Annotated in this window: 102 protein-coding genes, 1 tRNA gene, 1 rRNA gene and 1 pseudogene (1 of these 105 running past the window's edge); 37 read left to right on the top strand and 68 right to left on the bottom strand. The window is 68.8% G+C overall.

Translation table 11 applies throughout. The features are described 5' to 3' along the window. The 16 genes and pseudogenes from nuoL to mqnC all read right to left on the bottom strand — a co-directional run. Nucleotides 1–690: the 5' end (the start) of an NADH-quinone oxidoreductase subunit L gene (gene nuoL, locus AB0E94_RS04015; protein ID WP_360322171.1), read on the bottom strand. It extends 1,230 nt beyond the left edge of the window; 690 of the gene's 1,920 nt are visible here — the first part of the coding sequence; it begins with the start codon at nt 688–690; its stop codon lies off the left edge, out of view. An 11-nt stretch (nt 691–701) separates the two neighbouring features. Next, nucleotides 702–1,001: an NADH-quinone oxidoreductase subunit NuoK gene (nuoK, locus tag AB0E94_RS04010; protein WP_093620071.1), complete on the bottom strand. Its 300-nt coding sequence runs from the start codon at nt 999–1,001 to the stop codon at nt 702–704. Next, a complete protein-coding gene (locus tag AB0E94_RS04005) occupies nt 998–1,741 on the bottom strand; it encodes an NADH-quinone oxidoreductase subunit J (protein ID WP_360322168.1) in 744 nt (247 codons plus the stop codon). The genes nuoK and AB0E94_RS04005 overlap by 4 nt, the downstream gene beginning before the upstream one ends. Next, nucleotides 1,738–2,298 carry an NADH-quinone oxidoreductase subunit NuoI gene (gene nuoI, locus AB0E94_RS04000; protein WP_360322165.1) on the bottom strand — a complete coding sequence of 187 codons (561 nt, stop codon included), beginning with the start codon at nt 2,296–2,298 and terminating at the stop codon, nt 1,738–1,740. Before nuoI ends, AB0E94_RS04005 begins: the two co-directional genes overlap by 4 nt. Before the next feature lies 1 nt (nt 2,299). Beyond that, nucleotides 2,300–3,649 (bottom strand): NADH-quinone oxidoreductase subunit NuoH, encoded by a 1,350-nt coding sequence (gene nuoH / locus AB0E94_RS03995; RefSeq protein WP_360322162.1) that lies wholly within the window; start codon nt 3,647–3,649, stop codon nt 2,300–2,302. Next, on the bottom strand, nt 3,646–6,144 hold the full coding sequence (locus AB0E94_RS03990; RefSeq protein ID WP_360322159.1) for an NADH-quinone oxidoreductase subunit G: 2,499 nt from the start codon (nt 6,142–6,144) through the stop codon (nt 3,646–3,648). Before AB0E94_RS03990 ends, nuoH begins: the two co-directional genes overlap by 4 nt. Continuing rightward, nucleotides 6,144–7,460, bottom strand: coding sequence for an NADH-quinone oxidoreductase subunit NuoF (nuoF, locus tag AB0E94_RS03985; protein WP_360322156.1), 1,317 nt, complete (start codon nt 7,458–7,460; stop codon nt 6,144–6,146). The genes AB0E94_RS03990 and nuoF overlap by 1 nt, the downstream gene beginning before the upstream one ends. 41 nt (nt 7,461–7,501) lie before the next feature. Then, nucleotides 7,502–8,203, bottom strand: a pseudogene (nuoE, locus tag AB0E94_RS03980) (NADH-quinone oxidoreductase subunit NuoE); the annotation flags it as partial. Next, nucleotides 8,200–9,525, bottom strand: coding sequence for an NADH-quinone oxidoreductase subunit D (locus tag AB0E94_RS03975; protein ID WP_360322152.1), 1,326 nt, complete (start codon nt 9,523–9,525; stop codon nt 8,200–8,202). The pseudogene nuoE and the gene AB0E94_RS03975, both read right to left, overlap by 4 nt. Further along, nucleotides 9,522–10,229 carry an NADH-quinone oxidoreductase subunit C gene (locus tag AB0E94_RS03970; RefSeq protein WP_360322149.1) on the bottom strand — a complete coding sequence of 236 codons (708 nt, stop codon included), beginning with the start codon at nt 10,227–10,229 and terminating at the stop codon, nt 9,522–9,524. The genes AB0E94_RS03975 and AB0E94_RS03970 overlap by 4 nt, the downstream gene beginning before the upstream one ends. Next, nucleotides 10,226–10,897 (bottom strand): NADH-quinone oxidoreductase subunit B family protein, encoded by a 672-nt coding sequence (locus AB0E94_RS03965; protein WP_360322146.1) that lies wholly within the window; start codon nt 10,895–10,897, stop codon nt 10,226–10,228. The genes AB0E94_RS03970 and AB0E94_RS03965 overlap by 4 nt, the downstream gene beginning before the upstream one ends. 6 nt (nt 10,898–10,903) lie before the next feature. Then, nucleotides 10,904–11,263 (bottom strand): NADH-quinone oxidoreductase subunit A, encoded by a 360-nt coding sequence (locus AB0E94_RS03960; RefSeq protein WP_109599105.1) that lies wholly within the window; start codon nt 11,261–11,263, stop codon nt 10,904–10,906. A gap of 98 nt (nt 11,264–11,361) precedes the next feature. Then, nucleotides 11,362–12,657 carry a geranylgeranyl reductase family protein gene (locus AB0E94_RS03955; RefSeq protein WP_360322143.1) on the bottom strand — a complete coding sequence of 432 codons (1,296 nt, stop codon included), beginning with the start codon at nt 12,655–12,657 and terminating at the stop codon, nt 11,362–11,364. 120 nt (nt 12,658–12,777) lie between these two features. Then, nucleotides 12,778–13,038 carry a hypothetical protein gene (locus tag AB0E94_RS03950; protein ID WP_317789080.1) on the bottom strand — a complete coding sequence of 87 codons (261 nt, stop codon included), beginning with the start codon at nt 13,036–13,038 and terminating at the stop codon, nt 12,778–12,780. Nucleotides 13,039–13,087: 49 nt separating this feature from the next. Further along, on the bottom strand, nt 13,088–13,837 hold the full coding sequence (locus AB0E94_RS03945) for a demethylmenaquinone methyltransferase (RefSeq protein ID WP_360322139.1): 750 nt from the start codon (nt 13,835–13,837) through the stop codon (nt 13,088–13,090). Between the two features lie 250 nt (nt 13,838–14,087). After that, the gene (gene mqnC, locus AB0E94_RS03940; protein ID WP_360322136.1) at nt 14,088–15,326 is read right to left on the bottom strand and encodes a cyclic dehypoxanthinyl futalosine synthase; all 1,239 of its coding nucleotides are present in this window, start codon (nt 15,324–15,326) and stop codon (nt 14,088–14,090) included. 116 nt (nt 15,327–15,442) lie between these two features. Between mqnC and AB0E94_RS03935 the strand changes: the two genes are divergently transcribed. From AB0E94_RS03935 to AB0E94_RS03925, 3 genes are all read left to right on the top strand, one after another. After that, nucleotides 15,443–18,400, top strand: coding sequence for a DEAD/DEAH box helicase (locus AB0E94_RS03935; RefSeq protein WP_360322133.1), 2,958 nt, complete (start codon nt 15,443–15,445; stop codon nt 18,398–18,400). Then, nucleotides 18,400–19,215 carry an SWIM zinc finger family protein gene (locus AB0E94_RS03930; RefSeq protein ID WP_360322130.1) on the top strand — a complete coding sequence of 272 codons (816 nt, stop codon included), beginning with the start codon at nt 18,400–18,402 and terminating at the stop codon, nt 19,213–19,215. The genes AB0E94_RS03935 and AB0E94_RS03930 overlap by 1 nt, the downstream gene beginning before the upstream one ends. 134 nt (nt 19,216–19,349) lie before the next feature. Further along, nucleotides 19,350–20,300 (top strand): aldo/keto reductase, encoded by a 951-nt coding sequence (locus tag AB0E94_RS03925; RefSeq protein WP_360322734.1) that lies wholly within the window; start codon nt 19,350–19,352, stop codon nt 20,298–20,300. Here the strand turns inward: AB0E94_RS03925 and AB0E94_RS03920 are convergent. The 3 genes from AB0E94_RS03920 to AB0E94_RS03910 all read right to left on the bottom strand — a co-directional run bounded on the left by AB0E94_RS03920 (nt 20,297) and on the right by AB0E94_RS03910 (nt 23,241). Next, nucleotides 20,297–21,823: a hypothetical protein gene (locus AB0E94_RS03920; RefSeq protein ID WP_360322127.1), complete on the bottom strand. Its 1,527-nt coding sequence runs from the start codon at nt 21,821–21,823 to the stop codon at nt 20,297–20,299. The genes AB0E94_RS03925 and AB0E94_RS03920 overlap by 4 nt on opposite strands. A gap of 77 nt (nt 21,824–21,900) precedes the next feature. Continuing rightward, nucleotides 21,901–22,752, bottom strand: a complete 852-nt coding sequence (locus AB0E94_RS03915; RefSeq protein WP_360322124.1) for a menaquinone biosynthesis protein — start codon at nt 22,750–22,752, stop codon at nt 21,901–21,903. Nucleotides 22,753–22,923: 171 nt separating this feature from the next. Then, entirely contained in the window at nt 22,924–23,241 is a 318-nt protein-coding gene (locus tag AB0E94_RS03910; RefSeq protein WP_360322121.1) for a helix-turn-helix transcriptional regulator, read from the bottom strand. A gap of 246 nt (nt 23,242–23,487) precedes the next feature. On the opposite strand from AB0E94_RS03910, the gene AB0E94_RS03905 reads away from it, so the two are divergent. Next, complete coding sequence (locus tag AB0E94_RS03905; protein WP_360322118.1) at nt 23,488–25,491, top strand: AAA family ATPase; 2,004 nt, start codon at nt 23,488–23,490, stop codon at nt 25,489–25,491. Continuing rightward, entirely contained in the window at nt 25,491–26,357 is an 867-nt protein-coding gene (locus tag AB0E94_RS03900) for an LLM class flavin-dependent oxidoreductase (RefSeq protein WP_360322115.1), read from the top strand. The genes AB0E94_RS03905 and AB0E94_RS03900 overlap by 1 nt, the downstream gene beginning before the upstream one ends. 143 nt (nt 26,358–26,500) lie before the next feature. Here the strand turns inward: AB0E94_RS03900 and AB0E94_RS03895 are convergent, their stop codons facing one another. After that, entirely contained in the window at nt 26,501–26,929 is a 429-nt protein-coding gene (locus AB0E94_RS03895; protein ID WP_360322112.1) for a GNAT family N-acetyltransferase, read from the bottom strand. A 62-nt stretch (nt 26,930–26,991) separates the two neighbouring features. On the opposite strand from AB0E94_RS03895, the gene AB0E94_RS03890 reads away from it, so the two are divergent. From AB0E94_RS03890 to AB0E94_RS03870, 5 genes are all read left to right on the top strand, one after another. After that, a complete protein-coding gene (locus AB0E94_RS03890; protein ID WP_360322109.1) occupies nt 26,992–27,624 on the top strand; it encodes a transporter in 633 nt (210 codons plus the stop codon). Beyond that, entirely contained in the window at nt 27,621–28,025 is a 405-nt protein-coding gene (locus tag AB0E94_RS03885) for a transcriptional regulator (protein ID WP_360322106.1), read from the top strand. The genes AB0E94_RS03890 and AB0E94_RS03885 overlap by 4 nt, the downstream gene beginning before the upstream one ends. After that, a complete protein-coding gene (locus tag AB0E94_RS03880; RefSeq protein ID WP_360322103.1) occupies nt 28,022–28,906 on the top strand; it encodes an ABC transporter ATP-binding protein in 885 nt (294 codons plus the stop codon). The genes AB0E94_RS03885 and AB0E94_RS03880 overlap by 4 nt, the downstream gene beginning before the upstream one ends. Further along, nucleotides 28,903–29,643: an ABC transporter permease gene (locus tag AB0E94_RS03875; protein ID WP_360322100.1), complete on the top strand. Its 741-nt coding sequence runs from the start codon at nt 28,903–28,905 to the stop codon at nt 29,641–29,643. Before AB0E94_RS03880 ends, AB0E94_RS03875 begins: the two co-directional genes overlap by 4 nt. Nucleotides 29,644–29,752: 109 nt before the next feature. Beyond that, nucleotides 29,753–30,514, top strand: a complete 762-nt coding sequence (locus AB0E94_RS03870; protein ID WP_360322097.1) for a VOC family protein — start codon at nt 29,753–29,755, stop codon at nt 30,512–30,514. A 44-nt stretch (nt 30,515–30,558) separates the two neighbouring features. Here AB0E94_RS03870 and fliQ read toward each other — a convergent pair whose 3' ends face one another. The 9 genes from fliQ to mqnE form a co-directional block, all read right to left on the bottom strand. Continuing rightward, nucleotides 30,559–30,828, bottom strand: a complete 270-nt coding sequence (fliQ, locus tag AB0E94_RS03865) for a flagellar biosynthesis protein FliQ (RefSeq protein ID WP_093620045.1) — start codon at nt 30,826–30,828, stop codon at nt 30,559–30,561. Nucleotides 30,829–31,012: 184 nt separating this feature from the next. Beyond that, nucleotides 31,013–31,795, bottom strand: a complete 783-nt coding sequence (locus AB0E94_RS03860; RefSeq protein WP_360322094.1) for an ABC transporter ATP-binding protein — start codon at nt 31,793–31,795, stop codon at nt 31,013–31,015. Between the two features lie 48 nt (nt 31,796–31,843). Next, complete coding sequence (locus AB0E94_RS03855) at nt 31,844–32,905, bottom strand: iron ABC transporter permease (RefSeq protein ID WP_360322091.1); 1,062 nt, start codon at nt 32,903–32,905, stop codon at nt 31,844–31,846. Next, nucleotides 32,902–33,831 carry an ABC transporter substrate-binding protein gene (locus AB0E94_RS03850; protein ID WP_360322088.1) on the bottom strand — a complete coding sequence of 310 codons (930 nt, stop codon included), beginning with the start codon at nt 33,829–33,831 and terminating at the stop codon, nt 32,902–32,904. The genes AB0E94_RS03855 and AB0E94_RS03850 overlap by 4 nt, the downstream gene beginning before the upstream one ends. 284 nt (nt 33,832–34,115) lie before the next feature. Then, nucleotides 34,116–34,865 carry a signal peptidase I gene (lepB, locus tag AB0E94_RS03845; RefSeq protein WP_360322085.1) on the bottom strand — a complete coding sequence of 250 codons (750 nt, stop codon included), beginning with the start codon at nt 34,863–34,865 and terminating at the stop codon, nt 34,116–34,118. Further along, nucleotides 34,862–35,188: a helix-turn-helix transcriptional regulator gene (locus tag AB0E94_RS03840; protein WP_360322082.1), complete on the bottom strand. Its 327-nt coding sequence runs from the start codon at nt 35,186–35,188 to the stop codon at nt 34,862–34,864. Before AB0E94_RS03840 ends, lepB begins: the two co-directional genes overlap by 4 nt. 64 nt (nt 35,189–35,252) lie before the next feature. Further along, nucleotides 35,253–35,570: a DUF4229 domain-containing protein gene (locus AB0E94_RS03835; protein WP_317789107.1), complete on the bottom strand. Its 318-nt coding sequence runs from the start codon at nt 35,568–35,570 to the stop codon at nt 35,253–35,255. 12 nt (nt 35,571–35,582) lie between these two features. Beyond that, the gene (locus tag AB0E94_RS03830; protein WP_360322079.1) at nt 35,583–35,990 is read right to left on the bottom strand and encodes a hypothetical protein; all 408 of its coding nucleotides are present in this window, start codon (nt 35,988–35,990) and stop codon (nt 35,583–35,585) included. A gap of 19 nt (nt 35,991–36,009) precedes the next feature. Further along, nucleotides 36,010–37,179 carry an aminofutalosine synthase MqnE gene (mqnE, locus tag AB0E94_RS03825; protein ID WP_360322076.1) on the bottom strand — a complete coding sequence of 390 codons (1,170 nt, stop codon included), beginning with the start codon at nt 37,177–37,179 and terminating at the stop codon, nt 36,010–36,012. A 200-nt stretch (nt 37,180–37,379) separates the two neighbouring features. On the opposite strand from mqnE, the gene AB0E94_RS03820 reads away from it, so the two are divergent. Further along, complete coding sequence (locus AB0E94_RS03820) at nt 37,380–38,960, top strand: NlpC/P60 family protein (RefSeq protein WP_360322073.1); 1,581 nt, start codon at nt 37,380–37,382, stop codon at nt 38,958–38,960. Nucleotides 38,961–39,089: 129 nt separating this feature from the next. Here the strand turns inward: AB0E94_RS03820 and AB0E94_RS03815 are convergent, their stop codons facing one another. Continuing rightward, nucleotides 39,090–39,731 (bottom strand): hypothetical protein, encoded by a 642-nt coding sequence (locus tag AB0E94_RS03815; RefSeq protein ID WP_360322070.1) that lies wholly within the window; start codon nt 39,729–39,731, stop codon nt 39,090–39,092. Between the two features lie 223 nt (nt 39,732–39,954). Here AB0E94_RS03815 and AB0E94_RS03810 point away from each other — a divergent pair, with 223 nt between their 5' ends. The 3 genes from AB0E94_RS03810 to AB0E94_RS03800 all read left to right on the top strand — a co-directional run bounded on the left by AB0E94_RS03810 (nt 39,955) and on the right by AB0E94_RS03800 (nt 44,950). Next, entirely contained in the window at nt 39,955–41,274 is a 1,320-nt protein-coding gene (locus tag AB0E94_RS03810; protein WP_360322067.1) for a hypothetical protein, read from the top strand. A gap of 281 nt (nt 41,275–41,555) precedes the next feature. Then, nucleotides 41,556–43,454, top strand: a complete 1,899-nt coding sequence (locus tag AB0E94_RS03805) for a DEAD/DEAH box helicase (protein WP_360322064.1) — start codon at nt 41,556–41,558, stop codon at nt 43,452–43,454. Nucleotides 43,455–44,317: 863 nt separating this feature from the next. Further along, nucleotides 44,318–44,950, top strand: a complete 633-nt coding sequence (locus tag AB0E94_RS03800; protein ID WP_360322061.1) for a putative glycolipid-binding domain-containing protein — start codon at nt 44,318–44,320, stop codon at nt 44,948–44,950. Here the strand turns inward: AB0E94_RS03800 and AB0E94_RS03795 are convergent. From AB0E94_RS03795 to AB0E94_RS03780, 4 genes are read right to left on the bottom strand one after another with little or no spacing between them, the layout of a single operon-like run. Continuing rightward, complete coding sequence (locus AB0E94_RS03795) at nt 44,934–46,373, bottom strand: hypothetical protein (protein ID WP_360322058.1); 1,440 nt, start codon at nt 46,371–46,373, stop codon at nt 44,934–44,936. The two genes, AB0E94_RS03800 and AB0E94_RS03795, sit on opposite strands and share 17 nt — an antisense overlap. Before the next feature lie 56 nt (nt 46,374–46,429). Further along, nucleotides 46,430–47,716, bottom strand: a complete 1,287-nt coding sequence (locus AB0E94_RS03790; RefSeq protein ID WP_360322055.1) for a hypothetical protein — start codon at nt 47,714–47,716, stop codon at nt 46,430–46,432. A 33-nt stretch (nt 47,717–47,749) separates the two neighbouring features. Further along, nucleotides 47,750–48,841 carry a PLP-dependent cysteine synthase family protein gene (locus AB0E94_RS03785; RefSeq protein ID WP_360322732.1) on the bottom strand — a complete coding sequence of 364 codons (1,092 nt, stop codon included), beginning with the start codon at nt 48,839–48,841 and terminating at the stop codon, nt 47,750–47,752. 14 nt (nt 48,842–48,855) lie between these two features. Continuing rightward, nucleotides 48,856–49,305, bottom strand: coding sequence for an Lrp/AsnC family transcriptional regulator (locus AB0E94_RS03780; RefSeq protein ID WP_093620032.1), 450 nt, complete (start codon nt 49,303–49,305; stop codon nt 48,856–48,858). Nucleotides 49,306–49,517: 212 nt separating this feature from the next. On the opposite strand from AB0E94_RS03780, the gene AB0E94_RS03775 reads away from it, so the two are divergent. Then, entirely contained in the window at nt 49,518–49,793 is a 276-nt protein-coding gene (locus AB0E94_RS03775) for a BldC family transcriptional regulator (protein ID WP_317789120.1), read from the top strand. On the opposite strand, the gene AB0E94_RS03770 is transcribed toward AB0E94_RS03775, so the two are convergent. From AB0E94_RS03770 to AB0E94_RS03750, 5 genes are read right to left on the bottom strand one after another with little or no spacing between them, the layout of a single operon-like run. Further along, a complete protein-coding gene (locus tag AB0E94_RS03770; protein ID WP_360322051.1) occupies nt 49,790–50,413 on the bottom strand; it encodes a UbiX family flavin prenyltransferase in 624 nt (207 codons plus the stop codon). The two genes, AB0E94_RS03775 and AB0E94_RS03770, sit on opposite strands and share 4 nt — an antisense overlap. Nucleotides 50,414–50,430: 17 nt before the next feature. Then, nucleotides 50,431–51,495, bottom strand: a complete 1,065-nt coding sequence (locus AB0E94_RS03765) for a hypothetical protein (protein ID WP_360322048.1) — start codon at nt 51,493–51,495, stop codon at nt 50,431–50,433. Further along, on the bottom strand, nt 51,479–51,991 hold the full coding sequence (locus tag AB0E94_RS03760) for a SigE family RNA polymerase sigma factor (RefSeq protein ID WP_360322045.1): 513 nt from the start codon (nt 51,989–51,991) through the stop codon (nt 51,479–51,481). Before AB0E94_RS03760 ends, AB0E94_RS03765 begins: the two co-directional genes overlap by 17 nt. Before the next feature lie 31 nt (nt 51,992–52,022). Further along, nucleotides 52,023–52,928: a menaquinone biosynthesis prenyltransferase MqnP gene (gene mqnP / locus AB0E94_RS03755; protein WP_360322730.1), complete on the bottom strand. Its 906-nt coding sequence runs from the start codon at nt 52,926–52,928 to the stop codon at nt 52,023–52,025. After that, a complete protein-coding gene (locus AB0E94_RS03750) occupies nt 52,916–54,376 on the bottom strand; it encodes a menaquinone biosynthesis decarboxylase (RefSeq protein WP_360322042.1) in 1,461 nt (486 codons plus the stop codon). The genes mqnP and AB0E94_RS03750 overlap by 13 nt, the downstream gene beginning before the upstream one ends. A 59-nt stretch (nt 54,377–54,435) precedes the next feature. Here AB0E94_RS03750 and AB0E94_RS03745 point away from each other — a divergent pair, with 59 nt between their 5' ends. Beyond that, nucleotides 54,436–55,293, top strand: coding sequence for a hypothetical protein (locus AB0E94_RS03745; RefSeq protein WP_360322039.1), 858 nt, complete (start codon nt 54,436–54,438; stop codon nt 55,291–55,293). Here AB0E94_RS03745 and ccsB read toward each other — a convergent pair. The 6 genes from ccsB to hemL are packed head-to-tail and all read right to left on the bottom strand — an operon-like array spanning nt 55,290 to nt 61,164. Beyond that, on the bottom strand, nt 55,290–56,237 hold the full coding sequence (gene ccsB / locus AB0E94_RS03740) for a c-type cytochrome biogenesis protein CcsB (protein WP_360322036.1): 948 nt from the start codon (nt 56,235–56,237) through the stop codon (nt 55,290–55,292). The genes AB0E94_RS03745 and ccsB overlap by 4 nt on opposite strands. Then, nucleotides 56,237–57,829 carry a cytochrome c biogenesis protein ResB gene (locus AB0E94_RS03735; protein WP_360322033.1) on the bottom strand — a complete coding sequence of 531 codons (1,593 nt, stop codon included), beginning with the start codon at nt 57,827–57,829 and terminating at the stop codon, nt 56,237–56,239. The genes ccsB and AB0E94_RS03735 overlap by 1 nt, the downstream gene beginning before the upstream one ends. Further along, the gene (locus AB0E94_RS03730) at nt 57,826–58,569 is read right to left on the bottom strand and encodes a cytochrome c biogenesis protein CcdA (RefSeq protein ID WP_360322728.1); all 744 of its coding nucleotides are present in this window, start codon (nt 58,567–58,569) and stop codon (nt 57,826–57,828) included. Before AB0E94_RS03730 ends, AB0E94_RS03735 begins: the two co-directional genes overlap by 4 nt. A gap of 38 nt (nt 58,570–58,607) precedes the next feature. Continuing rightward, nucleotides 58,608–59,168, bottom strand: a complete 561-nt coding sequence (locus AB0E94_RS03725; protein ID WP_360322030.1) for a TlpA disulfide reductase family protein — start codon at nt 59,166–59,168, stop codon at nt 58,608–58,610. After that, a complete protein-coding gene (locus tag AB0E94_RS03720) occupies nt 59,168–59,824 on the bottom strand; it encodes a histidine phosphatase family protein (protein WP_360322027.1) in 657 nt (218 codons plus the stop codon). The genes AB0E94_RS03725 and AB0E94_RS03720 overlap by 1 nt, the downstream gene beginning before the upstream one ends. Beyond that, entirely contained in the window at nt 59,821–61,164 is a 1,344-nt protein-coding gene (gene hemL / locus AB0E94_RS03715) for a glutamate-1-semialdehyde 2,1-aminomutase (RefSeq protein WP_360322024.1), read from the bottom strand. The genes AB0E94_RS03720 and hemL overlap by 4 nt, the downstream gene beginning before the upstream one ends. A 124-nt stretch (nt 61,165–61,288) precedes the next feature. On the opposite strand from hemL, the gene AB0E94_RS03710 reads away from it, so the two are divergent. After that, nucleotides 61,289–61,615, top strand: a complete 327-nt coding sequence (locus tag AB0E94_RS03710) for an STAS domain-containing protein (RefSeq protein ID WP_317789141.1) — start codon at nt 61,289–61,291, stop codon at nt 61,613–61,615. Between the two features lie 43 nt (nt 61,616–61,658). Here AB0E94_RS03710 and AB0E94_RS03705 read toward each other — a convergent pair whose 3' ends face one another. From AB0E94_RS03705 to AB0E94_RS03685, 5 genes are all read right to left on the bottom strand, one after another. Next, a complete protein-coding gene (locus AB0E94_RS03705) occupies nt 61,659–62,432 on the bottom strand; it encodes a hypothetical protein (protein ID WP_360322020.1) in 774 nt (257 codons plus the stop codon). Then, a complete protein-coding gene (locus AB0E94_RS03700) occupies nt 62,429–62,956 on the bottom strand; it encodes a SigE family RNA polymerase sigma factor (protein WP_360322017.1) in 528 nt (175 codons plus the stop codon). The genes AB0E94_RS03705 and AB0E94_RS03700 overlap by 4 nt, the downstream gene beginning before the upstream one ends. A gap of 58 nt (nt 62,957–63,014) precedes the next feature. Beyond that, complete coding sequence (locus AB0E94_RS03695) at nt 63,015–64,502, bottom strand: pectate lyase (RefSeq protein ID WP_360322014.1); 1,488 nt, start codon at nt 64,500–64,502, stop codon at nt 63,015–63,017. 122 nt (nt 64,503–64,624) lie between these two features. Beyond that, nucleotides 64,625–65,173 (bottom strand): response regulator, encoded by a 549-nt coding sequence (locus AB0E94_RS03690; RefSeq protein WP_360322011.1) that lies wholly within the window; start codon nt 65,171–65,173, stop codon nt 64,625–64,627. A 60-nt stretch (nt 65,174–65,233) separates the two neighbouring features. Continuing rightward, on the bottom strand, nt 65,234–69,631 hold the full coding sequence (locus AB0E94_RS03685) for a HAMP domain-containing protein (protein WP_360322008.1): 4,398 nt from the start codon (nt 69,629–69,631) through the stop codon (nt 65,234–65,236). A 114-nt stretch (nt 69,632–69,745) separates the two neighbouring features. On the opposite strand from AB0E94_RS03685, the gene AB0E94_RS03680 reads away from it, so the two are divergent. The 3 genes from AB0E94_RS03680 (at nt 69,746) to AB0E94_RS03670 (ending at nt 75,503) form a co-directional block, all read left to right on the top strand. Then, nucleotides 69,746–71,782 (top strand): SpoIIE family protein phosphatase, encoded by a 2,037-nt coding sequence (locus AB0E94_RS03680; protein ID WP_360322005.1) that lies wholly within the window; start codon nt 69,746–69,748, stop codon nt 71,780–71,782. 64 nt (nt 71,783–71,846) lie between these two features. Then, entirely contained in the window at nt 71,847–72,407 is a 561-nt protein-coding gene (locus AB0E94_RS03675; RefSeq protein ID WP_360322002.1) for a dihydrofolate reductase family protein, read from the top strand. Between the two features lie 2,481 nt (nt 72,408–74,888). After that, complete coding sequence (locus AB0E94_RS03670; protein WP_360321999.1) at nt 74,889–75,503, top strand: dihydrofolate reductase family protein; 615 nt, start codon at nt 74,889–74,891, stop codon at nt 75,501–75,503. A gap of 301 nt (nt 75,504–75,804) precedes the next feature. On the opposite strand, the gene AB0E94_RS03665 is transcribed toward AB0E94_RS03670, so the two are convergent. Next, nucleotides 75,805–76,917 carry an FAD-binding oxidoreductase gene (locus AB0E94_RS03665; protein ID WP_360321996.1) on the bottom strand — a complete coding sequence of 371 codons (1,113 nt, stop codon included), beginning with the start codon at nt 76,915–76,917 and terminating at the stop codon, nt 75,805–75,807. Nucleotides 76,918–77,024: 107 nt separating this feature from the next. Here AB0E94_RS03665 and AB0E94_RS03660 point away from each other — a divergent pair, with 107 nt between their 5' ends. Continuing rightward, on the top strand, nt 77,025–79,088 hold the full coding sequence (locus tag AB0E94_RS03660; RefSeq protein ID WP_360321993.1) for a S9 family peptidase: 2,064 nt from the start codon (nt 77,025–77,027) through the stop codon (nt 79,086–79,088). A gap of 61 nt (nt 79,089–79,149) precedes the next feature. Here the strand turns inward: AB0E94_RS03660 and AB0E94_RS03655 are convergent, their stop codons facing one another. The 9 genes from AB0E94_RS03655 to AB0E94_RS03615 form a co-directional block, all read right to left on the bottom strand. Continuing rightward, the gene (locus AB0E94_RS03655; RefSeq protein WP_360321990.1) at nt 79,150–80,670 is read right to left on the bottom strand and encodes an FtsX-like permease family protein; all 1,521 of its coding nucleotides are present in this window, start codon (nt 80,668–80,670) and stop codon (nt 79,150–79,152) included. Next, a complete protein-coding gene (locus AB0E94_RS03650; RefSeq protein WP_360321987.1) occupies nt 80,667–81,356 on the bottom strand; it encodes an ABC transporter ATP-binding protein in 690 nt (229 codons plus the stop codon). The genes AB0E94_RS03655 and AB0E94_RS03650 overlap by 4 nt, the downstream gene beginning before the upstream one ends. After that, a complete protein-coding gene (locus tag AB0E94_RS03645) occupies nt 81,353–81,889 on the bottom strand; it encodes a PadR family transcriptional regulator (protein ID WP_360321984.1) in 537 nt (178 codons plus the stop codon). Before AB0E94_RS03645 ends, AB0E94_RS03650 begins: the two co-directional genes overlap by 4 nt. Before the next feature lie 63 nt (nt 81,890–81,952). Then, a complete protein-coding gene (locus AB0E94_RS03640; protein ID WP_360321981.1) occupies nt 81,953–83,485 on the bottom strand; it encodes a fused response regulator/phosphatase in 1,533 nt (510 codons plus the stop codon). Further along, nucleotides 83,482–84,822 (bottom strand): sensor histidine kinase, encoded by a 1,341-nt coding sequence (locus tag AB0E94_RS03635; RefSeq protein WP_360321978.1) that lies wholly within the window; start codon nt 84,820–84,822, stop codon nt 83,482–83,484. The genes AB0E94_RS03640 and AB0E94_RS03635 overlap by 4 nt, the downstream gene beginning before the upstream one ends. After that, a complete protein-coding gene (locus AB0E94_RS03630; protein WP_360322726.1) occupies nt 84,819–85,850 on the bottom strand; it encodes a SpoIIE family protein phosphatase in 1,032 nt (343 codons plus the stop codon). Before AB0E94_RS03630 ends, AB0E94_RS03635 begins: the two co-directional genes overlap by 4 nt. Continuing rightward, on the bottom strand, nt 85,847–86,251 hold the full coding sequence (locus AB0E94_RS03625) for an ATP-binding protein (protein WP_360321975.1): 405 nt from the start codon (nt 86,249–86,251) through the stop codon (nt 85,847–85,849). Before AB0E94_RS03625 ends, AB0E94_RS03630 begins: the two co-directional genes overlap by 4 nt. After that, on the bottom strand, nt 86,248–86,661 hold the full coding sequence (locus tag AB0E94_RS03620; RefSeq protein ID WP_360321972.1) for an STAS domain-containing protein: 414 nt from the start codon (nt 86,659–86,661) through the stop codon (nt 86,248–86,250). Before AB0E94_RS03620 ends, AB0E94_RS03625 begins: the two co-directional genes overlap by 4 nt. 1 nt (nt 86,662) lies before the next feature. Next, complete coding sequence (locus tag AB0E94_RS03615; protein ID WP_360321969.1) at nt 86,663–87,499, bottom strand: STAS domain-containing protein; 837 nt, start codon at nt 87,497–87,499, stop codon at nt 86,663–86,665. Nucleotides 87,500–87,665: 166 nt separating this feature from the next. On the opposite strand from AB0E94_RS03615, the gene AB0E94_RS03610 reads away from it, so the two are divergent. The 3 genes from AB0E94_RS03610 (at nt 87,666) to AB0E94_RS03600 (ending at nt 88,843) form a co-directional block, all read left to right on the top strand. Beyond that, a complete protein-coding gene (locus AB0E94_RS03610) occupies nt 87,666–88,019 on the top strand; it encodes an STAS domain-containing protein (RefSeq protein ID WP_093620005.1) in 354 nt (117 codons plus the stop codon). A gap of 92 nt (nt 88,020–88,111) precedes the next feature. Then, the gene (gene mscL / locus AB0E94_RS03605) at nt 88,112–88,546 is read left to right on the top strand and encodes a large conductance mechanosensitive channel protein MscL (RefSeq protein ID WP_360322724.1); all 435 of its coding nucleotides are present in this window, start codon (nt 88,112–88,114) and stop codon (nt 88,544–88,546) included. Between the two features lie 63 nt (nt 88,547–88,609). Continuing rightward, the gene (locus tag AB0E94_RS03600; protein ID WP_360321966.1) at nt 88,610–88,843 is read left to right on the top strand and encodes a hypothetical protein; all 234 of its coding nucleotides are present in this window, start codon (nt 88,610–88,612) and stop codon (nt 88,841–88,843) included. Between the two features lie 13 nt (nt 88,844–88,856). Here AB0E94_RS03600 and AB0E94_RS03595 read toward each other — a convergent pair whose 3' ends face one another. Then, a complete protein-coding gene (locus AB0E94_RS03595; RefSeq protein WP_360321963.1) occupies nt 88,857–89,633 on the bottom strand; it encodes a zf-HC2 domain-containing protein in 777 nt (258 codons plus the stop codon). Between the two features lie 62 nt (nt 89,634–89,695). Further along, complete coding sequence (locus AB0E94_RS03590) at nt 89,696–90,295, bottom strand: CGNR zinc finger domain-containing protein (protein WP_317789166.1); 600 nt, start codon at nt 90,293–90,295, stop codon at nt 89,696–89,698. Between the two features lie 269 nt (nt 90,296–90,564). Here AB0E94_RS03590 and AB0E94_RS03585 point away from each other — a divergent pair, with 269 nt between their 5' ends. Then, the gene (locus AB0E94_RS03585; RefSeq protein WP_360321960.1) at nt 90,565–91,200 is read left to right on the top strand and encodes a L,D-transpeptidase family protein; all 636 of its coding nucleotides are present in this window, start codon (nt 90,565–90,567) and stop codon (nt 91,198–91,200) included. On the opposite strand, the gene AB0E94_RS03580 is transcribed toward AB0E94_RS03585, so the two are convergent. Continuing rightward, on the bottom strand, nt 91,194–91,631 hold the full coding sequence (locus AB0E94_RS03580; RefSeq protein WP_360321957.1) for a hypothetical protein: 438 nt from the start codon (nt 91,629–91,631) through the stop codon (nt 91,194–91,196). The two genes, AB0E94_RS03585 and AB0E94_RS03580, sit on opposite strands and share 7 nt — an antisense overlap. 333 nt (nt 91,632–91,964) lie before the next feature. On the opposite strand from AB0E94_RS03580, the gene AB0E94_RS03575 reads away from it, so the two are divergent. Both AB0E94_RS03575 and AB0E94_RS03570 read left to right on the top strand, forming a co-directional pair. Next, nucleotides 91,965–92,243, top strand: coding sequence for a sigma factor-like helix-turn-helix DNA-binding protein (locus AB0E94_RS03575; protein ID WP_360322722.1), 279 nt, complete (start codon nt 91,965–91,967; stop codon nt 92,241–92,243). Then, entirely contained in the window at nt 92,236–92,736 is a 501-nt protein-coding gene (locus AB0E94_RS03570) for a hypothetical protein (RefSeq protein ID WP_360321954.1), read from the top strand. The genes AB0E94_RS03575 and AB0E94_RS03570 overlap by 8 nt, the downstream gene beginning before the upstream one ends. Nucleotides 92,737–93,210: 474 nt before the next feature. On the opposite strand, the gene AB0E94_RS03565 is transcribed toward AB0E94_RS03570, so the two are convergent. After that, a tRNA-Lys gene (locus tag AB0E94_RS03565) sits at nt 93,211–93,282 on the bottom strand. 811 nt (nt 93,283–94,093) lie between these two features. Here AB0E94_RS03565 and AB0E94_RS03560 point away from each other — a divergent pair. The 3 genes from AB0E94_RS03560 (at nt 94,094) to AB0E94_RS03550 (ending at nt 96,473) form a co-directional block, all read left to right on the top strand. Beyond that, nucleotides 94,094–94,753, top strand: coding sequence for a hypothetical protein (locus AB0E94_RS03560; protein WP_360321951.1), 660 nt, complete (start codon nt 94,094–94,096; stop codon nt 94,751–94,753). Between the two features lie 280 nt (nt 94,754–95,033). Beyond that, a complete protein-coding gene (locus tag AB0E94_RS03555) occupies nt 95,034–95,780 on the top strand; it encodes a calcium-binding protein (RefSeq protein WP_360321948.1) in 747 nt (248 codons plus the stop codon). Nucleotides 95,781–95,951: 171 nt separating this feature from the next. Next, nucleotides 95,952–96,473, top strand: a complete 522-nt coding sequence (locus tag AB0E94_RS03550; RefSeq protein ID WP_360321945.1) for a DUF4262 domain-containing protein — start codon at nt 95,952–95,954, stop codon at nt 96,471–96,473. A 314-nt stretch (nt 96,474–96,787) separates the two neighbouring features. Here AB0E94_RS03550 and AB0E94_RS03545 read toward each other — a convergent pair whose 3' ends face one another. Then, the gene (locus tag AB0E94_RS03545; RefSeq protein ID WP_360321942.1) at nt 96,788–98,191 is read right to left on the bottom strand and encodes an Ig-like domain-containing protein; all 1,404 of its coding nucleotides are present in this window, start codon (nt 98,189–98,191) and stop codon (nt 96,788–96,790) included. Nucleotides 98,192–98,749: 558 nt separating this feature from the next. On the opposite strand from AB0E94_RS03545, the gene AB0E94_RS03540 reads away from it, so the two are divergent. From AB0E94_RS03540 to fxsT, 6 genes are all read left to right on the top strand, one after another. After that, nucleotides 98,750–99,793, top strand: a complete 1,044-nt coding sequence (locus AB0E94_RS03540) for a hypothetical protein (RefSeq protein WP_360321939.1) — start codon at nt 98,750–98,752, stop codon at nt 99,791–99,793. A 519-nt stretch (nt 99,794–100,312) separates the two neighbouring features. Continuing rightward, nucleotides 100,313–100,486, top strand: coding sequence for a hypothetical protein (locus tag AB0E94_RS03535; RefSeq protein WP_360321936.1), 174 nt, complete (start codon nt 100,313–100,315; stop codon nt 100,484–100,486). Nucleotides 100,487–100,493: 7 nt separating this feature from the next. Further along, nucleotides 100,494–102,803, top strand: a complete 2,310-nt coding sequence (locus tag AB0E94_RS03530; protein ID WP_360321933.1) for an FxsB family cyclophane-forming radical SAM/SPASM peptide maturase — start codon at nt 100,494–100,496, stop codon at nt 102,801–102,803. Further along, complete coding sequence (locus tag AB0E94_RS03525; protein ID WP_360321930.1) at nt 102,800–103,597, top strand: AAC(3) family N-acetyltransferase; 798 nt, start codon at nt 102,800–102,802, stop codon at nt 103,595–103,597. Before AB0E94_RS03530 ends, AB0E94_RS03525 begins: the two co-directional genes overlap by 4 nt. Nucleotides 103,598–103,731: 134 nt before the next feature. Next, a complete protein-coding gene (locus tag AB0E94_RS03520; RefSeq protein ID WP_360321927.1) occupies nt 103,732–104,946 on the top strand; it encodes a TIR-like protein FxsC in 1,215 nt (404 codons plus the stop codon). A 5-nt stretch (nt 104,947–104,951) separates the two neighbouring features. Beyond that, nucleotides 104,952–108,893 (top strand): FxSxx-COOH system tetratricopeptide repeat protein, encoded by a 3,942-nt coding sequence (gene fxsT, locus AB0E94_RS03515; protein WP_360321924.1) that lies wholly within the window; start codon nt 104,952–104,954, stop codon nt 108,891–108,893. Here fxsT and AB0E94_RS03510 read toward each other — a convergent pair. Then, nucleotides 108,871–109,761 (bottom strand): alpha/beta hydrolase, encoded by an 891-nt coding sequence (locus AB0E94_RS03510; protein ID WP_360322720.1) that lies wholly within the window; start codon nt 109,759–109,761, stop codon nt 108,871–108,873. The two genes, fxsT and AB0E94_RS03510, sit on opposite strands and share 23 nt — an antisense overlap. A 93-nt stretch (nt 109,762–109,854) precedes the next feature. Continuing rightward, entirely contained in the window at nt 109,855–113,283 is a 3,429-nt protein-coding gene (locus AB0E94_RS03505; protein WP_360321921.1) for an AAA family ATPase, read from the bottom strand. 370 nt (nt 113,284–113,653) lie between these two features. Between AB0E94_RS03505 and AB0E94_RS03500 the strand changes: the two genes are divergently transcribed. Next, nucleotides 113,654–114,865, top strand: a complete 1,212-nt coding sequence (locus AB0E94_RS03500; RefSeq protein WP_360321918.1) for a phytase — start codon at nt 113,654–113,656, stop codon at nt 114,863–114,865. Nucleotides 114,866–115,057: 192 nt separating this feature from the next. Here AB0E94_RS03500 and rrf read toward each other — a convergent pair. Next, nucleotides 115,058–115,174, bottom strand: a 5S ribosomal RNA gene (gene rrf / locus AB0E94_RS03495). Between the last annotated feature and the right edge of the window lie 169 nt (nt 115,175–115,343).

The following is a 115,343-nucleotide window of genomic DNA, read 5'->3' as shown; positions in this document are numbered from 1 at the left end:
CAGGATGCCCATCACCAGGATGGTTCCGGCGGCCAGCGAGTCGACGCCGTTGAAGACGCCGTCGTACTGGGTGGTGCCCAGCTCGGTGAACATCAGGAAGATGCCGATCGCCAGGCCGGCGTCGCCGACCCGGTTCATCAGGAACGCCTTCTTGCCCGCGGTCGCCGCCGAGGGCTTGGTATACCAGAACGAGATCAGCAGGTACGACGCCAGACCGACGCCCTCCCAGCCGAAGTACAGCATCACGTAGTTGTTGCCCAGGACCAGCAGAAGCATCGCCGAGACGAACAGGTTGAAGTAGGCGAAGAACTTCCGTCGCCCGGGGTCGTGCTCCATGTAACCCACCGCGTACAGGTGGATCAGGGAGCCGACACCGGTGATCAGCAGGACGAAGACGCCGGCCAGCGGGTCGAAGAGCAGACCGAAGTCGACGTGCAGATCGCCGACCACGATGAAGTCCCAGAGACTCAGCTCAGCGGAACGCTTCGCCGGGTCAAGACCGGAGAGATTGAAAAAGAAGATCAGCCCGAGTACGAACGACGCCGCGACCGAGGCCACGCCGAGCCAGTGCCCCCAGCGGTCGGACCGCTTACCGAGCAGCAGCAGGATCGTCGCACTGGCCAGCGGGATGGCCACGAGCAACCAGATGTTGCTCAGCACTCCCGTCGCCGGGGCGAATGTGTGTTCCACGAAATGCCCCTTCAGTACTTCAGGAGGTTCGCGTCGTCGACGCTCGCCGAGCGTCGCGTACGGAAGATCGACATGATGATGGCGAGGCCGACCACGACCTCAGCCGCCGCGACGACCATCACGAAGAACGAGATGATCTGGCCGTCCAGGCCGCCGTTGATCCGGCTGAAGGTGATCAGCGCGAGGTTGGCGGCGTTGAGCATCAACTCGATGCACATGAACAGCACGATCGCGTTGCGCCGGACGAGCACCCCGGCAGCGCCGATGGTGAACAGGATGGCCGACAGGACCAGGTAGTAGTCGGGAGTCACTTCTCGGTTCCCTTCGGCGCGGCCTCCGACTGGCTCAGCTCACGAACCGGCAGGATCGGCGAGATGCTCCGCTCGGCCCCGTTGCCGTCCGGCAGCCGGGCCGGCGCGGCCACCGACATGGTGTTCGCGTAGATGCCGGGGCCGGGCTTCGGACCGGGGTAGTTGCCCGGGCGGAAGCGTTCCTTCATCCGGGTCACCTGGTCACGCACGTCCTCCTTGGCCTTCTCGACGTGCGCCAGGATCATGGCGCCGACGGCGGCCGTGATCAGCAGCGCCGAGGTGACCTCGAACGCGAAGACGTACTTGGTGAACAGGAGCGAGGCCAGGCCCTCGACGTTGCCGTTCGCGTTGGCCTGGTCCAGGCCGACCGTGAAGGTCGAGCCGAGCGCGCGGGCCAGGCCGGCGCCGATCAGCGCCGCGAAGCCGACACCGAGCACGATCGCCGCGATCCGCTGGCCCCGCAACGTCTCGATCAGCGAGTCCGACGCGTCCCGGCCGACCAGCATCAGCACGAACAGGAACAGCATCATGATCGCGCCGGTGTAGACGATGATCTGCACGAAACCGAGGAACGGCGCCGAGTTGATCACGTAGAAGAACCCGAGGTTCAGCATCGTGACGACAAGCCACAGCGCGGAGTGCACCGCGTTGCGGGCCAGCACCATGCCGAGCGCCCCGATCACGGCCAGCGAGCCGAGGATCCAGAAGGCGACCTGCTCACCCGTGGAGACGGCGTTCACTCGTCGCCCCCCTGGGAGATCGGGGCCTTCTCGGCGCCGACCGACGTGCCCGGGTTGGTGAGCGCGCCGACGTAGTAGTCCTTGTCGGTGTCACCCAGGCGCATCGGGTGCGGCGGCTGCTCCATGCCCGGCAGCAGCGGGGCCAGGAGCTCCTTCTTCGTGAAGATCAGGTCCTGGCGGTTGTCGCGGGCCAGCTCGTACTCGTTGCTCATGGTCAGCGACCGGGTCGGGCAGGCCTCGATGCACAGACCGCAGAAGATGCACCGCGCGTAGTTGATCTGGTAGATCTTCGCGTACCGCTCGCCCGGCGAGAACCGCTGATCGTCGGTGTTGTCGCCGCCCTCGACGTAGATCGCGTCGGCCGGGCAGGCCCAGGCGCACAGCTCGCAGCCGATGCACTTCTCCAGGCCGTCCGGGTGGCGGTTGAGGATGTGCCGCCCGTGGTAGCGCGGCGCCGGCTTCGGCGGGGAGAACGGGTAGTCGGTCGTGATCACCTTGCGGAACATGTGCGCGAAGGTCACGCCGAAACCCTTGAAGGAGCCGGTGAACGTACCCACGTCACACCTCCTTCGTAACGGGGTCGCGTTCGGCCACTTCGCGCCGGACTCGGGGGCTCGGCGGGACCTGGAGGTCCATCGGCGGGACCGGGAAACTGCCCGGTGGCCGCTGATGCAGCTCCTCCTCGATGGAGAGCTGCTTCGGTTTCTTCGGCGACGGCCAGCCCCAGGCGATGGCCAGCACGAGCACCGCCACGACGCCTGTGGTGACCCAGCGGGTGGTGTCCGAGATGGCGCCGCTGCGGGCGACCTTGAAGAACGCCAGGAAGAGGATCCACACCAGGCTGACCGGGATGAGGACCTTCCACCCGAAGCGCATGAACTGGTCGTAGCGCATCCGGGGGAGCGTGGCCCGCAGCCAGATGAAGCCGAAGAGCAGGATCAGCACCTTGCCGAAGAACCAGAGCAGCGGCCAGTAGCCGGAGTTCGCACCCTCCCAGAACGTGGTGATCGGGGCCGGAGCCCGCCATCCGCCCAGGAAGAGCGTGGTCGCGAAGGCCGAGACGGTGATCATGTTGATGTACTCGGCGAGGAAGAAGAGCGCGAACTTGAACGACGAGTACTCCGTGTGGAAGCCGCCGACCAGCTCGGACTCCGCCTCGGGCAGGTCGAACGGGGCCCGGTTGGTCTCACCGACCGCCGCGATCATGTAGATGATGAAGCTCGGCAGGAGCTGGACCGCGTACCAGCCGGGCGCGGTCACCTCGAAGCCGAAGAGCTGCACCGGGTCGCCGGAGGCCTGCGCCGCGACGATCTGCGAGGTGCTCATCGTGCCGGCGGTCATGAACACCGCCACGATGGACAGACCCATCGCGACCTCGTACGAGATCATCTGCGCGCTCGACCGCAGACCACCCAGCAGCGGGTAGGTCGAGCCGGACGCCCAGCCCGCCAGCACCACGCCGTAGACGCTCATCGACGAGCAGGCCAGCAGCACCAGCACCGAGACCGGCACGTCGGTGAGCTGGAGCGCGGTCTGGTGACCGAACATGTTCACCACGCCGCCGAACGGCATCACCGAGAACGCGGTGAACGCGGTGGTAGCGGAGATCACCGGGGCGATGAAGTAGACCACCTTGTCGGCGGTCTTCGGGATGATCTCCTCTTTGAACGGCAGCTTCAGGCCGTCGGTGAGGCTCTGCAACCAGCCCTTGGGGCCGACCTGGTTGGGGCCCGGACGGACCGCCATCCGGGCCACGACCTTGCGCTCGTAGTTGATGGTGAACAGCGTCAGCAGCAGGAGCAGCGCGAACACGCCGACCAGCTTGATCAGGACGATCCACCAGATGTCGTTCTCGAACGTCTCGAGCGTCGGATCGACGGCGGTGGCCGCCGTGACGAAAGAAGTCATCGAGCCACTTCCTCGGCGAGGATCGGGCCGGGGACGCCGGCCGTCAGCGTGACCACCGCACCGGCGGTGACCCCGAGACTGCGCCGGACCGTCGAGCCCGGTGAGTTCGTCGGCAGCCACACCACCCGCGGCGGCAGGTCGGTGATCGCGGCCGGCAGCGTGATCGAGCCCCGGTCGGTGCCGACCGTGACCAGGTCACCGTCGGCGAGTCCGAGCGACTCGGCCAGGTCCTTGCCGAGCCGGGCCACCGGCGGCCGGGCGGTGCCGGCCAGCACCTGGTCGCCGTCGAGCAGCGAACCCAGGTCGATCAGCTGGTGCCAGGTGGCGAGAACCGCCTGGTTCTCCCCCGGCTGCGCCGGACGCGCCGCCTCGACACCCGGAAGGATCGCGCTCGGCACCGTGCTGCCGGGCAGTCCGCCCAGCTCACGCCGGACCGCGTTGACGTCACCGGTGTTCAGGCTGACGTCGAGCAGGGCGGCGATCGCTTCGAGCACCCGGCCGTCGGTCATCGCGGTGCTCTTCAGCACCGCGTCGAACGACCGGAGCCGGCCCTCCCAGTCCATGTATGTGCCGGCCTTCTCGACGGCCGGCGCGATCGGCAGGACGACGTCGGCCCGCCGGGTCACCGCGCTCTGCCGCATCTCCAGGCTGACCAGGAACGGCACCGTGTCCAGCGCGTTCTCGGCGAGCGCCGGGTCGGCCAGGTCGGCCGGGTCGACGCCACCGACGAGCAGGGCGCCGAGGGTGCCGTCCGCGGCCGCCGCGATGATCCGGTCGGTGTCGCGGCCGGGCGTTCCGGGCAGCACACCCGCCTCGGCCCCCCAGGCCAGCGACAGCGCGGCGCGAGCCGAGTCGTCGGTGACCGGACGGCCGCCGGGCAGCAGGTTCGGCAGCAGACCGGCGTCGATGGCGCCGCGGTCGCCGGCCCGGCGGGGCACCCACGCAAGCTTCGCGCCGGTGCGGGCGGCCAGGGCGGCCGCCGCGCTGAGCGCACCCGGCACGGTGGCCAGACGCTCGCCGACGATCAGCAGGGCGCCCGGTGCGCCGAGCGCCTCCGCCACGGCGGCGTCGGACGCGAGGATGTGTGCTTCGTCACCGGGGACTGCCGCGACGAGCGCGGCGCCGAGCTTCTCCAAACCGCGGGAGAGGTACGGCGAAACCGCCGTGACCCTGAGCTTCCGGCGGATGTGACCCTTACGCAGGCGCAGGAAGAGGATGGGTGACTCCTCCTCCGGCTCCAGCCCGGCGAGCACCACCGACGGGGCGTTCTCGACCTGCTCGTAGGTCACCTCGGTGATCCCGGCGACCGCGGCGGCCAGGAAGTCGGCCTCCTCGGTCGTGGTCACCGCGGAACCCGTCGCGCGGATGGGCCGGGCCCGGAAGTCGACGTCGTTGGTGCCGAGGACGGCCCGCGCGAACTTCGCGTAGGCGTACGCGTCCTCGACGGTGAGCCGGCCACCGGGCAGGACCCCGACGCCACGTTCCTGGGCGGCCTTGAGTCCTTCGGCCGCGGCGAGCAGCGCCTCGCTCCAGGAGGCCTCCCGCAGCTCACCGGTCTTGGCGTCGCGGATCTGCGGGGTGAGGATCCGGTCGGTGGCCGTGGCGTAGCGGAAGCCCCAGCGGCCCTTGTCGCAGTTCCACTCCTCGTTCACCGCCGGGTCGTCGCCGGCCAGTCGGCGCAGCACCTTCCCGCGCCGGTGGTCGGTGCGCTGCGAGCAGCCGGAGGCGCAGTGCTCGCAGGCGCTCGGCGAGGAGACCAGGTCGAACGGGCGGGCCCGGAACCGGTACTGCTCACCGGTGAGCGCGCCGACCGGGCAGATCTGGATGGTGTTGCCGGAGAAGTACGAGTTGAACGCGACGTCGCCGTCACCCTCGCCGACCTGCCCGTCGCCGGTGCCGGTGCCCCCGAAGAAGTCGTCCCGGTAGACGTTGATCTGCTCGCCGGAGGACCTGTCCATCAGGTCGATGAACTTGTCGCCGGCGATCTCCTCGGAGAACCTGGTGCAGCGCTGGCAGAGCACGCAGCGCTCCCGGTCCAGCAGCACCTGGCTGGAGATGTGGATCGGCTTCTCGTACTCCCGCTTCTCCTCCTTGAACCGCGAGTCGGCGCGGCCGGTGCTCATCGCCTGGTTCTGCAGCGGGCACTCACCACCCTTGTCGCAGGTGGGGCAGTCGAGCGGGTGGTTGATCAGCAGCAGCTCCATCACGCCGGCCTGCGCCTTCGCGGCGACCGGCGAGCTGAGCTGGGTCTTGACGACCATGCCCTCGGCCACCGTCTGGGTGCAGGAGGCGACCGGCTTGCGCTGGCCCTCCACCTCGACGAGGCACTGCCGGCAGGCGCCGGCCGGGGCCAGCAGCGGGTGGTCACAGAACCGCGGGATGGCGGTTCCCATCCGTTCGGCGACGCGGATGAGCAGCTCGCCCTTCTCCGCGGTCACCTCGACCCCGTCGATGATGAGGGTGACCTGGTCGGCCCTCTTCTGAACGTCCGTCATCAGTGCGCTCCTACGAGGGACTTCTCGGAGAGCCGCGGGGCGGTGCGGCCCTCGATGTAGCCGAGGTAGTCGTCCCGGAACCACTTGAGCGTCGACACGACAGGCGTCGCCGCGCCGTCGCCGAGGCCGCAGAAGGACCGGCCGAAGATGTTGTCCGCGGTGTCCTGGAGGGTGTCCAGGTCCTTGACGGTGCCGTGACCGGCGAGGATCCGCCGGTAGGTGCGCACCATCCAGTAGTTGCCCTCCCGGCACGGGGTGCACTTGCCGCACGACTCGTGGTGGTAGAACTCCAGCCACCGCCACGTGTTGTAGACCGGGCAGTCCTGGTCGGAGAAGATCTGCATCGCCGTGGTGCCGAGGATCGACCCGGCCGCCGCCACACCCTCGAAGTCCATCGCGGTGTCGATGTGCTCGGCGGTCAGCAGCGGCGTCGACGAACCACCGGGCGTCCAGAACTTCAGCTGGTGACCCGGCTGCATGCCGCCGGCCAGCTCGATCAGCTCGCGCAGGGTGATGCCGAGGCCGCACTCGTACTGACCGGGATTGACCACCCGGCCGGACAGCGAGTAGATCATCGGGCCGGACGACTTCTCCGTACCCATGCTCTTCCACCAGTCGGCGCCGCCCAGCACGATGTACGGCACACTGGCGATGGTGCCGACGTTGTTGACCACGGTCGGGCTCGCGTAGAGCCCGGCGATGGCCGGGAACGGCGGGCGGAGACGGGGCTGCCCACGGAACCCTTCGAGAGAGTCCAGCAGTGCGGTCTCTTCACCACAGATGTACGCGCCGGCGCCGCTGTGGACGACCAGGTCGAGATCGAAGCCCGTGCCCAGGATGTTCTGGCCGAGGTACCCCTTGGCGTACGCCTCCTGGACCGCGTGGCGCAGCCGCCGCGCGGCGTGCACCGCCTCACCGCGGATGTAGATGAACGCCCGGTTCGCACGGATCGCGTAGGAGGCGATGATCGCGCCCTCGACCAGCGAGTGCGGGTCGTAGGTCATCAGCGGCAGGTCCTTGCAGGTGCCCGGCTCGCCCTCGTCCGCGTTGATCACGAGGTAGTGCGGCTTGCCGTCGCCCTGCGGGATGAAGCCCCACTTGAGACCGGTCGGGAAGCCGGCGCCGCCGCGGCCGCGCAAGCCGGAGTCCTTGATCAGCTGGATCAGGTCGTCCGGGTGCACGTCGAGCGCCTTGCGCAGCGCGCGATAGCCGTCCAGCTGCTCGTAGACCCCGATCTGCCAGGCGTCGGGCGACAGCCAGCGCTTGGTCAGCACCGGGGTGAGCTTCTGGAGGAGCTCCTGTCGAGGCTGTGTCACTTCTGCCCCTCCTTGCTGCGCTCGACCGGCTTGGTCTTGGTGATCGGGGTGTCCGGGTCGAACCCGGCCACCGCCACGCCGTGCTCCTGTGCGAGCCGCACACCGCGCAGGGTCGGCGCGCCGGCCACCCCGTCGGCGACCGCGCCTTCGCGGGGGTCGGCGAACCCGGCCAGCTGGTACTGCATCTCCTTGAGCGAGCAGATCCGCGCGCCACGCGAGGAGGCCTGCTCCCGGCCCTGGCGCAGGTTCTCCACCAGCTCGACCGCGCTGTCCGGGGTCGCCTGGTCGACGGTGAAGTCGTAGTTGACCGTCACCACCGGCGCGTAGTCGCAGGCCGCGAGGCACTCGGCGTGCTCGAGCGTGATCTTGCCGTCAGCTGAGGTCTCGCCGTGGCCGACGCCGAGGTGCTCGACCAGTCCGTCGTACACCTCCTGGCCGCCCATGACGTTGCAGAGGGTGTTGGTGCAGACGCTGACCAGGTACTCACCGGTGGGCCGGCGTTTGTACATGGTGTAGAAGGTTGCGACCGCCCCGACCTGGGCCTTGTTGATGCCGAGGATCTCGGCGCAGAACGCCACCCCGTTCGGGCTGACGAAGCCCTCCTCGGTCTGCACCAGGTGCAGCAGGGGCAGCAGCGCCGAACGCTCCCGGCCGGCCGGGTACCGGGCCAGGATCTCCCTGGCCGGTTCGAGAAGCTTCGCCGCCAGCGGTTCGGCGGCCGGCGAGAATTCCACCGTTGTCATCGGTCACACCCACCCATCACGGGATCCAGCGAGGCGCCGCCGGCGATGACGTCGGCCAGCAGGGCGCCCTCGGCCATCGCGGGGATGGCCTGGAGGTTCACGAAGCTCGGCTCGCGGTAGTGCACCCGGTAGGGGTGGGTGCCACCGTCGGAGACCGCGTGTACGCCGAGTTCGCCACGCGGGTGCTCGACCGCGACATAGACTTGACCAGGCGGAACCCGGAAGCCCTCGGTGACGAGCTTGAAGTGGTGGATCAGCGATTCCATCGACTGACCCATGATCTTGGCGACATGTTCGAGGGAGTTCCCGAGCCCGTCCAGGCCGAGCGCGAGCTGCGACGGCCAGGCGATCTTCTTGTCCTCGATCCAGATCGGACCGGGCTTGAGCCGGTCCAGAGCCTGCTCGACGATCTTCAGCGACTCGCGGATCTCCGCCATCCGGACCAGGTAACGACCCCAGACGTCGGCGGTCGTCGCGGTCGGCACGTCGAACTCGTAGTTCTCGTAACCGCAGTACGGCATGGTCTTGCGCAGGTCCCAGGGCAGGCCGGCCGAGCGCAGCACCGGGCCGGTGACGCCGAGCGCGAGGCACCCGGTCACGTCCAGCACGGCGACGCCCTGCGTCCGCTGCTGCCAGATGATCTGGCCGGACAGCATGGCCTCGTATTCCTTGAGCTTCTTCGGCAGGTACTTGAGGAAGTCGCGGATCTTGCGGATCGCCGAGTCCGGCACGTCCTGGGCGAGGCCGCCGGGGCGGATGTAGCCGTTGTTCATCCGCAGGCCGGAGGTCTCCTCGAAGATGTCGAGGATGTACTCCCGCTCGCGGAAGCCGTACAGCATCATCGAGATCGCGCCCAGCTCCATGCCCGTGGTCGCGAGCCAGACCAGGTGCGAGGCGATCCGCTGGAGCTCCATGAACATCACGCGGATCGTGTTGGTGCGATCGGTGATCTGGTCGGTGACGCCGAGCAGCTTCTCCACCGCGAGGCAGTAGGCCGTCTCGTTCGACATGTTCGCGAGGTAGTCCATGCGGGTCACGAACGTGACGCCCTGCGTCCAGTTCCGGTATTCGAGGTTCTTCTCGATGCCGGTGTGCAGGTACCCGACGACCGGGCGGACCTCGGTGACCGTCTCGCCCTCGAGCTCCAGCACGAGCCGCAGCACGCCGTGTGTCGACGGGTGCTGCGGACCCATGTTGACGACGATCTTCTCGTTGCTGAGCGGGTCGATGCTGGACGTGATGCTGTCCCAGTCGCCGCCGGTGACCGTGAAGACCCGGCCCTCGGTGGTCTCGCGCTCGGTCGCGTACTCAGATGTGGTCACTGGTAGACCCTCCGCTGGTCGGGAGGCGGAATCTCGGCGCCCTTGTACTCGACGGGCACGCCGCCGAGCGGGTAGTCCTTGCGCTGGGGGTGGCCCTCCCAGTCGTCCGGCATGAGGATCCGGGTCAGGTTCGGATGGCCGGCGAAGACGACGCCGAACATGTCGTAGACCTCCCGCTCCTGCCAGTCGGCGGTCGGGTAGACCCGGGTGACGCTCGGAACGGTGACGCCCTCGGCCACCGCGACCTCCAGCCGCACCCGGCGGCGATAGGTCATCGACGTCAATTGATAAGCGACGTGGAAACGGCGCTCGTCGGAGCCCAGATAATCCACTGCGTCAACGGACGAACACAGTTCGAAGCGCAGAGAGGCGTCGTCACGCATTACCTGACACACCTCAGCGATGTGCTCGGCGCGTACGTGAAGTGTGAGCTCGGCCCTATCTACGACCACCTTCTCGATGGCTTCGGAGATGGCCGGATAAGCTTCTTCCAACGCGTCATAGACGTCGTCGAAATACCCGCCGTAAGGCCGTGGGCTGTCAAAAACAGCAGGTCGGGGGCGGACCAGGCGACCGAAGCCGGAAACGTCTCCGGTCCCCTTGACGCCGAACATGCCCTTATCCGGGCTGGGCGGCGTCTGTGCCGGAGCACCCAATTCGGCGCCCGCCGGGACACTACCCTGAGTTCCGGGTTCAATACTCATTTGTGAGCCTCCCGCAAATGCGGCTGGAGTTTCATCCAGTTCTCGATCCGCAATTGCTCTTCGCGTCCCTCTTTAACGGCCTGCGTCCATTCTTCGCGACGGACCTTGTCCACGCGGTAGGACGACGGCATGGCACCCGGAGCGACGACCGGAACTCGGCCCTCGGCCTGCCGAGCTTCGAGCATCTTGCGGCCGTTGGGGCCGAGCGGTTGCGCCATGACCTTTTCGCGCATCTTGAGGATCGCGTCGATCAGCATCTCGGGTCGCGGCGGGCAGCCCGGGAGGTAGATGTCGACCGGGATGATGTGGTCGACGCCCTGCACGATCGCGTAGTTGTTGAACATCCCGCCGGACGACGCACAGACGCCCATCGAGATCACCGATCGCGGCTCGGGCATCTGGTCGTAGATCTGCCGGACCACCGGGGCCATCTTCTGGCTGACCCGGCCCGCCACGATCATCAGGTCGGCCTGACGGGGCGAGGCCCGGAACACCTCCATCCCCCAGCGACCGAGGTCGTAGTGGGGACCACCGGAGGCCATCATCTCGATGGCGCAGCAGGCGAGGCCGAACGTGGCGCCCCAGAACGATGACTTCCGAGCGTAGTTGGACAGTTTCTCGACGCTCGTCAGCAGGATGCCTGCCGGGAGTTTCTCTTCGATTCCCATGTCACATCAGTCCCAGTTGAGGCCGCCACGCCGCCACACATACGCGTAGGCGATGAAGACGGTGAGGATGAACAGGACCATCTCCACGAACCCGAACAGGCCGAGCATGTCGAAGGAGACGGCCCACGGGTACAGGAAGATGGTCTCGATGTCGAAGATGATGAAGAGCATGGCGGTCAGGTAGAACTTCACCGGGAACCGCCCGCCACCGATCGGTTGTGGCGCCGGCTCGATTCCGCACTCATAAGCGTCGAGTTTCGCGCGGTTGAAGCGCTTGGGCCCGACGATGGGGGCGACGGACACCGAGAACAACGCGAACAGGGCGCCTAGAATCAGCAACCCGACGATCGGGACATAAGGGTTGATCGTCATTTCTACTCCCGTACGACTGTTAGCCGCTTCACACTAGTTACTGTGGTTGTGCTGTCCTTTGGTCGGGGTGCCTGATTTGCCCGATTTCGAAGTCAGACGGAGGGCGCCACCTTGGTCAAACCGTTGATGATGCGATCCATGGCGTCGCCACCCCGGGGGTCGGTGAGGTTGGCCAGGAGCTTGAGGACGAACTTCATGAGCAGCGGCTGCGGCATGCCGTATTTGGTGGCCAGTCGCATGATCTGCGGGTTGCCGATCAACTTCACGAAGATCCCGCCGATCCGGTAGTAACCACCGAACCGGAGACTCAACTCGGCGGGGTACGCCTGCAGGGCCCGCTCGCGCTCGGGGCCGAACGGGCGGGCCAGAGCCTGCACCGCCACCTCGGCCGCCATCTCGCCGGACTCCATCGCGTAGGCGATGCCCTCGCCGTTCATCGGGTTGACCATGCCGCCGGAGTCACCGACCAGCAGCACGCCACGGGTGTAGTGCGGCACCCGGTTGAAGCCCATCGGGAGCGCGGCGCCGAGCGTCGGGCCGTCCGCGTTCGCCTCGTCGCGCAGGCCCCACTCCTCCGGGGTGCTGCCGAGCCAGTCGGTGAGCAGGTGCCGGTAGTTCGTCTTACCGAACGCGTCCGAGGAGTTGAGGATGCCGAGACCCACGTTCACCCGGCCGTCGCCCAGGCCGAAGATCCAGCCGTACCCGGGCAGGAGCCGTGCCGGGTCCTGCGCGCTGCGCAGCTCCAGCCAGGACTCCAGATAGTCGTCGTCGGCCTTCACAGCCGAGTGGTAATACCGCCGGACCGCCACACCGAGCGGCCGGTCGTCGCGCTTGGCCAGGCCCAGGGCCAGCGGGAACTTGCCGGAGACGCCGTCCGCGGTGATCACCAGCGGCGCGCGGAACTGAACCGGCTCCTTGTCCGGGCCGACCTTGGCCTCGACGCCGATCACGTACCCGTCGTCGTTCTGCACCGGGCCGGTGACGTTGACCCCGGTCCGCAGCAGGGCGCCGGCCTCGACCGCGCGCCGGGCCAGCATGTCGTCGAAGTCCATCCGGGTACGGACGAGACCGTAGTTGGGGAAGCTGGCGAGCTCGGGCCAGTCCAGCTCCAGCCGGACGCCGCCGCCGATCACCCGCAGGCCCCGGTTCTGCAACCAGCCGGCCTTCTCCGAGGTGTCGACGCCCATCCGGATCAGCTGACGGACGGCACGGGGTGTGAGACCGTCGCCGCAGACCTTCTCGCGGGGGAACTCGGTCTTCTCCAGGAGCAGGACCCGGACGCCGTGCCGAGCCAGGTGGTACGCCGCCGCGGAGCCGCCCGGGCCCGCTCCGACCACGATCACGTCCGCCTCGTCGGCGACGGGCCCACTCGGTACGTGGTCGTTCACGGTCCAACCTCCGTCTCACTCGGAACGCTCGTGAATTAGTTCACAAGCATGCCTCGATCGGAGTGTAGGCCGACAATCGAAGATCTTTGCGCTTAGGTCTGCCTAATTGTTTCGACGGCACTAACGTCCCTGCTCAGGCACCTGAAGGACCCGCTCCGCCACACCGAGCGCCGGACCGTCAAGGTGTTCGCGGATGGTCCCGCCCATCGCCCGGTCGAGCGCCACGATCAGCCCTTCGACCAGATCCTGGGCAAGATCGGGGTCCTGCGCCGCGACCGCCCGGAGCCGGGTGGCCAGTTCGGTGGCACGGCGCTCGCCCGCTTCACCCTCGTCGATGGCGAGGTCGATGTCGGTGTCGTCGAGTTGCCCGATATCAGTCATAACTCGAGCAAAACAGCGCATTCACCGCGTTGTTCGCAAAATACGTTTTTTACACCCGAGTGGCTCGATGGAGCGCCACGATGCCGCCGGTGAGGTTCCGCCAGCCCACCCGGTCCCACGGGCCGGCCTCGGCGATCCGGGTCGCCAGGCCCTGCTGGTCCGGCCAGGCCCGGATCGACTCGGCGAGGTAGACATACGCCTCCGGGTTGCTCGCCACCGCACGCGCCACCGCCGGCAGCGACCGCATCAGGTACTGGAGGTAGACGGTACGGAAGGCGCCGTTGACCGGGTGGCTGAACTCGCACACCACCAGGCGGCCGCCCGGCCGGACCACCCGGGCGAACTCGCGCAGCGCGGCCCCGGTGTCGACCACGTTGCGCAGCGCGAAGGAGATCGTCACGGCGTCGAAGGTGGCGTCCGCGAACGGCAGCCGCAGCGCGTCACCGGCCAGCAGCGGCACCTCGGCCCGCACCCGGCGACCCGCCCGCAGCATGCCCACCGAGATGTCCGCGCCGACCGCGAACGCGCCCGACCGGCCCAGCTCCTCGGTCGAGACGCCGGTCCCGGCGCCCACGTCCAGCACCCGCTCCCCCGGCCGCAACCCGAGAGCGGCCCGGGTGGCCCGCCGCCAGCCCCGATCCTGGCCGAACGAGATCACGGTGTTGGTCAGGTCATACCGGTGGGCCACGCCGTCGAACATCTCGGCGACCTCGTGCGGCTGCTTGTCCAGATCTGCGCGCGTCACGGGTCTAACAATGCCAGCACCTCGCACAACAGAACGGGCGGGATGGTTTCCCATCCCGCCCGTGCCTTGTGCGTTATATATACGACCGCCATCGGTCGGGTCCGACTGCTCGTCACCGACGCTGACCGCGGCTGGCGACGCATGAGTGTTACCGGTGCCTTACAAGAGGCAACGTAACCAGCGGGAACGACCCGGTACAGCCAACCGCCGGGCTCGTTACGAAGGAGCAACCCGGCCTCACCGGTCCGACGATCCGAACCTGGCCGAACGGCTGACTGCCACCCCCCGAAGGGACTGGTTTGACTCAGGAGGCGTCGACCAGGGGAAGGTTCTTGCGGACCCCGCCGCCGGGCAGCGCGATCGAGCTGAAGTGCGAGACCACGCGGTCGTCGGTCGGGTCGTCGGCCGGCGTGTGGTGCACGGCGAGATGCCTGTACCAGGTGTCACGCCAGGCCGGGATGCGGTCCGCGGTGCGGATCATCGAGATCAGCTCCTGGAGGTTCGACCGGTGCTTGGCGCCGGCCGAGGAGATCACGTTCTCCTCCAGCATGATCGAGCCCAGATCGTCGACACCCATGTGCAGCGAGAGCTGGCCGATGTCCTTGCCGGTGGTGAGCCAGGACGCCTGGAGGTGCGACACATTGTCGAAGAACAGCCGGGAGACGGCGATGAAACGCAGGTACTCCATCGTGGTGGCCTGGGTGCGGCCCTTCAGATGGTTGTTCTCCGGCTGGTAGGTCCACGGGATGAAGGCCCGGAAGCCACCCACCTCGTGCGACTGCTCGACCGGGACGTCGGAGTAGCCGTTGGCCACGGCCAGGTCCTGCACCTCACGGATCATCCGGATGTGCTCGATGCGCTCGAAGTTGGTCTCGCCGGTGCCCATCATCATGGTCGCCGTCGAGGAGAGGCCGTGCCGGTGCGCGATGGCCATCACCTCCAGCCAGCGGGCACCGCTCTCCTTGAGCGGGGCGATCGCCTTGCGCGGCCGGTCCGGCAGCATCTCGGCGCCGGCGCCGGCGATCGAGTCCAGCCCGGCCGCCTTGATCCGGATCACCGCCTCCTCGATGGAGACACCGTCGACCTTGGCCATGTGCAGGATCTCGCTCGGGCCGATCGAGTGGATCGCCAGCTGCGGGAACGCCTGCTTGACCGAGGAGAAGAGATTCTCGTAATACTCCACGCCGAAGTCGGGGTGGTGGCCGCCCTGGAGCATCACCTGGGTGGCGCCGAGGTCGACCGCCTCGCCGGCCCGGCGCAGGATCTCCTCGGTCGGGTGCGCCCAGCCCTCCTTGTGTTTGGGGGCCCGGAAGAACGCACAGAACTTGCACGCCGTCACGCAGACGTTCGTGTAGTTGATGTTGCGGTCGATCAGGTAGGTGACGATGCCCTCGGGATGACGCCGGCGCCGGACCGCGTCGGCCGCCTCGCCCAGCGCGTGGAACGGGGCCTCGGTATAGAGGAGCAGGGCCTCCTCGGGCGTGATGCGCCCGCCGTCGGCTCCGCGCTGCAGGATGCTGTCGATCTCCGGGTTCGCGGTCACGGTCTGAAGCGTACGTCCACCGGGCGTCCCTCGGCAGCGGCGCGGGTCACCGGGCTGTCACCGGCCGGGAGCTAGTGTCGACGCAAAGTTTCCGGGGTGACGTTCAGGAGTTGAATGTGCTCGTCGTGCACGGTGGGTGGGTGCCCGGCAGCGGGCTGATCGTCTGGGCTGAGGATCCGGGCCTGCCGCTGACCACGAGTTCGCGGGCGAGATCCCGTCCACACCCGTTCGCGACGGCTGATCTTCCCGAGCTGCCCGGGGCAGTCGCCGGTTCGATGCAGCTCACGCTCCCCGGGACCGGCCGTGGCCCGCTTCCGTCGCCGGAGACCGGCCTCGACACCACGGCTCGGGGCGTCAAGCTCGGCGCCTGGACCGTTCCGGCTCTGACGGTGCCACCCGAGCGGGCACTCGAAGCCCTCGCCGAGCCCGATCTGGACGATCAGTGGGTCGCCGGGGCGTCGCTGCGTTATCTCCGGCTGCTCGCCGGATACGCCTGTGACCTGGCCCGGCGCGGCCGGATGCTGCCGCAGCTGGTGGTCGAGGGCGGGGTGCCGACGGCTCGCTGGCGGCCGGTGCTGACCGGCGGCGACACCGCCTCCTTCCGGGATTTCGCGGCGGGCATGCCGCCGGTGGTCCGGGCCGCGGGCGAGGGCCAACCTCTCGGGCGTACGGTGCGGGACGCTCTCGAGTGGCTGCTGGACAGCGCGGCCCGGGCCGTCCTGCCGGACCGTCTCATGGTCGGTCAGCGCCCGGGGCCGAAAGCCGCCCTGCCGGACCGCTGGCTCGCCGCCCTCACCGGTGACCCGGCCCTGCCCGGCACCGCCGAGGGCGATGTCCGTGACCTGCGCCGGGCGCTCGACGACTGGATGCGGGCGGCCAACGAGGCGCACGGCCCGATCCGGGTCAGTTTCCGGCTGATCGAGCCGGCGCCGGAGTCCGACGAGTGGGCGATGGAGTTCGCGCTCCAGTCAGCCGAGGATCCGGCGCTCTATCTACCCGCCGAGGATCTGTGGGCGGGCGCGCGTTTCCCCGGCCTGCCCCAGCGGCCCGACGAGACGCTGCTCGCCGGGCTGGGCCGGGCCGTGCGCCTGTTCCCGCTGCTGCACGTGGCCCTGCTGGAGCAGCGTCCGGCCGTGATGACGCTGAACACCGGCGAGGCCTATGAGTTCCTGCGTCAGGCCGCCCCGCTGTTGCAGGCCGCCGGGTTCGGGGTACAGCTGCCCGCGTGGGCCGGCCGTAAGGCGGTGGGGCTGAAGATGACCACGCGCACCAAGTCGGCGGCGAGTTCCGGCCGGGCCGCGGCGGATTCCGGGTTCGGCCTGGAGCAGCTGGTCGACTTCCGGCTCGACCTGGTGATCGGCGACAGTGTGGTGAGCGCCGAGGAACTGGCCGAGCTGGCCCGGCTCAAGGTGCCGATGGTGCGGGTGCGCGGGCAGTGGGTGGAGCTCGACGACCGGCAGCTCAAGGCGGCACTGAAGGCGGTCGGGCAGCGGCGCGAGGGGGAGATCACCGCGGGTGAGCTGCTCCAGCGGGTGGTCGAGGGCGGCGACGAGGATCTGCCGTTGGTCGAGGTGGACGCCGACGGGGATCTCGGTGATCTGCTGTCCGGGCAGGCGGCCGAGCGGCTGAGCCCGATGCCCACTCCACCGGGATTCCAGGGGGCCCTCCGGCCGTACCAGGAGAGGGGTTTGTCGTGGTTGACCTTTTTGGGTCGTCTCGGCCTGGGCGGGATCCTCGCTGACGACATGGGTCTGGGCAAGACCGCCCAGACGTTGTCGCTGCTGCTGACCGATGAGGGCGCGAAAACGCTGTTGATCTGCCCGATGTCGCTGGTCAGCAACTGGTTCAAAGAGGCCGCGAGGTTCGCGCCGGGCCTGCGGGTCTACGTCCATCACGGTGGCACCCGGCTGCGCGGCGAGGAGTTCGACGAGGCGGTCGCCGGGGCCGATCTGGTGATCACCACCTACGGCACGGCGCTGCGTGACCTGGCGACGCTGCGTGGCGTGACCTGGAGCCGGGTGGTCTGTGACGAGGCCCAGGCGATCAAGAACAGCGGGACCAGGCAGTCGCAGGCGGTCCGGGCCATCCCGGCGCGGACCCGGGTGGCGCTGACCGGCACCCCCGTGGAGAACCATCTCGCCGAACTCTGGTCGATCATGGATTTCTGCAATCCGGGGCTGCTCGGGCCGGCCAAACGGTTCCGCCGCCGGTTCCAGGAGCCGATCGAGAGCCGGCAGGACGAGGACGCCACCGCCGCCCTGAAACGGGCCACCGGGCCGTTCGTGCTGCGCCGCCTGAAAACCGACAAGACCATCATCTCGGACCTTCCGGAGAAGAACGAGATGAAGGTGTGGTGCACGCTCACACCCGAGCAGGCCACCCTCTACCAGGCCGTGGTCGAGGACATGATGGCCGAGATCGAGAGCAGCGAGGGCATTCAGCGCCGCGGCAACGTGCTGGCCGCGATGATGAAACTCAAACAGGTCTGCAACCACCCGGCCCACCTGCTCAAGGACGCGTCCCGGCTGCCCGGCCGGTCCGGCAAGCTGGCCCGTCTGGAGGAACTGGCCGACGAGATCATCGAGGACGGCGACAAGGCCCTGATCTTCACGCAGTACGCCGAGTGGGGCACCCTGTTGCAGCCCTACCTGGCCGCGCACACCGACCGTCCGGTGCTCTGGCTGCACGGCGGCCTGAGCAAGGCCCGGCGGGACGAGCTGGTCGAGCGGTTCCAGACGTCGGCTGAGCCGATGCTGTTCCTGCTGTCGCTCAAGGCGGCCGGCACCGGTCTCAACCTGACCGCCGCCAATCACGTCGTCCACTTCGACAGGTGGTGGAACCCGGCGGTCGAGGACCAGGCCACCGACCGCGCCTTCCGGATCGGGCAGTCGCGGGACGTGCAGGTCCGTAAGTTCATCTGCACCGGGACGCTGGAGGAGAAGATCGACGCGATGATCGAGCGGAAAAAGGCGCTGGCCTCCTCGGTCGTCGGGACCGGCGAGGAGTGGATCACCGACCTGAGCACCGACCAGCTGCGCGAGCTGTTCGCGCTCGACCCGGGGGCGGTCCGCTGATGGCCTTCTTCGAAAGCGCGCGGCCGATCCAGGTCGACGGCGGGCTGGCGGTCCGGTCCAAGCGCGGCAAGATCGGCGAGCAGTGGTGGTCCCGTCGGTTCGTGGACATCCTGGAGGAGGTCTGCGACCCCGGCCGTCTCTCCCGTGGGCGCGGCTACGCCCGGAAGGGCCAGGTCATCGACTTCGCTCTGTCGCCGGGCCGGGTGCTGGGCCGGGTCCAGGGGTCACGCCCGAGGCCGTACGAGGTGACGATCCGCGTCTCCGCCTACGACGACGCCCGCTGGTCGGATGTGATCGACGCGCTCGGCTCCCGGGCCCTCTACCGCGCCGCGCTGCTGGCCGGTGAGATGCCGCACGAGATCGTCGACCTCTTCACCGAGCTGGGGCTGCCGCTGTTCCCGGAGCGGCTGGACATCGACTGCAACTGCCCGGACTGGGGCGAGCCCTGCAAACACGGCTCGGCGGTGCTCTACGTGCTGGCCGAGGCGTTCGACGACGACCCGTTCCTGGTCCTGGCGTGGCGTGGTCTCGGCCGCGACGAGTTGCTCGAGGCGCTGCGCGGCACGCCCGAGCCGTCGGACGTGATCGACCCGCTGGCGATCGAGGAGGAGCCGCTCGATGCCCGGCTGGCCGATTTCTGGTCGCCGGCGATCAGCCTGGGCCGTCTGCGGGAGCGGCCGGCCCGGGGTGTGACCCCGCCGGAGCTGCTGCTGCGGGCCCTCGACGCGCCACCGGTGAAGGTGCGGCACGTGCCGCTCACCGACGTGCTCCGCCCGCACTACCGTGACCTGGCAAGATCCGACGCGGAGGAGTAATGGCCGCATTTACCCGTAAGGGCTGAGTCCACCGTGGACCGATCGTGGGTTAGTCCACGATGGACGCAGCGTTACGTCACGCTACCAGGCGTGTTCATCGACAACTAGCTACGTTGGAGTGGTTCATGAGCGAGATGACCTACCGGCGACTCGGCGACTCGGGCCTGGTGGTGTCCGTCGTCGGGATCGGCTGCAACAACTTCGGCCGCAAGCTCGACCTCGACGGCACCCGCGAGGTCGTCGACGCCGCCCTGGACGCCGGGATCAACCTGTTCGACACCGCCGACATCTACGGCACGCCGCACGGCTCGTCCGAGCAGCTGCTCGGCGCCGCCCTGAAGGGCCGGCGTGACGAGGTGGTGCTGGCCACCAAGTTCGGCATGGACATGGAGGGTCTCAACGGGCGCGACTTCGGGGCCCGGGGCGCCCGGCGCTACATCGTGCGGGCCGTCGAGGCGTCGCTGCGCCGGCTGGAGACCGATCACATCGACCTCTACCAGATGCACGCGCCCGACCCGGCCACCCCGATCGACGAGACCCTGTCCGCGCTGGACGACCTGGTCCGCTCGGGCAAGGTCCGTTACCTGGGCAACTCGAACTTCTCCGGCTGGCAGATCGCCGACGCCGACTGGGTCGCCCGCAGCGGCAACCAGACCCGGTTCATCTCTGCGCAGAACCAGTACAGCCTGCTGGCCCGGGACGTCGAGACCGAGGTGATCCCGGCCTGCGAGCGGTTCGGTCTGGGCTTCCTGCCGTTCTTCCCGTTGGAGTCCGGCCTGCTCACCGGCAAGTACCGGCGTGGCGAGCAGCCGCCGGCCGGCACCCGGATGGCGAACGAGCGCTACGCGTCCTGGCTGGCCCGGGCCGACTGGGACACCATCGAGGCGTTGACCGCCTTCGGCGCCGAACGCGACCGCAGCCTGCTGGAGGTGGCCGTCGCAGGTCTCGCCGCCCAGCCGGGTGTGACGAGCGTGATCGCCGGCGCGACCACCGCCGAGCAGGTCCAGGCGAACGCTTCAGCGGGCGCCTGGCGTCTGAGCGCGGCCGATGTGGCCGCGCTCGACTCCCTGCTGAACCACGACTAGTCCACGACGGTGACGATCCGGCGGCGGCGGGCCAGGCGGTAGGCGAGCAGGCCCGCCGCCAGCAGGGCAGCGCCGCCGCCGGCGATCAGCCCGGCCGGGGCGCCGGTGATCGGCAGGCCACCGCCACCGCCGCCGGCGGTCAGCTCGACCGTCAGCGCCGCCTTGTCGTTGGCCTTCTTGTCGTCCTGCACACTGCCGTTGAGCTGCACGGACCCGGCGTGGTAGGTGTCCGCGCCGACGATCTGGGCGGTGAGGCCGAACAGGTAGCGGCCGTTGCTCGGCACGCTCTCCACGACGATGCAGACCAGGTCGGTGACCTCGGCCAGGTCGAACTCGGAGTCGTCGACGTCGTCCAGGTCGTCGAGCGACGTGCCCGGCAGGCAGCGCTCGTCGATCCTGGTCAGCTCGACCCCGGTGGGCAGCTTGACGTGCGCGTACCGCAGCGACTCCAGGGCCAGCGGGACGGTCGCGGTCGGGCCGAGGTTGTGCAGGCCCACCTTGATCGTGCTCTTCTCGCCGACCGCGCCCTTGAAGACCCCACCGACCGCGGCGCCGTCGGCGAGGGTCTTGGGCACCGACACCGCGAACTCGGCGAAGTTGTCGTCCTCGTTGAGGTCCTCGACGGCCTCCGGCTCCTTCGCCGACAGCCCGGCGACCGGCTCCAGTTTCAGTTCCCTACCGGCCGCGCCGGCGGTCCGCTTGGTGAACTCGAACACGTACTTCTCGGTGAGACCGACCGCCGCCACCAGGACCGGGTAGTCGAACGGCCCGGCCGTGCCCTTCGGCACCGTCACCCGCAGCGGGCTGTTCTGCGGCAGGGTGAACACCCCACCGCCGGCCAGCGTGTCGTTGAAGACGCAGACGAATCCGCCGATCTCCGCTTCCTGCTCGCAGTTGCTGTAATCCAGCGCCGGCTTCACCCCGAGCGGCGCGAAGACCACCAGGCCGAGGGCTGTGACGTCCTTGTTGCCACTGTTGCGGATCGCCAGCGGCACATCGGCCGACGCGCCCGGCTTCAGTTCGAGATCGGCGATGTCGTCAACTTCGAGATCAACACCGCCTTTGTCGGTACGGACGACGGTGATCGCAGTCTCATCGCTCGTCTTCCCGCCGATCGACGTGGCAAGCGCGATGGTCCGAGCCGGATCCGCAGCCCCGCCCGCGGCCGGCGTCAGCGTGAACCTGACGCTGCGCCGCTGCCCCGGCTTCAGATCGCCGATGTCGCAGACGTTCGCGACGCAGCCGGCCGGCGCGGTGAACCCGAGGTCCGCGCTGATCGGCTTGGCCGCACTGCCGAAGGTGAGCTGCACGTCCTCGACACCTGAGGTGCCGAGGTTGTAGAGGTCGAACTTCACCGTCTTCGACTGACCGTTGATGACGGTGACCGACTCCGGGCTGAAGATGCCGACATAGGCGAAGTCGCCGGTCCCCTCGGCAGCCTGCGCGGGCAGGGCGAGACCACTGACAACCAGCACAGAGGCCGCCCCGGCCAGGGCAAAACGGGTGCGTAACAGCATCGTCACCGACTTCGGGCTCCAGAGCCGGCCCAGGATGGTCGGCCGGCGAGTCCGCGGATCCTAAAGCCGCCCGGCACCCAAGATCAAACGTCGGCGAATTCCGGGCCACCCGCGGGCAGAGCAGGCACTTCACCACGATCCGCCGCACGCCGGGCGAACTCCCGCACCCCGGCGATCTGCCGCTCACCCAGCGAGAAGTCGAGCGCCCGGAAATAGTTGGCAAGCGTCGCCGCGTCGAACGGCTCCCACCGGGCCGCCGCCTCGGCCACCTCGTCCAGCTCGCCCAGGCACAGGTCACGAGACCGCTGGAACGCCTCGTGCACATCCTTGACCAGACCCGGATGCGCGGCCGCGAAATCCTTCCGCACCGCCCACACCGCGAACACCATGGGCAGGCCGGTCCAGTCCTTCCACGCCTCGGCCAGGTCTATCACCAGCAGACCGTTGCCGGGCGCCTCATACATCGCCCGCAGCGCCGGGTCACCGATCAGCACACCGGCGTCAGCCTCCATGAGCATCTGGGACAGGTCGGGTGGGCAGCGGAAATACTCGGGCTCGGCCCCATACCGCTCGGAGAGGAGCATCTGCGCCAACATGACACCGGTCCGCGACGTGGAACCCAACGCGACCGGCCGCCCGTCCAGCTCGGCCGGAGGCCGGGTGGAGATCAGATTGACCGAGAGGACCGGCCCGTCGCTGCCCACCGCCAGATCGGGCAGCAGAAGCAGCTCGTCGGCATGCCGCAGATACTCGACCAGGGTGATCGGCCCGATGTCCAGATCACCGGCGACGAGGCCGGCACTGAGCCGCTCCGGCGTGTCCTTGTGGAGATCGACGTCGAGCAGAGCGCCCGAACGCATCAGCCCCCAGTAGATGGGCAGGCAGTTGAGGAACTGAATATGCCCGACCCGGGGCCGACGGACGCTGTCGCTCATGATGCGACGTTATCCCCGATCTCGTCCCGCATGCTGGTCGCCGGGGCCCCACGTGGCTGAAATCGCACCAGCGGCAGGCAGGCCAGCGCGGCCGCCCCGGCCCCGGCCACCAGCACACGCGCGTCGAAACTCGCCACGAGTGGCCCGGCGAGAAAGAACCCCAGGAGGCCCTCACGCCACCTTCAGCTGCTCGTCCCCGAAATCGGCGATGAGTTTCAAGGTGCCGCCCAGCGCCGCGATGTACCGGGCGAGAACCTCCTGCGTGGAGACCGCGCCGGCTTCGATCTGCGAAACCCGGGCCACCGAGACGCCCATCCGCTCGGCTACCTGCTCCTGCGTCATCTCGCGCCGCTTGCGCAACTCGACCAGGCGCCACCCACGCGCCTCGTCGAGCATCTGCTCGACGGCACCCTCGAACTTCTCCGGCCCACCTGCCGTCGCCACCGCGCGATCGAGGTGATCCGTGTCCCGCCAACGCTTGGTCCCCATCAGCTCTCCCCCTGCCGCTCCTTCAGATAGACGGCCACACCACCTCCTGAACTTAATAATATTGTTAACCTATCGGCGAGGGGTTGGGCAAATTCGGTGGACGGGATGGTGGGAGGGCGTAGTGTTTAGGGCCGCTTGACGGCCGTGGTGAGCATGCACCGCACCGGACGTCCCCCGCGCCGTAGGGGCGGCCGACCCGCCCTCTCGGATACGCGAGCAGCTCGTTCAACCTTCGAGGGACGACCTGTGACTGACCAGCTGGACATCGAACTCGCCGCCGAACGCACCCACCTCACCGAGTCCCGGGCCGCGTTACGCCGGATGCGTGACCGGGCCCAAGCACTCTTCTCCACCGGTGACCGGGTCGCCGGGGACTCCTACACCGCCGAGCAGCTCGGCCGGCACATGGCCCGCCGGGTCAAGGAGCTGGCCGACGATCCGGACACCCCGCTGTTCTTCGGGAGACTCGACATCGAGGCCGAGCAGTTCCACATCGGGCGGCGGCACGTCACCGACGACGCCGGGGAACCGATGGTGCTGGACTGGCGGGCGCCGCTGTCGCGGTCGTTCTACCGGGCCAGCGTCCGTGACCCGCAGAACATCCGGACCCGCCGCCGGTTCGGGTTCGTCAAGGGTGAGCTGACCAGCTTCGAAGACGAGCACCTGGACCGCGGTGAGGAGCTCGGCACCAGCAGCCGCATCCTGACCGCCGAGATCGAACGGCCGCGTGTCGGCCCGATGCGCGACATCGTCGCGACCATCCAACCCGAGCAGGACGAGCTGGTCCGGGCCGACCTGGCCGACTCGATCTGCGTGCAGGGCGCGCCAGGCACCGGCAAGACCGCGGTCGGCCTGCACCGGGCCGCCTACCTGCTCTACCTGCACCGGGAGCGGCTCCGGAAGTCGAAGGTGCTGATCGTCGGCCCGAACTCGGCGTTCCTGTCCTACATCTCGGCGGTGCTGCCGACCCTCGGCGAGGTCGAGGTACAGCAGTCGACGCTGGACGAGCTGGTCGCCCGGGCGCCGGTCAAGGCAGGCGATTCGGCCGCCGTCACTGCTCTCAAACATGACGTACGGATGGCCGAAGCACTCCACCGCACCCTGTGGAACCGGATCACCCGGCCCACCGACCCGATCATGGTGTCGGACGGCTCCTACCGCTGGCGGATCGACACCGAACCGCTGCGCCGGATCGTCGACGAGGCCCGCCGTGAAGGACTGCCGTACGCGGTGGGCCGGGAGCGGGTCCGGGCCCGGGTGGTGGGCCTGTTGCAGCGCCAGTCGGAGTACCGGACCGGCAACTCACCGAGCGAGACCTGGCTACGGAGGATGAGCAAGATCGGGCCGGTCACCGGGTTCCTGGAGGCGGCCTGGCCGGCGGTGACCCCGGAGTCGCTGGTGGTGGCGCTGCTGACCGAGCCGGAGCTGGCCGGTGACGTGTTCACCGACGAGGAGCGCGAGACGATCCGCTGGGTGAAGCCGCCGAAGACGGTGAAGTCGGCCCGGTTCAGCACGGCCGATCTCGTGCTGCTCGACGAGGCCGCCGGACTCCTGGAACGCGAGGTCAGTTTCGGTCACGTGGTGGTGGATGAGGCGCAGGACCTGTCGCCCATGCAGGCGCGTGCCATCGCCCGGCGCAGTGAGCACGGGTCGATCACGTTGCTCGGTGACCTGGCGCAGGGCACCGCCCCGTGGGCCACGACCGACTGGCGTGACATTCTCCGTCATCTGGGCAAACCGGATGCCTCCGTCGTGCCACTGACCGTCGGTTTCCGCGTACCAGAAGCTGTAGTGACCCTGGCCAACCGCCTTCTGCCGGCGCTCGGAGTGAATGTGCCGGAGGCCGTGTCGTTGCGTCGCGACGGCGATCTCGCCGTCGTCGGCGTGCCGGCGGCCGCCGATCTGGACGCGCGGACGATGGCCGAGGTGACCGCCGCGCTGGCGCATGAGGGTTCGGTCGCGGTGATCGCCGCCGACGCCGCGGTCGAGCGGCTCCGCGGCCACCTCGACGCCGCCGGCATCGAGCACGCGACGCCCGACGACGTCGACAATCCGGCGCGCGTCCTGGTGGTGCCGGCCACGATCGTCAAGGGCCTGGAGTACGACCACGTGATCGTGCACGAGCCGGCTGACATCGTGGCCGCCGAGCCGAAGGGCCTGAACCGCCTCTACGTGGTCCTGACCAGGGCTGTCACCCGGCTTTCGGTATTGCATTCGAAGCCGCTGCCGGAGGCGCTTACTCTCGCCTGATGCCGCGTATCGGAGTGATGTTCGACTGTAACCGCGCCCCCGAGGAACTCCCCGAGTTCGCCGCCGCCCTGGAGGCGGCCGGCGCCGACGACCTGTGGGTGGTGGAGGACCTCGGCTGGAACGGTGGCGTCAGCGCCGCCGCCCTGGCCCTGGCCGCCACCACCCGCCTGCGGGTCGGCATCGGCATCGCCCCGGCGCCGTTCCGCAGTCCGGCCGTCTACGCCATGGAGATCGCCACCCTGGCCCGGATCCACCCCGGCCGCATCGTGGCCGGAATCGGTCATGGCGTGGGCGACTGGATGCGCCGGATCGGCAACGCGCCGAAGTCGCCGCTGTCGCTGCTGGAGGAGAGCATCGTCGCGATCCGTGACCTGCTCAACGGCGAGACGGTGAGCGTCGACGGCCGTGAGGTCTTCCTGGAGGAGATCAAGCTGGTCCACCCGCCGTCGGTGGTGCCGCCGATCGTCACCGGTGTGGTGAAGCCGAAGTCGCTGGAGCTGTCCGGCCGGGTCGCGAACGGCACGATCCTGGTCGAGGGCCTCCAGCCGGCGCAGATAACGGAGGCGATCGGGCACATCCGCCGGGGCGGCGCCGGGGACGACCACGAGATCATCACGTTCGCGTTCCTGCACGTCGAGGACGATCCGGAGCAGGCTGCGGCGATCCGGGCGACGGCGCTGACCGGTCAGGCCGGGTTCCTCGGTGTGCCTGTCGACGAGGTGTTCGGGCTGATCGGGCCGGCTTCGGAAGTGCCGGGCTGGGTGCAGATCCTCAGCGACAACGGCGCGGACACGGTGATCCTGCGGCCGTTCGGCAACGACCACCTGGGCCAGGCGGTGGCGGCCCTCAAGGCCCTCGGCCGATAATCCGATCGGCGCGAGTTATCCACAGCCTGATCGCGCAGGCTGTGGATAACTCATCGTTCGCAGACGCCGGCCGTCGCTCAACGACGGAATGGCCACGGGATTACCTGGCTGAGCGACGGCTGACGGGGTCGGGCCGGCTTGGGTCAGGCGGTCAGGGGCTTCACCCAGCGGGACCACTCGGACTGGCGGCGGTAGCCGTGGGCGGCCCAGATCGCGTGGGCGGCCGGGTTCTCATCGAGGACCATGGCGTCGGCCCGGGTTCCGCCGAAAGCACGGAACCTCTCCTCGGCCGCGGTGATGAGCAGGCCGCCGATGCCTTCGCGGCGACGCCAGGGTGCGACGGCGAGCCGGTACAGGTGGCAGCGCCAGCCGTCCCAGCCCGCGATGATCGTTCCGATGATCTCGGTGCCGTCGACGGCCAGGATCAGCGCTTCCGGGTCGCGTCGGAACATCGCCTGGACAGCGTCCGAAGTGTCCGCCGGCCGGCTCTCGTTCTCGGCCGCCGCCTGCCAGAACTCCAGCACCGCGGTGAGCTCGGAAGACGAGGCCGGCCGCAAGATCAGTTCGCCCATGCCGACACCCTAGTCAACTTTATGGCACAAAGTTCTTTGACTTTGCGTTGTAAAGTCGAGCCATGACATCGACGGACGACGAATCGACCTTCGAGGATCCGGGTGAGGCGCTCCGGCTGATCGAGCGCGAGCAGGTCAACACGCTGCGGCACGTCACGCCGGATCCCCGGCTCATGTACTGGCCGTGGGGCCTCACCTGGCTGATCAGTTTCGGGCTGTCGTTCCTGCGGTTCGGGCCGGACGGCAAGACCATCGTGGACATGCCGGACTGGCTGCCGCTGCTCGCGCTGACCGGGCTGCTGATCGCCGCGGGCATCTTCACCGGCGTCGTCGGCGCTCGGGCGAGCCGGCACATCTCCGGTCCGTCGAGCCGGCAGGGCGCCGCCTACGGCATCTCGTGGTCGGCCGGTTTCACCAGTCTGGCGATCATCTTCGGCCGGGTCAGCGAGCACGTGCCCGACGAGATGCTCGGCCTGCTCTGGGGCGGCGGCATGGTGGCCCTGGTCGGTGTGCTCTACATGGCCGGCAGCGCGATCTGGGACGTGCGCGACATGTTCGTGCTGGGCGCCTGGATCAGCGTGGTCAACGTGATCGGCGTCCTCTGGGGCCCGGGCTGGCACGCGCTCGTCCTCGCCGTCGCGGGCGGCGGCGGCCTGCTGGTGGCGGGCTTCGTCGGCTGGATGCGCCGCCGATGACCGACCCCAAAGACGCAGAGGCCGACCGCAGAGACGCACGGACCGACCGCGAGGACGCACGGACCGACCGCGAAAGTGCCGGCCTCAACGGGGATCTGCCGGAGCTCGACCCGGTGATCCACGCTCAGGCAAGGCTCCGGGTGGTGGCCGCCCTCTCCCAGCTCCCCGGTGGCGACCGGATCACGTTCCCCCGGCTCCAGGAGATCCTGCGGATGACCGCCGGCAACCTCTCCGTCCACCTCCGAAAACTGGAGGAAGCCGGATATGTCGAGGTCACCAAGACCCACCGCGGCCGCACCCCGGCCACTCTCGTGCACCTGACCCAGCGCGGACGGTTCGCCTTCGAGGAGTACGTCGCCGCCCTGCGCACCCTGATCGCTCCGGGAGAGGAACCGTCATGATCCACGCCCGCGCCGAAGGTGTCACCAAGAGCTTCGGTGACACGCTCGCACTGGACCGGGTCGATCTCGAGGTCCGGGCCGGCGAGCTGGTCGGCCTGCTGGGCCCGAACGGCGCCGGCAAGAGCACCCTGGTCAGCCTCTTCACGGGCGGTCGACGGCCGACCGCGGGCCGGGTCGAGCTGTGTGGCGGCGATCCGCGGGATCCGCGCAATCGGCGCACTCTGGGCGTGACACCGCAGGAGACGGGTCTGCCCGCCTCGCTTCGCGTCGGCGAGGTCATCGATTTCGTACGGGCACACTTCCCGACCCCGCTGCCGAAGGCCGAATTGGTCGACCGTTTCGGGCTGGGTGACCTGGTCCGGCGGCAGACCGGCGGCCTCTCCGGTGGGCAGAAGCGCCGTCTGGCGGTGGCTCTGGCGTTCGCCGGCCGCCCGGAGATCGTCTTCCTGGACGAACCGACGACGGGTCTCGACGTGGAGGCGCGACGTGATCTGTGGGAGGCGGTGCGGTCCTTCCACGCCGAGGGCGGCACGGTGGTGCTGACCAGCCACTACCTGGAGGAGGTGGAGGCGCTCGCCGAGCGGGTGGTGGTGATCGCCGAGGGCCGGGTGCTGGCCGACGACAGCGTGGCGGCGGTACGCGGGCTGATCAAGGTGAGCCGGATCAGCCTCAGCTCACCCGTACCGCTGACTGATTTTGATCTTGAAGGCCTGGTGGCTGTGGAGCAGGCGGGTGACCGCCTGCATCTCCTCACGCCCGATGCGGACCGCATGGTTCGCGAGCTGGTCGAGCGGAACGTGCCGTTCCGCGACCTGGAGGTCCGGCCGACCTCGTTGGAAGAGGCGTTCCTGGTGCTGACCGGAAAGGAACATCAGAAGTGACGAGCCTTGTCCTGACCCACGCCAAGTTCCAGACCCTCGAGCTCTTCCGCATCCCGATCGCGGTGGTGGGCAGCGCGTTCTGGCCGGCCGCGTCGATGCTGGCGTTCGTCGTGCCGTTCGCCGGCGACGATCCGGTGGGCGCCACCTACGCGACCGCCTCGATGATCACCTTCGCGATCATGAACACCAACCTCTTCCAGTACGGGATCGGCGTCTCCGAGGACCGTGCGCAACCGTGGGACCCGTTCGTCCGCACGCTGGCCGCGGGCGCCGCACCCCGGTTCCTCGGCCGGATCCTGACCGGCCTGCTGATGATGGTGGTGTCGCTGGCGCCGGTGGTGCTGATCGCCGCCCTGTTCACCGAGGCCACGCTGAGCCCGCTCGCGTTCCTGGCCGCGATCCCGGTGTGCGCCATGATCGCGGTCCCGTTCATTCTGATGGGCCTGTCCATCGGGTACGCGCTGCCGCAGAAGGCCGCCCTGGTGGTGGCGCAGATCCTGTTCCTGCCGCTGGCGTTCGGTGGTGGCCTGCTCACGCCGCCGGGCGGCGCTCCCGGGTTCATCGAGGATCTCGCGCCGTTCCTGCCGACCGGTGGCGCGGTCCGGCTGATGTGGACGACGGTCACCGATTTCCCGTTCGACCTGACCGCGACGCTGGCCCTGGCCGGGTGGACCGCGCTGTTCGGGGCGCTGGCGGTGTGGGCGCACCGGCGCGACGAGGGCCGCCGATTCGGCTGACCCACAAAAGGTGGCTCGACTGACCGAGAAAAGTGTTAGAGCCGCCGGTTCGGCTAGAACATTGACAGTTCTATTCGGTCACGGGCATGACGATGCGACGATCCGCAGCATGACCGTACCGTCACCGGGCGCGCCCAACTGGGTTGACCTGGCCACCTCCGACCTCGACGGCGCCATCCGGTTCTATACCGAGCTGTTCGGCTGGACCGCCCAGATCTCCGGCGACGAATTCGGCGGCTACACCACGTTCCTGCTGAACGGGCTGCCCGCCGCCGGGGCCGGGCCGCTCTTCGGGGCGGGCCAGCCGACCGCGTGGAGCAGCTACATCGCGACCACCGACGCCGATGTGGTGGCCGCCCGGGTGGAGGCCGCGCAGGGCAAGGTGCTGGTCCCGCCGTTCGACGTGATGGATCAGGGCCGGATGGCGGCGTTCCTGGACCCGGCCGGCGCGCCGTTCAGCGTCTGGGAGCCGCGGATGATGCGCGGCGCCGAGGTCTTCGACGTCCCCGGCGCGCTCACCTGGAACGAGTTGAACACCCGCGACCTGGAGGGCGCGATGGCGTTCTACGGCTCGGTGTTCGGCTGGACGTTCCGGGAGGCGCACATCAGCGGCCTGCCCTACGTGATGTGTGACCGGGACCGGGCGCCGGTGGCCGGCATCCAGCTGATGGTGGGCAGTGGTTTTCCGGACGATCTGCCGCCGCACTGGCTGGTCTATTTCGCGGTCGGCAACTGTGATGCGGCCGCCGAGCACGCGTTCCAGTTGGGCGGGCGGATCGTGCACCCGCCGACGACCATCTCGGTCGGGCGATATGCGGTGCTCACCGACCCACAGGGTGGAACGTTCGCAATTCTGAACAATCGGCGATAACACGAAAAGGCCGCCCAGATGGGCGGCCTTTTTCGGGTGGAACGTCAGCCCAGCATCGCGGGCAGCTTCTCGAACAGCTCCGTCGTGAAGGTCATCATCTCGCGGAGCATCCAGTTGCCGGTGAGCAGCAGAGCCGCGCCGATCGCCACCGCCTTCGGCACGAACGAGAGCGTGGCCTCCTGGATCTGGGTGACCGACTGGAACAGGGAGATGGCGAAGCCGACCGCAAGAGCGGTGAGCAGCACCGGCGCCGCCATCTTCGCGGCGACGGTCATGGCCTGCAGGGCGATCTCAACAACCAGCGCGTCCGTCATGCCCATCAGTTCGGGCGCTTCCCGGAACCGCGGAGTGCAGACGGGTCGCCACTCGGTTGCCGTTCGGTTCGCGCCCACAGAATTCTCAAGTGCGCCGCACCGCTGCCGCACCCGCGGACCATTGTGGTCACTTACGGTCCGAAAAAGACCGCGTGGTGACATACGGTCCGATTCGAGCCACAGGTCACCACGCGGGTAGGGGGCGGACGGCGACCACCAGCGGACCGTGATCCCCGGGGATGATCCGGACTCGAACCCGGTAATGCTCGGCCAGGTTCTCCTCGGTCAGCACCTCGGACGGGCTGCCGGCGGCGACGACCCGACCACCCGACAACAGGACCATCCGGTCGGCATACTCCCCGGCGGTCGAAAGGTCGTGCATGGTGGCGAGCACGGTCAACCCACGCGAAGAACGCAACCTGTCGACCAGCTCCAGCACCTCCTGCTGATGCCCGATGTCGAGAGCGCTGGTCGGCTCGTCGAGGAGCAGGATCCCGGCGCCCTGGGCCAGCGCGCGAGCGAGAAAGACCCGCTGCTTCTCACCGCCGGAGAGGGTGTCCAGGCGACGACCGGCGAACGGCACGAGGTCCAGCGCGGCGAGAGCTTCGTCGGCCGCCGCCAGGTCGGCGGCACTTTCACGACCAAGCGGCGGGATGTACGGGGTACGCCCCAGAAGCACGTAGTCGAAAACGCGCACGGCCGGCGGCACCACCGGCGACTGGAGAACCGTGGCCACCGCTTTGGCCCGCTCCCGCCGGTGCATCTCACCGACGGCCCGCCCGTTCCACCTGATCGTCCCGCCGAAGGGCAGGAGCCCACCGATCGCCCGCAGGGCCGTCGACTTCCCGGCCCCGTTGGGCCCGATCACGGTCACCCATTCACCCTGGGCGACGTCGAGATCCACGCCGTCGACGATGAGCGTCCCGTCCAGCCGCACAGTGAGGTTCTCGACGACGATCGCGCTCACTGAATCCTCATTCCGGGGCCGTCCGGCGTGGGCAAGACACCTGGATCCTCATTCCGGGGCCGTCCGGCTCGTGCGCAGCACCAGGACGAAGAACGGCGCGCCAAGGAACGCCGTGACCACGCCGATCGGGATCTCCGCGTCCCCGCCGGCGGTCCGGGCCAGCAGATCGGTGAGCACCAGGAACGCCGCCCCGAACAGCACCGACAGCGGGAGCAGCGCCCGGTTCCCCGGCCCGGCCAGCAGCCGCAGGGTGTGCGGCACGATGATCCCGACGAACCCGATCAGCCCCGACACACTGACCGCGGCGGCCGTGCCGAGCGACGCCGCCACGATCAGCAGGTACCGGCTGCGCTGCGGATGCAGGCCGAGACTCGTCGCCTCGGCGTCCCCGACAGTCAGGACGTCCAGTTCGCGGCGCTGGGCCAGCACGATCGCGCAGGTGACCACCGCGTACGGCAGGATCACGAGCACGTCGTGCCAGCCGGCGGTGGACAGCCGCCCGAGCATCCACGAGAAGACGTCCCGTACCGACTCCAGATGCCGCTGCAACAGGTAGGTCTGCGCCGCCGACAGGAACGCGGACACCGCCACCCCGGCCAGGATCAGCGTGGCCGGCGAACGGCCCCGTCCACCCGCCGCACCGAGCAGCCAGGTCAGTGCGACCGCGCCGACCGCACCGGCGAACGCCGCCGCCGGAACCCCGATCGGCAGGTCGGTCAGCCCGTCGGCGGCACCCGACGCGCCGAGGACGATCACCGCGGTCACCGCGAGCCCGGCGCCGGAGGCCACGCCGAGCAGGTGCGGGTCGGCCAGCGGGTTGCGGAACGCGCCCTGGTAGGCGGCGCCGGCCAGCGCCAGCAGAGCACCGACCAGCAGCCCGAGAACCACGCGCGGCAGCCTGAGCTGGGTCAGGATGGCCACCTCACGTTCGGACAGGCCGCTGTCCAGCCGTACCCCCGGAATCTGATTCAACATCTCCACCGCGACCCCGCCTGGCGGCAGCGAAACCGAGCCGAAGGCGAGGCCGAGGATCGTCGCGACCAGCACCGCGACGACACCCGCCGCCAGCCACGCCGGGCGCAGCCCGGCAGGCCGGCGGCGCTCACTCATGCGGGAACCTTGGCCACCGCATCGGCGACAGCTTTGACCAATTCGACGGTACGGGGCCCCCAGCGCGACGCGATGTCGTCGTCGAGGGCGTAGATCTGCCCCTTCGAGACAGCCGTGATCGAGGACCAGCCGGGTCGTGCCCGGACCATGTCAGCGGACTGCTGGCAGCACTTGGTGTCGGCCAGGAAGATGGTGTCCGGGTTCGCCTTGACCAGCGACTCCGGGGACAGCTGTGGGTATCCGCCGAGCTTGCCGTCCGGGTCGGCGGCGTCGGCCACGTTGGTCATGCCGAAGCGCTGGAAGATCGAGCCGATGAACGTCTTCGACGTCACCGAGTAGAGGTCCGGGCCCAGCTCGTAGTAGTAGCTGAGCGGCTTGCTCCGGGCCGGCACCGACTTGACGATCGTGTCGATCTCGGTCGCCATCTTCTCGTTCAGCGCGGTCGCCTCGGCCCGGTGCCCGGTGAGCGTGCCGAGCTCGGTGATCTCGGCGTAGGTGCCGTCGAGCGTGGCCGCGGCCGGTGACACGAAGACCGGGATCGACAGTTTGCCGAGCTGCGCCACGATGCCGTCGGCGTCACCGGAGATCACCACGAGGTCCGGGTCCTTGGCTGCGATGGCCTCGGCGTTCGGCTTGAAGCCCGACAGATCGGTCTTCGGCGCCTCGGCCGGGTAGGTCGACTGGTCGTCGACCGCGGTGACCTGTGGGCCGGCGCCGATCGCGTAGAGCATCTCGGTGGCTGTCGGGCTCAGCGAGACGATCTTCTCGGGACGTTCGGCCAGGGTCACCGTGCCGACCGTGACCGGGTACGCCGCGGCGGCGGCACCGGAGGCGGTCGTGGTGACGGTGGGCTGCGGGTCGTCGCCCACGCAGCCGGCGAGGAACAGTGCGGAGGCCGCTATCGCGGCAGTGAGCAGGCGTTTCATGGGTCCTCCGGTCGGCCGGGCATGTGGTGCTCGCCGACAGGGGCCGCCGTTGGCCGCCGCCCGCGAGGCGCCCCTCCCCGGGAGCGCTGAATCGCGACCGACGCCCAGGCGACCTGGCTAGACCTCCGAGGAGGGATCACAGTTGCGGGACAGCTCCGGTTTCTCACCGGCTTCGCTGCGGCGCGGTCCCTGAAACGCTAACCCACCACATGTCGGGAACCGCCACCGGTGCGAATCGTGTCCGCCCCGGTGTCGGTGTCCTTTTTCGGCCACGACTATCGAGCTCAGCCCAGCAGCACCACACGGCCCGTGACCGAATCCGCCGGTACGAAACCGGAGAGCCGCGAATCGTTGGCGACCTCCCGGTGGTCACCGAGCGTGTAGAGCTCCCCCGGCGGCACGGTGGCCGGCTCACACTCGGTCACCGTGCCCTCGGTCAGGTAGGGCTCGTCGACCGCCACGTCGTTGCGGAACAGGTGGCCGGCCCGGCAGTCGAGACGGTCGCCGGCGAACCCCAGGACCCGGCGTTCGGTCTCGCGCTCGGGAAAATCGGGCAGCGGATGGACGACCACGTCGCCGTAGTCCAGACCGGTCAGACGGAAGCCGACCTTGTCGACCAGGTAGCGGCTCGCGATCTCCATCGTCGGTTGCATGCTGCCGCTCGGTACGTACTTGACGGTCACCAGGAACGGGGCCGCCAGCAGCACGGCCAGCGCGGCGAGCCCGATCCGGTAGGCGGTGGGACGTCGGGAGTACCGCTCGGCGATCGCCACCCGCAGGCCACCGGCCGCCCAGCGCAAGGCCGCCGCGGTCCCGGCGGCCTGGTCGAACTCGGCCAGGACCGCCTCGCCCCACGGGCCTCCCCGTTCTTTCCGGCCACGCACGGCGACCGTAAGCACCCGGTGGGCGAACCTTGTCAGGCCGTTTCCGCTCATGCCGGCGCCGTTCGTGCCGGGCTCGCTCATGGCAGCCTCTCCCATGCCGGCCCCGCCGGTGCCGGTCTCGCCGGTGCCGGTCTCGCTCTCCCGCCTCATGCCGGCCGCACGATCTTGGCGGCCGCGGTCTGGCGGCTCGCCGCCTTTGCCGCGGCGTCGGCGAGGCGGACCTTGGCCAGGGTCACGCCGTCGCCGGTGAGGCGGTAGGTGTGCCGGGGCGGACGCCCGGGCTGGTCGGACGGCTCCCAGGCGGCCTCCAGCAACGACTGCTCGGTGAGGCGCATCAGGATCGGGTAGAGCGTCCCGGAGGCCAGGTCGGTCTCCCGGCTCAGGTCATACCCGTAACGCCAGGTCGTCGGCTCCTTCATGAGCGCCTCGAAGAGCCGCAGGGTCTGCGGCGAGGCATGCGGTGTCCTCGGCATGGCCGAAACTCTACATAACTCGACTTACGCGTTGTCAAGGTCCCGGCATCGATCGATGCCGGGATCAGGCGCCGGGACGCTTCGCGTGCTCGACGATGTCGGCGGCGGTGACCCGGTCGCCCTCGGCAGCGGCCACCTCGTCACCGGCGAGCGCCGAGCGCAGCCGCTCCTTCTCCGCCGAGCGGCGGGCGGCGATCTCACCGAACTGCTCCGCCGACTGGTCGCGCCACCCGCGCAGCAGGATCAACGACAGGCCGGACGCAGCGACGAGCGCGACCATCGCCTTGACCAGGATGTTCAGCGGCGTCGTCGGGATCAGCACCGCGAACACGACCAGGAACAGGCCGAGGCGGCCGAGCGCGTACTTGACGGCGGGCTTCATGCGATATCTCCCTCAGCCGGACCGGTGGCTGAGCCACCGGAGGCCGTAGAACCAGACCAGGCAATACACGACGGTACCGGTCACCGCGCCGGCGCCGCCGCTGACCAAGGGCGGAGCGACCTCGGCCACCAGACCGGCCACCGTCATACCGGTCGCCACCCCGAACCCGGCGGCCAGGCCACCCACCATGATCCGGTGGGCGCCGAAGCCCTCACCGCGGAACTCCTCGACGAACAGCCAGACGGGCAGGATCATCACGAGCCACCCGTTCGACTCGCCGAACTCGCCGAGACCGGTCAGCGCCATCACGGTCTCGAAGACCAACAGGACCGCGGCGCCGACCGCCAGCCCGGCGAACGCGGAACCCAGCAGGTCACCGATCGTGGCCAGCCGGCCGCCGGCGTCTTTCTGCTGGGTCATCGCCGCACCATCTCCCCGGTCAGGCCCAGATCTTCTGGGGCTCGCTACGGCGCTCGGCCAGCGACGGCGCCGTGTCGTACTCCCGTACCACCTGATAACGAGTGTCCCGCTCGACCGGCTGGAAACCGGCGTCCCAGATCAGGTGAAGAAGGTCGTCACGGTGCATGGTGGTCGGTGTGCCGTAGGAGTCGGCGTCGTGGGTGATCTTGTACTCGACGACCGAACCGTCCAGGTCGTCGACACCGAAGTTCAGTGAGAGCTGGGCCACCGACAGGCCGTGCATCACCCAGAAGTTCTTCAGGTGCGGCACGTTGTCGAACAGCAGACGGGACACCGCGAACGTCTTCAGCGACTCGGCCGGCGCGGCCATCGTGGTGCGCTCCTGGATCCGGTTACGGACCTTGCCGTCCTGCGAGTCGTGGAAGTCGTGCTGGTAGCGCAGCGGGATGAAGACCGCGAACCCACCCGTCTCGTCCTGGAGCTCACGCAGGCGGAGCACGTGGTCGACGCGGTGCCGCGGCTCCTCGATGTGGCCGTACAGCATGGTGGCCGGGGTCTTCATGCCCTTCTCATGGGCGAGCCGGTGAATGCGGGACCAATCCTCCCAGTGGCAGGCGTGGTCGACGATGTGCTGCCGGACCTCCCAGTCGAAGATCTCGGCGCCGCCGCCGGTCAGCGACTCCAGCCCGGCGTCCATCAGCTCGTCCAGGATCTCGCTCGCCGACAGGCCGCTGATCTTCTCGAACCACTGCACCTCGGTCGCCGTGAAGCACTTGAGCTTGACGTTCGGCAGCGCCGCCTTCAGCTCGCGCAGCACCTTGGGGTAATACCGCCAGGGCAGGCTCGGGTGCAGGCCGTTCACGATGTGCAACTCGGTGAGCTGCTCGTCCTCCATCTCCTTGGCCTTGGCGACGGCCTCGTCGATGCGCATCGTGTACGCGTCTTTCTCTCCCGGTTTGCGCTGGAAGGAGCAGTACGCGCAACTGGCCGAGCAGACGTTCGTGAGGTTGAGGTGCCGGTTCACGTTGAACATCACCCGGTCACCGTTCAGCACGGTCCGCTTGTGATGTGCCAGCCGGCCGAGCCACGCCAGGTCGTCACTCGCGTAGAGCGCGACACCGTCCTCACGGGACAGCCGCTCGCCCGCGTAGACCTTCGCTTCCAGCTCCCGCTTCAACCCCGCATCCATGTGCACGAGCGTACGTCGCCACCCATCGGTGACCTGCGGCACCGTTCATTTGAAAAATTCTCAGCGTGCTTTCACCTTCATTCGATCGACACCGGTACGGGCCTTGCGGTATGAACCTTTAGGGACGACAAGCGACGGTCGTAACAGTCGCGGACGGGGAGCTCATGGCCAAGGCAGTGCGGCGAGGCACTACGCATCGCTTGCGTTTCGCGCGCCCACGTCTGCGCCCGTTGGTCTGCTCGGCTGCGGTGGCGGCCGCGATCGCGGCGCTGTTCCAGCCCATTCCGGCGATGGCCGAGCCGGTCGCACCCACCACCACGACCACCGTGCCCGACGCCGGCTCCCAGCCCGTCGCGGTCGGCAACCTCGTGCTCCCCGGCGCCCCGGCCACCACGCCGACCACGCCCACGCCCTCGCTGATCACCCCCGGCGTCCCCGCGAGCCCCATCCTGCAGAAAGTGGAGAAGGGCCGCGCCGAGATCTCCACCCTCGGTGACCAGCTGATCCTCGTCGGGCAGGATCGTGACCTCGCCCAGACGCAGCTCACCGCCGCGACCGCCCGGGTCACCGAGACCCAGCAGGCGCTGGTCCAGGCCCGCACCGTGGCGCAGGATTCCGCGGCCGCCGCCATGCAGCAGGCCGCCGCCCTGCCGCCGGGCGCCCTCGACTCCCGCTGGGCCGAGCTCGACGCGCTGTCCCGCATGCAGCGCGGTGACGCCACCTCGTCGTACGAGGCGGCCGCCCGCCGCCTCATCGCGGCCGAGGAGGCCGCCCGGACCGCGTCCACCGAGCAGGTCGCCGCCAACACCAAGTACACGGCGCTCGCCGCCCAGTGGACCCAGCTGAACACCAACCTGGCCAAGAAGCAGGCCGCGCAGACCAAACTCGAGAACGACAATCGCGACGAGATCAGCGCCGCCGAGAGCACCGCGAACGCGGCCGACGAACAGCTCGGCGCGGAGTACCTGTCCGGCGCCGACGCCGGCCGGGGCGCCGACCCGCGGGCCGTTCAGGCATTGCAGTTCGCGCTCGACCAGCGCGGCGACCCCTATGTGTGGTCCGAGGAGGGCCCGGATCAGTACGACTGCTCCGGCCTGATGTGGGCGGCGTACCGCTCGGTCGGCTTCCAGCTCAACCGGGTGTCCCGCGACCAGTACTACCAGACCCGTGAGCGGCAGGTCTCCCGCTACTCGCTGCTCCCCGGCGACCTGCTGTTCTTCAGCTCGTCGAACAGCTGGACGGGTATTCACCACGTCGCCATGTATGCGGGCGAGGGCATGATGGTCGAGGCTCCGCGTACCGGCCTCAACGTGCGGCTCACCCCGGTCCGGTGGTCGCGGCTGTTCGCCGCCACCCGGATCTACGGCTCGATCGAGGGCGAGACCGAGACGCCCGACCTCGGCAGCCCCGACCCGGACGAGCCGGTCACCCCGACCAAGTCGCCGTCGCCGAGCGGCAGCGTCAAGCCGTCGGGCAGCGTCAAGCCGAGCACGTCGACATCGGTGAAGCCGAGCACGTCCGCCTCGACGTCGCCGTCCACGTCGACCTCCCCGTCGACATCGACCTCCCCGTCGAGTTCGGCGTCGCCGTCGCCGTCGGACCCGCCTGTCGTTCCGCAGCCGTCGGCCGGCGTGTCGTCAGCGGCACCTGACACGGAGACTCCGAGCGCCTCGGTCGGCACCACGACCGGTTCGGCGGCGGCCAGCGCTTCGCAGGCGGCCGCCTCCGGAGCGGCGGCGTCGGGGTCGTCCTCGGCCAGCTCCGACTCCGACGGCAACTAGTCCGGTAAGCAGGCAGAACAGGATCGGCGCAACGGCCCGAACCGGCCAGTCGGCCATCGGACGGTCGTAGCCGGGCGAGTGACGCTGATGCCGGGTGTGTTCACACCGGCTGATGTGGCACGGTTATGGTCAGCGCCCGACGTCCGAGACTTCGTCGGCAGCGGTGGTCTGGAGGACCCAAATGGACGAGCAGCAGGCGACCAAGGACGGCGATATCGGGACGCCGTCCGCCGCGCGGCCGCCCGCGAACGACACCGAGGAGTACGCTCCGCCGCCGCCGCCCGCCCCGGGCGCGTTGTGGGCCGCTCCGGCCGGTGATCCCAAGCCTGCCGCCACCTCGCCCGCCTCCGTCACACCCCCGTCTGCCGCGACGATCTCCGAGGCGCCGATCTCCGCCGCGTCGGTCTCCGCCTCGCCGGTCTCAGCCTCGCCGGTCTCCGCCGAACCCGCCGACTCGATCTCCGCCGCGCCGGGGTCCTCGGCCCCGTCGGCACCGGACTCTGCTGTCCCGGCGCCCGCTGATTCGGCCCCAGCCTCCGACGAGCCAGCCGCCACCTCGACGCCCACCGACTCGGCAGTCGCCCCGGTCTCCGCAGCTCCCGCGCCCAGCAGCTCGGCAGCCGCCCCGGCCTCCGCCGAACCCGCGCCCAGCAGCTCGGCAGCCGCCCCGGTCTCCGCGGCTCCGGTCGCACCGGTCTCCGGCGGTCCCGCAGCAGCTCCGGTTTCCGGCGCGCCGGTCGTGAAGGCGTCCGCGGCGGTGCCTGTTTCCACGCCGCCCGCGCCCAGAGTCAGTGCCTCTGCTCCGGTTTCGGCCGCTCCGGCCCCGGAAGCTCCGGCTCCCGTCGCCCGGGCATCCGCTTCCGTCGCGCCGGCCTCGGCTCCGCCTGCCGCCAGCGCTCCTACTTCAGCCCCACCGGCCGCCAGCGCTCCGACTTCGGCTCCGCCGAGCTCCAGCGCCCCGGCCTCCGGGTCGTCGGTGCGGCCGGTCTCGTCCGTGCCCGGATCCGGCGCCGCACGGGTCTCCGTGCCCGGCGTGGTTCGCCCGGCCGCCGACGAGGTACCGGCCTCGGCCCGGGCAGCGGCCCAGCCGACGGTCTACGGCACGACTCCACGACCAGTCGGCTCGGCCTCGGTGGCCGTCCCGGTCCCCGGTGCCGAGAACGCAGCCGGCAACAAGAGCACGGCCAAGAACGCGACCGACCCGGAAGAGCCGGCTGATCCGAAGCCGTCAGACCCGAAGCCCGCGGAACCGGAGCCGAGCGACCCGCCCGCGCCCGCCGAACCGAAGCCGTCCGAGCCCGCCGAACCGGAGAAGGACCCGGAGCCGGCCAAGCCGCAGCCGGTGCCGGCACCCCCGGCCCCGCCGAAACCAGCCGACCCGGAACCGGACAAACCGCCGACACCGCTCCCGGCGCCCACCCCGGCCCCACCGACGCCCCGGCCCGGCCCGGTCCCACCGGTGCCGACGCCCACACCGAGCCCGGTCCCGCCCGCGCCGAGCCCGATCCCGCCAGCGCCCAAACCCGGCCCGGTCCCGCCCGCGCCGACACCCACGCCCAGCCCGGTTCCGCCGGGCCCGATCCCGCCGACCCCCGTGCCTCCGGGCCCGGTGCCGCCCACTCCGGTGCCGCCGAGCCCGGTCCCGCCCGGCCCCGGCCCGAACCCGATTCCGCCGGGTCCCGGTCCCAGCCCGATCCCGCCCGGCCCCGGCCCGGTTCCGCCAGGTCCGGTTCCTCCGGCGCCGATGATCGGAAACGGTCCAGCGAGCGGCAACGGCCCGGCGAGCGGCAACCGGGCGGTCGGCAACGGGCCGGCCGGCAACGGTCTGCCCAGCTACACCCTGCCGCCCACCGCCGCCTCGGCAGGCCTGCCACCGGCTCCGCAGAGCGCCCCCCGCGGGACGCCCTACCGGGGCTTCCCGTCGTCGCCGGAGAACATCGAGATGACCCAGCCGGTCTCGGCCGCCACCCCGCAGCCCGCCCAGTACGGCAACCCGCCGACCACCCCGATCAGCCCGGTCGCCGGCGGCGTGCCGCAGCAGCGCGGCCAGGGCACGGTGTACAGCACCGGCGGCTACCCGGCGATCGACATGACGATGCCGGTCTCCGACCCGGTGGAGAACTCGGGTTCGCTCACCGGCCACATCCTGGCTCAGGGCTGGTATGACGCTCCGGTCGACCAGCGCCGCAGCAATCTGAAGGTGGTCGTCGCCATGCTCGCCGTGCTCGGCCTGCTGGTGACGGTGAGCCTTGTGTTCGTGTTCACAGCCGGTGACGCTTTCACCGATTTTCTCGGCAATCTGACCGGTAAGTGACCAACTGACGCAGTCCCGACAGTGCCACGATGCCCCGGCGTTTTGTCGCCCGGGGCCTCGAACGTTTAAGCTTGCGCGGTTGCGCTTCGGGGTGAGCATGCCCACTACCCGGCCGGAATGCGGTCGGCGGTTCAGACGTTCACCCGTACACTGATGGTAGTTATTGACGCGGCGTGCCCACCCGGTGCACGCCACGGGCGTTCTTGCGGGCATTTCAGCGGGCGGTCTCCGATGACCGCGGCGGGCCATTCGCGAGCATGCGCCCCCGTAGAGAGGTTCTCTTGACCACTTTCGCTGATCCCAGCACGTTCCCGTCCGTCTTCGACAACAGCAGCACCGAGAGCGACACCCCGGCCACCCCCGAGGCCGTCGAGGTCGCCGAGACCACCCCGGAGGCCGTCGAGGCCCCCGCCAAGACCTTCGCCGACTTGGGCCTGCCGGCCGAGATCGTGCGCGTCCTCACACGTGAGGGCATCACCACACCGTTCGAGATCCAGGCCGCGACCGTGCCGGACGCGCTGGCCGGGCGGGATGTCCTGGGCCGTGGCCAGACCGGCTCCGGCAAGACCCTGGCGTTCGGCCTGCCGGTGCTGGCTCGCACCGCACAGAGTGGCCGGGCTCGTCCGCACTACCCGAAGGCTCTGATCCTGGTGCCGACCCGCGAGCTGGCGATGCAGGTCGCCGACTCGCTGATGCCGGTGGGCCGGGCGGTCGGCGTCTTCCTGAAGACCGCGGTCGGCGGCGTTCCGTACGACCGTCAGATGGACGCTCTGCGCCGCGGCGTCGAGGTGATCGTCGCCACTCCGGGCCGGCTCGCCGACCTGATCGAGCGGGGCGCCTGCAAGCTCGACGACGTCGAGGTGACCGTTCTGGACGAGGCCGACCAGATGGCTGACATGGGCTTCCTGCCCGAGGTCACCGATCTGCTGGCGAAGACTCCGGAGAACGCGCAGCGCCTGCTGTTCTCGGCCACTCTGGACGGTGACGTCGACGCGCTGGTCAAGCGGTTCATGCACGACCCGGTGACGCACTCGACCGCTCCGGCGGAGGCGAGTGTGTCCACGATGGATCACCACCTGCTGCTGATCCCGCCGGCCGACAAGTTCCCGATCACTTCGTGGATCGCGAACCGGGCCGGCAAGACCATCGTCTTCGCGCGCACCCAGATGGGCGTGGACCGGCTGGTCGAGCAGCTCGCGGCGGTCGGTGTCCGGGCCGGCGCCCTGCACGGCGGCAAGACGCAGCGCGTCCGTACCCGTACGCTCGCCGAGTTCAAGGAAGGTCGGACGAACGTCCTGGTCGCGACGGACGTGGCGGCCCGTGGCATCCACGTCGACGGCATCTCGCTCGTCGTGCACGTGGACCCGCCGAAGGACCCGAAGGACTACCTGCACCGGGCCGGCCGTACCGCTCGGGCCGGCGAGTCCGGCGCGGTCGTGACGCTGGTTCTCCCGAAGCAGCGCCGCACCACGCAGGCGATGATGTCGAAGGCCGGGGTTGCTCCCGCCGAGACCCGCGTCCGCCTGGGCGACGACAAGCTGTCCGAGATCACCGGCGCCCGTGAGCCCAGCGGTGTCCCGGTCGTGGACGAGCCGGAGCCCCGTCGCGAGCGTTCCGGTGGTTCCCGTGGCCGCTTCGGCGACCGCCCGCGTGGTGACCGTCCGCAGCGCTCGTACGGTGACCGCCCGCAGCGTTCCTTCGGCGACCGCAACGAGCGGACCTTCGGTGACCGCCCGCAGCGTTCCTACGGTGACCGTCCGGCCGGCGACCGGTCGTTCGGTGACCGTCCGCAGCGTTCGTTCGGCGACCGCGACCGTAGCTTCGGCGACCGTCCGGCCGGCGACCGCAGCTTCGGCGACCGCGGCGACCGTGGCTTCGGCGACCGTCAGCGTTCCGACCGCCCGTACGGCGACCGCTCGTTCGGCGACCGTCAGACCGGTGACCGTCCCTCCGGTGACCGTCCGCAGCGTTCCTTCGGCGACCGCCCGCAGCGTTCGTTCGGCGACCGCCCCTCCGGCGACCGTCCGCAGCGTTCCTTCGGCGACCGTCCGGCCGGCGACCGCTTCGGCGACCGCCCGGCGGGTCCCCGTCGCGAGGGCCACCGCACCGACAGCCACCGCGGCGACCGTCGCGAGGGCCCGGGCGGCCGCTTCGGCACCCGCCCCGCGCGCAGCTACTGATCAACCACACCGAAGCCCCGGTCACCTCCTGGTGTCCGGGGCTTCGGCCTTTCATTTGGTACGGCTACCAAAGCTCGCACCTACCCCGCGACGCAGGCGACCCGTCCGACCCGCGACGCACTTCCGGGCTGAGGCCTACCCTTCCGCTCACCCCTCCCTCAGCTGGCCCACACCGTTGTCTAGAGATCTTTCGCGGCCGGGATCGGTCCCGACCGAGACCACGAGCCGTCGCCCAGCACTGGAATACGAGCGGCATTTCCGGGCTGGACGACGGCCGAGACCGCCAACCGTCGCTCACTGCCGAAGCCAGCGGCTCGGCGACGGCCGGTGGGGGTCTGCGACTCGTTTCGCGGGGCCTGCTGCTGCCGGTGGCGCGGGTCGGCAACGTCGACCAGCGCACACATTGGCCGATCGTGTGCTCCGGTCCTTGCCCGAGCAGAGACAGGAGCACGCGCAGGGCCGATCGTGGGCGTTCACCTACGCCACGACGATGACCCGGACACACGCAACGCCAACGTGTGCGCACGTCACCGCTACGGCGACGGCTACCCGCAGCACAGAACGCCTGCTTAACCGCTGTCAACGGTCAGGACGCCATTTTCGCGTTTCCGCCAGCAACCGCCACGCCGAGTGACGGGAGCCGGGCGGATGGACCAGACTCTGATTACGGACGGTCTCTGAAGCATCCGATGACAGCGGTGAGAGCCGGCTGGGGGTTGGGACGGGCGCCTGAGACAGCGCGGTGCCCCACCGGAGATTGGACGGCTTCCGCCCGAAAGGCGCGCTGGCGGGCGGGAGTTTCGCCTACGTCGCGGGGTGGCCACGGGACCTTCGTAGGTCGTACAAAATGGTAGGTTTTTGACATGCCGTTGCCTACTGCGGTGTTCTGGGAGCGCAGCGACGTCTCCGGCGCCGAGCACGCCCTGCTGGAGGCGCGCGACGGCCTGTATGCGCAGGGGACGCTCCTGGCGGCCGCGCCTGTCCCTTTCGCCTGCCGCTATGAGGTGCAGACCGGCCCGGATTGGGCGGCCGCCCGGCTGGACGTTCGGGCCGAGGGCGCTGGCTGGGCGCGTGCCGTGCGATTGGAACTGGCCGCGGGTCGCTGGCGCGTGACCGCTTCTGAACAGGGTGATCTCGACGCGGAGCTGATCAGGAACGGTCATCCGAGGGCGGGCCTACCCGGGTGCGACGATCCTGATCTGTTGTACGGCGCGTTCGACGTCGGGCTGGGTGGGTCGTCGCTCTTCGCTACCTTGCCGATCCACCGGCTGGGGCTGATGGAGGCGGCCGAGCCCGGCGTCGCGCATCGGCTGAGTGTGGCGTGGGTTCTGGTGCCGAGCCTGGAGGTGGTGCAGGCGGACCAGATCTACACGCGGCTGGACGATGGGCGGGTGCGGTTCGCCGACGAGATCACCAGCGTCGACCTGCTCTGCGACGCAGAGGGATTCGTGACGGAGCGGCCGGGGCTGGCCCGCCGGGTCACAGCTTCTGCTTGATCCAGCTGACGCAGGCCTTGTCGACGGTCTTGAACGGCTTGTCGAGGGCGGCCTGTGAGGCGACGTCGAGTTCGAGCCCTTCGCGCAGCACGAGCGAGACGAAGTTGAACATCTTCTCCTCGCCGAACTTCTCCGCGATACAGCCCACCCCGAAGTGCCCGGTGGCGTAGAGCCGCGCGACGGTCAGGTCGTCGGATTTCGCGGTGAGTTTCGGCAACGCGATCGTCTTGATCGCGCCGCGCCGGGCCTGGATGTATCGGAGCGCGTCCCGGCTGTAGCTGTTCTGGGGCTTGCTGGGCTGGTAGCCGATGTACTCGGCGACGCCCTCGATCAGCCACAGGTCGTCCTCGTCGTCCCAGTTACGGGTGTCGTTGAGGGTGACGGCGTGGCCCATCTCGTGCTGGATGATCTCGGTGAGTTCGCGGTCGCTGCCGGACATCGCCTCGCTGGACTTCACCACGATGTCGCTGCCGACCCCGTTGAGCGGCAGGTGGTAGGCGACCGACCAGTTCGGGGCCAGACCCGAGTACCAGTTCTTCCAGCCCTTGTCGTCGGCCAGGTAGATCCGGTACTTCGGCTGCTCGTTGTGGAGCTGGACGCCGTACCGATCGGCGACCGCGGCCGCCTTCTCGGCCAGCGGCAGGGTCCGGCGCACGTTCTTGGCCTGCGATTTCGGGCCGGCGACGATCACCCGCTTGCCCTGGGCGAAGGTCAGTGCGGCGTTCTCCCACGGGGCTGGCTGTAGGTAGTTCTGGACGCCGGCGCCGGCCATCGCGGTGATCACGTAGGAGCCGGCCCGCGGTGTCCAGGTGAGCGTGTTGATCAACGCGGGCGCCCCGGCGGCGGGGTCGGAACGGTGAGCCGGACAGTCGGCGCCGCTGAAGCAGTAGTTTAGGTCGACCCGGACCTTCATCACGGCGCCGTCCATCTTCGGCTCCCCGTCGATGGTCAGGTCGGCGGCGGTGACCTCGAGGGCCCGCAGGTTCTGGAAGATGGTCCGGTAGCGGCCCTGCAGCTTCGGGTCGACCGGGGCGAGCCAGCCGGCCTCGTCACCTTTGACCAGCGCCTGGACCTGCGCGTCGAGCAGGGCGTCGACCTGCTGGAGCGGGGTCAGCGGGGTGGCCGAGGCGGACGGCGTGACCGACGCTGACGGGATCGCGGTGGCGGTCGCGGGCTCCGGCCGGTCCGGCCAGAAGATCACCACACCGGCAGCCACGGCGAGCGCCAGCACGGCCAGGCCGGCGACCAGCGCCGAGGGTTTCCGAGGCTCCGGAGAGGGGTCGGCGGGAAGCTCGGGAGACGGCTCGAGAGACGGCTCGAGAGACGGACCCGGGGGAAGCTCGAGAGACGGACCGGGAGGCGGCTCGGGCAGCGCGGCGGGGGCCGACTCGAAAGGCGGCTCGGGTACCGGCGTCTCATCCATGACCGAGGATCTAACCACCTGATTCGACAGGCCTCTATCCCATTTCGGCCTGGTGGTCAGACGCGTTGTGTGATCCAGCTGACGCATGCCTTGTCGACGGTCTTGAACGGCTTCCCGAAGGCCACCCGGGAGGCCGGATCGAGGCCCTGCCCGCCCTGGAGCACCTGTTTGACGAAGACGAGCATCCGGGCCCGGCCGTAGTGGTCGACCATGCAGCCGACCGCGTAGTGCCCTGTCGCATAGAGGGCGCTGACCGTCAGATCATCAGATTTGTCAGTGAGCTCCGGCCGCACGATCGACTTGATCGGACCGTGCTCGTCGTACCAGGACCGCAACGAGTACCGGCTCTCGGTGCTCTGCGGTTTACCGGGGTAGAACCCGATGTACTCGGCGACCCCCTCGACGAGCCACAGATCCTCGTCCTGATCCCAGTTGTGGGACGGGACCATGGTGACGGCGTGCGCCATCTCGTGCTGGACGGTGACGGCGAGCTGGCGATCGGAGTCGAGCACGTCACCGGCGTTGAGGACGATGTCGCTGCCGGTCTGGTTCAGAGCGATGTGATAGCCGATGACCCATTTCGAGAGCTGGCCGCCGTACCACTGCTTCCAGGTCTTGTCGTCGGCGAGGTAGACCCGGTAGCGGGCCGGCGGCGTGGTGGTGAATCGGTCGACGATCTTCGCGGCCTTCTCGGCCGCGGTGAGCACCCGCTGGAGGTTCTTCGCCTGACCGGGCGGGCCGGCGACGATGACCCGCTCGCCGCGGGCGAAGCGCAGCTCGGTGGTCTCCCACGGGGTCGGCTGGAGCGGGTTCTCGTCCTTGACGTCGGCGATCCCGGTGACGACGTATCCGCTGCCCCGCTGTGTCAGGGTCAGGTCGTAGAGGACCGTCGGTGGTCCGCCGCCGATCGAGTCCTCCCAGGCCGGGCAGGAGACGTCGCTGAGGCAGTAGCTGAGCTCGTACCGGGCTTCGACCGCGGTCGTGGTGCTCCCGTCGTCGATCTCCAGGCCGTACTCGGCCCGGCTGATCTCCAGGTTGCGCAGATTGCGGTAGATGGCCCGGTAGCGCTTCTGGGCCGCCGGGTCGACGGGCGCCAGCCAGCCCGCCTCGTCGCCGCTGAGCAGCGCGTCGACCTGGTTCTGGAGGGCGAACCGGACGTTCTGCTCGATCAGGGCCGACGGGTCGGGCGCGACGACGGGGGCGGCGGTCGCCGCTTTCGGCCGGGAGGGCTGCGGCCAGAACACCACGCTGACGGAGGAGACGGCGAGCAGGAGCACCCCGAAGGCGCCGAACGCCCGCGCCACCCAATCCCTACCCGATCGATGATCGAGGTCATCCTCCACGAGCCGGATCTAATCATGGCCCGTCGATGGATGTCAGCCCGGCCAGTCGCCACCGTCCATGAATCGCTCAATCACCCTGGAGTAAGGGGACAATTCGAGCCCTTGGGTGGCCACCCAGTCGTCCGAGTAGTAGGTGTCGGCATAACGTTCGCCGCCGTCACAGATCAACGTCACGACCGATCCGGTACGCCCAGCCGCACGCATCTCAGCGATGAGCCGGAACGCGCCCCACAGGTTGGTGCCCGTCGACCCGCCGAGCCGTCGGCCGAGGGTGGCCGTGCCGGCTCGCATGGCGGCGAGTGAGGCGGCGTCCGGTACGTGGATCATCCGGTCCACCACCGACGGCAGGAACGACGGCTCCACCCGGGGCCGGCCGATCCCTTCGATGCGCGAGCCCCGCCCGGTCACGGTGGTCCAGTCACCGGCAAGGTAAGCCTGCCAGAACGCCGATCCCTCGGGATCGACAACGCAGACTCTGGTCTCGAGACGGCGGTACCGTGCGTAGCGGCCGATGGTGGCGCTGGTGCCGCCGGTGCCGGCGCCGACCACGATCCAGGCCGGGACCGGGTGCCGTTCCAGAGCGAGCTGGCTGTGGATGGACTCGGCGATGTTGTTGTTGCCGCGCCAGTCGGTGGCCCGCTCGGCGTAGGTGAACTGGTCCATGAAGTGCCCACCGAGATCGGCGGCGAGTCGCCGGGCCTCCGGCACCACCTGGGTCGCGTCGGCGACCAGGTGACATCGGCCGCCCTGGAACTCGATCAGCGAGACCTTCTCCGGCGAGGTGGAGGCCGGCATGACGGCGATGAACGGCAGGCCGAGCATCCGGGCGAAGTACGCCTCACTGACCGCGGTCGACCCGGAGGACGCCTCGACGACAGTGGTCCGCGGGCCGATCCAGCCGTTGCAGAGCGCGTACAGGAACAGCGATCGGGCCAGGCGGTGCTTGAGCGAGCCGGTCGGGTGCGACGACTCGTCCTTGAGGTAGAGGTCGATGCCCCAGGAGACCGGCAGAGGGTACGGCAGCAGGTGCGTGTCTGCGGAGCGGTTGGCGTCCGCCTCGACCAGGGCGATCGCGTCGCGGGCCCAGTCCCGGGCCACGTTGTCCGAGCGGTCCAGCTTTGACAGGTCCATCGCCGGCGTCAGCCCAGGCCGGGCTGCGGACGGTTCTCCCACTTCGTGGAGAGGGCGATCGCGGTCCGGGTCGAGGCGACGCCGGGTGTCCGGTTTATTCGCACGATCAACTGCTCCAGTTCCGCGATCGTGCCGACTCGCACGGTGAGCTGATAGGACTCGACGCCAGCCATGAAATAGCAGCTCTCCACCTCGGGCATGGCACGGACCGCGGCGAGGACGTCGTCGGTGTCGGCTCCGGAGTCCTCGATGATGCCGATGAGCGCGGTGACACCGAGCCCGATCGCCTCGTGATCGACGTCGGCGCGGTAGCCGCGGATGGTTCCGGCGGTCTCGAGCTTACCCACTCGCTCGTGCACGGCGGGGGCGGAGAGCCCGACCTTGCGGGCGAGTTCGGCGTACGACGAGCGCGCGTTCTCCCGTAGCAGGTCGATCAGCCGGAGGTCGATGGAGTCCATGCTTGAAACCCTAATCGGGTGGCGCTCCCGCCTTCACGCCCGGTAGCGGCGAATGGGCGGCAGGATAATGACCACTGTCGCAATCGGGGCTTTTTCCGCATTTCACGGACTTGGTTCAGGGGCGGTGCTCTAATGACTTTACGTCCCGATCGAGCACGCCGACACTCACCGTGACCACCGGCCGCTCCAGAAACCAAACCGAGGAGGGGGTTGTGGACACTGGAGATCGTCTGCTGACACCGGGCGAGGTGGCCGCGTTGTTCCGCGTCGACCCCAAAACGGTCACGCGTTGGGCCGCCGCAGGCCGGATCGGCAGCATCCGTACTCCGGGTGGACACCGCCGATTCCGTGAGTCAGAAGTTCGCGCATTGCTCGAAGGCGATGGCGTGATCGAGGAGATGCGCGAGGACGACGCCGCGAACAAGCCGCGGAACAACGGTCCTAGCAATCCGGGGACGGGCTTCGGCCCGCCGAACGGCTTGCGCTAAGCGTTCCTCTCACCCAATTCGCCGGTCCATCTGCGAAAAAGCGTGTGTGGTACGCCCAAAGCGTCCAGCACCTTTCCGGCCACGAAGTCGATCAGTTGTTGTGCAGTCGCGCCGGCCCCGGATCCGTAAAAACCGGGGCTGGCCGGCAGCACCACGGCACCGGCGTCGTGCAGGCCGATCAGATGTTCCAGGTGACTGCGGGTGACCGGGGTTTCCCGGGGTACCACCACCGTCCGACGGCGCTCCTTCAGATTCACTTCGGCCGCTCGTTGCAGCAGGTCCTTCGACAGCCCGACAGCTATGCCCGCACACGCCGCAGTGCTGGCCGGAACCACCGCCATCCCGCGCGCCGGATAAGACCCGGAGCTCGGGCCGGCGGCCAGGTCTCCGGCCGGCCAGTAGGCGAGGTCGCCCAGATCGCGGCCGAGCCATGCGGCCACGTCGTCCTTCCAGTGCGCGTCCCGGATCGTCGCTCCGGTCTCGTCCAGCAGAGTCAGCCGGGCGGCCCGGGAGACGACCAGGTCGACTGATTCGCCGGCGTCCAGCAGGGCGGTCAGAACCGCCTTGGCATAGGGGGTTCCGGACGCTCCGCTGACGCCGACGATCCAGGGTTCACGCATGCCTACCAGTGTGCCGGTTACTTCGGCAGCGGCCGCGCCGTGGCCGGTAGGACGTCACTCACCGGCTTCTCGGTCCCGTACACGGTCAGGCCTTGAAGGATCTTGCGGAGCTCTTGCTGCTTGATGTAGTCGCCGCCGAAGACACGCACGACGAGGCCACCGGGCAGCGGCTTCACGCAAGTGTGGAACGACTCGGCGCCGGTGACGGTGTCCTTATGGATCTCGCAGACGGTCTTCGTGATGTCCGCCTCCACACCCTGGCGTTCCCTCGGGCCGATGCCGACGTTAACGACCCCGCGCGGCGCGTGCCCCTGCTCAGCCGTGGGACGCGGGTCCTCATAATCCGGATCCTGTAGGCGGGCCCGGACCTCGTCGTCGACCTGGAACCGCACCGTGGAGGTCTCGCCCGTCGAAACCTGGATGAGGTGGTATCCCGCCGGGACGTAGGAGAGCCCGAATCCGATCGTGGCGGGGCGCGGCGAGGTGCTGCCGAACGCCTCGGCGACCTGCCGCATCTCCGCCGGTGACATCGAGCGGGGATCGGCCAGCACAGTGGCCAGCGCTCCGTCCGCATACTCCCAGGCGAGCTGGATCTCCCTGTCGTTGGAGTCGTCGATGAAGAACGCGGTCGCTGCTCCTACCGGATCGGTCGGCCTACGCTTCAGATCGCCGCGGTTCCGATCCGGTTGCACACCCGGGTGGTAGACCTCGAGGACCCCGACCGCCTTGCCGTTCCGGTGGATGTAGGCCGTCTCACTCTCGAGGCTCCATCTCTCCGGCGGCAGGACCTGGAACGCTCCCGTCGTGTATCCGGTGAACATGAACTCGGCAGCTGACGGGCCACCGACCGGGGACGGGTCGAGCTGGGGCGAGGGAGTGACGACCGGCGGAGCATCGGCCCGCCGGGTGACGATCTGCGGCACCCCGATCGCGGCCGTCACCGCCACCACCGCGGCGAGTGCCCACACCGAGTTCCGGCGACGCATCCTCCGCCGGCCCAGGGCCACCACATCGTCGACGCCGTAGCGGGGCGGAGGTGGGTCGGTTTCGGCCTCGCGCAGCATGTCAGACAGCGGCTTCATGATTGGCCTCCCACTCTGTGCCGAGAATCTGGCGGAGCGCGTCGAGGCCACGCGCGGTGTAGACCTTCACGGTGCCTTCCGGGCAGCGCAGCGCCGTGGCGGTCTGCTGCACGCTGAGCCCCTCCAGGAAGCGCAGCACCAGGATCGCCCGCTGCCGGGCCGGCAGACCGTCGAGGGCCTGCCGCAGCCGCAGCCGCTCGTCGACCGCCCCCGTGGCGTCGTCGGGCAGCGCCGAATCGGGCATGGCGTGGCTGCGGGACTGCTCGCGGCGCCACCACGGGCGGCGGGTCTCGTCGATCGCGGCACGCACCACCGCGGTCCGGGCGTACGCCTCCGGGTTGTCCACCCGGTTCCACTTCACGTACAGCTTGGCCAGGGCGGACAGCACCGCGTCCTCGGCCACCTGCCAGTCGCCGCAGGTCAGGTAGGCGAGCCCGCGTAACGGCTCCATCCGCGCGGCGACGAACTCGCGGAATCCGGCCTCTCTATCGCTCACGCCGATAAGACGGAAACGTGGTTGGAGCCGGTTACACCAGGTACAGATCGATCAGGGCGAACACGAACAGCGCGATGGCGATGAACCCGTTCGCGGTGAAGAACGCCCGGTTGACCTTGGAGAGATCGTTCTCGGTCACCACGACGTGCTGGTAGACCAGACCGGCCCCGGTCACGAGCAGGCCCGCCCACCAGGCCCAGGTGAACCCGGCGAGCTGACCGAACCAGAGGAACAGCGCGAAGCACACCAGGTGGGTGGCTGTGGAGATGTGCAGCGCGGTCCGCACCCCGAACCGGGCCGGGGTGGAATGCACGCCGATCTTCCGGTCGACCTCGACGTCCTGGCAGGCGTAGATGATGTCGAAGCCACCGATCCACAGGCCGACCGCGACGCCGAGCACCCAGGCCGGCCAGGAGCCCGCGAAGGTGCCGGTGATCGCCAGCCAGGCGCCGACCGGGGCGACCGCCTGGGCCAGTGCGAGCACGTAGTGCGGGAAGTTCGTGAACCGCTTCGCGTACGGATAGACGACCAGCGGGACCACTGCGAGCGGTGACAGGACCAGGCAGAGCGGGTTGAGCAGACCGGCGGCGACCACCAAGATCACCAGCGAGACGATCGAACCGGTCCAGGCGGTACGCACGCTGACCGCGCCGGTGACCAGCTCCCGGTTCTGCGTCCGCGGGTTCAGCGCGTCGATCTTGCGGTCCAGGATGCGGTTGGCGGCCATCGCGAAGGTCCGCCCGGCGACCATCGCGATCGTGACCAGCACCAGGTCGAGCCAGTGCTCGCCGACCGCACGGTTCAGCGACTGAATGGCGACCAGCGACGACAGGTAGGCGAACGGCAGCGCGAAGATCGAGTGCTCGATCATCACGAGCCGGAGGAACGATTTGATCTTCCCCGGTTGCGGTGAAGCCACAGCTGTCACAGCCCGTATTCCTTCCACCGTTTGTCGACCAGGCTGACCACCTCGGGAGACATGGTCATCTCCTCCGGCCAGCCCCGTGAGTAGCCCTCGGACGGCAGCTTACGGGTGGCGTCGACACCCGCCTTCCCGCCCCAGAACTGCTGGTAGGACGAGTGGTCCAGGTGGTCCACCGGGCCCTCGGTGAGAAGCAGGTCACGGCCGTAATCGACGTTGCCGAAAGCCCGGAACGCGACCTCGTTGTAGTCGTGGACGTCGACGTCCTCGTCGACCACCACGATCAGCTTGACCAGGGACAGCAGGTGGGCGCCCCAGATCGCGCTCATCACCTTCTGCGCGTGTTTCGGGTAGCGCTTGCGGATCGACACGATCAGGCAGTTGTGGAAGACACCGGAGGCCGGCATGTCGTAGTCGACGATGTCCGGGATCAGGATCTTCGCCAGCGGCAGGAAGATCCGCTCGGTGGCCTTGCCGAGACCGTGGTCCTCCTGCGGCGGCTTCGACGTGACGATCGAGTGGTAGATCGGCTTCTTCCGCATGGTCATGCACTCGATGTGCAGCACCGGGAACGGCTCGACCGGCGTGTAGTAGCCGGTGTGGTCGCCGAACGGGCCCTCCGGCTGGCGCTCGCCGGGCTCCAGATAGCCCTCCAGGACGATCTGCGCCTCGGCCGGGACCTGCAGCGGGACGGTCACGCAGTCGACCATCTCGATCCGCTCGCCCTTGAGGAAACCGGCGAACAGGTATTCGTCGATGTCGGCCGGCAGGGGGGCGCTCGCCGCGTACGACACCACGGGGTCGCAACCGATGGCGACGGCGACCGGAAGGCGCTCGCCGCGCCGCTCCGCCACCGCGTGATGCGCGGTCGAGTCCTTGTGGATCTGCCAGTGCATGCCGAGCGTGTTCTTCGAGTGCTGCTGGAGCCGGTAGAGCCCGAGGTTGCGCTTGCCGGTCTCCGGGTGCTTGGTGTGAGTCAGCCCGAAGTTGTGGAAGATGCCGCCGTCGTCGGGCCAGACCTGCAGGCCGGGCAGCAGGCCCAGGTCGACCTGGTCGCCCTTGAGCACGACCTCCTGGCAGGGGGCGCTCTTCACCTTCTTCGGCGGGACCGACTTGAGCTGGAGCACCTTGGCGATGCCCTCGCGGATCCCGGACCAGCCCACCGGCAGCTCCGGTTTGGCCAGCGCGCCGATCCGCTCGCCGACCTCGTCGAGCCGGTCCACGCCGAGGGCCATGGCCATCCGCTTCTCGGTGCCGAACAGGTTGATCACCAACGGCATCTCGCCCCGGGTCGGGCGCTCGAAGAGCAGCGCCGGCCCACCGGCCCGCACAGTCCGCGTGACGATCTCGCTGACCTCCAGCGTCGGATCCACCGGCACGGTGACTCGTCGCAGCTCACCGGCAGCCTCCAGGGCGGCGATGAAGCTTTGCAGGTCGGCATAGGGGAATCCACGCGGCGCCATGCCCCCAGTCTGGCACCAGGTTCCGTCACTGGAGATCCGGGAGTCCCGTTGGGGCTTTCATGAGGCTGTGGAACGTGACCCGATGGTGCATGCTGACCGGTCTGGCCGCGGCTCTCGCGATCGCCGCCCCGGCGAGTTCCGGAACCGGGGCCGGTCTTCCCGTGTGCGGCGCGCCCGGCCCGGCCTCGACCGGCCCGCCGACCGGCCCGGCCACCGTGGACAGCCCGTACGCCTGCCGGGCCGGCGGCTCGGCCCTGGAGTCGGAGAAGATCGGCTTCACCCCGAGCGGCTACCACCATCTGGGCGCCGGGACACGCGGTGAGTGGGGTGGGGTGTCCGGCCGTTTCTCGGTGGTGGACGGTTCGGTACGCCCGCAGACCTACGACTTCGTGGTGGGCCGGTTCATGGCCAAACGCGACCTGGGTGGCGGGCGGATCGCCTGGCTGGAGGCCGGATGGTCGGAGACCGGCTGGGCCTCCCCGGGCCGCCAGCACATCTACACCTTCGACACCAACACCAACCGGTGGCAGTTCTACGACCAGTACTCGGTCCGCCCCGGAGACCAGGTGTGGCTGGACATCAGCACCGACCGGAACGGGATCTGGCGGGCCTGGCTGTGGTGGAACGACAGGTGGAACCTGCTCACCCAGCAGCGGCTGCCGCTGGGCCCGGTGGCCCGGATCGAGCAGTACGTCGAGGTGCACGTCGACCCGTCCCGGCAGGTCAAGCTCGATCTGCCGAAGGTGGCCGTGGACAACGTGCAGCTGCGGCCGGTCGGCGGTGGACCGGCCCGGTACTGGCGTGAGGACGTCGCGACCGAGACCGCGGCGCCCTCACGGGGTGGTTTCTGCCTGGACTGGAAGACCCGCTACGACACCTGGACGGCCGGCGACTGCGAGGACTCCGCCAAGGATTAGGCGTACGAGTGCAGGCCTTCGAAGAACAGGTTCACGCCGAACAGGTTCATCAGCATCGTGACGAAGCCGACGATCGCGATCCAGGTCGCGGTGGTGCGCCTGACGCTCGGGGTGGCGCGGGCGTGCAGGTAGGCGGCGTAGACGATCCACGAGATGAACGCCCACACCTCCTTCGGGTCCCAGCCCCAGTACCGGCCCCAGGACGCCTCGGCCCACAGCGGCCCGGCGATCAGCGCGCCGAAGGTGAACAGCGGGAAGGCGAAGGCGTGCAGGCGGAAGGTGAGCCGCTCCAGCGAGCCGGCGTCACCGACCCGGCGACCCAGCGTGTACGGGAAACCGCGCTTACCGGCATCCCACCCGTTCTTGATCAGGAACATCGCGGCCGGCACCGCCCCGAGCAGGAAGATGCCGGAGGAGATGATGATCGTCGAGACGTGGAAGATGAACCAGTACGAGTTCAGCGCCGGGACCAGCGGGCCGACCGGGGTGTAGGCGATCAGCGCGGCCGCGCCGAGCAGCACCACCAGGATCAGCGAGACGAAGAGGCCCAGGTGGCGTACGGCGGGCTTACGGAGCAGCACGACCGCCCAGACCGCGGCGCCGACCAGCGTCGCGGAGAGGATGTACTCGTACATGTTGCCCCAGGGCATCCGCTCGGCGGCGATCCCGCGGGTGGCGGTGGTGCCCAGGTGCAGGGCCAGGCCGATCAGGTTGAGGACGACGGCGATCCGGCCGGCCAGCTCCCCCTTGCCGGGCTGCTCCTTCTCGACCTCGACCGGCGGCTCGGCTTCTCCGTAGAACGCTCCGGCGCCCACGAGCTGGCGGGAGGCGGCCCGGCCGATGTGGCTGCGCTTGCCGAACGCATACTCCCCGGCGTAGCAGATCATGGCGGCCAGGTAGGCCAGCACGGTCAGCGCCATAAGCTGATTGGACAACTCCGCCATCAGGGCGTCCCTTCCTTGATGTGCCGGGTGAGCGTCGCGAACTCATCGCCGAAACCCGCATAGTCGGTGCGGGGCAGGCCACCGGCTTCGATCGTGCTACCACCCTCGGCGGGGACCACCCGGAACCAGACCCTACGCCGGTGCACGGAGAGCGACAGCATCAGCCCGGCCAGACCGAGAACCGCTCCGACCAGCATCAGGAACTGGGTCGGGTCGTGCCGGATGGAGATCGTCGCGAACCGGCGGGTGCCGACGAACTCGAGCGTGGTCCCGTCGTCGAGGGTCCATTTCTCGCCCGGCCGCAGCACGTACGGCCGCTCACCGCTGATCTTCTTGAGGTCGCCGTCCTGGATCTGGCCGCGGTTCAGGGCGTACACCGAGCCCGGTTTGCCGGAGTCCAGGCCCAGGTCGCCGCGGTAGGCGGCCAGGTAGAGCACCGGATTGTTCTCGGCCGGGTACTTCGAGCGGGCGCTGCCGTCGTCACCACCGGTCGGCAGGAAGACGCCCTCGAAGCCCATCTGGAGCTTCGGGTCGCGGGTATTGGTGGCCGGGTCGATGTTGACGTCCGGGAACTGGACGACACCCTCGCTGGTCAGCATGTTGTCGGTGGGCAGGAAGGCGACGACCTTCTCCTGCGAGGCGCCGAACCGGTCGGTGTAGCGCAGCACCGGCGCGTAGCCCTGGCCGATCAGGTTGATGTTGGCCCCGTCCAGGCGCAGCGGGTCGTTGACCGAGAACGACGTCTGCCGGTAGGCGCCGCCGCCCTCGCTGACCTGCACGTTGGCCCGGAACGACTTGGGGATGCCGTTGTCCTGGAAGGTGGAGCTGAAATCGGTCATCCACACGCAGAACTCGGGCAGATCGGAGGCGTCGACGCGGGGGCCGAGGACCGACTCGTCGTGCTGCGTGACGGCGTTGCAGAACTCCTGGTCCTGTCCGGCGATCAGCAGACGGTTCGCGTGCCACCCGTACCACTGACCGAAACCGACCCCCACGAGCACCGCCAGCATGGCGAAGTGGAAGAGCAGGTTGCCGGTCTCTTTCAGAAAGCCCTTCTCGGCCGCGACCGTCCAGCCGTCCGGCGTCTCCCGCACCCGGGTCCGGAACCGGCTGCGACGCAGCCGTTTCGCCAGGTCCGCGGCGACGGCCGCGGGTTCCTCCGTCTGTCGCCCGCCGTCGACATGATGCGGCAGGCGGTCCAGACGCTTCGGAGCATCCGGCGGTACGGTCGTGAGCGCCCGAAAATGATCGCGGAGGCGGGGTATCACGCACCCGATCAGCGAGGTGAACAGCAGCAGGTAGATCGCCGCGAACCAGGGTGACGAGTAGACGTCGAAGGCGAAGAACCGGTCCAGGATCGGGGCCAGTTTCGGGTTCGCCGCGAAGTACTCGGAGACGTTCTCCCGGTTCACGCCACGCTGCGGGAAGATCGAGCCGGGCACCGCCGCGACCGCGAGCAGGAAGAGCAGGATCAGCGCGGTCCGCATGCTGGTCAGCTGCCGCCACGAGTTGCGCAGCATCGCCCAGACCGGGTTGGGCCGTTTCGGCGGGGGCGTGTCGGCGGTGGCGGGCCGGTCCTCGACGACTGTCACAGCACCGGCACCTCCGTGAAGTCGACGACAGTGGTCAGCCAGATCAGGAAGTGGTCCCAGGCACCGGTGACCAGGGCGATCCCGACCAGGATGAGCAGGCCGCCGCCGATCCGGGTCACCCAGCGGCTGTTCCGGCGGATGACGGTGAAGACGCCGAGCAGCCGACGGAAGAAGAGCCCGAAGATGACGAACGGCACACCCAGCCCGAAGCTGAAGGCCAGCGCGAGCACGATGGAACGGTCGGTCTGCCCGGTGGTGGTCGCCAAGCCCATCACCGCGCCCAGGGTCGGGCCGACACACGGGATCCAGGACAGCGCGAAGACCGCCCCGAAGATCGGCGCACCGGCCAGCCCGGCGGCCGGCAGCTTGGTGATCCGGGCCTCCCGCTGGAAGCCCGGGATCCAGCCCAGATATCCGAGACCCAGCACGATGATCACCGCGCCGATCACCGTGTTCAGCACTTCCTTGTGGCTCGTGAGCTGTAGGGCGATGTTCGAGACCAGGGTCACCATCAGCGTGAACACCACGGAGAAGCCGAGCACGAAGAGGCTGCTGCCGGCCAGCACGCGGCTCCTGAGCGCCACGGTCGTCGTGGCGCCGTTCCGGCCCATCACCGATTCCATGTCGGAACCGGCAAGGCCGGTGACGTAGGAGAGGTAGCCTGGGATCAGCGGCAACACGCACGGTGACAGGATGCTGACCAGCCCGGCGAGCAGTGCCGCACCGATCGCCAGGAGCATCGGCCCGTCGGTCACCGCACCTTCGAAAGCGCCACCCATCAGCCGGTCGCCTCCGCCGCGATCTTCTCGACCAGCGGTTGCAGCTCGTCGATCGTGGTGGCCCGCCGGATGGCGACCGCGATGCGGCCCTGCCGGTCCAGGATCAGCGTGCTCGGGATGGCGTTCTGCGTGACGTCGAACTTCAGCCCGACCTTGCTGCCGACGTCGAAGAGGCTGCCGTACGACACCCGGTAGCCCTTCTCGAACGCCTTCGCCGAATCACGCTCGTCGCGGGTGTTGACCCCGAGGAACGTGACCTCCTTGGCCTTGGTCGCCTGGTACGTCTTCTCCAGGTCGTCGGCCTCGGCCCGGCACGGCGCGCACCACGAGCCCCAGAAGTTGACCACGACCACCTTGCCGCGGTCGTTCTGCAGGTCGTAGGTGCCGCCGTCGAGCAGCTCGCCGGTGACGCCGCCGACCAGCGGCCGCTGCTCCGGGGTGCACTCCACCACCAGGTTCGTGGTGGAGCACTTCTTGGCCCAGTTCTCCTCGCCGCCGCAGCCGGTCAGGAACCCGGCGGCGAGGACCGCGGCGGTGGCGACGGCGGCGAGGCGGCGCATCAGGCCCCCTTGGCGGTCTTGGCCGTCGCGGACATGGCGACCAGATGGGCGGCGGGCTCCGAGTAGTCGATACCGACCACCTTGGACCCCTCGAAGCGGAACGAGGTGAGACTGGCGAGCCCGCACTCACGCTTACGCGGATCGTGCCAGAGCCGCTTGCCCTCGACGTAGCGCCGCAGCGTCCAGATCGGCAGCTGGTGCGAGACGCAGACCGCCTCGTGGCCCTCGGCGGCCACCCGGGCGGCCTGCACGGCGGCGAACATCCGCTGCGCGATCACCAGGTAGGCCTCGCCCCAGGACGGGGTGATCGGGTCACGCAGCACCCACCAGTGCCGGGGGTTGCTGAACGCCCCGTCACCGACCGACACCCGCTTGCCCTCGAAGTAGTTGGCGCTCTCGATCAGGCGCACGTCCGCGGCGATGTCCAGCTTGAACTCGGCGGCGAACGGCGCGGCCGTCTCCTGCGCGCGTTCCAGCGGGCTGGCCACCACATGCGTGATGTCCCGGCCGGCCAGCACCTCGGCGGCCGCTTTCGCCATCTGGTGGCCGAGCTCCGACAGGTGGAAGTCGGGCAGACGGCCGTACAGAATCTTGGTGGGGTTGAAGACCTCGCCGTGCCGCAGCACGTGCACCGTGGTCTTGGTCGGCTCGCTCATGATTGCGCCCCCGCGGCGGCTCGGGCCGCGAGCGGCGCCGCGGCGGCGATCTGTTCCAGCGCTGCGTCGTCGATCGCCGTCGACACGAACCACGACTCGAAGGCGCTCGGCGGCAGGTAGACGCCATTGGCCAGCATCGTGTGGAAGTACGCCTTGAACGCGGCCGCGTCCTGCGTCTTCGCGGAGTCGTAGTCGACGACCTCGTCCTCGGTGAAGAAGATCGAGAACATGTTGCCGGCGTACTGGAGCCGGTGCGGCACACCGGCGGCGGCCAGCGCGTCGGCGCAGAGCCCGCCGATCGTGCCGGACAGCTCGTCCAGCCGCTTGTAGGTGGCCTCGTCGGCCAGCCGCAGCGAGGCCAGACCGGCCGCGCAGGCCAGCGGGTTACCGGAGAGGGTGCCGGCCTGGTAGACCGGGCCGGCCGGGGCCAGGCGGGACATGATCTCCCGGCGGCCGCCGAACGCCGCGGCGGGCAGGCCGCCGCCCATCACCTTGCCGAAGGTGAACAGGTCGGCGTCGACCGGGTGCAGCCCGGCCCAGCCACCGGCGGAGACCCGGAAACCGGTCATCACCTCGTCGACGATGAGCAGGGCGCCGTGCCGGTGGGCGATCTCGGCGAGCGCCTCGTTGAAGCCCTCACGCGGGGTGACCACACCCATGTTGCCGGGCGCCGCCTCGGTGATGATGGCGGCGATCTCGGCGCCCTCGGCCGCGAAGGCGGCCTCGACCGCGGCGACGTCGTTGTACGGCAGCACGATCGTCTCGCTGGCGGCCGCGCCGGTGACGCCGGGCGAGTCGGGCAGCCCGAGCGTGGCGACGCCGGAGCCGGCCGCGGCGAGCAGCGCGTCCACGTGACCGTGGTAGCAGCCGGCGAACTTCACCACCTTGGACCGGCCGGTGTAACCACGGGCCAGCCGGATTGCGGTCATCGTCGCCTCGGTGCCCGAGTTGACCAGGCGGACCTCGTCGATCGGGGTACGCCTGACGATCTCCTCGGCCAGGTCGACCTCACCCGCCGTGGGCGTGCCGAAGCTGGTGCCCAGGGCCGCGGCCCGCTGCACCGCCTCGATCACCTCGGGGTGGGCGTGACCGTGGATCAGCGGGCCCCAGGAGCAGACCAGGTCGACGTAGCGCCGCCCGTCCACGTCGGTCAGCCAGGGGCCGGAGCCCGAGGCCATGAACCGGGGCGTGCCGCCGACCGCACGGAACGCACGCACAGGTGAATTCACCCCGCCCGGCACGATGGCCTGGGCGCGGTCGAACAGGGCCTGGGAGACCGGGGCGTCCTCCGGGTACGGAAGTCCCACGGTGGGATATGTCGTGGTCACAGCGGTCCCCATTCTGTCAGCGGCATGGAACGAGTATTGCGAGAGGGTTCTTCACGTCATCGGATGATGTCCGGAAGCGCCCGGTCTGACCGCGCCGGACGGGCTGATTCGCCCCGAAGAGGATAGGCTGACCGGCGTGGAGCGACCCGAGCTGTCCATCGCGGTTCAGCGCGCACCCGACGAGGTGACGATTCAGCTCGCCGGGGAAATCGACGTGCTCACGGTCACCGAGTTGTCCACCGTCGTCAACGAGCTCGTGGTCGATGACCAGCTCAATCGCATCGTTCTGGACATGTCCGGGGTGACGTTCTGTGACTCCCAGGGCCTGGGCACGCTTGTCGTCCTGAGCCGGAAAGCACAGCATGCACAGATCGTTCTGGCTCTTGCGAACGTCGGCGAGTTCCTGATGCGTGTGCTCGACATCACGGGCCTGCGGTCCGCTCTGATGATCAGCCCGAACTGAAAGAGATCCCCCGGCCGGATCCCGTCGGCCGGGGGAATTCCCGTCAGCGGAAGTCGCCGCTGATCCTCGGCGCCGCTCCGCCCTCTGTGGTCGCCGCCGCCGCGTAGACGTCGGCGCCCGCGTCCCGTCCACCCTCGGGGTACGTGTAACGCGCGTAGAACGTGTACGTCCCGGGTTCGAGCGTGTCCCCGGAGGAGAGCACGAACCGGTAGACGAAGGCGCTCGGCTCCTCGGTGACCGTGCTGGTCACGCTCGCGCCGGGCACCTGCTGGCTGCCGCCGCGAGCGACCAGGCCGTCGGTGCGGTTGAGGCGGATCGTCACGTCCAGAGCGGTGAGCCGCTCGCTCGTCGTCACCGTCACGACGCTGCTGGCCTGCGAGTCACCGTCCGGGGCGACCGAGCCGTCCGACCACAGGGCCCCCTGCGCGGTCGACGGACCGGCGATAGACGGTGACGGGCTCGACGACCGGCTCGGCGTTCGTGACTTCGGCGCCCGGGTGGACGGCTTGGCGGTGGGACTCAGAGAGGGCGCCACGCTCGGTGCCGGCGTAACCGAGACCACCACGGTCGGGGCCGGTTCGGGCCGGGGTCCGTCGTCACCGGCGACCGCCCACTGGGCGAAGCCTCCGCCGCCGAGCACCGCGGCCACCGCGACGGCGGCTCCGGTGATCTTCAGGCGCGGTCCGGGCCGGTTCTTGGCGGTCCGGTTGCGCATCGCGGCCCGGGTGATCCGGTCGAGCATCGCCTCCCGGTCGGGACGGTGCGCCGCCGCCTCGGCGCGCAATGCCGCGCGCAGCTCTGATTCGATGAGCGTCATCGCGCCGCCTCCCAACCGTCGATTCGTGCGAGGGCGGCACTCCCACCGCCGGGTAATCTGCCGCCTAGTAGTTCCGCGAGCTGCCGTGCGCCACGCGAGGTGGCGCTCTTGACCGCCCCGACCGAGATGCCGAGGATCGCCGCGACCTCCTTCTCGGAGAGGTCGAAGGAGTAGCGCAGGACCACACAGGCCCGTCGCCGGTGCGGGAGCCGCCGTAACGCGCCGCGCACGTCGAGGACCGCGGACACGTCCGGGTCGAGGGCCCGGCGTAACGGCTCCAGGGTGAGCAGGCGTTCCCGGCTGCGGCGCCGGACCCAGTTGCGGGCCAGGTTCATCAGGATGCCGTGCCCGTACGCGGCCGGATCGTCCGCCGCGGTGACCCGGTCCCAGTGCCGCCACACCTCGGTGAGTGCGTCGGCGGCCAGGTCGTCGGCGATCTCCGCCTCACCGGTCATCAGGTAGGCGAGCCGTGACATCGAGTCGTGGTGCCGCTCGAAGTATTCGCGGAAGGCGGCGTCGCGCATCGGCATCCCTTTTCCGGGCCGTGGCCGCCGGGAGGGTGCTCCCGGCGGCCGCCGGCGATCACTTGAAGGTGATGTCGGACTCGTTGTAGATGCAGTTGACGCCGTCCGCGCCGGTGCCGATCTTGGTCGGCTCCTTGCCGGAGCTGTTGCCGGTGAACTTGACGCAGATGTCCAGGCTCTTCTTGCCGACCACGGTGACGCCGGAGATCTTGGCGGTGTCGCCGAAGTTGGTGTTGATGCCGACCAGGCTGCCGGCCGGGGCGGTGGCGACCACGTTCTGCACGACGACCGCGCGCTTGTGCTGGGTCGAGCAGTTGCCGCACGAGCGGTAGAGCTTGCCGAAGTCCTCGACCTGGAAGTTCTTGATGGTCAGCGTGCCACCGCCGTTGTGCTGGAAGACCTTGTCGTCGGCGCCCTTGGCACCGCCACCGTCCACCGTGTACGTCGCCGACGTGCCGCCCTTGAAGGTGGCCGCGTCCTCACCGACGTTCTCCCACCACACGTTGATCAGCGTGCAGGAGCCGGAGCAGTGGATGCCGTCCGCGGCCGGCGCGCCGAGGATGACGTTCTTCAGGACCGCGCCGTCGGCGAGCTTGAAGATCGGGTCCTGGGACTCGTCCTGGGAGTCGCTGCCCAGGTCGCCGCTGCCGAAGTAGCGGACGTTGCCGCCGTCGAGGGTGCCCGAGACGGCGATCGTGGCAGTGACCGCCTTGCTGCCGGTCGCGGTGGGCCACGACGCGGTCGGACTGGTGGCCGTGGGGGTCGGGGTAGCGGTCTTCGTGGCCGTCGGAGTCGCGCTGGCGGTCTTGGAGGCGCTCGGCGACGCGGTGGCCGTCTTCGAAGCGCTCGGGCTGGCCGTCGCCGTCCTGGTCGGGGTCGCGGTGGCCGAGGTGGGAACCGGGGCGCCCAGCGGGTTCACCGACACGTCGTCGAACTCGGCCGAGGCGAAGCTGGTGACCAGACCGATGCGGCCGGTCCCGGTCAGCGTGCCGGTGCCGGCAGCGACCTTGACGCCGTCGACGTAACCGGTGATGGCGCTGCCGGAGACGTCCACCTTCAGGGTGTGCCAGGCGGTCGGGTTGCTGACCGCGGCCGACCCGAGGACGGTGATCGTGCTGCCCTTGACCGACTGGAGCTCGGCCTTGCCGGCTGAGGTGAGAGCGAGCCGGTACATCGTGGAGGAGCCGCTGGCCCGGGCCGCGACGCCGGCCAGGCCCTTGCTGAGGTCGAGCCCCTTGACCTTGGCCTCGACCGAGTAGTCGGTCCAGGAGGTCTCACCGGCGAAGACCCGGGCGAGTTCGCTGTCGGTCTTGGCCTGCTGGTAGACCTTCGACCCGTCGGAGACGACCGACCAGGTGCCGCCCGACTTGGACCAGTTGCCCGTGCCGTTCTCGAAGCCGTCACTGAAGAGCGTGCTGGCCGAGGCGGACGGGACGAGGATGGCGACCAGCGCGGTGACGGCGCCGGCCGCACCGGCCGCGCCGAGACCCGCGACCAGACGACGGCGACGCCGGCTCGGGGTCGCGTTGGGCATTGCGTGCCGCATGTTGCTCCTACTCAGGGATGACGTCGCATGATCAAGCGATCACGCCCCGGTAGTGGTGCGGCTGCCCAGCAAGGTTGCCGACAGTGACCCAGGTCACATTCGGGCCGGATATCGAGCCCGGATCAGTCTCCCCAGCGGGCCTTCTCCAGCAGGTCGAGCGCTTCGACGGCGGCGTCCTCGCCGCCGGCCCGCAGCACCCGGGCGGCCTCGTCGACGGTCCCGGTCAGCCGGAGCCACTGCGCCTCGCGCTCCTTGGACGCCTCGGCCTGCGACTTGAGCTGCTGAGTCTTCGTCCACAGCTCGACGAAGATGGAGACCTTCGCCCGGAGCACCCACGGGTCGAAGGGCTTGGTGAGGTAATCGACCGCGCCGACGGCGTAACCACGCAGGGCCAGCTGGGCGTCCCGGTCGGCGGCGGTCAGGAACAGGATCGGCACGTGCCTGGTGCGTTCCCGGCGCTTGATGTGGCTCGCCGTCTCGAAACCGTCCATGTTGGGCATGTGCGCGTCCAGCAGGATCACCGCGAAATCGTCGGTGAGCAGCTGTTTGAGCGCTGCCTCACCGCTCTCCACGGCCACCGGCGTGACCGGCAGGCCCTGGAGAATCGCCTCCAGGGCCAGCAGGTTGTCCCGCCGGTCGTCGACCAGTAGCGCCTTGGCACGCTCACCCACCCGTGCTCACCTCACCCACCGGTAGTTACCTCCCATGGCGCTACCCCGTTCCGGCCGGTTTCAGCCTTCTTCCCGGGCTCCGGTTCCCTCCGCGTTCACCCAGCGGTCCATCAGCTCGATCAGCTCGTCCAGATCGACCGGTTTGGTGATGTAGTCACTCGCACCGGCCGAAATGGCCGATTCCCGGTCGCCCGGCATGGCCTTCGCCGTCAGGAAGACTACCGGTAGGTCCCAGAAACGCTGGTTGCGCCGAATGCCCCGGGTCGTCTCGTAGCCGTCCTGGTCCGGCATCATCGCGTCCATCAGCACGATGTCGATCTCCGGATGCTCGGCCAGGATCCGAACACCGTCCACCCCGTTGTCCGAGTACAGCACGTGGAGTCCATGCATCTCGAGGGCACTGGTGAGGGCGAAGACGTTACGCACGTCGTCATCGACGATCAGCACCGTGACGCCCTCCAGTTTCCGGCCGGCCGGGCTCACCACCTGCTTCTCCTCGACCCTCGGCGGCATCTCCATCAGCGACGGCAGGACCAGCGAGGCCGCCGGGCGCACCGACACGGCCTTCGCCGGCACCGGAGGCAGCACCGGCATCGGGATCGCGTCCGGGGTCAGCGCCTCCGGCATGTAGAGGGTGAACGTCGAACCCACACCCGGCACCGAGGACACCGCGATCGTGCCGCCGAGCAGGGCGGCGAACTCACGGCTGATCGACAGGCCCAGGCCGGTGCCGCCGTACTTGCGGGTGGTGGTGCCGTCGGCCTGCTGGAACGGCTCGAAGATGAGCGCCAGCTTCTCGTCGGAGATGCCGATGCCGGTGTCGGTCACGGCGAACGCCACCACCTGCTGTGCCGAGTGCAGCAGCGGCGGCGCGTCCACCTCCGAGTCCAGCGGGGTCGAGTAGATGCTCAGCGTCACCGAGCCGTTGTCGGTGAACTTCACCGCGTTCGACAGCAGGTTGCGCAGGATCTGCTGGAGGCGCTGCGGGTCGGTGACGATCGAATCCGGCAACTCGGGCGCCACGTCCACCCGGAACTCCAGGCCCTTGATGTCCGCCTGTGGCATGAACGCCTGCTCGACGTAACTGCGGATGCCGTCGAAGTCGACCACGTCCGCCTCGACGTCCATCCGGCCGGCCTCGATCTTGGACAGGTCCAGGATGTCGTCGATCAGTGACAGCAGGTCCGAGCCGGCACTGTGGATGGTCTTGGCGAACTCGATCTGCTTACCGGTCAGGTTGCGCTCGGTGTTGTCGGCCAGCAGCCGGGCCAGCAGCAACAACGAGTTCAGCGGGGTCCGCAGCTCGTGGCTCATGTTCGCCAGGAACTCCGACTTGTACGTGTTCGCCCGCGACAGCTGCTGCGCCTTCTCCTCCAGGCCGAGCCGGGCCAGCTCGATCTCCCGGTTCTTCAGCTCGATGTTCGCCTTCTGGTCGCTGAGCAGCTTGGCCTTGTCCTCCAGTTCGGCGTTGGTGCGCTGGAGCTCGGCCGACTGGTCCTGCATCTCCCGGGCCAGGCGCTGCGACTGGGCGAGCAGTTCCTCCGTACGCCGGTTGGCCTGAATGGTGTTGAGAGCGATGCCGATCGTTGCGACCAGGCGCTCCAGGAACGTCAGATGCAACCCGTTGAAGGCGGCCACCGACGCGAACTCGATCACGCCGAGCATCTCGCCCTCGAACAGGACCGGCAGCACCACCAGGTCGTTCGGCGGCATGGCGAGCAGCCCGGAGCGCATCGTCAGTATTCCGTCGTGGGTGGCCCGCACCCGGATGGTCCGGCGGGAGACCGCGGCCTGGCCGACCAGACCCTCGCCCGGCCCGAAGATCACGTCGTGGTCCCGGGCGACGTAGCCGTACGCGGCGTTGAGCCGCAGGCGCATGACCGCCTCTTCGTTGTCGACCAGGAAGAACGCGCCGAGCTGGCCGTCCACCAGCGGCGTCACCTCGGTCATGATCATGCGGCAGACCTCGCCGACGTCGCGCTGGCCCTGCAGCAGGCCACCGATCCGGGCCAGGTTGGAGTCGAGCCAGCCCTGCTCCGCGTTCGCCTTCGTGGTGTCGCGGAGCGTGACGATCATCCGGTTGATGTTGTCCTTCAGCTCGGCGACCTCGCCCTGCGCCTCGACCGCGACGCTCTGCGTCAGGTCACCGCGGGTCACGGCGGTGGACACCTCGGCGATGGCGCGCAGCTGGATGGTCAGGGTCGAGGCGAGCTGGTTCACGTTGTCGGTCAGGTCGCGCCACGTACCAGAAACGCCCTTGACCTGGGCCTGTCCGCCGAGCTTGCCCTCCGAGCCGACCTCGCGCGCGACACGCGTGACCTCGTCGGCGAACGACGACAGCTGATCGACCATCGTGTTGACGGTGTTCTTCAGCTCCAGGATCTCGCCGCGGGCGTCGACGGTGATCTTCTGCGACAGGTCACCCTTCGCCACGGCCGTCGTGACCGACGCGATGTTGCGCACCTGAGCGGTCAGGTTGGAGGCCATGTAGTTCACGTTGTCGGTCAGGTCGCGCCAGGTGCCGGCCACGCCCCGCACCTGGGCCTGCCCGCCGAGGCTGCCCTCCGAGCCCACCTCGCGGGCCACCCGCGTGACCTCGTCGGCGAACGACGACAGCTGATCGACCATCGTGTTGACGGTGTTCTTCAGCTCCAGGATCTCGCCCTGCGCGTCGACGGTGATCTTCTGCGACAGGTCACCCTTCGCCACCGCGGTCGAGACCTGGGCGATGTTGCGCACCTGGCTGGTCAGGTTGGAGGCCATCGAGTTGACGTTGTCGGTGAGGTCACGCCACGTGCCGGCCACCCCGCGCACCTGGGCCTGGCCGCCGAGCTTGCCCTCGGTGCCCACCTCGCGGGCCACCCGGGTCACCTCGTCGGCGAACGACGACAACTGGTCGACCATCGTGTTGACGGTCGACTTGAGCTCCAGGATCTCGCCCCGGGCGTCGACGGTGATCTTCTGCGACAGGTCACCCTTCGCCACGGCCGTGGTGACCGACGCGATGTTCCGCACCTGACTGGTCAGGTTCGACGCCATGTAGTTCACGTTGTCGGTGAGGTCGCGCCACGTACCAGAAATGCCTTTGACCTGGGCTTGTCCGCCGAGTTTGCCCTCCGAGCCGACCTCGCGCGCGACACGTGTCACCTCGTCGGCGAACGACGACAGCTGATCGACCATCGTGTTCACGGTGTTCTTCAGCTCCAGGACCTCGCCGCGGGCGTCGACGGTGATCTTCTGCGACAGGTCACCCTTCGCCACCGCGGTCGAGACCTGGGAGATGTTCCGCACCTGGGCGGTCAGGTTGGCGGCCAGCTGGTTCACGTTCTCGGTGAGGTCGCGCCAGGTGCCGGACACGCCGCGGACCTGGGCCTGGCCGCCGAGCCGGCCCTCGGTGCCCACCTCGCGGGCCACCCGGGTCACCTCGTCGGCGAACGACGACAGCTGATCGACCATCGTGTTGACGGTGTCCTTGAGCTCCAGGATCTCGCCCTGCGCGGCCACCGTGATCTTCTGCGACAGGTCACCCTTGGCCACCGCCGTCGACACCTGGGCGATGTTGCGCACCTGGCTCGTCAGGTTGGAGGCCATCGAGTTCACCGAGTCGGTGAGGTCCTTCCAGGTGCCTGCCACGTTCGGCACGTCGGCCTGGCCGCCCAGCTTGCCCTCGGTGCCCACCTCGCGGGCCACCCGGGTCACCTGCTCGGCGAAGAGCCGCAGCGTGTCGGTCAGCCCGTTCATGGTGTCGGACAGCTCGGCCACCTCGCCCCGGGCCGACACGGTGATCTTCTGCGACAGGTCGCCACGGGCCACCGCGGTCGCCACCTGCGAGATCGACCGCACCTGGTGCGTCAGGTTCGACGCCATCGTGTTCACCGAGTCGGTGAGGTCCTTCCAGGTGCCGGCCACACCCCGCACGTCGGCCTGACCGCCCAGCTCACCCTCGGTGCCCACCTCACGGGCCACCCGCGTGACCTCGTCGGCGAACGACGACAACTGATCGACCATCGTGTTCACGGTCCGGCCGATCCGCAGGAACTCACCACGCAGCGGGCGCCCGTCCATCTCCAGCGCCATGTGCTGCGACAGGTCACCCTCGGCCACCGCCACGATGACCCGGGAGATCTCGGTGGTGGGCCGGGCCAGGTCGTCGATCAGCGAGTTCACCGACCGGACGCTGTCCTCCCACGAGCCGTCCAGGCCCTCCTCGTCGAGACGCTCGGTGAGCCGGCCGTCCCGCCCGACGATGCGGCTTATCCGGCGCAGATCCAGGTTCTGCCGCTCCTGGAGCGAGACGACCTCGTTGAACGCCTCCGCGACCGCGCCGGCCATGCCACCACGCCGCGGCAGCCGCACCTTCAGGTCACCGCGACGCACCCGGCGCAACGCATCAGCGAGCTCGCCGAGCAGAACGGTCTCGTCGGGAACGCCGACGCTGGCCTCTTTAGCCGCAGTCATGCTGTCCTCACTCGCAGTCGACTCCCGGTTGGGCTCCCTATCCTCTCTCGCCCAACCGGGTCAATGCGAGACACGACTTTGTGCATCCACCCTTCGACGGGAGAGGATGCATGGGTGCCAGCCGAGGTCGGAACCAGGACGAGCATCCCGTCGGGAGCTCCGTCCGAAGCGCTGGTGCGCCGGACCAGACTGCCCAACGATCGGCGGACCCCCGCGGCAGCCCGTGCGCTGGTCCGATCGGTGCTGGAGGAGACCGGTCTGGTCGGCCTGCTCAACGAGGCTCTGCTGCTCACCACCGAGCTGTCCACCAATGCCGTCGTGCACGCCAACACCGAGCTGGAAATAGAGGTCTCGGCCGACCCGGGCGGGCTCACCGTCACCGTCACCGACTTCGCCTCCGGCCCCGTCGAGCAGCTCACCATCGGCCCCAAGAACGAGAGCTCGGAGATCGGCGAGGTCGCCGAGCGCGGCCGGGGCCTGCTGCTCGTCGACCATTTCGCCAGCCGGTGGGGCACCGTCCACGAGGGCGACGGCAAAGGCGTCTGGTTCCGGCTCGACCAGCGGGCCGGCGCCGGCGTCCCGGTGCGGCTGCCCAACGCGTCCGAGACCCCCAGCCTCGGCGCGCTCACCGGGCTGCTACGCAGCGGCACCGACCGGCACTCCGACGAAGGCCTCGCCGACCTCGCCGCCGATCTTCTCTCCCGGCTGGCGCGCCTCACCGGCGCGGCCGGCGGTGTGATCCGGCTCGACCGGGGCGACGGCATGGGAAGGCAACTTCTCGGACGGTACGGCCGGGCGCCCCGCGAAAACGCCGACACCATCCGGGTGCCCCTGGCCGTCCATCGGCCGTACGCGGGTGAGCTCGAACTCGACGCCGCCCCCGAGGGGTATGCGCTGGCCCTGGCCACCATGGTCGCCGAGCGGTTCGCCCTGCACCTGGAGAACGACAGGCTGCGGCGCGCCGACATCCGCCGGCAGACCTGGATCACGTTCCTCGCCGAGGCCAGCGAGCTGCTCGCCCAGTCCCTCGACGTCAACCTGACGATGGCCCTCATCCCGCAGCTCGTGGTGCCCCGGCTCGGCCAGTGGTGCGCCGTGCACACCACCGACGCGTGGGGCCGCCTCCAGCTCGCCGCCGCCACCCACGCCGACGAGTCGGCGCTGGCCCAGTTGCACGCGACCCTCGCCGAGCCCGGCCCCGAGTCGCTGCTGGCCCGGCTCGAGGAGTCGTCCCGCCTCGGCACCCAGGTGATGTTCAACTCGCCGCTGGAGGGTTATGCGGTGCCGCTCGTGGCCCGTGGCGCCCGGCTCGGCACGCTGGCCGTCGGGCGGCACCCGAAACACCGGCACGACGCCGACGAGGTCGCCGTCCTCGAAGACGTGGCCCGCCGGGCGGCGCTCGCCATCGACAACGCACGCATCCACGACGAGCGGCGCACGGTCGCGCGTACCCTCCAGGCTTCGCTTCTGCCTCCCGCCCTGCCCAGGGTCGACGGCATCGGGTTCGCCGCCGAATATGTCCCGACCGGTTCCGAGGTGGGCGGCGACTTCTACGACGTCGTTCCGTCCGGCGACAACCAGTGGCTGGTCGTCGTCGGTGACGTGTCCGGCAAGGGTGTGCAGGCGGCCACCGTGACCGGCCTGGTCCGCGACGTGATCCGGATCCTCGTCGACGACGGCAAGGCGCTCGGCGAGATCCTCTGGCGGGTCAACCGGACGCTCGTGCAACGTGGCGGCGGGCGGTATTGCACGCTCGCGATGGCCTCGGTGACCAGGCAGCCGACCGGGGTGCTGACCGTCTGCCTGCACCTGGCCGGGCACGACCGGGCGGTGCTGGTCCGGGCCGACGGCAAGACGGCGTTCGTCGGCGAGGGCGGCACAGCGCTCGGCCTGCTGGAGACGATCACCTCGCCGGATGTCACGGTCACGCTCGACTCCGGCGACTCGCTGATCTTCTACACCGACGGGGTCACCGAGCGACGGCGGGGGCGTGAGCTCTTCGGATCGGCCCGGCTCAAGGAGGCGTCGGCCCCGCTGGCCGGCTATCCGGCGGACGTGATGGCGGCCCGGCTCCGTTCCACGACGATCAATTTCTCGGTCGAGGAGCCTCGTGACGACATCGCGATCCTGGTCCTCCGCAACGACGCCTGACCTTCCTTCCTGTCGCACCTTCGAGGCCCTGTTTCTGTCAGACCGTCGTGGCAGGGTTTTGGGCATGAAGACGCAATACTTCACCGCGACGACGATCGACGGTTACATCGCCGATGAGAGCAATTCATTGGACTGGCTGTTCGAGGTCGACGACAAAGCGGGCGAAAACCCTTTCGCGCCGTTCTTCGAGGGCGTCGGAGCGTTCGCGATGGGCGCCACCACCTACGAGTGGGTGCTGGCCCACGAGAAGGCCTTGGAGCATCCGTCGTCCTGGCTGGAGCCTTACGGCGACACCCCGGCATGGATTTTCACTCACCGCGAGCTGCCGGTCATTCCAGGAGCAAACCTTCATTTCGTACGTGGTGACGTCCGCCCAGTCCACGCCGAAATGGTGTCGGCCGCCGCCGGAAAGAACATCTGGCTGGTCGGCGGCGGCGAGTTGGTGGCCCAGTTCGCCGACCAGGGCCTACTCGACGAGGTGATCCTCGGCGTGGCCCCGGTGACGTTGGGCGCCGGAGCTCCGGTCCTGCCCCGCCGGATCACCTCTTCCCGATACACGTTGACCAGCACACGCCAGTTGGGCCAGTTCGCCTACCTGACCTACGACGTGCACCCACCGGCCTAGCCAACCTCACCACCCCTCCCCCGCTCCCACCTCTCCCGCCCCACGCCCGTTCCACCCCTCCCTCGCTGCCCTACTCCCACCGCACGCCCGCTCCACTCCTCCTCCGCTCTCGCCATGCGCCCGTTCCACCCCTCCCTCGCTCCCGCCTCTCCCGCCCCACGCCCGTTCCACTCCTCCCTCACTCCCCCTCTCCCACCGCACGCCCGTTCCGCTCCTCCTCCGCTCTCGCCACGCGCCCGTTCCACCTTCCAACCTCGCTTCCGTCACGCGCCCACTCCACCTCTCCCACCCCGCTTCCGTCAGGTGCCCGTTCCACCTCTCCCACCCCGCTTCCGTCACTCCCACCCCGCTTCCATCACGCGCCCACTCCACCTCTCCCACCCGCTGGGGTGCGCCAGATTTCATCGTATTTATGGTTTTAGGGGTTCGGGTGATGCCGTGAGGCTCCGGCGTTTCCCTTCGCGAAGCTTCGGGATCTTGCACGACTTTTCAGGCCGGCGCCGATCTTGCAGCCCTTTCCACGCCCCAACGGGAAGAAAGCTGCAAGGTCTCCCCGGTGCAGTGGATCTTGCGCGACAAACCACACCCAGACATGAAAAATCGTGCAAGATTTCGGCGAGCATGGAGAAGCGTGCAAGATCTACGAAGCTGGACGAGGGCGACCCCTCCTCAAATGCGAACATTCCCGACCTCGGGCCGAGGGTGCAGTCGCCTGCGTGACCGGTACGACAGCCCGAAGGCTCGACGGGAGGACATCGCACAGCTGAGGGATTGACCTCGGAGGCGCAAAAGCCGCGAAGGAGCTCCTCCTGGGGCGCAGCAACGCGCAAGGTCCACATCCTGGCCTGGACCGTGCACGCGTTTCCCCGTCGAGGCACGTCGAGCACGGAGATACCTGCAAGATCGGCCCTGACCTGCAAACTCGTGCAAGATCGGCCCGGAGACGCGTCCCCAGGCAAGATCGGCTCGGAAACGCGTGCTCGTGCAAGACCAGCCCCGGGGTGCGCGCTAGTGCCGAGCCGGTCAAGACCCCCAGCCGTCGCTCACGCGCCCTTCGGCACTGCCTTTCCCGCCGTAAACGACGGCCGACGGCCTCAGCCGTCGCACACGCGCCTCTCGGCACCGCCTTTCCCGCCGCAGGCGACGGCCCGCAGCCTCCAATGCCACTTAGCTTAAGTTGATCAAGGCTGTGACCTGCAGGTCCTCGGCGATTACCGTCAGCGTCCGGCGCGGCCACAAATTCATGCCGCAGCCGCATGCGTGCAGATAAAGCCCCCTGGAACCCGAAGTGCGCCCGCGCAAGATCAACTTAAGCTCAGTGGCATTGGGCGGGCCTCAGCCGTCGCTCACGCGCCTCTCGGGGCCGCCTTTCCCGCCGTAAACGACGGCCGGCGGTCTCCACCGTCACTCACGCGCCCTTCGGGACCGCCTTACCCGCCGCAGGCGACGGCCCGCAGCCTCCAATGCCACTTAGCTTAAGTTGATCTTGAGCTGGCTCACTTCGGGCTCCAGGGGCTTGACCTGCACGCATGCGGCTGCGGCATGAATTGCGGCCACGCCGGACGCCGACGGCCCTCGCCGAGAACCTGCAGGTCACATCCTTGATCAACTTAAGCTAAGTGGCATTGCGCAGCCTCAGCCGTCGCTCACGCACCTTCGGCACCGCCTTCCGACGGCCGACGGCCTCGGCCGTCGCTCACGCGCCTCTCAGGGCTGCCTTTCCCGCCGTAGGCGACGGCTGAGGCTGTCGGCTGTCCGGCGGCGAGTCTGCGGACGTTTCCATAGGTAGGCGGGCGGCTCCTCAGTTAGTCATCAGGACAGCTGCAGAGATCCAGCTGGCTATCGCCGCTGTCTTGCATGCCTCGGGACAACGGTCACGACCAGGCGGACGGAGATCGATGACGGTGCCTCGCGCTGGGGGTCGGACACGGGCTTCGGGCTCTGCGGCCTCCGGTTGGAAGCACTGGTAACCGGCGCCCGGACAAGGACCGTCACCACGCGGACAGTCTCAGTGGCGTCACTCATCGGAGCGCTTGGGACGCCGTCGGCGTTCATGCGTTTGACCAGTATGGACGGCAAGGTCACCGACGCCGATCCGAGATGTGAGAGTCGGTCCCGTGGCCCCGTCCGTTGGAGTACGGTGTGGGACCCCGCAGCCGGAATTCCCCGAGGCCGCGGCGTCGAGCCGGTGACGGTGGCGGGCTGGGTGCGGCAACACCCCACCCGCCACCGGCACCCCCGGTTCCCCGTTCCCAGCCGGAGTAAGGCTCCGGTTCGAACGGCTTCACCAAGCCAATGCCCGTTCCGTGACAAACCAAGCGGACGCGGTCGTCGTCGGTGATCGGGAGGGGTGTCGGCATCGACCGGGATGACCGCTATCGCCGGGCGGGACGACTGCTGGCCCGATGTGGCCCGCAGAGACCGAGCCCGTCCTGATCGATCTGCCCTTTTTGCCGGGCCCGGCGTGGCATGGTGATTGGCATGGCGAAGACGCAGTACTACACCGCCACCAGCATCGACGGCTACATCGCCGACGAGAACAACTCGCTGGACTGGCTCTTCGAAGTCGACGAGGGCACCGACAATCCGTTCGGTGAATTCTTCGAGGGTGTCGGCGCGTTCGCCATGGGCGCGACCACCTACGAATGGGTTCTGAAACACGACAATCTCCTCGAAGAACCGGAGAACTGGCACGACATGTACGGCGACGTGCCGTGCTGGGTCTTCACCCACCGTGATCTGCCGCCGGTGCCGGACGCCAACGTGTTCATGATCAGTGGCGATGTCCGCCGGGTGCACGAGGCCATGATCGTCGCCGCTCAGGGCAAGAACGTCTGGCTGGCCGGCGGGGGCAACCTGGTGAGCCAGTTCGTCGCCGAGGGCCTGCTCGACGAGATCATCCTCGGTATCGCCCCGGCCATTCTCGGCGAGGGAACCCCGATGCTGCGCCGCCGCCTCCTGGTGGACGACCTGATCCTGACCGGGGTCCGTGAGGTGGGCCAGTTCGCCTACCTCACGTACGCGGTCGGCGACGTCGCCCGGATGGGCCGCCACCTGGCCTCCGAAACCGCAGCCCTGATCCCGACCCGCTTCTGACCCCACCTCCCAGCTGAGACCGGGCCAGCCTTCGGCCGAGAACAGTGCCAGCCCAGGCCCGAGCCGACGCAAGTCGACAGCAAGCCGGCATTAGACAAAGCGGCCCGGCGCAAATCGACGGCAAGCCAGCACTCGACAAGGCGGCCCGGCGCGAAGTCGACAGCAGGCCAGCACTCAACAAAGTGGTTCGGCGCGAAGACGACAGCAGGCCAGCACTAGACAAGGCGGGCCGGCGCAAAGTCGACAGCAGGCCAGCACTAGACAACGCGGGCCAGCGCGAAGACGACAGGATGCCGGGCGCTCAGAACAGGTCGTCGGGCCGGGCCATCGGTATCCGGTCGGCCAGGTCGGGTGGCGCCGTCACGATCACGGCCCGCCCGCGCCGCGCCAACAGCACCTGCTCGAGCCCGGCCACGATGTCACCGATCCGGGCTGGGCTCAGACCCCGGGGCAGGACGGCGTGGACCACGCCGGCACCGACCGACCCGCGAACAGCCACCGCCGACCCGACCGCGTCACGCAAAACGAACCCGACCGTATGCAGGTCACGTGATCGAACCCGGAGCCGCAGCGCCACATCGGACGACCGGAACGGGTAGCTCCCCCACCACTCCGGCGCCTCGGCCCGGATCATCGCCGAGGTCCCCATTTCGCGGGCCAGCCGACCGGCCCCGGCCGCGACGAACCCGGCGGTCCCCTCGAGCAGCATCGCGAACGACCCGGCGCCGACGGCCGGCAGGTCCACCTCGACGGCACTCAGCGCGAACTCCTGCGCCACGATCCGGGTCGTCAGCTCATTCACCTCGGTCGGTGTCGAAACCTGGCGAACCACCCAGCGGCGGGCCTCCGGAAGCTCCTCGACCGGCAGCACCGCCGACGTGATCACCCCGGCGGCCGGGCTCTCCCACTCGGCGAGGTCGACGATCTCCCCGGCCGGGTCGACGAGCGCGACGCTGACGGCCTGACCGGCCGGCGAGCCGAACCGGTGACGCAACGGCCCGGACTCGTTCACGGCCAGGACACCGCCGATCGTGGCGCCTGGCGACGGTGGGTCGAGGACGAGACGGCGGCCGTGTCTGGCGAGTGCGGACTGCACCGCGCTGACAGGAGTGCCGGCGGCGACGATGGCGGACGAGCCGTCGTGATCCCACATCCCGTGGAGACGAGCCGTGTCGATGATGAGGTCGAGGCGCTCAGCTCTCGTACCCCAATCGATTTTGCTGCCTGAACCTCGCGCCCGGACGCCGAGGCCGCGCTCAGCGGCGAGGCGCAGCAACCGGGAGACGGCTTGTGAGGTCGCCGGCGCGGCGACGTAGTCGGCGTGGCGACCGGCGACCCGATCGTCACTGCGCGCGACGCGTGCGGCGCCGGGACCGCAGATCTCCACGAGCTCGGCGAGAAGGGAACCGCTCACTCCGATGCCTCCCCCACAGCGAAGATCGTCCACTCTGGCACATCGTACACATGTTCGAATGACCGAGGTTCGTGTGTCCGGGAAATCCGGACGGTAACGTGTTTCCGGTGACGATTGAAGGCCCACCCACCGCGCGTCAGGCGCCGACCGAGCGCACCTTCCACGGCGACACGGTGGTCGACGAGTTCGCCTGGCTGATGGCCAAGGAGGACCCGGCGACCATCTCTCACCTGGAGGCGGAGAACGCCTGGACCGAGCAGGCGACCGCGCACCTGGCCGGTCTCCGCGAGAAGGTGTTCCAGGAGATCAAGGGCCGCACTCAGGAGACCGATCTGTCGGTTCCGAGTCGTAAGGGCGGGTTCTGGTATTACACCCGTACCGAGGAGGGCAAACAGTACGGGATCTCCTGCCGCGTGCCGGTGAGCCCGGGCGAGACGGCCCCGCCGATGGACGCCGAGAAACCCGGCGAGGAGATCCTTCTCGACGGCAACGAGTTGGCCGAGGGCAAGGATTTCTTCGCGCTCGGCACCTTCGACGTGAGCCCCGACGGCAACTGGCTGGCCTACTCGACCGACTTCGACGGCGACGAGCGCTTCACTCTGCGGGTCAAGAACCTGGTGACCGGCGAGGTGCTGGCCGACGAGGTGACCGACGTCTTCTACGGCAGCGCCTGGTCGGCCGACGGGAGCACGCTGTTCTACATCACCGTGGACGAGGCGTGGCGGCCCTATCGGGTGTGGCGGCACACCGTCGGCACTCTTGAGAACACGTTGATCTACGAGGAGCCGGACGAGCGGTTCTGGGTGGGCGTCGACCTCACGCGCAGTGAGAAGTTCATCGTCATCGACACCCAGAGCAAGATCACTTCTGAGGTGCGGGTGATCCCGGCCGACACTCCGGACGCCGAGCCGGCCCTGATCACCGAGCGTCGGCAGGGTGTCGAGTATTCGATCGAGCACCACGGGCACCGGTTCCTGATCCTGCACAACCGGGATGCCGAGGACTTCGCGCTGGCCTGGACCTCGGTGGACAATCCCGGCGAGTGGATCGAGATGATCCCGCACCAGCCCGGCACCCGCCTGGAGTCGGTCGACGCGTTCTCCCGGCACCTGGTCATCTCGCTGCGGCGCGACGGCCTGACCGGTCTGCGGGTGATCGCCGACGGCAGCACGGCCTCCTACGACATGGAGTTCCCCGAGCCGCTGTACAGCGTGGGCCTGGCCGGCAACCCGGAGTACGAGACGAGTTCCGTCCGGATCGCCTACACCTCGATGATCACTCCGGACTCCATCTTCGACGTCGACCTGATCACCCGGTCGATGACGTTGCGTAAGCAGAAGCCGGTGCTCGGCGGTTATCAGCCGGACGACTACGAGCAGTTCCGCGAGTGGGCGACGGCACCCGACGGCACCCGTGTGCCGATCTCGATCGTGACGCGCAAGGGTGTGAAACGGGACGGTTCGGCGCCGGCGCTCCTCTACGGCTACGGGTCCTACGAGCACTCGGTCGACCCGTACTTCTCGATCGCCCGTCTCTCTCTGCTCGACCGCGGTGTCGTCTTCGCGATCGCGCACGTCCGCGGCGGCGGCGAGATGGGTCGGCAGTGGTATGAGCAGGGCAAAATGCTCGCCAAGCGCAACACGTTCACCGACTTCGTGGCGGCCGCCGAGGCCCTGGTCCGCAGCCGCTGGACGTCCGCCGACCGTCTGGTGGCCCGCGGCGGTTCAGCGGGCGGCCTGCTCATGGGCGCGATCGCCAACATCGCCCCGGAGGCGTTCGCCGGCATCCTCGCCGAGGTTCCGTTCGTCGACCCGCTCACCTCGATCCTCGACCCGTCACTCCCACTGACGGTCACCGAGTGGGAGGAGTGGGGCAATCCGATCGAGTCGGCTGAGATCTACGCCTACATGAAGGCCTACAGCCCGTATGAGAACGTGACCAAGCAGGCCTATCCCCGGATCCTCGCGGTGACCAGCCTGAACGACACCCGCGTCCTCTACCACGAGCCCGCCAAGTGGATCGCCCGGCTACGCTCGGTGGCTCCGGACGGCACCTACCTCCTCAAGACCGAGATGGGCGCCGGGCACGCCGGCCCGAGCGGCCGCTACGACGCCTGGAAGGAAGAAGCCTTCAACATCGCCTGGATCCTGGACGTCCTCCAGCCCGCCTGACCCCGATCGCCGCCGCGGCATCCGCACCAGCGTCTGCCGCGGCGTCACGGTCAGGTGGCGATCATGCGGTCCGGATCTCTTCGAGGTCGGTGCTGCGGAGCACGAGCATCCCGGCCCCGGCGACGAGCAGCATCGCCAGGACGGTTCCGCCGCCGAGCAATGCCAACTGTTCCCACGGCACCGGCACGGGCAGCGTCACGACCGGATCGGTGGTCACCGTCCGGACGCAGGTCGCCGGATCAGCCGCCGGGTCGGTGCACCCCTCGGTGATTCCACCGCCGATCGAGACCTCGTAGTAGATCGACCGGACCAGGAGCAGGCCGGAGGCGAGGGCGAGACCGAGCGCGGGAACGAGCGGCGCCAGGGTCTGCCACAGCAGGGTTCCGGAGAGGGTACGCCCAGGTGTCCCCGCCGCGGTCAGCGCCGCATAGGTCCGCCGCCGAGCGACCACGCTCTCGGCCAGTGCCACCAGCATCCCCGCCGCCGAGACGCCCACACCGACACCGACCGCGACCAGCACGAGCCGGGCCGAGTTCACGTAGAAGGCGGCGTGCTCAGGGTCGGGCGGCAGCCCGATCAGGGCCCCGAACTGGTCCTCGGCCCTCCCCTGGGTGACGAAGAGCCCGTAGTAGCCCATGGCCGCCCCACCGATCACCGCGGCACCGAGAAGCGCCCCGAGGGTCCGGCTGCCGTTCCACGGATCGGCCATCATCCGCCGGCCGGCCAGGAGACTTCCCGGCCCACGCCCGAACCGGTGCAGCAGCCATCCGGCCGTGTAGGAGATCCATCCGGTGCCGACGACCACTCCGACGATCACCAGCAGCGTGCCGGTCAGCATCAGCGCGCCGTACACGTACCCGGAGAGCACCATCCGCTCGGAGAGCCACACCGGCACGTTGAACAGGACGAATCCGATCGCGATGGCGAGCCCGGGCCACGGCCGGGGTCCGTGCGCCCGCTGCCGCCGCACCACACCCAGCGGTGTGACCGCGACTCCGCGCATCAGGACCAGCCCGATCAGGGCGGCCACTACCGGCACCGCCACGACGGCGACCGCCAGCGGCACCGGATCGGGGAACACATCGGTGGGCAGCGTCAGCACCCCGCCCGGCCCCGGCTCGTGCAGCATCCACCGCAGCACCAGGTACAGCCCGTAGCCGACGACCGAACCGAGGATGCTCGCCACGATCGTCTCGGCGACGGCGATCAGCACGGCCTGGCCGGGAGTGGCCCCGGCCAGGCGGATGGCCGCCAGCCGCCGGTCACGGGCCGGCGCGCCGAGCCGGATGCACTGCCCGGCCAGGGCCAGCACCGGGAGGGTGAGCAGCAGCAACCCGAAGATCACGCCGATTCGCAAACCGGGCTCGCGCAACAGTGGGCTGGTGTAGTGCTCGGCGCCCGGTGCGAGCCAACTGCTCCCGTCCGGCTGCTCCACCGGCTCCCCGCCTCGGATGGCGGCCACCGAGGCGGCCGCGAGCATCGCCGTGGTGGCGAGGGCCGCGCTGGCCGCCGTGAGCACCGTCCGCAACGTGTCGGTCCTGGTGCCGGCGGTGCTGAGCCGGAACAGGGTGGCCGCTCTCACGGCGCACCCACACCGAGGCCGGTCGGGTCGACGGCGCCGTCACGCAGCACGATCTCCCGGTCCGCATACGCCGCGACGGGCGCCTCGTGGGTGACCAGAACGACCGCCGTGCCCTCCTCGCGGACCGCCCGCACGATCGCCAGCATCACCTGCTCGCCGTTGAGCTGGTCGAGTGCGCCGGTGGGCTCGTCGGCGAAGAGCACCCGGGGCCGGGTCACCATGGCCCGGGCCACCGCGCAGCGCTGCTGCTGGCCACCGGACATCGCGCCGGGCATCTGGTCGGCCACGTCGGCGACACCGAACCGGTCGAGCCAGGCGAGCGCCGCCTCCCGTGCCTCTCGCCGCCCCGAACCGGCGAGAAGCAACGGCAGGGCGACGTTTTCCGCGGCGGTCAGCTCGGGGACCATCTGCCCGAACTGGAACAGCACCCCGAACTCGGTACGCCGTAGCCGGGACCGGGCCGCCTCGGACCATGACCCGATGTCCTGATCCCGGAAGATCACCGAACCTCGGTCGGTCCGGAGGATCCCGGCCAGGCAGTGCAGGAGTGTCGACTTGCCGCAGCCACTCGGGCCGGTGACCGCCACGATCTCGCCCTCGGCGACGCTCAGGTCGACGCCGCGCAGCGCTGGGGTGGCGCCGTAGTCCTTGGTGATGCCTGTGCCGGTCAGCAACGGTGCGGTCACGCGATCACTTCCTTCTGTAGGTCGGCGACGCGGGCCAGCGTGGTCTGCAACCAGCGCAGGTCGGCGTCGAGGTGGCCGATGGCGTAGTCGGCGGCGACGACGTCTCCGACGGTGGCGCCCGGTGCGGTCTTGACCGCGGTCAGCTCGCGCAGCCGGGTCATGTGGGCGATCCGCTGGGCGGTGAGGTACTCCCGGGCGCGGTCGGCGTCGGCGGCGAGCAGGGCGACCACCACCTTGGCGAAGAGGGTGCTCGTCACATACGGCGCGGGCGGCTCGATCTCGGTCAGCCACTCGGTGAGCCGGTCACGGCCGGAGTCGGTCAGGGTGTACGCCGTCCGCTCCGGGCCACCCTCCTGCTCCTGGCCGGACTGCTCGACGAACCCGTCACGCTCCAGCCGCCCGAGCGTGGCGTAGACCTGGCCGTACGCCAGTGGTTTGGCCTGTGGCAGCCGCTCGTCGTGGGCCCGTTTGAGGTCGTAACCGTGTCGCGGGCCACCGGCGAGCAGCCCCAGGAGCACATGCGCCGTGGACATGGGCGCTACTATTCACTCAGTGAATAGCCGCCGTCAAGGGACCACGACGAGGAGGACGTGAGATCAGAGCGAGCGCCGCAGCGCGACGACGGCGATGTCGTCGGCCTGCTCCCGGGCCCCGGTGAGCTGGGCGTGCAGACGCCGGCAGAAGGTGTCGAGGTCGTCCTCGACCAGGGCCGCGCCGGCCGCGAGGGCGTTCAGCCCCTGGTCGAGGTCGGCATCCCGGCGCTCGATCAGGCCGTCGGTGTAAAGCACCAGGGTGCCGCCGGGCGGCAGGGTGTATTCGATCTCGGCCCGCCGCGGCGCGGTGATGCCGAGCAGCGCCCCACGCGGCTGGAGATAACGCACGTCACCGCCGACGTGGACGAGTGGCGGCAGGTGCCCGGCGCTGGCCATCCGGATCCGGCCGGTCGCCGGTTCCAGGGTGAGCAGGCAGAGGGTGGCCGACTCGGCCGGCAGCACGGTCCGCATGAATCGGTTGACCAGTTCCAGCACCGCACCCGGCGGGTGCCCCTCGACGGCGTACGCGCGAACGGCGTGCCTGATCTCGGCCATCACCGTGGCGGCGTGCAGCGAGTGCCCGGCCACGTCCCCGATCGCGACGAGGAGCCGGTCGCCGAGCACCGTGAGTTCGTAGAAGTCGCCGCCCACCTCGGTCTGCGCGCCGGCCGGCTCGTAGAGGACGCCCAGATCGACGCCGGGCACCTCGGGCAGGCGCGACTGGAGCAGGCTGCGCTGGAGGGTGACCGCGACCCGGTGTTCCTCGTCGAAGGACCGCTGGGCCTCCACGGCCGCAGCCACCGCCTGGGAGAGCTGCCGGAGCACCGGGAAACCGGGGGTCTGCGAGCTGCCGGGCACGGCGACGTAGACCGGTGGCCGGTCGGCGCGCAACCGGGCCGCGGCGACGGCGACGGTCTCGCCGTCCGGCCAGTCGACGACGTCCCAGTCGGCCGGCTCGTCGCTGCGCACCAGCGAGCCGACGGCCGCCCGGTGCCCCGGGACGGCCCAGCGCCGCACTGTCGGGGGGATACCGGTCGCGGCCAGGCTCTCGCCCTCGGAGGTCTCGGCGACCACCACGACCGGCCCGCCGAAGATGTCGACGCCCCCCTCGGCCGCCGCCTCGAGCAGGGTCGGCAGCGTGGACGCCGAGTTGATCGCCAGGGTGGTCTCGGCCAGGCGCACCATCCGTTCGGCGAGCAGTTCGGCGCGTTGCCGGGCACGGTAGTAGCGGAGAACGGCCTGGGCGGTGGCGATCAGCTCGTCCGGTTCGATCGGCTCGACGAGGTACGCGTCGGCGCCGCGGTTCAGTCCCTGGGTGCGGTCACCGACGTCGACGGCGTGGGCGGACACGTGGATCACCGGGAGTACGCCGTACCGCGAATCGCTCTTGATCGTCTCGCAGACGTCGAATCCGCTCATGTCGGGCAGTTTCACGTCGAGGACGACCAGGTCGACGTCGACCTCCAGGAGCCTGGCGAGCGCCGCGCCGCCGGTGTCCGCCTCCAGCACCGTGAAACCGGCCCGGCTCAGCCAGCTGACCAGCAGATACCGCTTGGTCGGGCTGTCGTCGACGACGAGGACGCTGGCCGGTGTCATGACTTCAGGGGGAGTCGCAGAGTGAAGGTGCTGCCTTCACCGGAGGTGGAGTCGACCCGCAGCGCGCCGCCGAGGATCCCGGCGAGTCGCCGGGCATATGGCAGGCCCAGCCCGGTGCCCTTACCGCTGACCGGTCGGCTGCCAGGCACCTGATAGAACTCCTCGAAGATGCGTTCTTGCAGCTCGGGGGGTATGCCGTAGCCGGTGTCGGCGACGATGAACTCGGCGTCGCCACCGGTCCGGCGCACGCTGAGCCGCACCGATCCGGTCTCGGTGAACTTGAGCGCGTTGGTCAGGAGGTTGCGCAGCACCTGGGCGAGCAGCACCTCGTCGGAGTGCAGGGTGGGCACGTCCGGATCGTCGACCGCGAAGTCGACCTCCGGCCGGGTGGCGAGCGGGCGCAGGGTGCCGCGCAGTTGACCGAAGACCGCTTTCAGGTCCACCTCCGACCAGGTCGGCTCGATCCGGCCGGCCTCCGCCTTGGCCAGGTCGAGCAGGCCGTTGACCAGGGTCAGCAGGTCGGTGGCGGAGCCACGGATCAGGTCGACCTGGCGGCGCTGCTCGGTGGTGAGCTCGTCGGAGCCGGAGTCGGTGAGCAGCCGGCCGAGGCCGATGATCGCGGTGACCGGGGCCCGCAGCTCGTGGCTGACGTTGGCCAGGAAACGGCTCTTGGCCTCGCTGGCCGCCGCGAGCTGCGCCGATTTCTCGTCGAGTTCGGCGTAGAGGGCGACCACGCCGCGGTTGGTCTCCTCCAGCTCCTGGGAGAGCTGGTTGTAGAGGGCCATCACGCCGCGGTTGGTCTCCTCCAACTCGGCGTTGAGCCGGGCCAGGTCGTCACGCTGGGCCCGCACCTCGTCGAGGGCGGCGATGAGCTGCTGATTCTGCACGGCCAGCTCGTCCAGCGGGGTGCCCGGCACGTGCTGCGCCAGTCCGGTACGGATCTCTTCCATCCGGTCGGGGGTCAGCAGGGGTGCGCCGGGCGGCAGACGCCGCGCCAGCCGGACGACTGTAGCTGTCCCGTCATTGTCCACCTCCATCGTGTCGACCAGTCGGCCGACCTGCTGCAACTGTTCAGCGAGCCGGGCCGCCTCCCCTGTTCCGGGATGCGCCATGGCTACGTGGAGGGTAGGTACCCCGATCGTTTCAACGGTGAACGTGACGTCGGTGTGTCCGGCCGCGAGGAGCACCCGGCCGATCTCGCTGAGCGCGGTGGCGACCCGGGTCTGGTCCTGTGACTCCAGACCGACCGACCGGGCCACCTCCCGCCCGAGTTGCCGCACCACGAAGATGTCCTGCTCGACCCGCAGGCGCATGCGCATCAGCGGCTCGCCGGTCATGAGGACCGCGCCACCAGCACGCCGGCATCGTCGCGACGGGTCCCGGCGTCCCGCAGCAGAGTCGCCGCGATCACCTCGGGCGTACGGGTGATCAGGCCCGGGTAGTCCGTCAGGTTCCACCTGTCGACCAGGCCGTCGGTGTGCATCACCAGGATCGATCCGGGGGCGAACGGGTAGTCGTACTCCCGGATCTGCCGTCGTTGATGGCCGGCGATGCCGGGCATGGAAACCATGCCCCGCCGGCTTCCGTCCGGCGCGAGGACGGTGCCGGAGATGTTGCCGAGGCCCGCATAGCGGACCACCCCGGCCGACGGATCCGGTTCGGCGACGGCGAGCGCGGCGCCACGGGTGTGCCCGAGGGTACGGTGCAGAGCCTCCACCACCTGCGCGGGCGGAACAGCGGGCGCCCGCAGGAATCCGCGCACCGCCTCGTGCGACGCGGCCGCCGCCAGACCACCGTGCCCGAGCCCGTCACTGAGCAGCAGCTGCCGGCGGCCGTCGATCTCGCGGACCGCGAAGGCATCCCCACAGGCCGTCTCACCGGCCAGTGGCCTGGTCAGCCCGGCTGTCCAGCCCGCCTCCGGCACCACGTCGGGCCACACCTGCACGCTCAGCACGGTGCCTTTGCCCGGCACCGAATGCAGATCCCACCGGCTGGCCTGACGCAGGATGGCGCCGAGGCCGATGCCGAGCGTCCCGGCCGTGGAGTGCCCGTCACCGATGGCGTGCGCGACGTCGGCCATCCCGGGCCCGCTGTCGACCGCGATCAGCTCGACCCCGGCCTGGTCGGCGGCCCGGACCACACGGACCAGGATGGTGCCCTGGTCGGCGTGCTTGGTCAGGTTGCCGGCCGCCTCGGCGGCGACGATGGAGAGGTCGGCGATGCGGCGCTCCGGCATGGCCAGCTCGGCCGCCAGGCGCTCGGCGGCCCGGCGCACGGCCGAGGCCGTCCCCGGCTCCTCCACCCGGAACCAGACCCCTCCGTCCAGGAGTCCTTCGGGTAGGGACGCCACCGCGCCTCCGCTCATCGGCACCACTTGACGATCGTAATGGTCGTGCCCTTGCCCGGTTCCGTGTCGATCGTGAACTCGTCGACCAGGCGACGTGCGCCACTGAGACCGAGGCCGAGCCCGCCGCCAGTGGTGTAACCGTCAGTGAGGGCCAGGTCGAGATCGGCGATGCCGGGCCCCTGATCAGCGAAGACGATTCTGATGCCGGCTCGCCGTTCGTTGTGGACGCGGGTCACCTCGACCTCGCCGCCGCCACCGTAGACCAGCGTGTTGCGGGCCAGCTCGCTCGCTGCGGTGACGAGTTTCGTCTGATCCACCAGGGACAATTTCACCCCCACCGCGACGGTACGCACCAGCTGCCGCACCCGGACGACGTCCTGGTCGGTCACGACCGGAAGGCGCTGGCTCTCGTCGCTCACGGCGTGGTTACCGCTGCCGGGCCGGGTTCGTCCTCGTCGTCGAACAGCTCGTCATCGTCGGGACGGCTGCCGAGCATCTCGATGCCCAGCTCGACGTTGAGTGCGGTCCGGATGCCGGGCAACGACAGGCCGAGCTCGACGAGCGTGATCGCCACCGCCGGGCGCATGCCGACCACCACGGTCTCGGCGTCCAGGACCCGGGAGACCGAGGCGATGGTCGCGAGGGTACGGCCGACGAACGAGTCGACGATGTCGAGCGCGCTGATGTCGATGATCACGCCGTGCGCGCCTGTCGCGACGATCCGGTCGGCGAGGTCCTCCTGCAATTGCAGGGCGACCTGGTCCTCCATGTCGATCTGGATGGAGACCAGCAGGATGTCGCCGATCTTCAGGACCGGCACCCGCTCCACGTCAGCGTCCCGACCGCTTGTTCTGGCTGATCACGTGGCGCAGCGCGTCGGCGAGCGAGGCCTTGGTGGCGATGTCACCGAACTCGATGCCGAGGGCGACGATGGTCTGCGCGATCTGCGGGCGGATGCCGGAGATGATGCAGTCGGCGCCCATCAGCCGGGCCGCGACCACGGTCTTGAGGATGTGCTGGGCGACCTGGGTGTCGACGGCCGGCACACCGGTGATGTCGATGATCGCGTACGGCGAACCGGTGTCCACCAGGGTCTGCAGGAGACGCTCCATCACCACCTGGGCACGTGCCGAGTCGAGGGTGCCGACCAGGGGCACCGCGACGACGCCCTCCCACAGCTTCACCACCGGCGTGGAGAGCTCGAGCAGCTGCTCCGCCTGGTCCGCGATGATCGACTCACGGACCCGCACGTAGCTGTCGAAGGTGAAGAGCGCGGCCTGGTCGACGAAACCCGAGAAGGCCACGTAGTCCCGCAGAGTGGCCGCGTCGCTCTGGTCGCCGAGGACCTCGAGCACCGTCTCCTTGAGCGCGTAGACGCTGACCGCCGTCTCGGTGGCGCTGAACCCCTGCCGGGCCCGGGTGCTGGAGAGCTCGTTGAGCTGGGCACGCAGCTCGGCGGCCGCCTCGTTGCTCAGGTCGGCGGCCCCACCGGCGAACGCCTGCTGGAATCCGCGCTGCAGGTCGGTGATCTGCCGGCGCAGCTCAGCACTACTCAGCCGCCCCCGAAGGCTCACGGTCACCAGGGTGGTCCAGCGGTCGGCCAGCTGCTCGGCCTGACCCTCCAGCAGTTCGGCGAAGCGCCTCGCCTCGTCCGGACTGAGTGGCATCAGTGCCTCCCCCAACTACAGCGATCCAGCGCAACGGCCGGACTTTACCATCAGGGTGTCCGATAGTTGCTATAAGCCAAGTAACGGACCGAGATCAAAGGCACGTCCCGTTCTGCGCGCCACCCGGTGCGTGGAGTACCGTTCAGCAATAACTGGAGGTCGGCGAATGTCCCTGACGGTACAAACGGAACAGCGTGACGACATGGTGGTCGTGTCGGTCGCTGGTGAGCTCGACATGGCAACCGCCCCCCAGCTGCAGGATCAGATCAGTGACCTGCTGGAGAAGGGTCGGACCCGCCTGGTCTTCGACCTCGCCGAGGTGTCCTTCTGCGACTCGACCGGCCTCTCGGTCTTCGTCCGCGCGAAGAACAGCACCGACGACGCCGGCGGCACCGTCCGGCTGGCCGCGCCGCAGCGAGGGGTGCTCCGCATCCTCGAGGTGAGTGGCCTCGTCGAGGTGCTCCACACGTACCCGACGGTCGACGAAGCGGTCGCTGCCGACGAGCCTGCACTCGACTGAGGCACAGGTCGGCGTAGTTTGTCGTCGACCGGTGATGGGCACCCCGTCGCCGGATTGATAACCCGGCCCCCAGGAGCGTGCCCGTGAAACAGATGTTCCAAGGCTTCAAAGACTTCATCATGCGCGGCAACGTCGTCGACCTCGCGGTCGGCGTCGTCATCGGCACCGCGTTCACCGCGGTCGTCACCAGCTTCACCAAGTCGTTCCTCGAGCCACTGATCAAGTGGATCTCGGGCGGCTCGGGTTCGCTGGCCGGCGAGCTCTCTCCGAAGCCTGGCGTGGTCTTCACCTACGCCGCCTTCATCAACACCCTCATCACGTTCCTGCTGACCGCCGCGGTCCTCTACTTCCTCGTCGTCATGCCACTCAACAAGCTGGCTGAGCGTCGCCGCCGTGGCGAGGAGCCGCCGCCGAAGGCGCCCAGCGAAGAGGTCAAGCTGCTCACCGAGATCCGCGACGCGCTCCTGGCCCAGCAGCAGGGCGGCGGCAACGGCGGCCAGGTCTACAAGACCGAGCCGCCCCGCTGACGCCTCCGGAAAAAGATCCACCCTCCCGGCACTGTTCGAACAGATGTTCGATACAGTGCCGGGATGGAGCAGCGTAAGCACTGGTGGAACAGCAAGTGGGGGCGGCTGGCCCGCAAGGATGTCTACTTACGCACCAGTGGTGACCAGTGGTATGTCGAGCAGCGAGCCGGCGGCTCGGAGGGTGTCTCGCACTTCTTCGAGTACGACAGCGAGGACGCGGCTCTCGACATGGTCCGCGCTCTGCTCTCCGGCCCTGACGAGTGGCGCGAGCTCTCCGTCCGCCCAGCCGAGCGTTAAGCCCGGCCGAGCGTCAGGCAGCTCGGTGATCGTCCTCGTGCTGCGCGGTCAGCGGGCCGCGCGGCGGTGGCAGCAACCGCAGCCCCGGCCGGGGAGCGTCCTCACGTGTCTCGGTGTCGAAACGGGCCCGCCAGCCGATCCCCATCCGGGCCCCGGGCGGCCGCATCTCTCCGCCGACCCCGCGCGACAACGCCACCACCAGCAGATATCCGGCGATCACAAACCCGTGACCGACCAGCCGGCCGACGTCCACGCGGCCGCCGGTCAGGTCGGTGACCGAGATCAGCAGCAGCATCCCGACGAAAGCGGTGAGCATCGGCACCAGACCCGTCGGCCGGGTCCGCCGCAGCGCGATGAAGAGATAGCCGGCGCCGACCGCCACGTTCCAGGCCGCCGACTCGTGCCAGAGGTGCCCCTGGGTGGCGCCCAGCCCGTTGTGCGCGTGCTCCACGGTCGCCCCGCCGCCGACCTGGGTCAGCCCGAGGATCAGCTGCACCGCGCCGACCAGGGCCAGCGCCACGTAGAGCACGGCCGCCACCGGCAGTCGCGGCAGCCGGCGCCGCCGCGCGGGCGGTTGCTCCGGCAGCGCGGCCAGGATCGCGGCCGTCAGGTCCGGCACCTCGGGCACCGGCGCCGTCCGGGTCAGCCGGTTGACCACCGCCGCCCGGTCCAACCAGTCCCGGCAGCCGGCGCACCCAGCCAGGTGCTCGTCGACCAGCGGGCGCATCGCCGGGTCGTCCTCGCCGTCCAGCTGCGCGGACAGCATCTCGCGCCACCGCTCACATGCCATGTCCTGATAGTCGCCGGTGAGGCCGTCCGAGTTCCCGCCGGGTCAGGGAAAGGCCGGAAGCGTCACTGATGCTCGTGGCCGAGCATCCGGCGCCGCTCCCGGAAAGCGCGCAGGTTGGCCGTGTTGCCACAGGTGCTGACGTCGTGCCAGACCCCACTGTTGTTGCGCGAGGTGTCGAAGAAGGCGGCCCGGCACGCCTGGTTGTTGCACAGTTTCAGTCGCGGCCACATCCCCGCCTGCTGGGCCAGCAACGCCTCCGCCCACAACGCCGACGCCAGCCACCGCACGCCCCGGCCGGTCGGCACCACCCGCACCCAGCCCGTCCCGTCCGGCACCAGGCTCACCTGCACGTCGGCCGGTGGCAGCAACGCCTCGTCCACCTCGGGGCTGGCCCCGGCCGTCACCACGTGCTCGAACGCGGTGCGCAGCCGCCGCATCGACCGCAGATCGGCGACGGAGAGCAGCAGAGTAGGGCCCGGCAACCCGGACACGTGCGACCACAGGCCCAGCGCATCGGTCACCCACCACTGGGCGTCCTCGACGCTGGCGAGCAGGTCAGGCGCATACGACATCGCCGGTCGGGTGTTCAGCAGCTCCTGCACGAGCGCGAATCCGCCGGGCGCCTCCCGTACACCGTGCCGCGCGCTGGCCTTCCATGACATATACAAAGCCTACTCGGCTCTTTTTCCTGTGTGCCCGGAACGCCACCCGCGCGAGTGGACGATTGCCGTTCATCGGTGGACGGTTGTGAATGAGTCTCTAGACTTCACCTGTGCGTAGAGCTCTGGCGATCACGATTGCGGCCGCGGCGGCACTGTCCCTCGCCGCAGGTTGCGATTCGGAGACACCGACTGCGGAGGGGCCGCCCCCGGCCGTACCGTCATCGTCGTCGCCTGCCTCGCCCACCGGATCGCCGTCGCAGCCGGCGCCCGTGCCCACCGTTTCTTCGGCGCCGGCCATGCCGGAGCCGAAACGGAAACTGAAGAGCGGCCTCAAGGGCGACGACGTCCTGGCGCTTCAGCAACGCCTCACCGAGCTGGGTTATTGGAACGGCAAGGCGGACGGCAAATTCGGCTCGACCACCCAGCAGGCGGTCTACGCGTTGCAGAAAGCGGCAGGCGTCAACCGCGACGGCACGGTCGGACCCAAAACCTGGAAAGCCTTGACCGAGGGGGTACGCCCGAAGGCGCGCTCGACCACCGGGACGCTGGTGGAGATCGATCTGAAACGGCAGTTGCTGCTCCTGGTGGCCGGCGGTCAGGTCACCCAGATCTTCAACACGTCGACCGGCTCGAACGAGTATTACGAGCAGGAGGGCCAGACCTACCTGGCCGACACCCCGCGTGGGAAGTTCAAGGTGGGCCGCCAGATCGACGGCTGGCGCAACGCTCCGCTGGGTCTGTTGTGGCGGCCCAAATACTTCAACGGCGGCATCGCGGTGCATGGCGCCCCGAGCGTTCCGCCCTATCCGGCGTCACATGGTTGTGCCCGGGTCTCGGTCGCCGCGATGAACTGGTTGTGGAAGAACGACGCCATTCCGCTGAAAACGCGGGTCTGGGTCTACTGAATCGTCACCAGCCGCTTCGCCCGCCGCGGCGCCGGAATCATCCGCGCATATCCGGGTGGCCAGGCGGCGCCGTAGATCTCGGCGCAGAGCACCACACCGAGCCATGGCACCCACGGCCCGATGAACTCCGTCGTCCCGTGCCCGCGAACGTCGAGCGCGAGCGCCCACTCGTCGGGCCGCGGCCGCAGCCCGGTCACCGACCGCAGCATGAACGACTCGTCGCCCAGCAGCAGCCGCCGATTCGTGACGACGGCGAGCCGCCGATCGCCCCCGACGACGTCGACCGGGAACCAGCCGTACTGCTTCTCACCGGCCCACAGCGGAACCGTCGGGCTCACCGCAGCCGGCCGGCCACCTCGTTCGACGAGGCCGGCCAGCATGCTCATCGACCGGTAGCCGGCCAGAAGCTGCCCGGGGTCGTAAACCGACAAGGAATTCTCCGATCTGTAGGCCCGCCCGTTGCGGCCCGTCTCCGACCCTGGCACGCGCAGCCCGACACCCCAAGCGAATACACCCCAAAGGTGAGCCCGAAATTTCCGACCTGTCCGCATGGAACCTGTCGCCATGGTCGCGGGTGATAGAGGTATGAGCCGAACACCGACAGTCGCCCAGGACGCGGTGTCAGAGTTGTACGCGTCCTGCTACCGGCGACTCGTCGGCGTGATCACCCTGGCCGCATCCAGCCGGCCTTCCTTCGTGTGCTGAGCCGGTGGGATCATCTGTCACAGCTTGATTCCCCGGAAGCCTGGATCCGAACCGTGGCCATGAACCTGCTCTCCAACCGCCGCCGAAAGGCCCGCAACGCGCTCGGGGCCCTGCTACGCCACGACCCACCACCCGCCGAGCCCCGACCGGGTCGACGTGACCCACGCGATGCGCCGCCTCCCGCTGGCCCAGCGACAGGCAGTGGTGATGTCCTCGGGCTGAGCATCGACGAGACGGCCCAGGCTCTGAAGGTCGCCCCCGGAACCGTGAAGTCCCGCCTAAGCCGGGCCCGGAGCGCGCCAGCCGAGACCCTGCGAGAGGAGAACAGCCATGCCTGACCTCGATGAACTCCTGACCGCGGAGGCGATCAGGCAGCAGCCCAGCCGCCTGCCCGAGTTCGCCGACCTGGCCCACGCCCGAGCCAGACGCCGACAGCGGACCCGGCTGATCACCGGCGCGGCACTGGTCATCCTGGCCGGCGCCGGCATCACCGCGTCGATCCCCGACAGCACTCCCGCCTCACCCAGCGATGTGGTCCGCGCCCCCGCCGGCCGGTTCGTCACCGTGACCGGCTCACTCCAGCAGGTCGGCGGCCCCATGGACACCCCACCCAGGGGCATCCCAGGAACCATCCGATTCCAGGCAGAGGACGGCACGATCACCGCCACCACGGCAGCCGAGACCGGCCGATTCACGATCAGCGTCCCCACCGGCCGCTACGTGGTGACCGGCTCACCCACCGACAGCCCCCAGACGTGCCAGGCCTCGGCCCCCGTCACGGTCCCCACCGACGGCTCGCCCGACGTCACGATCACCTGCCACATCCGTTGACGCCCACAGGCCTGCGCCCACCCGCCCGCAATCTTGTTGACTTCGGGCACCTGTCCCGTGGAGCTTCACAAGATCGGTAGGAGATCCGGGAAAACAAGCCGGCAAGAGCACTTCCAACGTCAACGCCCGCGGCCCATCCACTAACCGACGATGGGCGGCCGGAAAACGTTCGGAGCCGAGGATCTCCGCCCGATCACCGGCTCGTCAGGGCCGGCGCCGGCCAGGATGCCGGGTCACTCGGCCGGCGCCCCGGTCCACGCAGAGTTCGCTGGTCTCATGCTCAACCCAGTACGTCTGGCCGGCCCTGATGAAGGTCGGCTCGAGCAGTTGAAGGCAACAGTCGACCCGGCCGGCGAGCAGAAGTCGATCAGCAGTCACGGACTTGATCACGGCGCCTCCAGACGTGCGCTGCGGTAAGGCCCTGGATACAGAACTGGTCAGCACCGGTAACCCGGCACTGACCAGCCAATACAGTGGGCCGCCAGGGACTCGAACCCTGAACCTAAGGATTAAAAGTCCTCAGCTCTGCCATTGAGCTAGCAGCCCGCAGCAGACAGAGTACCGGCGTGCGACCTTGAAGCCCACCGGGATACCCCGAAGTACGTGTTTCTGCAGGTCGGAGGCGATTCTCGGCGGTACCGGGCGAGCGCCGAGACCTGTCCGGATCTACCCGTTGAAGATCCCGGAAGCCCGCGGAGGGCAACCACGGAGCGACCACCGAGGGTCTGGTTCAACGGTGTGAAGACCGGCGGGGCGAGTTGAGTGGGCGGTCGGACCCGACGACGCGGCAGAGTCGCACACACTGTCCGTCAGTGAGTGGGGCGGCCGGGAAACATAAGCGCACTCCATCTTGTGCCTGCCGAAAATACATCCGCGCCGGTCAGCGTGCGTGACCTGCAACGGCTCGGCCAGGCCGAAATCAAGCGCCTGATCACCGGCAGCCAGTCCGAGCAAGGACCTGCTCGGACTGCTGACTGCGGCCCGTGGTGGCCCGCCCAGCGAGGACCTGCACGAACTGACGTCGGACGCGGTTCGCGCGTTTGCGTTACTGGAGTCGTCTTGCGGACAAGAGATCGTCTATTTGCGACCCGCGCAACTTCATCGAGACAGTTCGATCACCGAAGGCCTCCCTCGTGCCCGACCTTCCAGTTGATCTTCCTGATAGCGTCGCGTCGAACTCGTAACTGATTTCGGCGGAGGTGAATGCGTCAGATTCTGATGGCGCGCCCTTCCTCGATTTCTTGGAAACATTGTTAAATGGCGTACTGTCGTGAACGTGCGAAGGCCGGGTCCTGGAAGTTCATCGCCCAAAATACTGCGACTAGCGGCTGCCCTTCTCGATGCCGAAGGAAGTTCATTGAGAACCTTCACCCGCATGCTGGCTGCCGTGATGGCGGTGGGTGTTCTCGCCGCCTGTGATGCCGGTGGCACCACGCCGTCCGCCGGCCCGCAGCCGGCGACTGCCTCCACCTCGCCGGCTACCGCGCCCAGGACACCCACACCGTCAGCGTCAGTCTCGTGTGCACTGGAGAGCCAGCCACGTCGGCTCCTCAGAACCGACGACGGCTGGTCGGCGGCAGAGCTCGACGCGTGGTCGCAGAACGCGTACCAGCTCGACGAGACCTGCGACAGCGGGCCGGAATGGCCACAAGACTGCGACCTGTTCGCCGACCTGCTCCTCGAAGGATGGCCCGGCTACCGCACCGAGGGAGTCTCCAGCATCGCCGGCCTCAGCCTCCTGAACACCTCCGGACTCACGATCGAGGAACGGGTCCTGCTGTTCCGCAGCCCCGGCAGCAACGGCCGCAGCCTGCTGGCCGAACAAGCGAAGGCCTGCAAAGCCACCCAGAAGTCGCTGTCGAAAAGCGCGGTACTCCACGAATTTCCGGCGCAGAACGGCAAGCGTCGGTTCCTCGTGATCGACCAGGTCCTCGCGATCCAACTCACCGTCCCCGAAGGCTTCAACGCCACCAAGTTGATCGAGACGGCACGCCGTCGTGCCGAAGACGGCATATGACCCCTTCACACTCTGAAATCAGACCACCGTGCCTGGGTCTGGACAGTCCGAACTGCCCAGACCCCAGGCACTCTCTATCGAGGTCGTTCGCTGGTGATCAATCTCCACGACTTTGGGTCGCTCATAGCGGCCACCGAGATTGAAAGCTGAGGTAGTTCGGGGTCGATGGTCATGCCCTGCTTGGCGAATAAGCCGGCAAGCAGGTGACACGAAAACGGGAGATGAGTCGTCCTCATGTCTCCATAGGATCTGACTCTCAGCAGCCAGGGACGGGGATCCGATGTTCAGTCTCAACCGTAAGAAGCTCGCCGTGATCGGTATCGCGGCCGCCGCCGCGACCGCGTTCCTCGCCTCGCCGGCGCAGGCCGCCTCGGCCGCCAAAGCCGAGGTCGTGGGCAAGAACGGCACCGTCGTCAAGTTCAGCGCGGCGGCCGGTCAGGCCAACTCGCTGGTCATCACGATCTCCGGCCGCACGATCACCCTGAACGACACGGTCGCCATCACAGCGGGCAAGGGCTGCAAGGCGGTCAAGGGCGACAAGACCAAGGTCAAGTGCACCACCACGAAGAAACCGACCGGACTCAACGTCACCCTCGGCGACAAGAACGACTTCGTCGACAACAACACCGCAGTCTCACTGAACGCCGACGGCGGTACCGGCGACGACACCGTCTTCGGCGGAACCGGGAAAGACACCCTCCGCGGTGGTAACGGAATCGACGACGTCCAGGGCGGTTCCGGTAACGACACCCTGTACGGCGGCACCGGCAACGACCACGTCGAGGGCGGTCCCGGCCGGGACACGATCTACGGCGGTACGGGCCACGACGACCTGATCGGCGGCGACCTCGACGGCGAACTGGCCGACAGCGGCGACACCATCTACGGCAATACCGGCAACGACTTCCTACTCGGCGGATACGGCAACGACACCCTGTACGGCGGCGCCGGCAACGACAACCTGGCCGGCGGCTCCGGCAAGGACCGACTGGTCGGCGGCCCCGGAAACGACACCACCGCCCCGTAGCCCAGCGGTCACTACACCCGACCCGGCCACCGATCATCGGCGGCCGGCCACAGCACCGCGATCCGAGGCTGGCCTGATCGGCCCATACCTACGGGCCGAGTCCTACATCACTCGTGCTGAGAAAGCCCGCCGCGGACAGAGGTACAGCAGTTGATCACCTACGCTCGGTGGGTGTTCGAGGCTTCGCGGATCTGCCGCTGCGTCATCTGTCACGACTACGGCGATCGCGAGGACTACGACGCGGCCGACCAGGGCGTGATCAGCAATGTGAATCAGTTCGGGTGGAGCGTCACCGGCGTCGCCGCCGACCGGCAGGGGCCGGGCTGGTCGTACACCATCGGCCGATGGCACCGCCGAGGCGAGCCGGAACTGGCCATGTTCGGACTCGACCTGAGAGTCATGCAGTCATGCCTGAACATCCTCGGAAAGCGCGACGGCCTCGCCGACGGCCAGTCCCACGATGACGTCGTCAACGGCTACCCGGTGCATCTGCGGGCCGTCGAGCCGACCTGGTACCGGGCCTTCTTCGGCCATGCCATCTGGTTCTACCGGCACCCACCCATCCCGTTTCTCGAGGTCGTCTGGCCGGACCGGGACGGCGGTCTGCCCTGGGACACCGGCAGCCTCGCCCAGCCACACCTCTGGCTCACACCCGCCGAGCATGTCCAAGGCACCTGGACCCAAGACGTCTGAATCGAGACGGCACACCGGCCGAAATCAGCGAGACGTCACCCAGTTCGCGCTGCCGGTCCGGCCGGCCCGCTACAACGGCGGTGAACGCGCATCCCTCTCGTGCTCGCCGCCGTCACCGATGTAACCCTCACCACCAGCGCCTTGTCGCCACAGTTCGTTCGGTAAACGGCGTTTCCGGCTCGCTCGTCACCCGATCATGCCGCCGAAGGACCGAGCGTGAACGCCGAACACCGGGTTGCCCCGCGCCTTCACCAGGCTGAGCAGTTCCTCAGTCGCGCCCGCGGCATGTCGTGTTGCTTCCGGGGAGCCGTGGGTCAGCGGCGGTAGGTGCGTTTGGTGCTGTACCTGACGTTGCCGGCCTTGTCGTACGCCCGGATCTGGACGGTGAACTTCTTGCCGTACTTCCTCGGGTTGAGCGTGAAGGTGTACGCGGCTCGGGTGTCGGTGGCCACCACCTTGCCGTTGACCAGGAACTGCACGCGGGCGATGCCGTTGCGGTCGGCGGCGGTCGCGGTGAGTGTGGTCGTCGTCTTCAGCTTCGTCAGGTTCTTCGGGGCCTTCTTGTAGGCCACCGTCGGCGCGGTGTTGTCGACGATCACCGTCCGGGTGACGAACCCGGCGTTGCCGAGGTTGTCGACACCCAGCCAGGTGATTTCGCGGGCGCCGTCGCGGCCGGCGTTCACCGTCAGCGCGTCGGCCCGCGAGCCGGTCGGGTTGTCCGGTGCCTGCAGGGCGACCCAGGCGACGCCGCGCGCGTCGGTGGCCTTGACCGAGGTCCGGAACGTCGAGCCGCGGATCAGCGTCCCTTCGGCCGGGTAGACGGTCATGGCCGGGTTGTCCTTGTCCAGGTTCACCGTGAACGACGCCGACGAGGTGAAGCCGAAGCTGTCCCAGACCTGCAAGGCCACATCCGCGGTGGCACCTGGCAGATTGGCCGGCACCCAGGACAGCGAGTGAGTGTCCGCGACGACCTGGCCGTTGACCCGCCACTCGTAACGGCTGATCCTCGACTTGTCGCGGATCGTGGGGCGCAGGACACTGACCTGTCCGACCCAGGCGCCGCCAAGGTCCACACGGCCCGGCGAGTACACATTCGCCGACTCGACCTGCTCGATGACCGGCGCCTCCGCGTCTACCACGTAGCCGCTGTCCAAGGTTGCGGTGTTACCGACCCGGTCGGTCAGCCGGAAATGCGGCCGGGTGCCGTCGGCGGTCGCGTTCCAGGTGAACTCCCACGGTGCCTCGGTACGCGTCTCCAGCACCTCGCCGCCCTGGAACAACGTGGTCATCTCGACCTTCACGATGTCGTCGGCCACCCCCGACAACCGCACGGTCACCGGGCCGACGCCCAACGTGGAATAGCGTGCCGGCGACAAGGTCGGCGACCCGACCTGCTTGTCGATGCGAACCGTGGTCGTCACAACGTCGCTCTTGTTCCCGGCCGCGTCGACCGCCCACAGACTGAGCGGGACCTCCGCGTCGTGCGGCACCTTGTCGGTCACCGTCATGCAGTACACCAGCCCACACGACACGTGATACCGCAGACCACCGAGCAGACCGTCGATCTTCACGACACCGACGTCATCGGTGACGACCGGCTTGAACCGGAACGTCCCCGGGATCAGCTGCCCCGGCGTGACACCGAGGTCGACGATCACCGGCGGCGTGACGTCCGGTACCGGTTCCTGCGCCAGAGCCGGACTCCCCGCAACGGCCAACAGACCAGCCGTGCCAGCAGCGACCAGTGCTGAGCCACGTGCCCGACGGACACCGGCACCGAAGACCATCCCGAACCCCCGTGATCGAAACCGGTCGCAGCGTAACGCATCGATATGACGGGCCGGCATCCCCGAGATCGTGACGGCGAGCGTCCGGCCCACAGCCGACCCAAAGACGCGCTCCTACGCTGCCGGACGGGTGGAAGGTAGCCCATATCGATCTGAGACAAGGACCTGACCATGCGTCGCACCTCAACCGTTTTGACCCGTATCGCCACCGTGTCGGCCGCGTTGGCGGCTGGCGTTCTGCTGGCCGCCGCACCCGCCGGAGCGGCCCTGGCGGAAGCCCCCCCCGCGGCGGCGAGACGGGCACCCTGCTGATGCCGATCATCGGCTCTGGCACTCACCCGATCGAGATCGCCGCCGACAGCTGGGGAGTCGGCAACGGGGTGACCGACACTGACGCGCCGATCTCGACCCAGGGCAGCATCCGGCACTGCCCGTGCCCTGTGGTCTGACGTCTCCCGGCACGCCTGAACCCACCGTAAGGATCTTTGAATGTCCCTGAGCAGCAGTTCCCCACTGCCGCCCACGCCCGAGCTCGACAGCAACGGCATCTTCTCCGACGAGCCGCTGCGCGAGGCACGGGAGCAGGCCCTGCGCGGTGACTGGCAGGCGGCCCGCCACGTGGTCGAGGACGCCGGGCGGGACTGGGAACTGCGCGGCTGGCGGATCGGCCGGCTCGGTCTGGCTGCCGCCGAGGACGACGGCTGGCTCGGCGCCTGGCTGCGCGCCGAGCCGGCCGACCCGACGGCGGTGCTTCTCCAGGCGGGGACGATGATCCGGCGGGCGGTGCAGGCCCGGGGTATCGCATCGTCCGCGAGGACCACCGAGGAGCAGTTCCAGGGCTTTCACACCAACATGCAGGCGGCAGCTCCGGTCCTGCGGCGGGCGATGAGACTCGCCGGGTCTGACGACCCGACACCATGGGCCGAGATGATGCGTACGATGTTCGCCGACCAGCAGACCCGGGAGGCCTCGTTCGACGAGGTGTACGCCGAGGCGCAGCGGCGTGACCCGTACCACTTCGAGATCCACCTGATGGCGGTGCAGTTGCGCCTCGACAAGTGGTTCGGTTCGCACGAGCAGAGCTTCGCCACCGCCCGCGAGATCGCCGCCGCGGCCCCGGCGGGTTCCGGCGTGACGTTGCTCCCGCTCTACACCCACCTCGAGTACGCGAAACGCGAGTTCCACTGGGATGTCACCGGCGACGTGCCCAAGGCTGCGTGCGAGGCATACCTGCGGCGGCCCGAGGTTCAAGACGAGGTGGACCGGGCCGTCGCCAAGTGGCGAGCCGGCACACCGCAGTCCGTCCTCGTCCCGGGCTGGCTGCAATGGCTGGCTCTCTACTACACCCTGGCCGGGCGGCGCGAACAGGCGAAGGCCGTGTTCGACGAGATCGGGCCGAGAGTCTGCCCTCGCCACGATTGGGCCTACTTCTGGGACACCGCACAGACCGGGTACCTGACCGCCTGGCGGTGGGCGAACGGGGGTCGACGTCCGGTTCCCGGCACGGAACTCGCCAGCACGCGGTCGGGATGACGCAGTCGCGTGACTGTCCTCCGGAGGCCGTCCGCCGTCCAGCCAGAATCGTCGGGGCGGCTGCCGCTAAGGGGCTGCCACGAACCACGCGTCGAACGATTCGGGAGCCCTTGCCGTACTGACGGATGTCGGCGCATCTCCTGCGTCGGGGCCGCTCGTTGAGGGGGGTGGTTGCGCGTCACCTGTCAGGAGAAGAACGTGGTAACACGCCGTATAGGTGTTGGTGCAATTCGCCCCATACCGTGAGGGACTGGTTTAGCCTAGCGCTAAGGCAGTGTCCTCTTTTGTGCAATCGGCGAGGCCGGGCGCGCGAACCGGGCAGGCTGGGATGGGGAGCTGTGCCGACATCCCGGACGTGGCTGCCGCCTGACCTCGGTCCGGCCGACTCCTTCGTGTAACAACTTGTCCTCAGTGGATCTCTCCGTCGTTGCCGTGCATGGTGTTCGGCGGCCGGAACCACTATGTTGGCCGCGTCGGGTGCGGTGGGTTGCTGTCCCCATAAAATCTGAAGGAAGTTCGATGACCACCTTGGCTGTGCGTCCGGAGAAGCCTCGGCTTCCGCTCGGGCAGTTCAATACCGAGCACCTGGACGATATGTCGGACGACGACGTGTCTCCGATCGTAAATCGAATCATGGCGGCGCACCTAGACCAGTCCAGGATCCCGGCGGCAAAGTTCTCCTCGTTCATCTGACTTCACCATGACTGGCCGGCAGCCCGACAGGGCGTTCGCAGAGTTCGTGGTCAAAGTGCACTCACGGTGTGATCTTGCATGCGACCACTGTTACGTCTTCGAACATGCCGATCAGAGCTGGCGCCGCCGGCCGGCCCGCATCGCTACTGAAACACTTCAGGCGGCAGCACAGCGTATCGCCGAACATGCCGAAAAACACGGTCTCGCCGAAGTCTCGGTCATTCTTCACGGCGGCGAGCCGTTGTTACTCGGGCCGGCTCGGATGCGTGAGATTCTCACTGAACTCCACAACATCATAAGCCCGTTCACGACACTTCATGTCGGAATGCAAACCAACGGAATTCTGCTCACCGAGCGTTTCGCCCAAGTGCTGGCCGATTTTGACGTCCGGATCGGTGTCTCACTGGACGGTGATCGCTCCGCCAATGATCTCCACCGGCGTTTCCGTAATGGCAACAGCAGTCATGACCAGGTCGTTCGCGCGCTCGAAATCCTGCGACGACCGCAGTTCCGCCGCATCTACTCCGGCCTGTTGTGCACGGTGGATGTCCGGTCCGATCCGATCCGGGTCTATGAGGCGTTGCTCGCGCAGGACCCACCCCGCATCGACTTCCTTCTTCCGCACGCCACCTGGGACTCTCCCCCTTGGCGTCCGGACGGCGCCGGCGCCCCGTACGCCGCATGGCTCTCCGCCATCTACCGGCGCTGGATCAGCGATGGCCGCCCTGTTGCGATCCGCCTCTTCGATTCCCTGCTGGCGCTGGCCGAAGGCCGTCCCAGTGGCACCGAGTGGGTCGGCCTCGATCCGGTCGCGCTCGCGGTGATCGAGACCGACGGCGAGTGGGAGCAGGCGGACTCTCTCAAGACCGCGTTCGACGGCGCAGCCTCGACCGGCATGACCGTTTTCACCCACTCGGCCGACGATGTCGCCGCGACACCCGAGATGGCGCGCCGGCGGGCCGGCCTGGGTGGCCTGAGCCCGGTCTGCCAGAGCTGTCCGGTGGTCGCGCAGTGCGGTGGTGGCCTCTTCGCACATCGTTACGGCTCGGGAACCTTCGATCATCCGAGCGTCTACTGTGCAGATCTGAAAGAGCTCATCATGGATGTCAACGACAATCCTCCGCCGGCGCCGACCGACGTCGACCCGTCTCTGCTGCCGCCGGCGATGCTCGACGGCATCGCGGTCTCGGCCGGGGACGGCGCCGCCGTAAAGCGGCTGGAGGAAGCACAGACCGCCATCATCCGGGCCCTGCTCGTCAAGGTCGGCCAGGGTTTGGAGACGACAGGTCCCTCCGCGCAGAACTGGGCGACGCTGACCCGGCTGGACCACGATCACCCGGACGCGGTCTCCGGCGTTCTCGCTCATCCGTACATCCGTTCCTGGGCTGTTGAACTGCTCTCCGGCGCGGGTACCGGAACCTGGCAGGGTCCTGGTTATCTGGGGTCGATCGCGGCCGCTGCGGCGTTCGCCGCAGGCGCGGCGGTGCGGGTTTTCGCTCCCGTCCGTGACGGGCGCGTCCATCTCCCGACTCTGGGCACGGTCCTTCTGGGCGCCGGTGGGCCCGCGGTCGCCGAGGTGCGGACCAACGACGGCGAGATCCGGATCACCGTCGAGGGCGAAACCGTCGCGGTACGTCCCGGCGAGCGCGCCGACGCACGCTGGCTGCCGAACCGCCGGCTGACGGCGGACGGCCTCACCCTCCTGCTCGAAGACCTCGATCCGCATCGGGACTGTCACAAGCTTCCGGCCGCCGACCGTCTGGACGAGGCGGCCGCCGGGCGGTGGGCCGACACCTTCGCGGAGGCCTGGCGGATCGTCCGGGACGAGGTGCCGGACCACGCGGAGGAATTGCGGGTGGGCCTGCGGGCTATCGTGCCGGTTCGTCTGACCGGGGACGGCAAGAGCGAGGCCTCGACCGCACGACAGGCATTCGGCAGTGTCGCTGTGACCGAAACTGATCCGGCTTCTCTCGCGGTTCTGCTGGTGCACGAGTTCCAGCACAGCAAGATGAACGCGCTGCTCGACATCTGCAACCTCGTCGATATCACCAAGCCCAACAAGATCACGGTGGGCTGGCGGCCGGACCCCCGACCGGCGGAGGCCGTATTGCACGGGATCTATGCCCACACTGCGGTGGCCGGCATCTGGCGGGTCCGGACCAGCCGGAAGATCGACGGCGCTGAGGCGGTATTCGAGCAGTACCGCGCCTGGACCACGGAGGCGATCCAGGCGCTGGAGCGGGCGGATGCCCTGACGCCGGACGGTCAGCGGCTGCTGCGAAAGGTCTCGGGGGTCGTCAGCGGCTGGCGGCCGTGACCGCCGCCCCTGTCCGGTCGCGATCCCTGCTGGCCGATCTACGGGCGATGGGCCTGGTCGCGGGCGGGGTCGTGCTCGTGCACTGCTCGATGCGGAAGGTCGGATATCTCGACGGCGGTGTCGCCGCGCTGGCGCTCGCGTTCCGTGAGGCGATCGGACCCTCCGGCACGTTGGTCGTGACCACGCAGACTCCGGGCAACTCGGTGAGCAGTGACGCCTTCCGGGCGGCGACCGCGGGGATGACCGACACCGAACGTGCGGCGTACGAGGAGCAGATGCCCGGTTTCGACGCCCGGACGACGCCCTCGTTCGGAGTCGGCGCCTTCGCGGAGCACATCCGCGGGCTCCCCGACGCCGTCCGTAGTGGACATCCGCAGACCTCGTTCTGCGCATGGGGCCCGAAAGCGCCGGATCTGATGCGGGTGCACGAACTGGACAGCCACCTCGGCGAGCGCTCGCCACTGGCCGCTCTGGAACGGGCCGACGCCACCACGTTGCTGCTCGGCGTCGGGTACGAGTCGTGCACCGCTCTGCACCTGGCCGAGTACCGCCTGCGCCGGCCGGCGGCCGTCCGGGACTACCGGTGTTACGAGATGCGCCAGGGTCGGCGGGTCCGCGTTGATTTCCGCGCGCCGCACCTCGATGCGGCCCCGTTCGCCCGGATCGGGATCGGCCTCGACCGCGAAACCTTCACCCGCAGAGGCATTGTCGGGCGGGCACCTGCACGTCTCCTGCCGATCCGGGCAGCGGTCCGGTACGCCGTCCAGTGGATGGACCGGAATCTACTTCGTTAGCCTGGTCACATCTCGGTCAGGTCTCTAGTCTGGTCTATGCATAAGTAGCTTAGAGCGACGGCTAGGGAGCAGCTTGTGATCGATTTCTGCTTGTTGGTCCGCCGTGATCTTACTGCTGACCGGATCGACCTCGAATGACGCTCGGCAGAGGGCCCCAGGCCGATGCCCGATATTTCTACCTCAGCTATGCACCGACCCCCTCCCCTGATGATCGATTTCAGGGTGATCATTGGGTCCGCAGATTCTTCGACGATCTCAATGAGGCGATCAATCGCCAGCCCGGCCGGCTGAACCGGCGCCCGGGTTTCGCTGACTTCACCGTCACCTCGACGGAGAATCGGCAGACACAATGCGATCATGCGCTCGACGAGGCGGATGTCTTCGTCCCGCTCTACTCCCGCGAATACCTCGACCGCCCGGAATCACGCCGGGAACGCGAGTGGTTCCGCAAGCGCATGGTGCGGGCCGGCCGGCCCGCCGACGGCGCGAACATACTTCCGGTGCTCTGGACGCCGTCACCGCGGATCGCGCACCGGCTCGACCAGGATCGCGCCCTGGTCATCGCCCCCGACGTCGAGGCCTATGCCGAGAGCGGCATGAGCGCGCTGTGCCGTCTCAAGATCTACGAGACCGACTACCAGAACGTCCTGCACCGGATGGCCCGGCTCATCACCGAGACCGCCGGCAACCTGCCGCTCCAGGCCATGTCGGAGACGCTGCCACCGGCCACGTCGTTGCCGCAGCCGCCGGCCGACATCCCGTTCCGGACGGTGCTCATCACCGCGGACTGGGCGCCGCCGGCCGATGCACCGTCCATGAACGGCTACGGCTCGCCCGGCCGGAGCTGGCGGCCGTTCACCGGTCAGCCGCCGATCGTCGACGACATCATCGTCGCCGTGGAGCGGTTACGGATGCCGGCCCGGATCCACGACTTCGTGCCGGATGGAAACCTGTTCGAACGCTGCCCGGGCATCATCATGATCGACACACGGGTGATCGACGCGGCCGGACTCGATGTGATCGCCGAGGCCGTCAGCTGCTTACGCAACTGGGTGGGCGTGGTGCTGATCGCGGACGGCTCGGCGCCTGATCATCGGACCCACGGCGCCGGCCTGCTGGATCGGACCGCCGGCCTCTTCCCCCCGGCCGCGGGGCTGGTGCAGGTGACCAACTACGACGAGTGGCGCTCCGGCATTCCGGGCCTGATCTACCGGATGCGGCGCCGCTACCTCGACGAGCACCCGGCCTACCCACCACCCGGCCGACCGATCCGGCGCCCCCGGCTGTGGGACAGCGGTTCACCGACGCGTGAGGGCAATGACGATCATCCTTCCGGACCCACGGAGTGAACGACATGGCGCAGCGAGACGGAAAGGTCGTCACCTTCTACTCCTACAAGGGCGGCACCGGCCGGACGATGGCCCTGGCCAACGTCGCCTGGATCCTGGCCGCCAACGGCAAGCGTGTCCTCGCCGTCGACTGGGACCTGGAGTCACCGGGCCTCGCCCGGTACTTCGCCCCCTTCATCGACCGCGACGCCCTCGACAGCGCGCTCGGCGTCATCGATCTGATCAGGGAGTACGAGTGGGCCACCGCCACCGAGGAGGACAAGGACGGTGAACGCTGGCACGAGCAGTACGCCCGCGTGCACAAGTACTCCTTCTCGCTGAACTGGTCGCACTTCCCGACCGGCGGCACCCTCGACTTCCTCTCCGCGGGCCAGCAGAACAACGACTACGCCGGCAATCTCGCCGGGATGAACTGGGACGAGTTCTACGAGCGGCAGGGCGGCGGGCACTTCTTCGACGCACTACGTGCCGACATGAAGCGGCACTACGACTACGTCCTGATCGACAGCCGGACCGGCTTCTCGGACGTGGCGGACATCTGCACGGTCCAGCTGCCGGACACGCTCGTCACCTGCTTCACCCTCAACGAGCAGGGCATCATCGGAGCGGCGAAGGTCGCGCAACTGGTGGAGCACCGGTACGACAACCGGCGGATCCGCGTGCTGCCGGTCCAGATGCGCATCGACCCGGCCGAGAAGGTCAAGGCGGACACCGGGCGGGCGGTGGCCCGGCAACGCTTCACCGCTCTGCCGAGCGGCATCACCGAGGCGGAACGCGACCGTTACTGGGCCCGGATGCAGGTTCCCTACCAGGCCTTCTACGCGTACGAGGAGTTGCTCGCGACCTTCGCCGACCAGCCCGGCGCCAGTGGCACGCTGCTCTCCGCCTATGAGGCGCTCGCCTACGAGATCACCGACGGTGAGGTGCAGTCACTCCCGCCGATGCGCACGGCGCTGCGTGAACGGATCAACGCCCGGTTCGCGCGTACGCCTGCTTCGGTGGAGAGCGAGATCGTGCTGAGGCACTCGTCCTATGACCGGGTGTGGGCCGAATGGATCGGTCACCTGCTCGTGTCGGCCGACGTCAAGGTGATCGACCCGTGGTTCGCCGATTCCGGTGACGCCGGGGCCGGCGTCCGCGAGTTGCTGATCGTCTCCGAGTCGAACGCTCTGGAGGATGCGATCCCCGCCTCCACCAACCGCTCGCCCGATCAGGTGCCGCTGGTGGTCTACGTGGCCGACGTCCTGCGTCTGCCGAACATCCCGGCCGCGCAGAGCGTGTCGATCGCCGGTCTGGAGCCCGAGGCGGCGGCCGCCCGGGTGCTGCGGCTGATCGGCCGCGAGGGCCTTCCGGCCGACCTGGACCTGCCGACCAGTCCTCGTTTCCCGGGCACCGACAACACCGTCTTCGAGGTCCGCGGCCGCAACACCCGGTTCACCGGCCGCGAAGAAGATCTACGCAAGCTCCGCATGCTGCTACGCAGCAGCCCGAAGGTCGTGCTGGCAAGCCCGCGGCCGGTCGCGCTTCAGGGGATGGGCGGCATCGGCAAAACCCAATTGGCTCTGGAGTACGCCCACCGCTACCGCGCCGCCTATGACGCCGTCTGGTGGATCGACGCGGCACAGGCCAGCCTGGTCGAGTCCGCGATCGGTGAGCTCGCGTCCTCCCTCGGCATCGCCCCGACCGAGTCGAACCGGGAGAACTCGCGGGCCGTACTCGATCGATTGCAACGCACCGAGATGCGCTGGCTGATCATCCTCGACAACGCGGAGGTCGTCGAGGGGGTCCTCCCGTTCGTCCCCGAGGGCAAAGGCCACGTGCTGATCACCTCGCGCAACGTGCAGTGGGCCGAGCAGGCCGCCGCGATGCAGGTCGACGTCTTCAAGCGGCAGGAGAGCAAACAGCACCTCGTCCAGCGGGTGCCGAGCATGGAGGAGGAGCAGGCCGACCGGATCGCGGCGTCCCTGGGCGACCTGCCGATCGCGATCGCGGCGGCCGCGGCCTGGCTCGCCGACACCGGATCGTCGGTCGACCAGTACCTGGCGGACATCGCCCAGGCCGGCCCGCAGGTGGTCCGGGACCCGGAGACCAACGCCTCGGTGGCGGCCACCTGGGAGCTGTCGCTCAACCACCTCAGGGACGCCTACCCGGCCGCGTACCGGGTGCTGCAACTCTGTTCGATCTTCGACGCGGACATCTCCGCCGACCTGGTCTACAGCGACGCGTTCGCCGAGGCGCTGACCCTGTTCCACCCACAGGCCGAGGACCGCCTGATCCGCCAGCGGCTGGTGCAACAGGCGCACCGGCTCGCGCTGGTCCGGGTCGACCTGCGCGCGGACAGCTCAGCGAGCGGTGAGACCGGCGGCGGCGGTTTCGTCGTCATGCACCGGCTGCTCCAACACGCCGTACGTGCCCGCATGAACCCCGAGGACCTGGCGGAGGCACGCCGTCAGGTGCACGGCGTCCTGGCCGCGGCCCGGCCCCGTGGCGAGGTCGACGACCCGAAGAACGCACCGGGGTTCCGCGCCATCTGGCCACACCTCGAAGTGTCGGAAGTGCCGTTGAGCCGGGTGCCGAAGGTCCGGGACCTGATGATCGACCGGGTTCGGTACCTCCAGCTGCGTGGCGAGCTCGACTCCGGCCGGCGGCTCGGCGAACAGATCGTTGCGCTCTGGCAGGAGATGCTGGACAACGAGACCGACCCGCGGGCGGCCGTGGACCTTCAGCGGCAGCTTCTGCACCTGAAGTTCAACCTGGGCAACATCCTCAGTTTCATGGGTCTGCTGAAGGACTCCCACGCGCTGGACCAGGGCGTGCTGGAGGCCCAGCGGCGGCTCCTCGGCGATGATCACCCGAACACCCTGATGACCGCCGGTGGCCTCGCCCGCGACCTGCGAGGGCTGGGCCAGTACAAGGAGGCGCTCGAACTCGACGCCCGGACGTTCGATGCGTGGAAGCTGAACCTCGGCGAGGGGCATCCGCACTCACTCAAGGCGCTCAACAATCTGGCCGTCACCCAGCGGCTGATGGGCGACTTCAAGGAGGCCCGGAAGAACGACGAGATGGTGCTGGCCGGGCGGCGTGCCAGTCTCACGGCCGGCCACCCGGACACGCTCATCTCCTCGGCGTATGTCGGGATCGACATGCGGGACGCCGGCGACTACGAACAGTCGATCGTCCGGCTCCGTACCGTCTATCGCGATCTGCTGGCGTCTCGCGGCGCGGAAGACCTGATGACCTTGCGTACGCAGATCAATCTCGCGGTCTCACTGCGTGCGGCCGGTCAGGTCGGCGAGGCCGGCGAGCTTCTCAAGGCCGCACTGAAGCTGCTGGTCAGACGGTTCGGCGACGACAACCCGGAGACCCTCACCTGCCGGCTGAGCCTCGCCATCAACCTCCTCCAGGTGGACGACTTCGAACCGGCGCGGAAGGAGATCACGGCGGTCCAGGAGGTCTACAGCCGCGATCGGGGCCCCCGGCACCCGCTCACCCTGGTCTGCCAGCTCAACCTGGCCATGGTGGCGCGGTACGCCAGAGACTTCGCGGGAGCGCGGGAACTGGCCGGCGAGGCAGCGGACCTGCTGGCCGAATCACTGGGCCGCGACCATCCGTACACGCTCTCCGGCTGGATGAACCAGGCCATCTGCATCGCCGAGCAGGAGGATCCGCCCGAAGGCCGGGAGGCGGCCGACCAGCACGCGCTCGTCCTCCTGCAACGCGCCTACGACGGCCTGAAGAACGTCCTGGGCGAGGAACACCCGAACACACTACGGAGCCGGGCGAACCTCCTCCTGCTCCGGGAGCGCATCGAACCGGACCAGTGGACCGACCAGATCGACGCCACCGCCCGCGCGCTCTCCCGACGTCTGGGCGAGAATCACCTCGCGGTGGTGGCCATCCGGTCCAAGAAATTCCAGCGCCGGATCATCGACCCGCATCCGATCTGATCGGCGGCTCGTCCGACGGCCGGATCAGCCAGGCGAGCATCTCCGGCAGTACGGCTACCGCTCCGAAGTGGGCGGTACGCCGCTGGACCTGTAGCTCGGAGGTCTGTATCTGGCTGGCCAGCCAACGGGTGTGACTGGCCGGGGTGAAGTTGTCGTCGGCGCCGTGCCACAGCCGGATCGGCATCTTGATCTCGGTCAGGGTGAATCCCCACTCCGACCGCAGGGCGAGCACGTCGTCGATCCAGCCGTCGGGTCCCTCACGCAGCGCCTCGGCATAGGCGTCGATGAGCTGCCGGCGGATCGGCACGTCGGCCACGGCCTTGCGGTCCGGCTCCGTCATCTGCGCGATGAGGAACTCGAGCAACGACGCCGGGTCGTCGACCGCCCGGGCAGCCCGTTGCCGCAGCTCCTGAACGAGCAGCACATCGTCGTTGCCCACACTGCCGAAGTCACGGACGTTCGCGTCGGTCATCCCACCGAACCAGTCGAGCCCCGCGGCGTCGGACGGCGCCAGGCCGACCAGGACGGCGGCCCGCCGGACCCGCTCCGGGAGAAGCGCGGCACAGGCCAGCGCGTGCGGGCCGCCACCCGATCGGCCCACCACGGAGAACTCCTGAATGCCCAGGTGAGCGGCGATGGCGGCAACGTCCGTCGCGGCGTCGGCAACGATCCGGCCCGGCGACCGGCTGGATCCCCCATACCCCGGCCTGTCGTACGAGATCAGGCGCACCCCGAGCCGATAGAGCACGCTCGGCCGTGGCCGTGGGCCGCTTCGGCTGCCCGGGGTGCCGTGCAGCAGGAACACCGGCTGCCCGCGTTCAGCTCCGGCCGAGTTGACGGTCAGTACACGGCCTCCCGTGTGGACGATGTGCTCATGGCCCGTCTGCGGGTGCGACAAGTCCTGCCTCCGAACAAGGATAGATAGCCGGCTCGCAGTCGGGTCTCGCCGCGACTCCGGCACTCAGACGGCATCGTGGGCCGTCGCCAAACTTCCCAGCTCCGCCAGAGCGTCAGCCAGCGTGTCGCCGCCCGGCGTCCGGCCGTACTCCCGCAGGTATTCGCAGAGAATGCGGCAGAGACGGGCCTCGTCCAGGAATTCGTCCGCGCGCCGATGCCCGAGCAGACGCGACATCGCCGCCGGCGGGATCTTCCGCCAGGCGAAGTCGGAGAACCCGCTCACGGCGATGAGCAGCCACAGGGCGGTACGGTTGCCGACCTCGGCGTCGGCGAACTGCTCGACCATCTCGGCCGAGACCACCGCCTCCTCCACCGGCAGCTCGTCCAGGCGCGCGGTCAGTCCGTCGACCACGTTCCGCACCCGGTCGACATAGCGGGCCGGGAGCCGTTTCAGCCCACGGCCGAGAATCAGCGCGTGCAGGACGGCATGGCCCTCCGGCGTGCCCACCGATTCGAGCATGGCGGGAAACTCATCGATCAGGTACGGGCAGGAGATGATCAGCTCGGGTGGCGCGGTAACCGACGTGGGCAGCCGGCTCAGTGCCAGGCCGGTCAACGCGCAGACCAGGTCGCGGGGCAGCTGACCACCGTCCTCGGCCAGGCATTCGAGCAACAGCGTCGCCGTGGTGCTGGACATCGCCTCCGGGTGCCGGGACGCACGTTCCAGCAGCCCCCGGTATTTGCGCTCGTCGTACAGCGTCAGCGCGTCCAGAGAAGGCACCGGCCAGCGCCGGGTGGAGAGGCCCACCATGTCGGCGTGCAGCCGGCCGCTCTCGAAGCTGTCCGGGTGCTGGCTCCGCCACGTGCGCTCACCGGCCCGCAACTGGCCGTAGACGGTGACATCGCCGACCAGCCTGGCCTCCTCCGCCGCCACGTTGAGACCGGCCTCGAGATGCTCGCGGCGTACCACGGTGATCCGGCCCGCGGCATCGCGGCTGAGCCAGCCGATCATCGCGAGCTGGCCCTTCTCGTCGAGGCCGGCCCGCCACAGCCGGACGGTCGAGGCCCAGGTCTCCTCGTCCATCAGGTCGGTGTGCGCCACTCCGCCGTCACCGGCGACGACCGCGGCGAGGATGACGAGGTTCGCGGTGTACGCGGCGAGCAGCCGGACCGGGTCGTACCGGATCGGTTCGTAGCGGTCGATGCCCGCGATGTCCGCCCGCTGCCGGGCCTGGGCGAGCAGCGCCACGATGGTCTTCCCGATGGCGGCACGCCGCTCCGCTTTCAGTTTGGCGCTGAGCTCCTTGGCGAACGCCATGACACCGTCCCGCTTCACCAGGGGCTGGTGCGAGAGCAGCGCGCGGATCCGCCCGGTGCTCAACTGGGCACTCGAACCGGCACGAAGATGACCACGCACGTCAGCCAGCTCACCGAGGGACTGGATGACGTGCTCCGCGATGAGGAAGTCACCGAAGGTCGCGTGCAGGAACTCGTACGTCCGCCGGGTGTCCTCGCCCTGGAGGTCGTCGGGGCCGTAGACGACGAAGAACGCCGTGGTGACGAGCTGCTCCGGGCCGAGCTGATCGCCTGGCGGGGAGACGTCGTCCATCGCCGTGCCGAGGCAGGCCAGATCGGCACGCAGGTGCGCCCGGTTCACCACCTCACGACTGCGGTTGAACATCGCGAACGCGGTGATCGCCAGCTCGTCACGCAACCGCTGCTCCCGCGCGGCCAGCTCATCGGTCGACAGCGTCTTCGGTGACTTCTCCGCCACCTGCCGCCGGATGAACGCGGTGAGCAGCCCGGTGAAGAGATCCGACTGCGAGATGGTGTAGTCCGGCCGCTGGTCGACGATGCGCTCGTTGTAATAGATCGCCAGCAGCGTGAGCAGCAACGGCTGCCGGACCAGCCCCTCTCCGTGCGCAAGCAGCTCGTGGGCGGAGAACCTCCGGAAGTTGCGCTGATGCTCGTTCTCCCGATTGACCGCGTGCACCCAGTCCACGACCTGCTGGTCGGCGAGATCCTCCAGCCGGACCATCACGGTGCCGTGCGGCAGGCTGGCCCGGTCCATCACCAGAATGCGGGACGTGATGATCGGGATGATCGAGAAGCCGAGCTCCCACTGACGCTCCTGGAACTCCGCCACCCGCTCGATGTACTGCGAATGTGCCGTGCCGGTGACCTGGACGAGCTCGTCGAAGCCGTCGAAGACGACCACCACGGTCGTCGCCTTGGTCGCCTCCCGGAGGTCCTTCCAGCGAACCCGATCGTCGGTCAGCTGCTCGAACGCCCACTCGATCTGCTCGGTGGGAGTCATGTCGCCCATCATCAGCTTCAGCGGCACCACAATGGACGTGAACCGGCTGGAGGGCAGACGCGCCGCGATGACCCTCGTCAGAAGCGTCTTGCCGGCGCCCGGCTGACCGAGAACGAGCAGCGGACGATGCGGGCTGTTCGGATCGGTCAGATAGTCACTGAGGAAACCGACCAGGTCGGCGCTCCACGGCTGGTCCTTCCACCAGGTCTCCATCTCCGGCTTGGAGTATTTCCGGTCGTACTCCGCGATGCGGAAATCGGGGCTGATGAAGCCGTTCTCCACGGCCGGGATGGCCAGATGGAAGTCGACGCCCTTGATCCGCAGAAGCGGCTGTTTGAACACCGACGTCATGTATTCGGCCAGGCGGTCCAACGATTCACGAAGCGGATCGGCGGCGAGGACCGGGACGACGCTGGGGAGACCGGACAGATTCTGGAAAAGTGTCTCCAGCGCGTCGAGCCGGTTCACCACGTGCTCGGACATCTCACGGTTGGTGCTCTCGCCGTGTTCGAGAGCCTGCCGCAGAGTACGGAAACCGAACTCCGGCAGGTCGGTGGCGAGCCGGTCGAACCGATCGTCGTAGTTCCGCATGCTGCGCTCGACCACACGGGTCCGGAGCAGTTTGAGGTCCAGCCCGCGCCGGACCTCCGGCCAGGCCGCCAGCCCTTCGCAGAAGACGATGGTGGCGTCGTAGAGAGCGACATACGCGTTCTCGACGTCGGTCCGCGCCTCACCCAGACCGCGAACCGAGGAGGGCAGCGGAAAGTGCCCGCTGTCGATCTCATCGGGAAGCGACCGGCCACGGCGATTGGCCACCGCAGTGGCCGCCTTCTCCTCGTCGGTCAATTCCAGCCGGTCGAAGTCGGGCCCGACCTCGGTCCGGAATGCGTCGAAGAACGACGACAGGGCCAGCACGGTGTGGCTGGCCTCGAGCAGTTCGTAGTACGACTTCCCGCCGGATGTCCGGATCCGGCCGTTCGGATTGCCGGTGAAGTCACGGACGACCTGCAGGAGGGCGCTCTTCGGCCCGAGCAGAGTAGCGGTGGCGCCGGCGGTGATGGCGCCACCGCCGATCAGCGCAGCCGAAAGGTACTTGTCGATCTGATTGATCCGGGAGTTGCCCGGGGCCAGTCGACGCAGAGCTTCTCGGTAGCTGAGGCTTGAACGGCGCGACATGTCGCCCCTTCCGCCGCCGGGGGCTCGGTCTGGCGAGCATACAAAACCAGGACGACGGAAAGCCACATCTCGATTCCGAAGAGTGATCATGCATAGGTGAGCGCCGATCAGCTTCCCGGGATGGCCGCGGCGCACGTCGACGCCGAGTTCCGTGGCGCGAGCAGGGCAGAACCCAAAACGATCACGATCGGGAGGCTCATGCGACGCATCCCTTGTTACCGCCTGTCGGCTACTGTTCAATCCGTCATCAGGTGCGATGCGCAGAGCAACGACCCTGTTCGAGAATGATGGTCACGGATAGGTAACGGGGGATTCGGTGTTCAACAATCAGCCACCCCCTGGTCAGGTGGATCGGGAATCGTCACCGGTCATGCAACGAACCACCGGCATTGCCGCGCTCGTCGCCCTGACCACTCTCGCCGCCGGTTTCCCGGCGTTTGCGGCCGAGCGTCCGCCTCGACAGATCACCGCCACCATCGAAACTCCGAGCCTTTTCGACGACGAGGCCGGCGGTGACGCGGACGCTGACGACCCCGCGATCTGGATCAACCCGGCCGATCGGGGCCGCAGCCTGGTCATCGGCACCGCCAAGAACGGCGGCTTGCGCGTCTACGACCTCAAGGGCCGTGAGATCCAGTCGATCGCGACGCCCGACGGCGGCCGTTTCAACAATGTCGACGTCCTAACCGGGTTCAAGCTCGGTAAGAAGAAGATCGACATCGCCGTGGTCACCGACCGCGGCCTCGACAAACTGCGCATATACAAAATCGAGGCGAACGGTCTCACCGACATCACCTCGGCTGACGTCCCGCTGCTCTTCTCGAAGGACGAGGCCGAGGTCGAGGAGCAGGCGACCGGCTACGGCATCGCCGTCTACGACCGTTACGCGGTGGTGAGCCGCCGGCACAGCACGCGGCTGGGCATTTTCCGACTCGAAGAGAAGAACGGAAAGGTCACCTACCGCACCACCGACACCCTCGACCTGCCCCGCGAGTTCCGCCTGCCGAACGGCGGGAGCTGGACCCCGTGCCTCGAACCGGGTGAGGACCCGCAGGTCGAGGGCATGGTCGTGGACGCCGAGGCGGGCGTGCTCTACGCCGCCCAGGAGGACGTCGCCCTCTGGCGCATCAACCTGGCCGGCGGCACGTTCAGCAGCATCCCGCGGGTCGTCGAGCGGGTTCGTGAGTTCGGCCAGCCCGCCACCTACGACCCGGAGACGGAGGAGTGCACCGTCGAATACGTCAACGGCTACGGCGGCCGCATCACCGCCGACGTCGAGGGCGCCACGATCTACCCGACCGGAAAGCGCAGCGGCTACCTGATCGTTTCCAGTCAGGGCGACAGCCGCTTCTTCGTCTACGACCGCCGCACCAACAAGCCGCTGACCATGTTCTCGGTCACCGACGGTCACAACGCCGACGGCGTCCAGCACTCCGACGGCGCCGCCGTCACCGCGGTCGCCCTTCCCGGCTACCCGAAGGGCCTCCTGGTCCTCCACGACGGCGAGAACACCCCGAACGACGACCGCACCAGCACCAACTTCAAATACGTCGACTGGCGTTCCCTGGGCCTGCCGTCCTGAACCAAAAAACCAGGCCGGGCTTTCTCCATACGGAGATGGCCCGGCCTTTTCAAACCCAGATTTGATACGGGCCACGACTCCGACAACCGCAGCCGACCCAGCCCCCGGCTGCGCCGCGACCGCAGTCGGCATCGTGCCCCGGAAACACGAAAAGGCCCACCCGTTATCCGGGTGGGCCTTTCCATACGTTGAGTCCGGCGGCGTCCTACTCTCCCACACCCTCCCGAGTGCAGTACCATCGGCGCTGGAGGGCTTAGCTACCGGGTTCGGAATGTAACCGGGCGTTTCCCCTCCGCTATGACCACCGAAACACCTTTCAGCAACAGCGAAGAACCAGCAACTCTCAAGCGCCGGCCAAACCTCGGCCGAGCAACCCTCAAGGTGGTTGTTCGTTTGCTGTGAATCACACAGTGGACGCGTAGCATAAATTTAAAGTGGTTAAGCCCTCGGCCTATTAGTACCGGTCAACTCAACACGT

Source organism: Actinoplanes sp. NPDC026670, from assembly GCF_040638175.1.
In the GTDB taxonomy this organism is placed as follows: Bacteria; Actinomycetota; Actinomycetes; order Mycobacteriales; family Micromonosporaceae; genus Actinoplanes.
Note: the sequence above shows the minus strand (reverse complement) of the source record. Positions and strands in the feature narration are given on the sequence as shown.

Coding starts and splice junctions, on each gene's coding strand:
- ccsB (WP_360322036.1), bottom strand. CDS start 56,237: ATGGCGGAGTTGTCCAATCAGCTTATGGCGCTGACCGTGCTGGCCTAC.
- AB0E94_RS03780 (WP_093620032.1), bottom strand. CDS start 49,305: ATGGACTCCATCGACCTCCGGCTGATCGACCTGCTACGGGAGAACGCG.
- mscL (WP_360322724.1), top strand. CDS start 88,112: ATGTTCCAAGGCTTCAAAGACTTCATCATGCGCGGCAACGTCGTCGAC.
- AB0E94_RS03555 (WP_360321948.1), top strand. CDS start 95,034: ATGTTCAGTCTCAACCGTAAGAAGCTCGCCGTGATCGGTATCGCGGCC.
- AB0E94_RS03705 (WP_360322020.1), bottom strand. CDS start 62,432: ATGACGCTCATCGAATCAGAGCTGCGCGCGGCATTGCGCGCCGAGGCG.
- AB0E94_RS03570 (WP_360321954.1), top strand. CDS start 92,236: ATGCCTGACCTCGATGAACTCCTGACCGCGGAGGCGATCAGGCAGCAG.
- AB0E94_RS03835 (WP_317789107.1), bottom strand. CDS start 35,570: ATGAAGCCCGCCGTCAAGTACGCGCTCGGCCGCCTCGGCCTGTTCCTG.
- AB0E94_RS03930 (WP_360322130.1), top strand. CDS start 18,400: ATGGCCTTCTTCGAAAGCGCGCGGCCGATCCAGGTCGACGGCGGGCTG.
- AB0E94_RS03945 (WP_360322139.1), bottom strand. CDS start 13,837: ATGGGAAACCATCCCGCCCGTTCTGTTGTGCGAGGTGCTGGCATTGTT.
- AB0E94_RS03855 (WP_360322091.1), bottom strand. CDS start 32,905: ATGAGTGAGCGCCGCCGGCCTGCCGGGCTGCGCCCGGCGTGGCTGGCG.
- AB0E94_RS03505 (WP_360321921.1), bottom strand. CDS start 113,283: ATGTCGCGCCGTTCAAGCCTCAGCTACCGAGAAGCTCTGCGTCGACTG.
- AB0E94_RS03645 (WP_360321984.1), bottom strand. CDS start 81,889: ATGTCCACGGCGCATGTGCTCCTGGGGCTGCTCGCCGGTGGCCCGCGA.
- AB0E94_RS03840 (WP_360322082.1), bottom strand. CDS start 35,188: ATGCCGAGGACACCGCATGCCTCGCCGCAGACCCTGCGGCTCTTCGAG.
- AB0E94_RS03695 (WP_360322014.1), bottom strand. CDS start 64,502: ATGCGGCACGCAATGCCCAACGCGACCCCGAGCCGGCGTCGCCGTCGT.
- AB0E94_RS03590 (WP_317789166.1), bottom strand. CDS start 90,295: ATGTCATGGAAGGCCAGCGCGCGGCACGGTGTACGGGAGGCGCCCGGC.
- AB0E94_RS03615 (WP_360321969.1), bottom strand. CDS start 87,499: ATGCCACTCAGTCCGGACGAGGCGAGGCGCTTCGCCGAACTGCTGGAG.
- AB0E94_RS03640 (WP_360321981.1), bottom strand. CDS start 83,485: ATGACACCGGCCAGCGTCCTCGTCGTCGACGACAGCCCGACCAAGCGG.
- AB0E94_RS03745 (WP_360322039.1), top strand. CDS start 54,436: ATGAGGCTGTGGAACGTGACCCGATGGTGCATGCTGACCGGTCTGGCC.
- AB0E94_RS03630 (WP_360322726.1), bottom strand. CDS start 85,850: ATGAGCGGAGGCGCGGTGGCGTCCCTACCCGAAGGACTCCTGGACGGA.
- AB0E94_RS03520 (WP_360321927.1), top strand. CDS start 103,732: ATGACGCTCGGCAGAGGGCCCCAGGCCGATGCCCGATATTTCTACCTC.
- AB0E94_RS03910 (WP_360322121.1), bottom strand. CDS start 23,241: ATGGGGACCAAGCGTTGGCGGGACACGGATCACCTCGATCGCGCGGTG.
- AB0E94_RS03600 (WP_360321966.1), top strand. CDS start 88,610: ATGGAGCAGCGTAAGCACTGGTGGAACAGCAAGTGGGGGCGGCTGGCC.
- AB0E94_RS03675 (WP_360322002.1), top strand. CDS start 71,847: ATGAAGACGCAATACTTCACCGCGACGACGATCGACGGTTACATCGCC.
- AB0E94_RS03850 (WP_360322088.1), bottom strand. CDS start 33,831: ATGAAACGCCTGCTCACTGCCGCGATAGCGGCCTCCGCACTGTTCCTC.
- AB0E94_RS03635 (WP_360321978.1), bottom strand. CDS start 84,822: ATGACCGGCGAGCCGCTGATGCGCATGCGCCTGCGGGTCGAGCAGGAC.
- AB0E94_RS03750 (WP_360322042.1), bottom strand. CDS start 54,376: ATGGCGCCGCGTGGATTCCCCTATGCCGACCTGCAAAGCTTCATCGCC.
- AB0E94_RS03500 (WP_360321918.1), top strand. CDS start 113,654: ATGCAACGAACCACCGGCATTGCCGCGCTCGTCGCCCTGACCACTCTC.
- AB0E94_RS03770 (WP_360322051.1), bottom strand. CDS start 50,413: ATGCGTGAACCCTGGATCGTCGGCGTCAGCGGAGCGTCCGGAACCCCC.
- AB0E94_RS03890 (WP_360322109.1), top strand. CDS start 26,992: ATGACATCGACGGACGACGAATCGACCTTCGAGGATCCGGGTGAGGCG.
- fxsT (WP_360321924.1), top strand. CDS start 104,952: ATGGCGCAGCGAGACGGAAAGGTCGTCACCTTCTACTCCTACAAGGGC.
- AB0E94_RS03895 (WP_360322112.1), bottom strand. CDS start 26,929: ATGGGCGAACTGATCTTGCGGCCGGCCTCGTCTTCCGAGCTCACCGCG.
- AB0E94_RS03725 (WP_360322030.1), bottom strand. CDS start 59,168: ATGCGCCGCCTCGCCGCCGTCGCCACCGCCGCGGTCCTCGCCGCCGGG.
- AB0E94_RS03720 (WP_360322027.1), bottom strand. CDS start 59,824: ATGAGCGAGCCGACCAAGACCACGGTGCACGTGCTGCGGCACGGCGAG.
- AB0E94_RS03685 (WP_360322008.1), bottom strand. CDS start 69,631: ATGACTGCGGCTAAAGAGGCCAGCGTCGGCGTTCCCGACGAGACCGTT.
- AB0E94_RS03670 (WP_360321999.1), top strand. CDS start 74,889: ATGGCGAAGACGCAGTACTACACCGCCACCAGCATCGACGGCTACATC.
- AB0E94_RS03915 (WP_360322124.1), bottom strand. CDS start 22,752: ATGAGCGACAGCGTCCGTCGGCCCCGGGTCGGGCATATTCAGTTCCTC.
- AB0E94_RS03965 (WP_360322146.1), bottom strand. CDS start 10,897: ATGGGAATCGAAGAGAAACTCCCGGCAGGCATCCTGCTGACGAGCGTC.
- AB0E94_RS03540 (WP_360321939.1), top strand. CDS start 98,750: ATGTCCCTGAGCAGCAGTTCCCCACTGCCGCCCACGCCCGAGCTCGAC.
- AB0E94_RS03990 (WP_360322159.1), bottom strand. CDS start 6,144: ATGACGGACGTTCAGAAGAGGGCCGACCAGGTCACCCTCATCATCGAC.
- AB0E94_RS03730 (WP_360322728.1), bottom strand. CDS start 58,569: ATGCTCCTGGCGATCGGTGCGGCACTGCTCGCCGGGCTGGTCAGCATC.
- AB0E94_RS03575 (WP_360322722.1), top strand. CDS start 91,965: ATGAACCTGCTCTCCAACCGCCGCCGAAAGGCCCGCAACGCGCTCGGG.
- AB0E94_RS03530 (WP_360321933.1), top strand. CDS start 100,494: ATGACTGGCCGGCAGCCCGACAGGGCGTTCGCAGAGTTCGTGGTCAAA.
- hemL (WP_360322024.1), bottom strand. CDS start 61,164: ATGGGGACCGCTGTGACCACGACATATCCCACCGTGGGACTTCCGTAC.
- nuoH (WP_360322162.1), bottom strand. CDS start 3,649: ATGACTTCTTTCGTCACGGCGGCCACCGCCGTCGATCCGACGCTCGAG.
- AB0E94_RS03595 (WP_360321963.1), bottom strand. CDS start 89,633: ATGGCATGTGAGCGGTGGCGCGAGATGCTGTCCGCGCAGCTGGACGGC.
- AB0E94_RS03885 (WP_360322106.1), top strand. CDS start 27,621: ATGACCGACCCCAAAGACGCAGAGGCCGACCGCAGAGACGCACGGACC.
- lepB (WP_360322085.1), bottom strand. CDS start 34,865: ATGAGGCGGGAGAGCGAGACCGGCACCGGCGAGACCGGCACCGGCGGG.
- AB0E94_RS03765 (WP_360322048.1), bottom strand. CDS start 51,495: ATGAAGCCGCTGTCTGACATGCTGCGCGAGGCCGAAACCGACCCACCT.
- AB0E94_RS03700 (WP_360322017.1), bottom strand. CDS start 62,956: ATGCGCGACGCCGCCTTCCGCGAATACTTCGAGCGGCACCACGACTCG.
- AB0E94_RS03795 (WP_360322058.1), bottom strand. CDS start 46,373: ATGGATGAGACGCCGGTACCCGAGCCGCCTTTCGAGTCGGCCCCCGCC.
- AB0E94_RS03610 (WP_093620005.1), top strand. CDS start 87,666: ATGTCCCTGACGGTACAAACGGAACAGCGTGACGACATGGTGGTCGTG.
- AB0E94_RS03925 (WP_360322734.1), top strand. CDS start 19,350: ATGACCTACCGGCGACTCGGCGACTCGGGCCTGGTGGTGTCCGTCGTC.
- fliQ (WP_093620045.1), bottom strand. CDS start 30,828: ATGACGGACGCGCTGGTTGTTGAGATCGCCCTGCAGGCCATGACCGTC.
- mqnE (WP_360322076.1), bottom strand. CDS start 37,179: ATGGATGCGGGGTTGAAGCGGGAGCTGGAAGCGAAGGTCTACGCGGGC.
- AB0E94_RS03870 (WP_360322097.1), top strand. CDS start 29,753: ATGACCGTACCGTCACCGGGCGCGCCCAACTGGGTTGACCTGGCCACC.
- AB0E94_RS03830 (WP_360322079.1), bottom strand. CDS start 35,990: ATGACCCAGCAGAAAGACGCCGGCGGCCGGCTGGCCACGATCGGTGAC.
- AB0E94_RS03970 (WP_360322149.1), bottom strand. CDS start 10,229: ATGAGTATTGAACCCGGAACTCAGGGTAGTGTCCCGGCGGGCGCCGAA.
- AB0E94_RS03535 (WP_360321936.1), top strand. CDS start 100,313: ATGACCACCTTGGCTGTGCGTCCGGAGAAGCCTCGGCTTCCGCTCGGG.
- AB0E94_RS03800 (WP_360322061.1), top strand. CDS start 44,318: ATGCCGTTGCCTACTGCGGTGTTCTGGGAGCGCAGCGACGTCTCCGGC.
- AB0E94_RS03880 (WP_360322103.1), top strand. CDS start 28,022: ATGATCCACGCCCGCGCCGAAGGTGTCACCAAGAGCTTCGGTGACACG.
- AB0E94_RS03950 (WP_317789080.1), bottom strand. CDS start 13,038: ATGACTGATATCGGGCAACTCGACGACACCGACATCGACCTCGCCATC.
- AB0E94_RS03900 (WP_360322115.1), top strand. CDS start 25,491: ATGCCGCGTATCGGAGTGATGTTCGACTGTAACCGCGCCCCCGAGGAA.